The organism is Mesorhizobium sp. M0045, from assembly GCF_040323385.1.
Classification (GTDB): domain Bacteria; phylum Pseudomonadota; class Alphaproteobacteria; order Rhizobiales; family Rhizobiaceae; genus Mesorhizobium.
The window spans coordinates 222,165-330,626 of the sequence record NZ_JAMYUY010000005.1; the positions used below are offsets into that span (position 1 = coordinate 222,165).

General features: G+C 63.6%; 120 protein-coding genes, 1 tRNA gene and 1 pseudogene (2 of these 122 running past the window's edge). 71 read left to right on the forward strand and 51 right to left on the reverse strand.

The window, feature by feature from the left end; all coding sequences use genetic code 11:
- The 5 genes in view from NKJ72_RS10510 to NKJ72_RS10530 are tightly spaced (at most 17 nt apart) and all read left to right on the forward strand, a layout consistent with a single transcriptional unit that may run on beyond the window.
- Positions 1-270: the 3' end of an ABC transporter permease gene (locus NKJ72_RS10510; RefSeq protein WP_352476962.1), read on the forward strand. The gene continues 726 nt to the left of window position 1, outside the view; the window shows 270 of its 996 coding nt (coding positions 727-996); its start codon lies off the left edge, out of view; the stop codon is at positions 268-270.
- A 1-nt stretch (position 271) separates the two neighbouring features.
- A complete protein-coding gene (locus NKJ72_RS10515) occupies positions 272-1,057 on the forward strand; it encodes an SDR family NAD(P)-dependent oxidoreductase (RefSeq protein ID WP_352476963.1) in 786 nt (261 codons plus the stop codon).
- A 17-nt stretch (positions 1,058-1,074) separates the two neighbouring features.
- Positions 1,075-2,280 (forward strand): CaiB/BaiF CoA transferase family protein, encoded by a 1,206-nt coding sequence (locus NKJ72_RS10520; protein ID WP_352476964.1) that lies wholly within the window; start codon positions 1,075-1,077, stop codon positions 2,278-2,280.
- 2 nt (positions 2,281-2,282) lie between these two features.
- Positions 2,283-4,841, forward strand: coding sequence for an enoyl-CoA hydratase-related protein (locus tag NKJ72_RS10525; RefSeq protein WP_352476965.1), 2,559 nt, complete (start codon positions 2,283-2,285; stop codon positions 4,839-4,841).
- A 14-nt stretch (positions 4,842-4,855) separates the two neighbouring features.
- On the forward strand, positions 4,856-5,689 hold the full coding sequence (locus NKJ72_RS10530; protein WP_352476966.1) for an SMP-30/gluconolactonase/LRE family protein: 834 nt from the start codon (positions 4,856-4,858) through the stop codon (positions 5,687-5,689).
- A gap of 19 nt (positions 5,690-5,708) precedes the next feature.
- Here NKJ72_RS10530 and NKJ72_RS10535 read toward each other — a convergent pair whose 3' ends face one another.
- On the reverse strand, positions 5,709-6,050 hold the full coding sequence (locus NKJ72_RS10535; protein WP_352476968.1) for an antibiotic biosynthesis monooxygenase family protein: 342 nt from the start codon (positions 6,048-6,050) through the stop codon (positions 5,709-5,711).
- A 170-nt stretch (positions 6,051-6,220) separates the two neighbouring features.
- The gene (locus tag NKJ72_RS10540) at positions 6,221-6,715 is read right to left on the reverse strand and encodes an EF-hand domain-containing protein (protein ID WP_352476969.1); all 495 of its coding nucleotides are present in this window, start codon (positions 6,713-6,715) and stop codon (positions 6,221-6,223) included.
- A 169-nt stretch (positions 6,716-6,884) separates the two neighbouring features.
- On the opposite strand from NKJ72_RS10540, the gene NKJ72_RS10545 reads away from it, so the two are divergent.
- The gene (locus NKJ72_RS10545) at positions 6,885-7,151 is read left to right on the forward strand and encodes a DUF3606 domain-containing protein (protein WP_352476970.1); all 267 of its coding nucleotides are present in this window, start codon (positions 6,885-6,887) and stop codon (positions 7,149-7,151) included.
- 33 nt (positions 7,152-7,184) lie between these two features.
- On the opposite strand, the pseudogene NKJ72_RS10550 reads toward NKJ72_RS10545, so the two are convergent.
- Together NKJ72_RS10550 and NKJ72_RS10555 are read right to left on the reverse strand one after the other, a co-directional pair.
- A pseudogene (locus tag NKJ72_RS10550) lies at positions 7,185-7,678 on the reverse strand (DNA-3-methyladenine glycosylase).
- A 137-nt stretch (positions 7,679-7,815) separates the two neighbouring features.
- Positions 7,816-8,145 carry a hypothetical protein gene (locus tag NKJ72_RS10555; protein WP_352476971.1) on the reverse strand — a complete coding sequence of 110 codons (330 nt, stop codon included), beginning with the start codon at positions 8,143-8,145 and terminating at the stop codon, positions 7,816-7,818.
- Between the two features lie 242 nt (positions 8,146-8,387).
- Here NKJ72_RS10555 and NKJ72_RS10560 point away from each other — a divergent pair, with 242 nt between their 5' ends.
- Positions 8,388-8,906 carry a metallophosphoesterase gene (locus NKJ72_RS10560; RefSeq protein WP_352476972.1) on the forward strand — a complete coding sequence of 173 codons (519 nt, stop codon included), beginning with the start codon at positions 8,388-8,390 and terminating at the stop codon, positions 8,904-8,906.
- A 74-nt stretch (positions 8,907-8,980) separates the two neighbouring features.
- Entirely contained in the window at positions 8,981-9,289 is a 309-nt protein-coding gene (locus tag NKJ72_RS10565) for a hypothetical protein (protein ID WP_352477109.1), read from the forward strand.
- Positions 9,290-9,397: 108 nt separating this feature from the next.
- Here NKJ72_RS10565 and NKJ72_RS10570 read toward each other — a convergent pair whose 3' ends face one another.
- The 5 genes from NKJ72_RS10570 to NKJ72_RS10590 all read right to left on the reverse strand — a co-directional run bounded on the left by NKJ72_RS10570 (position 9,398) and on the right by NKJ72_RS10590 (position 12,575).
- On the reverse strand, positions 9,398-9,631 hold the full coding sequence (locus NKJ72_RS10570) for a hypothetical protein (RefSeq protein ID WP_254815811.1): 234 nt from the start codon (positions 9,629-9,631) through the stop codon (positions 9,398-9,400).
- A gap of 38 nt (positions 9,632-9,669) precedes the next feature.
- A complete protein-coding gene (locus NKJ72_RS10575) occupies positions 9,670-9,879 on the reverse strand; it encodes a hypothetical protein (protein ID WP_352474763.1) in 210 nt (69 codons plus the stop codon).
- 287 nt (positions 9,880-10,166) lie between these two features.
- Positions 10,167-11,156, reverse strand: a complete 990-nt coding sequence (locus NKJ72_RS10580; RefSeq protein ID WP_352476973.1) for a DUF2332 domain-containing protein — start codon at positions 11,154-11,156, stop codon at positions 10,167-10,169.
- A 259-nt stretch (positions 11,157-11,415) separates the two neighbouring features.
- A tRNA-Arg gene (locus NKJ72_RS10585) sits at positions 11,416-11,492 on the reverse strand.
- 162 nt (positions 11,493-11,654) lie between these two features.
- Positions 11,655-12,575: a zinc-binding dehydrogenase gene (locus NKJ72_RS10590; RefSeq protein WP_352476974.1), complete on the reverse strand. Its 921-nt coding sequence runs from the start codon at positions 12,573-12,575 to the stop codon at positions 11,655-11,657.
- A 285-nt stretch (positions 12,576-12,860) separates the two neighbouring features.
- Here NKJ72_RS10590 and NKJ72_RS10595 point away from each other — a divergent pair, with 285 nt between their 5' ends.
- A complete protein-coding gene (locus NKJ72_RS10595; RefSeq protein ID WP_352476975.1) occupies positions 12,861-13,670 on the forward strand; it encodes an AraC family transcriptional regulator in 810 nt (269 codons plus the stop codon).
- Positions 13,671-13,707: 37 nt separating this feature from the next.
- Here the strand turns inward: NKJ72_RS10595 and NKJ72_RS10600 are convergent, their stop codons facing one another.
- A complete protein-coding gene (locus NKJ72_RS10600; protein ID WP_502901843.1) occupies positions 13,708-14,601 on the reverse strand; it encodes a D-alanyl-D-alanine carboxypeptidase family protein in 894 nt (297 codons plus the stop codon).
- Between the two features lie 221 nt (positions 14,602-14,822).
- Here NKJ72_RS10600 and NKJ72_RS10605 point away from each other — a divergent pair, with 221 nt between their 5' ends.
- Together NKJ72_RS10605 and NKJ72_RS10610 are read left to right on the forward strand one after the other, a co-directional pair.
- Positions 14,823-15,929: a hypothetical protein gene (locus NKJ72_RS10605; RefSeq protein ID WP_352476976.1), complete on the forward strand. Its 1,107-nt coding sequence runs from the start codon at positions 14,823-14,825 to the stop codon at positions 15,927-15,929.
- 76 nt (positions 15,930-16,005) lie between these two features.
- Entirely contained in the window at positions 16,006-16,626 is a 621-nt protein-coding gene (locus tag NKJ72_RS10610) for a nucleoside triphosphate hydrolase (protein ID WP_352476977.1), read from the forward strand.
- A gap of 44 nt (positions 16,627-16,670) precedes the next feature.
- Here the strand turns inward: NKJ72_RS10610 and NKJ72_RS10615 are convergent, their stop codons facing one another.
- Positions 16,671-16,952 carry a hypothetical protein gene (locus NKJ72_RS10615; protein WP_254815819.1) on the reverse strand — a complete coding sequence of 94 codons (282 nt, stop codon included), beginning with the start codon at positions 16,950-16,952 and terminating at the stop codon, positions 16,671-16,673.
- Here NKJ72_RS10615 and NKJ72_RS10620 point away from each other — a divergent pair.
- Positions 16,945-17,073, forward strand: coding sequence for a hypothetical protein (locus NKJ72_RS10620; RefSeq protein WP_302893450.1), 129 nt, complete (start codon positions 16,945-16,947; stop codon positions 17,071-17,073). The genes NKJ72_RS10615 and NKJ72_RS10620 overlap by 8 nt on opposite strands.
- A gap of 21 nt (positions 17,074-17,094) precedes the next feature.
- Here NKJ72_RS10620 and NKJ72_RS10625 read toward each other — a convergent pair whose 3' ends face one another.
- From NKJ72_RS10625 to NKJ72_RS10635, 3 genes are all read right to left on the reverse strand, one after another.
- The gene (locus NKJ72_RS10625; RefSeq protein WP_352476978.1) at positions 17,095-17,799 is read right to left on the reverse strand and encodes a glutathione S-transferase family protein; all 705 of its coding nucleotides are present in this window, start codon (positions 17,797-17,799) and stop codon (positions 17,095-17,097) included.
- A 136-nt stretch (positions 17,800-17,935) separates the two neighbouring features.
- On the reverse strand, positions 17,936-19,144 hold the full coding sequence (locus NKJ72_RS10630) for a beta-ketoacyl-[acyl-carrier-protein] synthase family protein (RefSeq protein ID WP_352476979.1): 1,209 nt from the start codon (positions 19,142-19,144) through the stop codon (positions 17,936-17,938).
- Positions 19,145-19,148: 4 nt separating this feature from the next.
- Complete coding sequence (locus NKJ72_RS10635) at positions 19,149-19,403, reverse strand: acyl carrier protein (RefSeq protein WP_023677013.1); 255 nt, start codon at positions 19,401-19,403, stop codon at positions 19,149-19,151.
- 202 nt (positions 19,404-19,605) lie between these two features.
- On the opposite strand from NKJ72_RS10635, the gene NKJ72_RS10640 reads away from it, so the two are divergent.
- Genes NKJ72_RS10640 through NKJ72_RS10660 form a run of 5 tightly spaced genes read left to right on the forward strand, consistent with a single transcriptional unit; the run spans position 19,606 to position 21,998 of the window.
- On the forward strand, positions 19,606-20,448 hold the full coding sequence (locus NKJ72_RS10640; protein WP_352476980.1) for an urease accessory protein UreD: 843 nt from the start codon (positions 19,606-19,608) through the stop codon (positions 20,446-20,448).
- A 28-nt stretch (positions 20,449-20,476) separates the two neighbouring features.
- Positions 20,477-20,779, forward strand: a complete 303-nt coding sequence (locus NKJ72_RS10645) for an urease subunit gamma (RefSeq protein ID WP_352476982.1) — start codon at positions 20,477-20,479, stop codon at positions 20,777-20,779.
- 19 nt (positions 20,780-20,798) lie between these two features.
- The gene (locus tag NKJ72_RS10650) at positions 20,799-21,056 is read left to right on the forward strand and encodes a DUF1272 domain-containing protein (protein WP_254815822.1); all 258 of its coding nucleotides are present in this window, start codon (positions 20,799-20,801) and stop codon (positions 21,054-21,056) included.
- A gap of 35 nt (positions 21,057-21,091) precedes the next feature.
- A complete protein-coding gene (locus tag NKJ72_RS10655; protein WP_352477099.1) occupies positions 21,092-21,685 on the forward strand; it encodes a HupE/UreJ family protein in 594 nt (197 codons plus the stop codon).
- Positions 21,686-21,692: 7 nt separating this feature from the next.
- On the forward strand, positions 21,693-21,998 hold the full coding sequence (locus tag NKJ72_RS10660; RefSeq protein WP_352476983.1) for an urease subunit beta: 306 nt from the start codon (positions 21,693-21,695) through the stop codon (positions 21,996-21,998).
- A 26-nt stretch (positions 21,999-22,024) separates the two neighbouring features.
- Here NKJ72_RS10660 and NKJ72_RS10665 read toward each other — a convergent pair whose 3' ends face one another.
- Both NKJ72_RS10665 and NKJ72_RS10670 read right to left on the reverse strand, forming a co-directional pair.
- On the reverse strand, positions 22,025-22,519 hold the full coding sequence (locus tag NKJ72_RS10665) for a hypothetical protein (protein ID WP_352476984.1): 495 nt from the start codon (positions 22,517-22,519) through the stop codon (positions 22,025-22,027).
- A gap of 126 nt (positions 22,520-22,645) precedes the next feature.
- Positions 22,646-23,029, reverse strand: a complete 384-nt coding sequence (locus NKJ72_RS10670) for a hypothetical protein (protein ID WP_023677006.1) — start codon at positions 23,027-23,029, stop codon at positions 22,646-22,648.
- Positions 23,030-23,208: 179 nt separating this feature from the next.
- Here NKJ72_RS10670 and ureC point away from each other — a divergent pair, with 179 nt between their 5' ends.
- The 7 genes from ureC (at position 23,209) to NKJ72_RS10705 (ending at position 28,809) form a co-directional block, all read left to right on the forward strand.
- A complete protein-coding gene (gene ureC / locus NKJ72_RS10675; RefSeq protein ID WP_502901844.1) occupies positions 23,209-24,921 on the forward strand; it encodes an urease subunit alpha in 1,713 nt (570 codons plus the stop codon).
- Between the two features lie 47 nt (positions 24,922-24,968).
- A complete protein-coding gene (locus NKJ72_RS10680; protein ID WP_352476985.1) occupies positions 24,969-25,562 on the forward strand; it encodes a hypothetical protein in 594 nt (197 codons plus the stop codon).
- Between the two features lie 56 nt (positions 25,563-25,618).
- Positions 25,619-26,203 (forward strand): urease accessory protein UreE, encoded by a 585-nt coding sequence (ureE, locus tag NKJ72_RS10685; RefSeq protein WP_352476986.1) that lies wholly within the window; start codon positions 25,619-25,621, stop codon positions 26,201-26,203.
- Positions 26,196-26,885 carry an urease accessory protein UreF gene (locus tag NKJ72_RS10690; protein ID WP_352476987.1) on the forward strand — a complete coding sequence of 230 codons (690 nt, stop codon included), beginning with the start codon at positions 26,196-26,198 and terminating at the stop codon, positions 26,883-26,885. The genes ureE and NKJ72_RS10690 overlap by 8 nt, the downstream gene beginning before the upstream one ends.
- Positions 26,882-27,322 (forward strand): DUF3995 domain-containing protein, encoded by a 441-nt coding sequence (locus NKJ72_RS10695; protein WP_352476988.1) that lies wholly within the window; start codon positions 26,882-26,884, stop codon positions 27,320-27,322. The genes NKJ72_RS10690 and NKJ72_RS10695 overlap by 4 nt, the downstream gene beginning before the upstream one ends.
- Positions 27,319-27,960: an urease accessory protein UreG gene (gene ureG, locus NKJ72_RS10700; protein WP_254815829.1), complete on the forward strand. Its 642-nt coding sequence runs from the start codon at positions 27,319-27,321 to the stop codon at positions 27,958-27,960. Before NKJ72_RS10695 ends, ureG begins: the two co-directional genes overlap by 4 nt.
- 81 nt (positions 27,961-28,041) lie before the next feature.
- Positions 28,042-28,809 carry a class II aldolase and adducin N-terminal domain-containing protein gene (locus NKJ72_RS10705; RefSeq protein WP_352476989.1) on the forward strand — a complete coding sequence of 256 codons (768 nt, stop codon included), beginning with the start codon at positions 28,042-28,044 and terminating at the stop codon, positions 28,807-28,809.
- 22 nt (positions 28,810-28,831) lie between these two features.
- Here NKJ72_RS10705 and NKJ72_RS10710 read toward each other — a convergent pair whose 3' ends face one another.
- Positions 28,832-29,464, reverse strand: a complete 633-nt coding sequence (locus NKJ72_RS10710) for an HAD family hydrolase (protein ID WP_352476991.1) — start codon at positions 29,462-29,464, stop codon at positions 28,832-28,834.
- Between the two features lie 362 nt (positions 29,465-29,826).
- Here NKJ72_RS10710 and NKJ72_RS10715 point away from each other — a divergent pair, with 362 nt between their 5' ends.
- Entirely contained in the window at positions 29,827-30,786 is a 960-nt protein-coding gene (locus NKJ72_RS10715) for a sugar-binding transcriptional regulator (protein WP_023722533.1), read from the forward strand.
- 76 nt (positions 30,787-30,862) lie between these two features.
- Here the strand turns inward: NKJ72_RS10715 and NKJ72_RS10720 are convergent, their stop codons facing one another.
- Complete coding sequence (locus NKJ72_RS10720; RefSeq protein ID WP_254815832.1) at positions 30,863-31,048, reverse strand: hypothetical protein; 186 nt, start codon at positions 31,046-31,048, stop codon at positions 30,863-30,865.
- 110 nt (positions 31,049-31,158) lie between these two features.
- Between NKJ72_RS10720 and gcvA (NKJ72_RS10725) the strand changes: the two genes are divergently transcribed.
- The 9 genes from gcvA (NKJ72_RS10725) (at position 31,159) to NKJ72_RS10765 (ending at position 41,074) form a co-directional block, all read left to right on the forward strand.
- The gene (gcvA, locus tag NKJ72_RS10725; protein WP_352476992.1) at positions 31,159-32,070 is read left to right on the forward strand and encodes a transcriptional regulator GcvA; all 912 of its coding nucleotides are present in this window, start codon (positions 31,159-31,161) and stop codon (positions 32,068-32,070) included.
- A gap of 214 nt (positions 32,071-32,284) precedes the next feature.
- The gene (locus NKJ72_RS10730) at positions 32,285-33,595 is read left to right on the forward strand and encodes an ABC transporter substrate-binding protein (protein WP_254815834.1); all 1,311 of its coding nucleotides are present in this window, start codon (positions 32,285-32,287) and stop codon (positions 33,593-33,595) included.
- 114 nt (positions 33,596-33,709) lie between these two features.
- Positions 33,710-34,582, forward strand: a complete 873-nt coding sequence (locus NKJ72_RS10735) for a carbohydrate ABC transporter permease (RefSeq protein WP_031195183.1) — start codon at positions 33,710-33,712, stop codon at positions 34,580-34,582.
- 11 nt (positions 34,583-34,593) lie between these two features.
- Positions 34,594-35,418: a carbohydrate ABC transporter permease gene (locus NKJ72_RS10740; protein WP_352476993.1), complete on the forward strand. Its 825-nt coding sequence runs from the start codon at positions 34,594-34,596 to the stop codon at positions 35,416-35,418.
- A gap of 52 nt (positions 35,419-35,470) precedes the next feature.
- The gene (locus tag NKJ72_RS10745) at positions 35,471-36,475 is read left to right on the forward strand and encodes an ABC transporter ATP-binding protein (protein ID WP_352476994.1); all 1,005 of its coding nucleotides are present in this window, start codon (positions 35,471-35,473) and stop codon (positions 36,473-36,475) included.
- A complete protein-coding gene (locus NKJ72_RS10750; protein WP_352476995.1) occupies positions 36,472-37,242 on the forward strand; it encodes an L-iditol 2-dehydrogenase in 771 nt (256 codons plus the stop codon). Before NKJ72_RS10745 ends, NKJ72_RS10750 begins: the two co-directional genes overlap by 4 nt.
- Before the next feature lie 71 nt (positions 37,243-37,313).
- A complete protein-coding gene (locus tag NKJ72_RS10755) occupies positions 37,314-38,792 on the forward strand; it encodes a mannitol dehydrogenase family protein (RefSeq protein WP_352476996.1) in 1,479 nt (492 codons plus the stop codon).
- A 15-nt stretch (positions 38,793-38,807) separates the two neighbouring features.
- Positions 38,808-39,491: an HAD family hydrolase gene (locus NKJ72_RS10760; RefSeq protein ID WP_352476997.1), complete on the forward strand. Its 684-nt coding sequence runs from the start codon at positions 38,808-38,810 to the stop codon at positions 39,489-39,491.
- On the forward strand, positions 39,488-41,074 hold the full coding sequence (locus tag NKJ72_RS10765; RefSeq protein ID WP_352476998.1) for an FGGY-family carbohydrate kinase: 1,587 nt from the start codon (positions 39,488-39,490) through the stop codon (positions 41,072-41,074). Before NKJ72_RS10760 ends, NKJ72_RS10765 begins: the two co-directional genes overlap by 4 nt.
- Positions 41,075-41,092: 18 nt before the next feature.
- On the opposite strand, the gene NKJ72_RS10770 is transcribed toward NKJ72_RS10765, so the two are convergent.
- On the reverse strand, positions 41,093-41,674 hold the full coding sequence (locus NKJ72_RS10770; RefSeq protein ID WP_352477101.1) for a histidine phosphatase family protein: 582 nt from the start codon (positions 41,672-41,674) through the stop codon (positions 41,093-41,095).
- A 232-nt stretch (positions 41,675-41,906) separates the two neighbouring features.
- Here NKJ72_RS10770 and NKJ72_RS10775 point away from each other — a divergent pair, with 232 nt between their 5' ends.
- Positions 41,907-43,310: an MATE family efflux transporter gene (locus NKJ72_RS10775; protein ID WP_352476999.1), complete on the forward strand. Its 1,404-nt coding sequence runs from the start codon at positions 41,907-41,909 to the stop codon at positions 43,308-43,310.
- 17 nt (positions 43,311-43,327) lie between these two features.
- Here NKJ72_RS10775 and NKJ72_RS10780 read toward each other — a convergent pair whose 3' ends face one another.
- The 4 genes from NKJ72_RS10780 to speB all read right to left on the reverse strand — a co-directional run bounded on the left by NKJ72_RS10780 (position 43,328) and on the right by speB (position 46,654).
- Positions 43,328-43,975 carry an amino acid ABC transporter permease gene (locus tag NKJ72_RS10780; protein ID WP_352477000.1) on the reverse strand — a complete coding sequence of 216 codons (648 nt, stop codon included), beginning with the start codon at positions 43,973-43,975 and terminating at the stop codon, positions 43,328-43,330.
- Positions 43,972-44,640 (reverse strand): amino acid ABC transporter permease, encoded by a 669-nt coding sequence (locus tag NKJ72_RS10785; protein WP_352477001.1) that lies wholly within the window; start codon positions 44,638-44,640, stop codon positions 43,972-43,974. Before NKJ72_RS10785 ends, NKJ72_RS10780 begins: the two co-directional genes overlap by 4 nt.
- A 6-nt stretch (positions 44,641-44,646) precedes the next feature.
- Positions 44,647-45,456 (reverse strand): transporter substrate-binding domain-containing protein, encoded by an 810-nt coding sequence (locus NKJ72_RS10790; protein WP_352477002.1) that lies wholly within the window; start codon positions 45,454-45,456, stop codon positions 44,647-44,649.
- Between the two features lie 136 nt (positions 45,457-45,592).
- Positions 45,593-46,654, reverse strand: a complete 1,062-nt coding sequence (gene speB, locus NKJ72_RS10795) for an agmatinase (RefSeq protein WP_352477003.1) — start codon at positions 46,652-46,654, stop codon at positions 45,593-45,595.
- Positions 46,655-46,836: 182 nt separating this feature from the next.
- Between speB and gcvA (NKJ72_RS10800) the strand changes: the two genes are divergently transcribed.
- The 8 genes from gcvA (NKJ72_RS10800) to NKJ72_RS10835 all read left to right on the forward strand — a co-directional run bounded on the left by gcvA (NKJ72_RS10800) (position 46,837) and on the right by NKJ72_RS10835 (position 55,650).
- Positions 46,837-47,811 (forward strand): transcriptional regulator GcvA, encoded by a 975-nt coding sequence (gene gcvA, locus NKJ72_RS10800; protein WP_352477004.1) that lies wholly within the window; start codon positions 46,837-46,839, stop codon positions 47,809-47,811.
- A 192-nt stretch (positions 47,812-48,003) separates the two neighbouring features.
- A complete protein-coding gene (pncB, locus tag NKJ72_RS10805) occupies positions 48,004-49,308 on the forward strand; it encodes a nicotinate phosphoribosyltransferase (protein ID WP_352477005.1) in 1,305 nt (434 codons plus the stop codon).
- A gap of 22 nt (positions 49,309-49,330) precedes the next feature.
- Positions 49,331-50,788 carry a hypothetical protein gene (locus tag NKJ72_RS10810; protein ID WP_352477006.1) on the forward strand — a complete coding sequence of 486 codons (1,458 nt, stop codon included), beginning with the start codon at positions 49,331-49,333 and terminating at the stop codon, positions 50,786-50,788.
- A 160-nt stretch (positions 50,789-50,948) separates the two neighbouring features.
- Positions 50,949-52,253, forward strand: a complete 1,305-nt coding sequence (locus tag NKJ72_RS10815) for an ABC transporter substrate-binding protein (RefSeq protein ID WP_352477007.1) — start codon at positions 50,949-50,951, stop codon at positions 52,251-52,253.
- 107 nt (positions 52,254-52,360) lie between these two features.
- Positions 52,361-53,242 (forward strand): branched-chain amino acid ABC transporter permease, encoded by an 882-nt coding sequence (locus tag NKJ72_RS10820; protein WP_352477008.1) that lies wholly within the window; start codon positions 52,361-52,363, stop codon positions 53,240-53,242.
- A complete protein-coding gene (locus NKJ72_RS10825; RefSeq protein ID WP_352477009.1) occupies positions 53,239-54,201 on the forward strand; it encodes a branched-chain amino acid ABC transporter permease in 963 nt (320 codons plus the stop codon). Before NKJ72_RS10820 ends, NKJ72_RS10825 begins: the two co-directional genes overlap by 4 nt.
- Positions 54,198-54,926 (forward strand): ABC transporter ATP-binding protein, encoded by a 729-nt coding sequence (locus NKJ72_RS10830; protein ID WP_352477010.1) that lies wholly within the window; start codon positions 54,198-54,200, stop codon positions 54,924-54,926. Before NKJ72_RS10825 ends, NKJ72_RS10830 begins: the two co-directional genes overlap by 4 nt.
- Positions 54,919-55,650, forward strand: a complete 732-nt coding sequence (locus NKJ72_RS10835; protein WP_352477011.1) for an ABC transporter ATP-binding protein — start codon at positions 54,919-54,921, stop codon at positions 55,648-55,650. Before NKJ72_RS10830 ends, NKJ72_RS10835 begins: the two co-directional genes overlap by 8 nt.
- On the opposite strand, the gene NKJ72_RS10840 is transcribed toward NKJ72_RS10835, so the two are convergent.
- Positions 55,651-57,078, reverse strand: a complete 1,428-nt coding sequence (locus NKJ72_RS10840; protein ID WP_352477012.1) for a sodium:proton antiporter — start codon at positions 57,076-57,078, stop codon at positions 55,651-55,653.
- Positions 57,079-57,110: 32 nt separating this feature from the next.
- Positions 57,111-57,710: a bifunctional nicotinamidase/pyrazinamidase gene (gene pncA / locus NKJ72_RS10845; protein ID WP_352477013.1), complete on the reverse strand. Its 600-nt coding sequence runs from the start codon at positions 57,708-57,710 to the stop codon at positions 57,111-57,113.
- Positions 57,711-57,982: 272 nt separating this feature from the next.
- On the opposite strand from pncA, the gene NKJ72_RS10850 reads away from it, so the two are divergent.
- Genes NKJ72_RS10850 through NKJ72_RS10875 form a run of 6 tightly spaced genes read left to right on the forward strand, consistent with a single transcriptional unit; the run spans position 57,983 to position 65,044 of the window.
- Complete coding sequence (locus NKJ72_RS10850; protein ID WP_352477014.1) at positions 57,983-58,843, forward strand: FAD binding domain-containing protein; 861 nt, start codon at positions 57,983-57,985, stop codon at positions 58,841-58,843.
- The gene (locus NKJ72_RS10855; protein ID WP_352477016.1) at positions 58,843-61,596 is read left to right on the forward strand and encodes a molybdopterin-dependent oxidoreductase; all 2,754 of its coding nucleotides are present in this window, start codon (positions 58,843-58,845) and stop codon (positions 61,594-61,596) included. The genes NKJ72_RS10850 and NKJ72_RS10855 overlap by 1 nt, the downstream gene beginning before the upstream one ends.
- Entirely contained in the window at positions 61,593-63,137 is a 1,545-nt protein-coding gene (locus tag NKJ72_RS10860) for a 6-hydroxynicotinate reductase (RefSeq protein WP_352477017.1), read from the forward strand. Before NKJ72_RS10855 ends, NKJ72_RS10860 begins: the two co-directional genes overlap by 4 nt.
- Complete coding sequence (locus tag NKJ72_RS10865) at positions 63,134-64,009, forward strand: UPF0280 family protein (protein ID WP_352477018.1); 876 nt, start codon at positions 63,134-63,136, stop codon at positions 64,007-64,009. Before NKJ72_RS10860 ends, NKJ72_RS10865 begins: the two co-directional genes overlap by 4 nt.
- The gene (locus NKJ72_RS10870; RefSeq protein WP_352467809.1) at positions 64,002-64,586 is read left to right on the forward strand and encodes an amino acid synthesis family protein; all 585 of its coding nucleotides are present in this window, start codon (positions 64,002-64,004) and stop codon (positions 64,584-64,586) included. The genes NKJ72_RS10865 and NKJ72_RS10870 overlap by 8 nt, the downstream gene beginning before the upstream one ends.
- Entirely contained in the window at positions 64,583-65,044 is a 462-nt protein-coding gene (locus NKJ72_RS10875) for a MarR family winged helix-turn-helix transcriptional regulator (RefSeq protein WP_023718174.1), read from the forward strand. Before NKJ72_RS10870 ends, NKJ72_RS10875 begins: the two co-directional genes overlap by 4 nt.
- Before the next feature lie 68 nt (positions 65,045-65,112).
- Here NKJ72_RS10875 and NKJ72_RS10880 read toward each other — a convergent pair whose 3' ends face one another.
- The 3 genes from NKJ72_RS10880 to NKJ72_RS10890 are packed head-to-tail and all read right to left on the reverse strand — an operon-like array spanning position 65,113 to position 68,968.
- The gene (locus tag NKJ72_RS10880) at positions 65,113-66,078 is read right to left on the reverse strand and encodes a substrate-binding domain-containing protein (RefSeq protein WP_254815861.1); all 966 of its coding nucleotides are present in this window, start codon (positions 66,076-66,078) and stop codon (positions 65,113-65,115) included.
- Positions 66,075-67,388: an ABC transporter permease gene (locus NKJ72_RS10885; protein WP_352477019.1), complete on the reverse strand. Its 1,314-nt coding sequence runs from the start codon at positions 67,386-67,388 to the stop codon at positions 66,075-66,077. Before NKJ72_RS10885 ends, NKJ72_RS10880 begins: the two co-directional genes overlap by 4 nt.
- Positions 67,385-68,968, reverse strand: a complete 1,584-nt coding sequence (locus tag NKJ72_RS10890) for a sugar ABC transporter ATP-binding protein (RefSeq protein WP_352477020.1) — start codon at positions 68,966-68,968, stop codon at positions 67,385-67,387. The genes NKJ72_RS10885 and NKJ72_RS10890 overlap by 4 nt, the downstream gene beginning before the upstream one ends.
- Before the next feature lie 217 nt (positions 68,969-69,185).
- On the opposite strand from NKJ72_RS10890, the gene NKJ72_RS10895 reads away from it, so the two are divergent.
- Positions 69,186-70,205 carry a LacI family DNA-binding transcriptional regulator gene (locus NKJ72_RS10895; protein WP_254815864.1) on the forward strand — a complete coding sequence of 340 codons (1,020 nt, stop codon included), beginning with the start codon at positions 69,186-69,188 and terminating at the stop codon, positions 70,203-70,205.
- A gap of 248 nt (positions 70,206-70,453) precedes the next feature.
- Positions 70,454-71,077: a L,D-transpeptidase gene (locus NKJ72_RS10900; RefSeq protein ID WP_352477021.1), complete on the forward strand. Its 624-nt coding sequence runs from the start codon at positions 70,454-70,456 to the stop codon at positions 71,075-71,077.
- 155 nt (positions 71,078-71,232) lie between these two features.
- Here NKJ72_RS10900 and NKJ72_RS10905 read toward each other — a convergent pair whose 3' ends face one another.
- The 3 genes from NKJ72_RS10905 to NKJ72_RS10915 form a co-directional block, all read right to left on the reverse strand.
- A complete protein-coding gene (locus NKJ72_RS10905; protein WP_254815866.1) occupies positions 71,233-72,234 on the reverse strand; it encodes an LLM class flavin-dependent oxidoreductase in 1,002 nt (333 codons plus the stop codon).
- 155 nt (positions 72,235-72,389) lie between these two features.
- Positions 72,390-73,550, reverse strand: coding sequence for an AI-2E family transporter (locus NKJ72_RS10910; RefSeq protein ID WP_352477022.1), 1,161 nt, complete (start codon positions 73,548-73,550; stop codon positions 72,390-72,392).
- A 133-nt stretch (positions 73,551-73,683) separates the two neighbouring features.
- Positions 73,684-74,745 carry an LLM class flavin-dependent oxidoreductase gene (locus NKJ72_RS10915; protein WP_352477023.1) on the reverse strand — a complete coding sequence of 354 codons (1,062 nt, stop codon included), beginning with the start codon at positions 74,743-74,745 and terminating at the stop codon, positions 73,684-73,686.
- A 229-nt stretch (positions 74,746-74,974) separates the two neighbouring features.
- Here NKJ72_RS10915 and NKJ72_RS10920 point away from each other — a divergent pair, with 229 nt between their 5' ends.
- Positions 74,975-75,403: a DUF6481 family protein gene (locus NKJ72_RS10920; RefSeq protein WP_023718183.1), complete on the forward strand. Its 429-nt coding sequence runs from the start codon at positions 74,975-74,977 to the stop codon at positions 75,401-75,403.
- 169 nt (positions 75,404-75,572) lie between these two features.
- On the opposite strand, the gene NKJ72_RS10925 is transcribed toward NKJ72_RS10920, so the two are convergent.
- Positions 75,573-75,698 carry a hypothetical protein gene (locus tag NKJ72_RS10925; protein WP_013528464.1) on the reverse strand — a complete coding sequence of 42 codons (126 nt, stop codon included), beginning with the start codon at positions 75,696-75,698 and terminating at the stop codon, positions 75,573-75,575.
- A 216-nt stretch (positions 75,699-75,914) separates the two neighbouring features.
- On the opposite strand from NKJ72_RS10925, the gene NKJ72_RS10930 reads away from it, so the two are divergent.
- From NKJ72_RS10930 to NKJ72_RS10940, 3 genes are all read left to right on the forward strand, one after another.
- On the forward strand, positions 75,915-76,724 hold the full coding sequence (locus NKJ72_RS10930) for a transglutaminase-like domain-containing protein (protein ID WP_254815869.1): 810 nt from the start codon (positions 75,915-75,917) through the stop codon (positions 76,722-76,724).
- A 122-nt stretch (positions 76,725-76,846) separates the two neighbouring features.
- Entirely contained in the window at positions 76,847-77,812 is a 966-nt protein-coding gene (locus NKJ72_RS10935) for a cation diffusion facilitator family transporter (protein ID WP_352477025.1), read from the forward strand.
- Between the two features lie 79 nt (positions 77,813-77,891).
- Positions 77,892-78,296 carry a GFA family protein gene (locus tag NKJ72_RS10940; protein ID WP_352477026.1) on the forward strand — a complete coding sequence of 135 codons (405 nt, stop codon included), beginning with the start codon at positions 77,892-77,894 and terminating at the stop codon, positions 78,294-78,296.
- 45 nt (positions 78,297-78,341) lie between these two features.
- Here the strand turns inward: NKJ72_RS10940 and NKJ72_RS10945 are convergent, their stop codons facing one another.
- A complete protein-coding gene (locus tag NKJ72_RS10945) occupies positions 78,342-79,604 on the reverse strand; it encodes a DNA recombination protein RmuC (RefSeq protein ID WP_352477027.1) in 1,263 nt (420 codons plus the stop codon).
- A gap of 103 nt (positions 79,605-79,707) precedes the next feature.
- On the opposite strand from NKJ72_RS10945, the gene def reads away from it, so the two are divergent.
- The 4 genes from def to truA are packed head-to-tail and all read left to right on the forward strand — an operon-like array spanning position 79,708 to position 82,464.
- Complete coding sequence (gene def / locus NKJ72_RS10950; protein ID WP_352477028.1) at positions 79,708-80,238, forward strand: peptide deformylase; 531 nt, start codon at positions 79,708-79,710, stop codon at positions 80,236-80,238.
- 16 nt (positions 80,239-80,254) lie between these two features.
- Entirely contained in the window at positions 80,255-81,184 is a 930-nt protein-coding gene (gene fmt, locus NKJ72_RS10955; RefSeq protein WP_352477102.1) for a methionyl-tRNA formyltransferase, read from the forward strand.
- On the forward strand, positions 81,181-81,690 hold the full coding sequence (locus tag NKJ72_RS10960) for a GNAT family N-acetyltransferase (protein WP_254815873.1): 510 nt from the start codon (positions 81,181-81,183) through the stop codon (positions 81,688-81,690). The genes fmt and NKJ72_RS10960 overlap by 4 nt, the downstream gene beginning before the upstream one ends.
- A gap of 18 nt (positions 81,691-81,708) precedes the next feature.
- A complete protein-coding gene (gene truA, locus NKJ72_RS10965) occupies positions 81,709-82,464 on the forward strand; it encodes a tRNA pseudouridine(38-40) synthase TruA (RefSeq protein WP_352477029.1) in 756 nt (251 codons plus the stop codon).
- On the opposite strand, the gene NKJ72_RS10970 is transcribed toward truA, so the two are convergent.
- Complete coding sequence (locus NKJ72_RS10970; RefSeq protein ID WP_254815875.1) at positions 82,446-83,054, reverse strand: transporter; 609 nt, start codon at positions 83,052-83,054, stop codon at positions 82,446-82,448. The two genes, truA and NKJ72_RS10970, sit on opposite strands and share 19 nt — an antisense overlap.
- A gap of 2 nt (positions 83,055-83,056) precedes the next feature.
- The gene (dapE, locus tag NKJ72_RS10975) at positions 83,057-84,256 is read right to left on the reverse strand and encodes a succinyl-diaminopimelate desuccinylase (protein WP_352477030.1); all 1,200 of its coding nucleotides are present in this window, start codon (positions 84,254-84,256) and stop codon (positions 83,057-83,059) included.
- 129 nt (positions 84,257-84,385) lie between these two features.
- Here dapE and NKJ72_RS10980 point away from each other — a divergent pair, with 129 nt between their 5' ends.
- Positions 84,386-84,637: a hypothetical protein gene (locus tag NKJ72_RS10980; RefSeq protein ID WP_352477031.1), complete on the forward strand. Its 252-nt coding sequence runs from the start codon at positions 84,386-84,388 to the stop codon at positions 84,635-84,637.
- On the opposite strand, the gene NKJ72_RS10985 is transcribed toward NKJ72_RS10980, so the two are convergent.
- The 4 genes from NKJ72_RS10985 to dapD form a co-directional block, all read right to left on the reverse strand.
- Positions 84,607-85,707 carry a GGDEF domain-containing protein gene (locus NKJ72_RS10985; RefSeq protein ID WP_352477032.1) on the reverse strand — a complete coding sequence of 367 codons (1,101 nt, stop codon included), beginning with the start codon at positions 85,705-85,707 and terminating at the stop codon, positions 84,607-84,609. The two genes, NKJ72_RS10980 and NKJ72_RS10985, sit on opposite strands and share 31 nt — an antisense overlap.
- 233 nt (positions 85,708-85,940) lie before the next feature.
- The gene (locus NKJ72_RS10990) at positions 85,941-86,729 is read right to left on the reverse strand and encodes a hypothetical protein (protein ID WP_352477033.1); all 789 of its coding nucleotides are present in this window, start codon (positions 86,727-86,729) and stop codon (positions 85,941-85,943) included.
- A 21-nt stretch (positions 86,730-86,750) separates the two neighbouring features.
- Positions 86,751-87,128, reverse strand: coding sequence for a DUF805 domain-containing protein (locus tag NKJ72_RS10995; protein ID WP_352477034.1), 378 nt, complete (start codon positions 87,126-87,128; stop codon positions 86,751-86,753).
- Positions 87,129-87,158: 30 nt separating this feature from the next.
- Complete coding sequence (gene dapD / locus NKJ72_RS11000; protein WP_352477035.1) at positions 87,159-88,013, reverse strand: 2,3,4,5-tetrahydropyridine-2,6-dicarboxylate N-succinyltransferase; 855 nt, start codon at positions 88,011-88,013, stop codon at positions 87,159-87,161.
- 145 nt (positions 88,014-88,158) lie between these two features.
- Between dapD and NKJ72_RS11005 the strand changes: the two genes are divergently transcribed.
- Positions 88,159-88,998: an LOG family protein gene (locus tag NKJ72_RS11005; RefSeq protein WP_352477036.1), complete on the forward strand. Its 840-nt coding sequence runs from the start codon at positions 88,159-88,161 to the stop codon at positions 88,996-88,998.
- 33 nt (positions 88,999-89,031) lie between these two features.
- Here NKJ72_RS11005 and NKJ72_RS11010 read toward each other — a convergent pair whose 3' ends face one another.
- Positions 89,032-89,739: a pyrimidine 5'-nucleotidase gene (locus tag NKJ72_RS11010; RefSeq protein ID WP_352477037.1), complete on the reverse strand. Its 708-nt coding sequence runs from the start codon at positions 89,737-89,739 to the stop codon at positions 89,032-89,034.
- Between the two features lie 161 nt (positions 89,740-89,900).
- On the opposite strand from NKJ72_RS11010, the gene NKJ72_RS11015 reads away from it, so the two are divergent.
- On the forward strand, positions 89,901-90,662 hold the full coding sequence (locus NKJ72_RS11015; RefSeq protein WP_352477038.1) for a GGDEF domain-containing protein: 762 nt from the start codon (positions 89,901-89,903) through the stop codon (positions 90,660-90,662).
- Between the two features lie 69 nt (positions 90,663-90,731).
- Here the strand turns inward: NKJ72_RS11015 and NKJ72_RS11020 are convergent, their stop codons facing one another.
- Positions 90,732-90,899 (reverse strand): hypothetical protein, encoded by a 168-nt coding sequence (locus tag NKJ72_RS11020; protein WP_352477039.1) that lies wholly within the window; start codon positions 90,897-90,899, stop codon positions 90,732-90,734.
- 131 nt (positions 90,900-91,030) lie between these two features.
- On the opposite strand from NKJ72_RS11020, the gene NKJ72_RS11025 reads away from it, so the two are divergent.
- A complete protein-coding gene (locus tag NKJ72_RS11025) occupies positions 91,031-91,492 on the forward strand; it encodes a MarR family winged helix-turn-helix transcriptional regulator (protein WP_352477041.1) in 462 nt (153 codons plus the stop codon).
- On the opposite strand, the gene phhA is transcribed toward NKJ72_RS11025, so the two are convergent.
- Positions 91,487-92,320, reverse strand: a complete 834-nt coding sequence (gene phhA / locus NKJ72_RS11030; RefSeq protein ID WP_352477042.1) for a phenylalanine 4-monooxygenase — start codon at positions 92,318-92,320, stop codon at positions 91,487-91,489. The two genes, NKJ72_RS11025 and phhA, sit on opposite strands and share 6 nt — an antisense overlap.
- Positions 92,321-92,460: 140 nt before the next feature.
- Between phhA and NKJ72_RS11035 the strand changes: the two genes are divergently transcribed.
- Together NKJ72_RS11035 and bchE are read left to right on the forward strand one after the other, a co-directional pair.
- The gene (locus NKJ72_RS11035; RefSeq protein WP_352477043.1) at positions 92,461-92,937 is read left to right on the forward strand and encodes an Lrp/AsnC family transcriptional regulator; all 477 of its coding nucleotides are present in this window, start codon (positions 92,461-92,463) and stop codon (positions 92,935-92,937) included.
- Between the two features lie 102 nt (positions 92,938-93,039).
- Complete coding sequence (gene bchE / locus NKJ72_RS11040) at positions 93,040-94,578, forward strand: magnesium-protoporphyrin IX monomethyl ester anaerobic oxidative cyclase (RefSeq protein ID WP_352477044.1); 1,539 nt, start codon at positions 93,040-93,042, stop codon at positions 94,576-94,578.
- A gap of 19 nt (positions 94,579-94,597) precedes the next feature.
- On the opposite strand, the gene argB is transcribed toward bchE, so the two are convergent.
- Both argB and NKJ72_RS11050 read right to left on the reverse strand, forming a co-directional pair.
- Entirely contained in the window at positions 94,598-95,491 is an 894-nt protein-coding gene (gene argB, locus NKJ72_RS11045) for an acetylglutamate kinase (RefSeq protein ID WP_023677482.1), read from the reverse strand.
- A 156-nt stretch (positions 95,492-95,647) separates the two neighbouring features.
- Positions 95,648-97,144, reverse strand: coding sequence for an amidase (locus tag NKJ72_RS11050; RefSeq protein WP_352477046.1), 1,497 nt, complete (start codon positions 97,142-97,144; stop codon positions 95,648-95,650).
- 126 nt (positions 97,145-97,270) lie between these two features.
- Here NKJ72_RS11050 and NKJ72_RS11055 point away from each other — a divergent pair, with 126 nt between their 5' ends.
- The 4 genes from NKJ72_RS11055 to msrB all read left to right on the forward strand — a co-directional run bounded on the left by NKJ72_RS11055 (position 97,271) and on the right by msrB (position 99,946).
- A complete protein-coding gene (locus NKJ72_RS11055; RefSeq protein WP_352477047.1) occupies positions 97,271-97,810 on the forward strand; it encodes a sigma-70 family RNA polymerase sigma factor in 540 nt (179 codons plus the stop codon).
- Positions 97,807-98,511, forward strand: coding sequence for an anti-sigma factor (locus tag NKJ72_RS11060; protein ID WP_352477103.1), 705 nt, complete (start codon positions 97,807-97,809; stop codon positions 98,509-98,511). Before NKJ72_RS11055 ends, NKJ72_RS11060 begins: the two co-directional genes overlap by 4 nt.
- Before the next feature lie 204 nt (positions 98,512-98,715).
- Complete coding sequence (locus NKJ72_RS11065) at positions 98,716-99,273, forward strand: fasciclin domain-containing protein (protein WP_254815890.1); 558 nt, start codon at positions 98,716-98,718, stop codon at positions 99,271-99,273.
- A gap of 172 nt (positions 99,274-99,445) precedes the next feature.
- Positions 99,446-99,946: a peptide-methionine (R)-S-oxide reductase MsrB gene (gene msrB, locus NKJ72_RS11070; protein WP_352477048.1), complete on the forward strand. Its 501-nt coding sequence runs from the start codon at positions 99,446-99,448 to the stop codon at positions 99,944-99,946.
- Positions 99,947-100,159: 213 nt separating this feature from the next.
- Here msrB and NKJ72_RS11075 read toward each other — a convergent pair whose 3' ends face one another.
- Together NKJ72_RS11075 and NKJ72_RS11080 are read right to left on the reverse strand one after the other, a co-directional pair.
- Positions 100,160-101,752, reverse strand: coding sequence for a DHA2 family efflux MFS transporter permease subunit (locus NKJ72_RS11075; protein WP_502895625.1), 1,593 nt, complete (start codon positions 101,750-101,752; stop codon positions 100,160-100,162).
- 22 nt (positions 101,753-101,774) lie between these two features.
- A complete protein-coding gene (locus NKJ72_RS11080) occupies positions 101,775-102,953 on the reverse strand; it encodes an HlyD family secretion protein (RefSeq protein ID WP_352477049.1) in 1,179 nt (392 codons plus the stop codon).
- Between the two features lie 143 nt (positions 102,954-103,096).
- Here NKJ72_RS11080 and NKJ72_RS11085 point away from each other — a divergent pair, with 143 nt between their 5' ends.
- Positions 103,097-103,846 (forward strand): TetR/AcrR family transcriptional regulator, encoded by a 750-nt coding sequence (locus NKJ72_RS11085; RefSeq protein WP_352477051.1) that lies wholly within the window; start codon positions 103,097-103,099, stop codon positions 103,844-103,846.
- 21 nt (positions 103,847-103,867) lie between these two features.
- Here the strand turns inward: NKJ72_RS11085 and yihA are convergent, their stop codons facing one another.
- The 5 genes from yihA to rpmH all read right to left on the reverse strand — a co-directional run bounded on the left by yihA (position 103,868) and on the right by rpmH (position 107,655).
- On the reverse strand, positions 103,868-104,527 hold the full coding sequence (yihA, locus tag NKJ72_RS11090; protein WP_352472343.1) for a ribosome biogenesis GTP-binding protein YihA/YsxC: 660 nt from the start codon (positions 104,525-104,527) through the stop codon (positions 103,868-103,870).
- Positions 104,524-105,162 carry a CatB-related O-acetyltransferase gene (locus NKJ72_RS11095; RefSeq protein WP_352452996.1) on the reverse strand — a complete coding sequence of 213 codons (639 nt, stop codon included), beginning with the start codon at positions 105,160-105,162 and terminating at the stop codon, positions 104,524-104,526. Before NKJ72_RS11095 ends, yihA begins: the two co-directional genes overlap by 4 nt.
- Before the next feature lie 144 nt (positions 105,163-105,306).
- Positions 105,307-107,130: a membrane protein insertase YidC gene (gene yidC, locus NKJ72_RS11100; protein WP_352477052.1), complete on the reverse strand. Its 1,824-nt coding sequence runs from the start codon at positions 107,128-107,130 to the stop codon at positions 105,307-105,309.
- A 13-nt stretch (positions 107,131-107,143) separates the two neighbouring features.
- The gene (gene rnpA, locus NKJ72_RS11105; protein ID WP_352477053.1) at positions 107,144-107,497 is read right to left on the reverse strand and encodes a ribonuclease P protein component; all 354 of its coding nucleotides are present in this window, start codon (positions 107,495-107,497) and stop codon (positions 107,144-107,146) included.
- Positions 107,498-107,520: 23 nt separating this feature from the next.
- Positions 107,521-107,655: a 50S ribosomal protein L34 gene (gene rpmH / locus NKJ72_RS11110; protein WP_008833937.1), complete on the reverse strand. Its 135-nt coding sequence runs from the start codon at positions 107,653-107,655 to the stop codon at positions 107,521-107,523.
- A 334-nt stretch (positions 107,656-107,989) separates the two neighbouring features.
- Between rpmH and NKJ72_RS11115 the strand changes: the two genes are divergently transcribed.
- Positions 107,990-108,462: the 5' end (the start) of an ATP-binding protein gene (locus NKJ72_RS11115; protein ID WP_254815897.1), read on the forward strand. 1,015 nt of this gene lie beyond the right edge of the window; 473 of the gene's 1,488 nt are visible here — the first part of the coding sequence; its start codon is at positions 107,990-107,992; the stop codon falls past the right edge of the window.

Consider the following 108,462-nt stretch of genomic DNA (forward strand, 5'->3'; position numbering starts at 1 on the left):
GCCGCCCGCGTCGGCTCGGCGCAGCATACAGCCGGGCTGAATTTCGAGTTCCAGGTCGTCGCCGCCACCGTGCTCGGCGGGGTGAGCCTTGCCGGCGGCATCGGCAGCCTGACCGGCATGGCGCTCGGCGTGCTGATCCTGCAGTTCCTGTCCAACGGGCTGCGCGGGCTCGGCCTGCCGACCGAATGGCAATTGGTCATCACCGGCATGATCATCATAGCCGCCGTCGCTTTCGACGAAGCGAAGCGCCGGCGCGCCATTGGAGTCTGACATGGATCGTCTCAAAGGGAAAACCGCAATCGTCACCGGCGCCGCCGACGGCATCGGCCATGCGATCAGCGAGGCAATGGCGAGTGAGGGCGCGCACGTCTTCCTCGGCGACATCGATGATGAGAAGGGCGAAAAATTCGCAGCCGAGCTGCGCGCCGCCGGCCACCGCGCCGACTACATCCATTGCGACGTGGCGGAGGAGGCCGACATCGCCGCCCTGGTAGACGGCGCCGTCGGCAGGACCGGCCATCTCGACATTCTGGTCAACAATGCCGCCATCGCCATCGGCGGCATGCCGGTCCATGAGATGACCGACGAGCAGTGGCACCGGCTGATCGCGGTCAACCTGACCAGCGTGTTCCGCGGCTGCAAATATGCGCTGCCGCATATGATCGCGCAGAAATCGGGCTCGATCATCAACATGGCCTCGGCGCAAGGGCATATCGGGCTCGACGGCTGGACCGCCTATGCCGGCGCCAAGGGCGCGGTGATGGCGATGACGCGTCAGATGGCGGTCGAGTTCGGCCCGCTCAACATCCGCGTCAACTCGATCTCGCCCGGAACCATCAACACGCCGATGAACGACAAACTGATCAAGGAGATCGGCGGCAATCTCGCCAAGGCCTGGGTGAAAATGCATCCGCTCGGTCGCATCGGCAAACCGTCCGAAGTGGCAGAAGCCGCCGTCTATCTCGCCTCCGACGCCGCCGGCTTCACCACCGGTACGGACCTGCGCGTCGACGGCGGCCTCACCGCGGCACCCCGCTACGTACCCGACCTGCTTTGACAACCAATGAGACAAAAATGAACAAGGCCCTCGAAGGCGTCCGCATCCTCGATTTCAGCCATCTGCTGCAGGGGCCGTTCGCCACGCAGCTGCTCGGCGACATGGGCGCCGACGTCATCAAGATCGAGCGTTCAGGCGCCGGCGACATGTTCCGCGGCATGACCTTCTTCGCCAAATGGGTCGGCGGCTCCGAAAGCCCGAATTTCCTCGCTTGGAACCGCAACAAGCGCTCCATCGCGCTCAACCTGAAAAGCCGCAAGGTGCATGCCATCATCATGGACATGGCCAAGAAGGCGGACGTGGTGGTGCAGAATTTCCGCCCCGGCGTGCTCGCCAGGCTCGGCTATGGCTACGAGGATTTCAAGGCTGTCAACCCCGCCATCATCTATTGCTCTGGCTCCGGTTATGGCGAGGAAGGCCCCTATGTCGAGCGTCCCGGCCAGGACATGCTGATCCAGGGGCTGTCCGGGCTGATCTCCAACACCGGCCGCGGCGATCAGGCTCCTGTCCCGGCCGGTGCCGGCCTCGCCGACCAGATCGGCGCCATGAACATGGTCTACGGCATATTGTCGGCGCTCTACTATCGCGAGAAGACCGGCAAGGGCCAGAAGATCGAGGTCAATCTGCTGGCCGGGATGCTGGCGCACCTCAATCAGGAATATGTCGCCGTGCTCAATCTCGGCGAGGATTTCGTGCGTCCGAAATCAGGCATCGGCCACCCCGGCATGCAGGCGCCGTTCGGTATCTACGAAGCGAAGGACGGTGGCTATGTGTCGATCGCCATGAGCCCGTTCAAGACGCTGTATGAAGTGCTGGAGGCGCCGCAGCTTGCTGTCTACGATGATCTGAAGACGCTGTTCGACAAACGCGACGAGGTGTTCGACAAAGTCAACGCCGAAACCAGGAAGTTTGCCACGCAGGACCTGCTGGCGCGGCTGCTGGCAGTCGACATTTGGTGTGCCGAGGTGAAGGACATAAGGCGCGCAGCCGAGGACCCGCAGGTCAAGCACTTGGGCATGATCACCAGCTACGATCATCCGCGCGGCGGTAAGGTCAGGGTGGTCGCACCGGCGGTCAAGATGAGCGAGACGCCGCCCACCATAGAGCGGCCGGCGCCGCTGGTCGGCCAGCATGGCCGCGAGATACTGGCCGAGTTCGGCCTCTCCAGCGGCGAGATTGCAGCGCTTGAGGCGTCCGGCGACATGACCGTGGATGCTGTCTGACGATGAGCGTTTACCAGACACTCAGCTTGGAAATATCCGGGCGCGTCGCAGTCGTCACCTTCCGGCGCGCCGATCAGCTCAACGCCATGAACCGGCTGATGCAAAGCGAGATCACCGATGTTTTCGAGGTGCTGTCGCGGGATGACGGGGTCGGCGCGATCGTGGTGACCGGCGAGGGGCGCGGCTTCATGGCCGGCGCCGACATCAAGGAATACGCCGCCCAGACAGCTGCCGAGTTCGACGTCTTCCAGACCGCCGGCACGCGCATGTATGCGGCGATCGAGCAGAACCGCAAGCCGGTCATCGCCGCGGTCAATGGTTTTGCGCTCGGCGGCGGCATGGAGCTGGTGCTGTGTTGCGACATCGTCATCGCCAACCAGTTCGCGAAGCTCGGCCTGCCGGAGATCAAGCTAGGGCTGGTCCCCGGCGGCGGCGGCACCCAGCGCAGCGTCCAAAAGCTCGGCCGCAACCGCGCCAACCTTTTGCTGATGACCGGCGCCATCGTGCCGGCTTCCGAGCTCGTCGCCGCCGGGCTGGTCAACGAAGTCGTTGACGCCGAAAAGCTGATGCTGCGGGCGCTGGGACTCGCCGGCATGATAGCCGCCGAACCGGCTGCCGCGATCGCGGCATTGAAGGCGCTGACAGCGCACGCCGTGTCGGGCGACTTGGCGGAAGGTCTTGCCATGGAGCGCGACGAACTGGGCCGGCTTTATCGTAGCGAGACCGGCCAGCAGCGGGTGAAGGCGTTCGCCAAAAAAAAGCGCCGTGCGGGCGAAGGCTGGGCAATGACATCCCTGGTCAAGCCGAACCGGCCGCGCTTCACCGATGTCGAGGGCCTGGCGGCGATAGTCGGCGGCGGCGATGTCTTTGGCGTCGGCGGGCATCATTTTGCCCGGCTGCCGATCGCCCTGCTGCGCGCCATCGCCCGCTCGGGCGTCAAGGGCCTTCGCTATGTCTGCTGGGCCGGCGGCCTGCCGCTCGAACTGCTCCTCGAAGCGAATGCCGTGGCGGAGGTCGACATCTGCTTTTCCAGCCTCGACATTTTTGGCTTGCCGCCACGCTTCCGCGCGGCCGCCGAGACCAATGCCGTGCCGGTCCGCGACTGGACGGCGCTGGCCATGATCCAGGCGCTGCGGGCGGCGCAGCAGAACCTGCCGTCGATGCCGTTTCAGCTTCCCGAGGGCTCGGACATGCTGGCGCGCGTGCCGGGCGCGATCGCCGCGCCCGATCCGATCGCGGGAATCACGATCGGGTTCATCCCGGCCTTGCGGCTCGACACGTTCGTCGTCCATGCCCAGCGCGCCGACGAGAGCGGCGATGTCCAGATCATCGGGCCGCGGGCGCTGGATTTCGCCATGGCCGGCGCGGCGCGCCAAGTGCTGGTCACGGTTGAGGAAATCGTCCCGGTCGGGGCGCTGCGGCATGACGGCCGGCAGAGCATTTTGACCCGCAATCAGGTGTCGGCCATAGCGCTGGCGCCGGGCGGCGCCTATCCCGCTTCCTGCCTGCCATTCTATGTGACGGATTATCAAGCGTTGGCGGGGGCGTTCGCGGTCAAGGAAATACCCTTGCCGGACAGCCTGAGCATGCCTTCGGAAGGCGTGCCGGAGCGGGTTCAAGACGCTGCAAAAGTCCGGGCTGAGACAGTCCTCGCCATGCCCGGGCTCGTGCACGGCGAAAAGCAGGCGTCCATCGACGAGATCATCGCCGCCCGCATCGCCGCCGAACTCGACAATGCGAGCTTTGCCAGTGCCGGCGCGGTGTCGCCGCTGGCCAATGTCGCCTATCGGCTGGCCAAAGCGACGCACGCGCCGGACATGATCATCGCCACCATGAGTTGCGGCCATCTCGACATCGCGCCGAGCCCGATGATCCTGTCGCTGATCGAAAGCCTAGATTGCGAGACGGCGGTGGCGCATGCCGGCGGCGATGACACCTATTCGACCTACTACCAGGCCGGCGCAGTGACGCATGAGATCGTCGGTGCCGCGCAGGTCGATCGACGCGGCCGCGTCAACACCATAGCCTTGCGCAAACGCGATGGCAGCGCCATCCGGCTGCCCGGGCAAGGCGGCATGGCCGATGTCGCCAACATGCACCGCGATTATCTGCTGTACGTCCCCCGCCATTCCGTGCAGTCGCTGGTCGATGCGGTCGAGATCGCCAGCTCGGCGCGCGGACTGTTGACGCAGGCCGAACGCGAGCCGATGGGCTATCGGACCGGGGCGGCGCTAGTGTTCACCGACCTTTGTGTGTTTCGGCTCGACCGGGAGAGCCGGCAACTGGCCGTCATCGAGACCATGCCGGGCGTGACGCGCCAGCAGATCCAGGAGGCCACCGGCTTTGCTGTGATATTCGCTGCCGATTGCCGCGACGTTCCGCTGCCCGCGAACGAAACGCTCGATGTCCTGCGAAACCGGATCGACCCGCTCGGCCTGCGGCGACTGGAATTCGTCAGCGCCAAGGAGCGTGGCGCGCTGATCGCCGAGATCCTCGCCGCCGACCGGCTGATGGTCGAGCGCTGTATTGCCGCGCAGCAATCGCATACCGAAAAACGCTGAAGAGGGGGCGGCGCATGGCAAAGCCGTTGCTCGAAATGTCGGCCGCGAAGGTCTTCTTCGACGGCATCTTCACCAACCCGCGCGTCGCGCATCCTGAAGGCGTGGCCATCCATCGCGACGGCTCGATCTGGTGCGGCACCGAAACCGGCGACCTGCTGCGGCTGGCCGCCGATGGCGGCTCGGTCGAACGCATGGGTGGCACGGAAGGCTTTCTGCTTGGCATCGCCTTCGATAGCGCAGGCAACTGCTTTGCTTGCGATCTCAGACATGCGGCGGTCTTTCGCTGGGATGCCGCGGTGGCCGAGATGCAACGCTTCGCTTCGGCCGGCATCCGCGTGCCGAATTATCCGATCGTCGACGAGGCGCGCGGCTGGCTCTATGTCTCCGATAGCCTCGGCGAAGACAACCGCTCCGGTATCTTCCGCTATGATCTGAAGACCGGCGAAGGCGGCCTGTGGTGCCGCGAGGCCATGGCCTTCGCCAACGGCATGGCGATGGCGCCGGATGGCAATGGGCTTTACGTCGTGGAAAGCCATGCGGCCTGCGTCAGCTATGTGCCGATCCGTGCCGAGGGCACGGCAGGACCTCGCCAGCTCGTCGTGGACGGCGTGAACAACGTCCCCGATGGCGTCGCCTTGGCCCCGGACGGTTCGCTGTTCATCTCGTGCTACGAGCCGAGCCGCATCTATCGCTGGCGACAAAATAGCGGGCTCGAGGTGCTGATCGAGGATCCGGCGGCAACCACGCTCGCCCATCCCACCAACATCGCCTTCAAGGGCGACAAGCTCTACACCGCAAATCTCGGCCGCTGGCACATTACCGAAATCGACTTGACGGCGATTCCATAGATCTGGGCAGCGGCGGCGCCTATGCCAGCCGGCCGTGGCTGGAGCGGATGCGCAGCACCTGCACCTTCGACGGCAGCTCGATCAGGAACTCTTCGTCCCGCTCCAGATGGTGGATCCTCGTCGGATCGCCGCCGGTGAACGCCGCCATCGCCTCGACATCTTCCCAGTAGGAGATCGTCACGAATTCCGAATGGCTCGGCGTGTCCTCGCGAAAGGCCTGAACGCCCAGTGCCTTCTCGATCAGCGGCTTGATGCCGGCTTCGTAATTGTAACTCTCGTAGGCATCCGCCTTTTCAGGCACGGTTCTGCCGCGCCAGATACGGGCGATGGTCGGAGTTTTCTCCGTAATTTTCTCTGTCATGGCCAACGAATCCCTGCTTGGTCTGATTGGTCCGCCGCCGTTCGAAGGCCAGCCAAGGAACGGATCTCCCCGGCTGGCAGCCTGGTCTGCCGTTGCCAGCGACGTTTCATCTTCCCGGCCGACGTAGGTGGCGCTGCCCGGATTGGCCTCCTTGCCGACCGGTGGGAGACTTACTCCTGATCCTCGGCGCCGCCTCCGTGAAAGAAGGACCGGATTTCCTGCATGTCGACGCTGCCGTCACCGTCCTCATCGACGGCGTTGAATATCCGCCCGACGAAATCCTGGACTTCGGTCTGGGAAAGCGCGCCATCGCCGTCCGCATCGACTATGGCGAACATCATTCGCATCCTCGCGCCATGCATCCCGCGTCCCATGCCACCGCGGCCTCCCGTCTCCCAATCTCGGTCAGGCGGGCCCATCCTGTAGTCGTGATGCCAGCGGTCGCGACCGCGCCGTTCCGCCCGGGGCGCGCGATCCTCTTGCATTCTCTCCTCCAGCATCTCGGTCATCATCTGGCGCATCATATCGCGCATGGCATCCTGGCTCTGCCCGCTCATTCCGGGCGCCGGAGCTGCGGGCGCGGGCGGGCTCGTCTGGCCGAATGCCGGCGCGGCCAACATAGCCAGAGCCGCGGCAACTACAGTGGTTTTGCTTGCGAGCGTCATCGTAATCTCCATCGGTATGAATTGGTGGCTGCTGCATCCAAGCCAAACCGGCTGCTCGCCTCATGGTTCCTGGTCAGTCGGCTCGACGGCGCAAAAGTCCGCCTGGTCGCGGCAACGAAAGCCGCTTGCCCACGTTGCCGTTGATGCGAAGCTCCACCAGGAGGAAAAAATGGCCGACGATAAGAGCAAGCGGGATTTCCGCGACCGCGATCGCGTTTCGGCGGAAGACGACCGTGAAGTCGAGTATTTTGCCCAGCAGAACGGCATCACCGCCGACCAGGTCCGCCAGCTGATCAAGAGCTTCGGCAATGATCGCGGCCGCCTGGTCGAAGCCGCGAAGGCGTTGCGGGGGATTTCACCTGCCGGAGCCGACGAGGTGACCAGGGAAGCCCGCCAGCAGGCAACACCCATGCATCTCGGTAAACCCGACGAGTGATGCCAGGCAGCTGCGCTGCCGCTGCCGCAGGCGTCAGAACTTGCGGCTCAGATAATCCGAGCCGCGCAGCCCGAACCGCCACTCGGCATCGACAGCCTTGGAAATGCCGATCCGGCGGCCTGTAAGAATGGCGCTGGTGTCGCCCGGCTGCCTGATTCGAATGGCGGCACGTCCAGCGGCAGCCCGTCATGGAATTTGTCGATTGCCAGCGCCTGGCAAAGACGACCGGGTCCCGAGCAAAGCAGCCGGGGGTCGTCAATGCCGCGATTGGCCCGCATCACCTCCAGCCCGGATTGCGGTTCGATTGCGCGGATGAGCACGGCGCTGCCGGGCAGGCACACGGCATTGAGGCACCAGTGCAGGCCATAGGAGCGATAGACATAGGCGCTGCCTGGGGTGCCGAACATTGCGCCATTGCGCACCGTCCTGCCACCGAAAGCATGCGAAGCCGGGTCATCGGGGCGATAGGCCTCGGTCTCGACGATGATGCCGCCAACGCCGTGCAAAAGCAGCGAGGCGCCAATCATGTCGCGCGCCACGGTGGTGGCGTCTCGGGCAAAGAATTGGTGGTTCGTGGTCAACGTGCACCGGACTGATCGCGCCTCAACTGGCGCGTCAGCAAGTTCCCGGACCGGAAGCAAAATGTCCAGCCACTGCGTTGTATTCAGCGCAGCATCGCTGCGCCGATGAAAACCGCCGCGGCCAGCACGACGATGGCGGCAATCACCATGACTGGCCCATATCTGCTCGGTTGGACGTCGGGCTCATCCTTCAGCGGGCGCATCGCATTGGCATAGCTCGCCTGGTTGGCGAACTCCGGCTTTTCATGAGGCGCAGACCGATCCTTTGCCGGAACGCTGCCGGCCGATTCCGCGTCCGTCTCCATGGGAGCCGCGGCTGGGTCGATTCCCGGTGTCTTATCCCCTCCGCGCCCGGCGTCGATATCGCCCCGCGCTTGAGCCGGGCTTCGCCCAACAGGTGCTGCGTCGGTCATCGTCGAGGTCCTTTCAGAGCATCGGCCTCAAGCATTCTAACCAGCGTCTCATTTCAAAGTTCCCACGTTTCCAAGTTCCCCTTTTTAAAGTTCCCCCTTCTTAAAGTTCCAACAAGCGGAAGCCACCTGGGCCTGCTTCCAGGAACAACCGGCGATCGAGCGGGTTGAGCAAGCATCGGGAGAACAACATGGACTTGGTGCGCCACGCGCCCAGATCGGCAGTTCGAAACAGGCTCCAGCGCATGATCTACTTCACCGCCGACACGCATTTCAGCGACCCGCGCATTTTGCGCATCGACCGCCGCCCGTTCGGCTCGCTGGCGGAGCATGATCGGGCGCTCATTGCGTTCTGGAACGAGACTGTCGGCCCGGACGACGAGGTCTGGCACCTCGGCGATTTTGCCAGGGGCTCGGCGTCCTTCGTGTCGTCGCTGCTATCGTCTCTTCATGGCAGCAAGCACTTGATCATCGGCAACAACGATGCTGCGGCCACCATTGACGCGACGGGTTGGGCGAGCACGCAACACTACAAGGAGCTGACGCTCGACGGCAGCCTGCTGATCCTTTGCCACTATCCTTTTCGCACCTGGAACCAGATCGGCCGGAAATCAATCGACCTGCATGGCCATTCGCACGGCCGGCTCACCCCGGTCACGCGCCAGTATGACGTCGGTGTCGACAGCTGGGATTTTCGTCCGGTCACGCTTCCCACCATCCGCGCCAGCCGCGGCCGCCGACCGGCGCGGGCAAAACCCGGCTGAAGGCGGCTGGCCGCAACCGGAACCTCTGCGGAGCTGAGGCGTTCGAAAAAATGCAAGGCGTAAAGGCAACGGCGATGGCTCAGAAGATCACGACAGGCGCGAACGACCGGCCGCGCAATGAAACCATCGGCCAATCCGGCGAAGGCCTGCCGGACGATAGCAGCAGGCCGCTCGAGGTCGACGAAGGCTGGGTCGCCCGGTTGAGAAACAAGCTGCAGGGCAAGCCCCGGCAAGCCGCTCAAACCAACATGGACGAGGTTCCGGCAGGCGTCCCCGGCGCTGGCGAGAACATTTGCCGCCGCTGTGCAGGGTCAGGCATGATCGACGGCCGGACCTGCCCCGAATGCGGCGGAACCGGCAAGGTGACGACGCCGATAGGCTGAGGCCAGAGCAATTCCAGGAAAAGTGTGAAACGGTTTTCCGTCCGGAATTGCGTCAAAAAAGATAGACCGGTTCTGCGTTTCCGTGAAACGCAGAACCGTCCAGCACGGTCAGATCGCTGGCACCCACTTCCAGAACACGCCCTCCTTGCGGTCGGGGTAGTGCTTGAAGTCGCATTCGAAGCGCCAACCGTAATTCTTGGCGGCGGCAAGCGCCTCCTTGCTGACCGGGTTCATGCCGGTTCCCGGCGCAAACCAGTCCTCCAGCAAATCGTCGGGTATGTAGGCGCCGATCCTCAACGGCAGCTTTTCGAGGACGACATCCATTTCGGGCGGTGCGGGCACGGGGCGCTCCCTTCGGGGTCTGCTGATTAAGAAGTCGTTCAACGCCAAGCGGGTTCATTCTTTTGCTCATAGTCCTGGAACGCCTTCTGGAGACCGCCGATCACCTCGGCGGATGTCTCGAACATCGCCTTCAGCTGCGGCTCATCGACCTTCTCGATGTCCTCGCGAAGGTGCTGTTTCACCTCCTCCAATTTCTTCTGCATCTTCTGCGTGTGGTGGCGCGGATCGCGGTCGGCAGCGCTTGTCATGATCAATCTCCAATTTGTGATCTCGGAGAACTCGGCCGGCTCTGAGGATCGCCAGGCGGGTTTGCAGCGTAAACGGCTTGTCGATAGCTGTGGTTCCCGACTGTGCAGCGGTCTTCGTAGGCCTCAGCGCGCCGTTCTCGTTCTCAGCCGTCCGGTAGAGGCGGCCACAAGGCAGGTCGGAGAGGTCGCTTCCAATGAATTCGAAACGCGAGCAGTCGAAACGAGCCTAAATAAAGCTGAGAACTGATGGCGCCTCTGGCCAAGGACGGTAATCCACCACCACTAGCCTACGCCGCGTCCGCGATCCATTCGAGCGAGGCGCCATGCGGGTCAGTCCAGGCTACAGGGGAACCGTTCGCAGACAGGAGGAAGCGGCCGGGCGGCCAGCTTGTTCCGGCGCGTGTTGCGATGGACGGGAAGACGCGAGGGAACTCGTTCGATACCCAATAAGGCGAGAGACGCATCGCCTGCTCGGCGAAAGCTTCTCTGTCACCAGGGTCGGAGACATAGTCGAGGACGGCTGTGTGAAAGATCACGAGTGTAGCGTTGTTTGGCGCTTCGTTGCAGAGTTGCACGAGGTCGCTCCCGCGCAGGTCGCCCTTCACCACCCGAGGCTTGACTGTGGCAGCGATCTTCAGGGCCGCCCGCAGATTTGCGAGTCGTGCTGTCTGTTCCGGCCAGACCAGTGTCTCAAGCCATGCGACTTGCGAGTCGTCCGAAGCATCTATCGGGCTCAGGTCCAATCCCGCCCGCCAGACGACTTGCGGCAAGGCCGTCGGCAATGGCGTTGTTTCGCTGGCGAGGCATCGGAAGACAGGCGGCTCCAAGGCCGTCGCGGGTGCGCGGATCACCTTGCGTCCGTAGTCATATCCATAGAGGTCGGGCATGAGGCAGAGCCCTGCGGAGGTCCCGACCTCGATGAGGGCCAGCGGCTGCGGCAAACGCGCCAGGACGGGGAGCAGGGTGGCGCATCTTCCCGGCTCGTTGGTTTGCGTTGAGCGCTCGAGCATGAGCGAGCGGATAGCGTCGGGATTAGCCTGAAGCGCCTGGCGAAATTCGGTCCATCCTGTCGGCGTGCCGAACAGGTGACGCACCGCTGCAAGTAGAAGGTTCGGTTGCCGCTTTAGGTCCGGAAGGGTCGACAGGAAACCGAGCGCCTCCCGATCCCCAGCGACTGCCCGAGCCAACTCCTCGTAGAGCGGCGAGCGACCGCGAGCTTCCGTATCGGCGAAGCGAATATATCGGGCTGAGATCTCGGCCAAGCCCTCCTCGTCCATATCCGCTGATCCACGGTCCCGACGTCTATCACAAGTACACGATCCACGGATCTGATTGGAGCCAGGCCCGCCGTTTTTGCACAGGCTTGACCCTCCGCGGACTTCCCGCGGTCGCCTACTTAACCGTTGCGCTAGGAGGTTGTACGCAATCCAAAATCTGGGGAACTGTCCGTAATTGGTGTCTCACCCAAGGGGTGCAGTCCACCCTGTCTCCGGTATAAACCGCAACCCATGTCTCCGGGTCGTACCTTTTGAGATTTGGCGCACCCGACAGGATTCGAACCTGTGACCTCTGCCTTCGGAGGGCAGCGCTCTATCCAGCTGAGCTACGGGTGCCTTCAGGATCGGCGATCCGGAAAACGAACCAGCCGGTAAACCGGCCAGTTCCGGCTTCTTAGCGGAAGCCGGCCCGGGCTTCAACGGGCAATCGCGGACGGACTCACGTTGCCGTAGCGGCCCATGGGATAGATACCTGTCCCGTCCAGCGGCCGCGGCTGCTCATGCGGTCACGGTAAGCACCGCCTTGCCGCTGATGCTGCGCTGCCGCAGCGCGTCGAGGGCGTGGCCGACGTCCCGCCACGGCACGGTCAGGACCACGCGCGTTTCGAGCCGGCCGGCTGCGATCAGCGCGAGCAGCGAGGCGATGTCGGCGCCGACCTCCGGACCGGACGTGTAGTAGGCGAAGGTCTGAAGCCGCGCGCCCTCATGACCTGGAACGAACTGGCGGAAGCCGATGGGCGTGAGTTCGCCGCTGCTCGAGCCGAACATGACGACGGTCCCGCCAGGCGCCACCCGTTCGATCGCGTGGGCGAGGCTATCGCCGCCGACCGATTCGGTAATCAGCGAGAACAGTCCTTCGGCCAGCTCGACCGTTTCGACGACCCGCCCGGCTCCCAGTTTGCGGAGATCCGCGGCATGCCGGGCGGCAGCGACCGCCGTCACCGACGCGCCCTGCCGGCGGGCGATCTGGACCTGGAAACGGCCGACCGCGCCGCTTGCGCCGGTAATCAGGACCCGCTGGCCGGCCAGCTCGCCGCCAAGGCGCAGGGTCCGCAGCGCGGTCGTGCCTGCGACAGGGACAGTGGCGGCGGCAAGGAAGCTGACGTCGTCCGGCAGGATGGCGAGGTGGTCGGTTGGAACGGCAACATTTTCGGCCCACCCGGCCTCGTCGACCAGAGCCGCAACCCGGGCGCCGACGGCCGGCCCGGAGCCGTCGGCCGCAGCGCGCTCGACAATTCCGGCGACGTCCTGGCCAGGCACCCAGCCGTTCGGGCGGATGTTGAGCAGGCGCAGTTCGCCGCGGTTCAGCGAGACAGCCCGGACCGAGACCAGCGCCTCGTGCGGGGCGGGCTCGGGTTCGTCAAGCTCGGCGAGCTTCAACCCTGTGGCGCTGTCGAGAGAGGTGATTAAAGCGAGCATGGCGTCATGGCTCCTCGGACGTGCCCGGCTTGGCGGGACAGGCGCGGGACGGAGGGTCTCGGAGCCCAGCCGCACGTCGAGGCAACGGGCCGCCAAGCCGTCGCCGTCTCCGATGGCCGCTGACGATGCGATCCACCGCCCGGTCTTTCAGTACGACCGCCGCGCGTCCGAACAATCTTTCTCATCGCTTTTGTAGGCTCCTGACTCATTCCGGGTCGGAGCTTATCGACTTTGCCGATGGAATAATTTAGCTATCATGTCACATGATCGCTAAAATCAGTCAAAATGAGACAGCCGCTTCGCTACCCCTGGCCGAATTTCGATCCCGATGACGTCCTTGCACCGGCAATTGCCGTGCGCGTCGACGTTCCCGAGACCAGGGCGGAGGTACCGGACCACCACCACCGCAAAGGGCAACTCGTCTTCGCGCTCGGCGGTGGCGTCACATGTCGCGTCCCCAGCGGGCTGTGGATGGTGCCGCCTCATTGCGCGGTGTGGATTCCGGGTGGCATGAAGCACAGCAACGTCGCGACCGCCAATGCCCGGATTTTTTTCGTCTATATCGAGCCTGGAGCCACCGACCTGCCGGACCGGTGCTGCACGCTTTCGATCTCGGCGTTGCTGCGCGAGCTCATCATCGAGCTGGCGGATCGCGGTGAGGATGATGACGCGAGGGGCGAACTCCTGACCAGGGTATTGCTATCCGAACTGCCGCGCATGCCTGTCCAGCAGCTACATTTGCCGATCTCGTCCGAGCCGCGCTTGAGGCGCATCGCCACGGCGCTGGCGGAAGATGCTGCTGACCGCAGCACCCTGGCGGAATGGGCCAATCGCGTCGCGCTCAGCGAGAGCAGTCTCGCACGTCTCGTGGTCAAGGAGACAGGGCTGACCTTCGGGCGCTGGCGCCAGCAATTGCACTTGATCGTTGCATTGCGCGAGCTGGCCTCCGGCGCCAGCGTGCAGCAGGTTTCGGCCGATCTCGGCTATGAATCGGTCACCGCCTTCATCACCATGTTCAAGAAAGCGCTTGGCAAGCCACCGGCAAAGTATCTCAGCAGTGTCGCGCAAAACGGCGGTTCTGCGTTTGTCGCCTGATGAGCCCCCGATCCGCCGCCCACCCGGACGTCAACCCTCACTGCTGCTCGGCATACAGCAGCCGCGTCGTCGCATTCGCCGTCGCCGTCGACAGGCTGCGCTGGATCAGCGCCTCGACGTGGTCGTTGCGCTGGCGCGCGCTGTCGGCGCCCATCACCACGATGATCAGCCTGTGCCCGTCCGCATTATAAGAGGTGACGATGTTGAAGCCCGAAGCCCTGATATAGCCGGTCTTGATGCCGTCGACGCCGCGCACCCGGCCGAGCATGTCGTTGTGGCCGCGCACCAGCCTGCCGCGGAACATGAAGTCGCTGTCGGAGAAATAATGGAAATGCTGCGGGAAGCGGGTGTGCAGCGCCATACCGAGCACCGCCATGTCACGCGCCGTCGTGTGCTGGTCGCCATCCGGCAGGCCCGAGGCGTTGCGGAAGACGGTGCTGCTCATGCCGATCTGGCGCGCCTTGGCGGTCATCATGCCGGCGAACGCCTCTTCGCTGCCGCCGAGATATTCGGCAACGGCGACCGCTACATCATTGGCCGACTTGACGACGATGGCGCGGATCGCCGAATCGACGTCGATCGTCTCGCCGCGCCTGAACCGCAGCTTGGTCGGCGGCTGCCGCGCGGCGTTGTCCGATACCGGAATTTGCGTCTCCTTGCTGATCCGCCCCGACTCCAGCGCCTCGAAAAGAAGGTAGAGCGTCATCATCTTGGTCAGTGACGCCGGATAGCGTGGCGCCGTGGAATTGACCTCGAACAGCGTCTTGCCGGTGCCGGCGTCGATGACCATCGCGGCATATTTCTGCGGCGGCGCCGGCACGGCCAGCACGCTGTCGGGCGGCGTCACCGTCGTGCAGCCAGCAGCAAACAGCAGCAGCGCCAGCACCGCGGCGTAATTGTGAATGAGCGAAAAGAAGCGCAAGGCGGACAAGTCGTTTCCGAAGGCAGGCTGTTTCTGAGACGAGGCGAAGCTATCTTACCGCAAAGGCACAGTCCATTTGGTTAATATCGGTCGGGGCCCTGGATTGGTGCCCTGTCCACAGGCCGACATGGCCGCTGTGCCGAGCCGGCTGATGAGAATTGCCGGCCATCACGCTTGCGCAACCGGCGGCGAGTGGGCTTTGTTGGCGCCGGCAGAATCGGTAGGTGCACATGGATACGGTCACGATCACGGCAAAAGGCATTTCGGTATCGGTCGATCTTGCCGTCGGCCATCTCGCCGACATGGCGGTCGATATCGATGGCCGTCGGCTGAAGCCGCTGCATCGCGCACCCTGGGTCGGCGAGCCGCGCGAGACGCTGCCGAAAGATCTGCCTGAAGGCACGGTCCACTTGTCCGGCGATTTCCTCTGCGCGCCGTTCTCGATCAGCGACGTCGAAGAGGCACCTTTGCATGGCTGGCCGGCCAATAGTCGCTGGGACGTCGTCGACAGCGCCGCAACGGCCGATGGCTGGCGCGCGGTCCTCCGCCTGCAGCGCCCGGTTATGGGCGCAACCGTCGACAAGATCCTGATCGTGCGCGACGACCATCCCTTTCTCTATCAGGAACACGTCTTTTCCGGCGGCGCCGGCGCCATTCCGGTCGCCCACCATCCGATGACGGTGATGAAGGCCGGCGGCAGGCTGGCGTTCTCGCCGAAGCGCCTTGCCGCGACGCCGAACGAGCCGCCGGAGCCCGATCCGGCCCGCGGCCGCTCTTTGCTCGCCTACCCGGCGCGCAGCACCGACCTGACGCGCTTTCCCGCCGCCGACGGCGGCACGATCGACCTGACCGGCTATCGCATGGACCAGCTGCGTGAGGACTTCGTCACGCTGGTCGAGGCCGACCATGGCGGACCGGGCTGGACCGCGCTGGCGCGCCAGGCGGAAGCCGACCTCGTGCTGGTGCTGAAGAACCCGGCCGAACTGCCGGTCACCATGCTGTGGGTCAGCAATGGCGGGCGCGATTACGCGCCATGGAGCGGCCGCCACCGCGGCGTGCTCGGCATCGAGGACGGCCGCACCGCCGTCGGCCACGCCGCATCGCTCGGCGACAACTGGCTGAAGCGCGAAGGCGTGGCAACCGCCTTTGCGCTTTCTGAGGGGGGGAACTTTTCGTTCCGCCATGTCATCGGCGCACTGCCATGGCCATCCGGCGAGCCGCCGCGCGACGTCACGACCTCGCCGGGCCGCATGCGCATCCTGGCGGCTGACGGTGCCGAGCGCGACTTCGGCTTCGACAGCGATTTCCTGCGGATCAGCCAGTCCAGGCCCGATTGAAGGCCTGGGACAAGCCGCGTTTGAAATTTTCGAAAACTGCCGCCAAAATGCGCCAGAACCATCTTAACGGATGCCAATGTCTGAGATCGCCCATCTCGCCGCTACCATTTTCAAGCGCGCCGGCAAGGCGCCGCGCTTCATTGTTGCCATTGCGGGTCCGCCCGGCGCCGGCAAGTCGACATTGTCGGCAGGCTTGCATGACCTGCTGCCGGAAGGCACGGCGGAAGTCGTGCCGATGGACGGGTTCCACTACGATGACGTCGTGCTCGAGCGGCGCGGCCTTCGCCAGCGAAAAGGTGCCCCGGAAACCTTTGATTTTGCCGGCTTCGAAGCGCTGCTTAAGCGCATCCGCGCTGGCGAGCCGGATATCGCTATCCCGGTGTTCGACCGCAGCATGGAGCTGTCGCGCGCCGCCGCTGCGATCATCGCCGCCGAGACCAAATTCATCCTGGTCGAAGGCAATTACCTGCTGCTCGACGAAGAGCCATGGACGCGGCTGGCGCCGCTGTTCGACTACTCGATCTTCGTCGACGTGCCGCGCGCCGAGCTCGAGCGCCGACTGCTCGAGCGATGGCACGAGCACGGCCGGTCCGACGAGGACGCGCGCGCCTGGATTGCTTCCAACGACATGCCGAACATCGATCGCGTGCTTGCCCGTCGGCGGCCCGCCGACCTGGTGGTCGGTGGACAGGCCTGATCTGGTAAGGACTGTTCGGCCGGAACCTTAACACTTTCAGGCCGTTATCCCGGACACGGCAATTGTGCCGCATGAGGGAACGGTTCGATGGAAACCATGGCAAGAAAGCCTGCGCCCGCCAAGGGCAAGGTAACACGATCAAAAATCACTCGAGCGAAAACCAGCGCCGGCCCGGCAGGGGCGGCCCATTCCAAGGATGCGGCAAAGCCCAGCTTTGGCAAGGCGGCGCCGAAAAAGGTGATGCCTGCCGCGGCCAAAGCCGCTGCACCCAAGGCCAAAAGGTCGGCAAGCAGCAGAGGATCGATCGCCGGCAGCGCAATGCGCACCGTTAAGGCAACGGCCAATGTCGCCGCCGGTGCCGTGCTTGCGACCGCCAAAGGTGCGGCGTCGCTTGCCGCTTCCGTAGTCGGCAAGGGCGGCTCGAAACCCCGGACCAAGGCAAAATAGCCGGGGCAGTCAGGGTTCTGATCAGGCTCTGGCCGGAATGGTGAGGCCCCTCTGCACCGCCGGCCGGGCAAGGCCACGCTTCAGCCATGCGCCCACGCCGGGGAAATCGTCGAAACCGACGAGGTCCCGCGCCTCGTAAAAGCCGATCAGATTGCGCACCCATCCAAGCATCGAAATGTCGGCGATGGTGTAATCGTCGCCCATAATCCAGCTGCGGCCCTTGAGCCTCGTTTCGAGGACGCCGATCAGCCGTCGCGACTCGTCGCGATAACGCTCCAGCGGGCGCTTGTCGGCGATTTCGCGCCCAGCGAATTTGTGGAAGAAACCGACTTGGCCGAATATCGGCCCGATGGAAGCCATCTGGAAGAACACCCACTGGATCGTCTCGTAACGCAGCGTTGCGTCTGCCGGGACCAGCTTGCCGGTCTTATCGCTGAGATAAAGCAGAATGGCGCCGGATTCGAACAGGCCGATCGGCTTGCCGCCCGGGCCGTCCGGATCGATCATCGCCGGGATCTTGCCGTTCGGGTTCAAAGACAGGAATTCCGGCGTCCAGCTCTCGTTCTTGCCGATGTCTACGGCATGCGGCTCGTAGGGCAGGCCAAGTTCCTCCAGCGCGATCGATATTTTCACCCCGTTCGGCGTCGGAAACGAATAAAGCTGGATGCGGTCGGGGTGGCTCGCCGGCCAGCGCCTGGCGATCGGAAACGCGGACAGATCGGTCATCGAAACTCCTGGTCGGGGACCGCGCCGAGCGGCATGGTCATGGCGGGTCGCAGTGAGTTAGGCGCGACGCCTGGCGCGATCAATATGCGCATGGAAAGTTTCACCGGCCCCGGTGAAGGGATCGCAAGGGGTGTGGTCACACGGCCTTGACCGCCAGCACCGCATTGGTGCCGCCGAAGGCGAAGCTGTTGCTCATCGCGGTGCGCACCGCGCGCTCGCGTGCCACGTTCGGCGTGATGTCGAGATCGCAGTCGGTGTCGGCTTCCCGATAATTGGCGGTCGGCGGCACGATGCCTTCGCGGATCGCCATCACGCAGGCGATCATTTCCAGCGCGCCGGATGCGCCGAGGCAGTGGGCATGCATCGATTTGGTCGAGGAGATGGAAAGCTTGTAGGCATGGTCGCCGAACACGCGTTTGATCGCCGCCGTCTCGATCTGGTCGTTGGCCTTGGTGCCGGTGCCATGCGCGTTGAGATAGTCGACGTCCTCCGGATTGAGCCCGGCATCGACGAGGCAGAAGCGCATCGCCGCCTCCGGCCCTTCGATTGTTGGCGCGACGATATCGGAAGCGTCGGCGGAAAGGCCCACACCGGCGATTTCGGCAAGGATGGCGGCGCCGCGCGCCATGGCATGCTCATACGTTTCCAGCACCACCATGCCGGCGCCTTCGCCGAGCACGAGCCCCTGGCGGTCGGCCGAAAACGGCCGGCAGGTGTCCGGCGACAATACCCGCAGGGCTTCCCAGCCCTTGAGGATGCCCCAGACCAGTGGCGCATCGGTGCCGCCGGCGACCATGACGTCGGCCCGGCCGAGCCTGATCTGATCGACCGCCGAGGCAATGGCGTGGTTGGATGATGAGCAGGCAGAGGTGATGCCGAACACCGGTCCACGCAGACCAAGATTCATGCTGACATGGCCGGCGGCTGCGCCCGGCATTACTTTTGGTACGGTGAAGATGCCGGCGCGGTTCTTGCCTTCGAGCAGGATGGCGCGATAGTTCTCTTCGATTGCCTCCCAGCCGCAGACGCCGACGCCGACGATGGTGCCCATCCGGTAGGTGTTGGCCGCGTGCGGGTTCAATCCCGCCTGCTGTGCCGCCTCCCGCGCGGCGATCGTCGCCAGAAGGCTGAAGCGGTCCATCGACACGACCTGCTTGCGGTCGATGCCGTGCTCGGGAAGCGCCTTGATTTCGCAGCCGACCTTGACCTTCAGATCATGCAGCAGCGGATTGTCGATCGCGCCGATTGCCGAACGGCCGGCGCGCATCTCATTCCAGATTGCCGGTGCATTGGTGCCGAGGCCGCATAACCCGCCGATGCCCGTGATGACGATGCGCTTGTGCATTCAGTCAGGCTTTTTTCGCGATCAGCGCGCGAACCGCCTCGACCATGTCGCCGACATTTTTCAGATTGCTCCAGGCATCGACCGTGTTCATCTCGATTTCGATGCCATACTCTTCCTCGAGATCGAAGATGATCTCCGTCAGTTCCAGCGAATGGATGCCAAGCGCGGTCAGTTCGGTACTGGTGGTGATTTCCTCGCCGCCCGGCTCGGCATGAGCCTTGATCTTGGCGATGATATCGTTTGCCAGCTGGTCAGCCATTCGGTTTCTTCCCCAACTCTGTCGTTTCCCGACGCCAACTGATCAGCGCCCCTTTTGTCCTCGATTACGTGGTCATCGTCGCCTTCTACCCCCGCCAGGCGCCGGTGACCGTACCAAGGTGGCTCCCTCTATAGAAACCGAAACGCTGTCAAGCAACAAGCTATATATCGACAAAGCCGCCGCAGTGCTTAACGTTGGTGTCGTGGACACGATCGCATATAGCTTGACCTCAGTGCCGCCGGCCCAGCGCGTTGCCGGCGTTGCGCGGCTTGGCTGCGACTGGAACGGAGGCCGCACGCGTCTTCGGCGCCTGTACCAGGACGGCTCGGCCAAGATCCGCATGCCGGCAGTCTCGGCCGATCCGCTCGAAGCCGTCCTGATCAACACCGCTGGCGGGCTGACCGGTGGCGACCGTCTCGCCTGGGAGGTCGATGTCGGTGCCGGCGCGTCCGCAACGATAACGACGCAGGCCTGCGAGAAAATCTACCGCGCCGCATCCGACCGCGCCGAAGTGCGGGTGCAATTGAGCGCCGGCGAAGGCGGCCACATTACCTGGCTGCCGCAGGAAACCATCGTCTTCGACCGCTCGGCCTTTGCCCGCACGCTTGACGTGGAGCTTGCCGCCGGAGCCGAGGCGCTGATCCTGGAAGCTACCGTCTTCGGCCGCCTGGCCATGGGTGAACGGGCTTGGCAAGGCCAATTCCATGACCGCTGGCGCGTCCGCCAGGAGGCGGCGCTGATTCACGCCGAGGAGTTCCGCATCGGCACCGACATTGCCGCCACCTTGAATCGTCCGGCGGTTGCCGGTGGCGGCATCGCCGTGGCGACGCTGCTGATGGTGTCGCCGCGGGCAGAAGCTTTGCTCGAGCCGGCCCGGGCTATGGTCGGCGGCCAGGGCGGCGTCAGTTTCTGGAGCGTGCGGAAATCTGGCAAGCTTCTTGCTCGGCTGTTCGCCGAGGACGGCTACCAGCTCCGCAAGCGGCTGGTGCCGCTTGTCGAATTGCTCAACGGACGGGCGGGCCTGCCCAAATTATGGTCACTCTGATTTCGATTGTGCCACTGCAGGAAAACGCATGAATCTGACGCCGAGGGACAAAGACAAGCTGCTGATCGCCATGGCGGCGATCGTGGCCCGCAAGCGGCTCGAACGCGGCGTCAAGCTTAACCATCCGGAAGCGATCGCGCTGATAACCGATTTCGTCGTCGAGGGTGCCCGCGACGGCCGCGCCGTCGCCGAGCTGATGGAGGCCGGCGCCCATGTCGTCACCCGGGCCCAGGTGATGGAAGGCATTGCCGAAATGATCCACGATGTGCAGGTCGAGGCGACGTTTCCAGACGGCACCAAGCTGGTGACCGTGCACGAGCCGATCAGATAAAACCGCCAAGGAGAGGAAAATGCTTCAGCTGCGTCCGAACTGCGAATGCTGTGACAAGGATCTGCCGCCCGATGCGACGGACGCGGTGATCTGCACCTTCGAATGCACCTTCTGCGCCGACTGCGCACAAAACGTGCTCGGCGGCGCCTGCCCGAATTGCGGCGGCAACTTCTCGGCTCGCCCGATCCGTCCGGCAGCGCTGCTGACGAAATATCCGGCCTCTACCAAGCGCGTCCTCAAGGCAGAAGGCTGCGGTCCGGCCCGCAAGGCGGCGTGAGAGGCATGATGATCTCGAAGATGGAAGCTACGCCGATGATCCCCGCTACGATGAAATGCACGACGCTGTCGGCGGCCCTGCTGCTGGCGGCAGCTATGCCGGCCTATGCCCATGTCGGCGTCGGCACGGTTTCGTCCTTCACCGCCGGCTTCTCCCACCCGCTCTCCGGCCTCGATCATATGACGGTGATGATTGTCGTCGGCCTGTGGGCGGCGCTCAGGGGCGGCAAGGCGATCTGGGCATGGCCGCTGGCTTTCGTCGGCGTCATGCTGGCCGGCGGCGCGCTCGGTATGCTGCATGTGCCGATGCCTTTCGTCGAGCCGGCCATACTGGCGTCCGTCGTGGCACTCGGGCTGCTGGTCGCGCTCGCCGTCGATCTTCCCGTCTCGGCCGGCGTCGCCGTCATCGGCCTGTTTGCGCTGTTCCATGGCTACGCCCACGGCACCGAGGTGCCTGAAAATGCCGCTGGGCTTGGCTATACCGCAGGCTTTGCCGTTGCCACCGCGTTGCTCCATGCCGTCGGCATCACGGCTGGTCTCGGCCTCGGCTGGCGCTTCAGTGGGCTTGCCCGCGCCGCTGGCGCCGCCTGTGCCGCGATTGGCGCCGGCCTCGCCTTCGGCATCCTGTGAGGCAGTGATGATCCCCGGCGAAATCATCACGGCAAGCGGCGAGATCGAACTGAACAAGGGACTGCCGACGGTCACCATGAAGGTGGCCAACAGCGGCGACCGGCCGATCCAGGTCGGCAGCCACTATCATTTCTTCGAGACCAATGAAGGGCTGAGATTCGATCGCGACAAGGCGCGGGGCATGCGCCTCGACATCGCCGCCGGCACCGCGATGCGCTTCGAGCCCGGCCAGGAGCGCGATGTTACGCTAGTGCCGTTCGGCGGCAAGCGCGAGGTCTACGGATTTCAGCAGAAGATCATGGGCAAGCTGTGAGATCGAAGGCGTCGAGCAGTTTCGGCTCAGCCGGGCGGCTTGGCCGCCGCATAGATGACGACCTTTCCCGAATCGTCGAATTCAACCGCCAGAACGTCCTCGGTCTGCACTCGCCGCGAGTCGATAGCGTTGAACAGCAATGCGTTCGCCTCGATCTCCTTGCGCAGCTCGGCAATGTCGTCCCGATGTTGCCTGACCTTGCTTTCGATCGCCGGCGGCGGGCCGCCTTCGGTGCGCGCGGCGTCGGTAAGAAACACGATATCGACTTTGTCGAGCTTGGATGTCTTTCGCACGGCAGCGATGTTCTCACGCGTGCGGTCGATCGCCGAGCTGACCTTGCCGGCTTCCGCATTTGTCTTGGTCTCTTCCTGGCCGACCTCCGAGCCGACGATCCGGTTGACGGTCTCGGCGCTGTCGAGGCTCTGCGCGTTCAGCGCGGCGTGCGGAATGCTGGCTGCCAGAAACGCGGTCGCGGCAATGCCATGCAGCCATCTGGTGTCGGAGAAGGTGGTGATCGCCATCGCTCGTTCTCAGGGTCCTTTTCGAGGCTTGTGTCAGGGCGACAGGACCGAAACGAAACGTCCCCCGTGAAGGTTCCCTTTGCGATGCGGCGGGCTGACCGGGCGCCGGCCCGCCGCCTTGTCTCGTCAGCTCGCTTTCTTGGTGATCAGCGTCAGCGCGCCATTGGTGCTCATGCTGGCGGCGATCACCTGCGCCGAGGTGAGCCCCTTGGCTTCGAGTGCGGACTTGACCTGCGGTGTCGCGTCGATCGAGCCGCGCAGTTTCTGCAGATCGGCGTCGCTGCGCTTGGCGATCACCTCGTTGACCTTGGCTTGAGTGTCCGCCGGCAGATCCTTGATGTCGACGACGTTGATCGCCTGGATGGTGGGCGCCTGTGGCTGCGCTCCGGGCGCGGCAGGAGCAGGCGCGGCCGGCGCCGGACTGGGCTGCTGCGCAGGCTGTTGCTGGGCGCTGGCGGCGGTTGCGAGCACCAGCGTGGCGGCGGCTGCCAAAAGGGTCGTTTTGCGCATGGATGTTCCTTTCCATCGATTGGCAAATGGTCGTTTTGGGGTGACCCGGCCACCTCAAACGCCAAATGGGATCGGAAAGTGTCGCTCAGCGGGTCATTGCGTGATCATAGGATGGCGGCAATGTGGGGCCCGCCTTCGACAAGCGGTATTTTCGGGCTGTATTTCGGGAGCAATTGCTGATGGCTAAAATCACCCGCGCCGCCTATGCGCAGATGTACGGCCCGACCGTTGGCGACAAAGTCCGGCTCGCCGACACCGAGCTGTTCATCGAGGTCGAAAAGGATCTCACCGTTCACGGCGAGGAGGTGAAATTCGGCGGCGGCAAGGTCATCCGCGACGGCATGGGCCAGAGCCAGGTTTCACGCGCGCAAGGCGCGGTCGACACCGTCATCACCAATGCGCTGGTCGTCGATGCCACCGCCGGTATCGTCAAGGCCGACATCGGCTTGAGGGACGGCCGCATCGTCGCGATCGGCAAGGCCGGCAATCCGGATACCCAAGGCGGCGTCACCATCATCATCGGTCCCGGCACCGAGATCATCGCCGGCGAAGGCAAGATCCTGACCGCCGGCGGCTTCGACGCGCATATCCACTTCATCTGCCCGCAGCAGATCGAGGAAGCGCTGATGTCGGGCATCACCACCATGCTCGGCGGCGGCACCGGCCCGGCGCACGGCACGCTGGCCACCACCTGCACGCCGGGGCCGTGGCATCTGGCGCGCATGATCCAGTCCTTCGATGCCTTCCCGATGAATATCGGCCTGTCGGGCAAGGGCAACGCGTCGCTGCCTGCCGCACTCGAGGAGATGGTGCTCGCCGGCGCCTGCTCGCTGAAGCTGCATGAGGACTGGGGCACGACGCCGGCTGCAATCGACTGCTGCCTGTCGGTCGCCGACGATTACGACGTGCAGGTGATGATCCACACCGACACGCTGAACGAGTCCGGCTTCGTCGAAAACACGGTCGCGGCGATCAAGGGCCGCACCATCCATGCCTTCCACACCGAAGGCGCCGGCGGCGGCCACGCGCCTGACATCATCAAGGTCTGCGGTCTGCCCAACGTCATTCCGTCCTCGACCGATCCGACGCGTCCCTACACGGTCAACACGCTGGCCGAGCACCTCGACATGCTGATGGTCTGTCACCATCTGTCGCCGTCGATCCCCGAAGACATCGCCTTTGCCGAAAGCCGCATCCGCAAGGAAACCATCGCCGCCGAAGACATTCTTCACGACATCGGCGCCTTCTCGATCATCTCGTCGGACAGCCAGGCCATGGGCCGCGTCGGCGAAGTGGCGATCCGCACCTGGCAGACCGCCGACAAGATGAAGCGCCAGCGTGGTTCGCTGCCGCAGGAGACCGGCGACAACGACAATTTCCGCGTCCGCCGCTACATCGCCAAATACACCATCAATCCGGCCATCGCGCATGGCCTGTCGAAGGACATCGGCTCGGTGGCGGTCGGAAAACGCGCCGACCTTGTGCTGTGGAACCCGGCCTTCTTCGGCGTCAAGCCGGACATGGTGCTGATCGGCGGCATGATCGCCGCCGCCCCGATGGGCGATCCCAACGCCTCGATCCCGACGCCGCAGCCGATGCACTATCGGCCGATGTTCGGCGCCTACGGCAAGGCGATGACCAATTCGTCGGTGACCTTCGTTTCGAAGGCCGCGCTCGACGCCGGCCTGCGCGGCAGGCTCGGCGTCGACAAGCAGATGGTGGCCGTCGAGAACACCCGCGGCGGCATCGGCAAGCATTCGATGGTGCTCAACGACGCCACGCCGCATGTCGAGGTCGACCCGGAGACCTATGAGGTCCGCGCTGACGGTGAATTGCTCACCTGCGAGCCGGCAACGGTGCTGCCGATGGCGCAACGCTACTTCCTGTTCTGAACCCTAGGCGTTAGAACGACCGATGTAGAACATGCCGCGCCAGGCCTATGGACCAGCAACTCCCCTACGCCCACGACATCTTCCCGCATATCCGCATTGTCCTGGGCATGGTGATCGGGCTTGGCGTCACCCGCCTGCTGTCGGGGCTCGCCCGCATCGTCCAGCATCCCGGCCAGTACCGGCTCTATCCCGTGCATCTCGCCTGGGTTGCGTCGGTGCTTTTGATGCTGGTGCATTTCTGGTGGTGGGAGTTCGGCCTGTTCCAGATCGAGAATTGGACCTTCGGCAAATACCTGTTCATCATCTTCTACGCCGTCACGCTGTTCCTGCTCTGCGCGCTGCTGTTTCCGGACTCGATGCTGGACTACACCAGCTATGAGGATTTCTTTTATTCGCGCCGGGCCTGGTTCTTCGGCCTGCTGGCGGCGACCTATCTGCTCGACGTGGTCGACACGCTGCTGAAAGGGCCGGCGCATTTCGCCCATTTCGGCGTTGAATATCTGATCCGCACGCCGGTTTTCGTCGCGCTTTGCGTCATTGCGGTCCTGCTGCGCGACCGCCGCTTTCACATCGCCTTTGTCGCCGGCGCGCTCGTCTATCAGGTATCGTTTATCATGCGGCTCTTCGACACGATCGTTTGAGCGCCATTGGGGCGGCGCACGCGATAGGCTAGGCTTTTGGGAGAGGCAGTTTTTACATGAAGCTCGATATTCGCACCGACTTCACCAAATTCCCGCGCGCCGTCGCCGTCCTGGCCGCAGGCGAAGCCGGAACCACCACGCCATACGACCGGGCGGTGCTTGCCCATGACGAGCGGCATCTGCGCCGTCGTGCCATCGAAACGGCCGGTAGCGACAAGGTGCTGGTCGACCTGCCCGAACCGGTGACGTTGAACCATGGTGACCGGCTGGTGCTGGAGGATGGCCGCCACATCGAGATCATCGCGGCCGAAGAGCCGCTCTACGATATCAGGGGCAGCGACCCGATCCATCTCGCCGAGCTCGCCTGGCACATCGGCAACCGCCATCTCGCCGCCGCCATCGAGGCTAACCGCATCCTCATCCTGCGCGACCATGTCATCAAGGCGATGCTGGAGGGATTGGGCGCCATTGTGAGCGACGTCTCCGAACCGTTCAAGCCGGTGCGCGGCGCCTATTCCGCGCTTGGCGGGCACGGCCATGCCCATGCCGAGGCACATGCGCACAGCCACGCCGAAGCGCATTCCCATAGCCATAGCGATTCGCATTCCCACAGCCATTCGCACGACCATGACCATGACTGACCGGCCTTCCAGCGTTGCCCAGCCTTCCAATATTGCTTTGTTGCGGCTGATGGCGTGGCTGTCGCCTTCCTTCCCGGTCGGCGGCTTTTCCTACAGCCATGGCCTGGAACAAGCCGTGCATGCCGGGCTGGTTGCCGACAGCAAAGACCTCGCCGCGTGGCTGGAAACGCTGGTCGAAATGGGTTCGGGCTGGAATGATGCGGTGCTGTTTGCCGAAAGCTGGCGCAGGGCGCGCGAAACCGGCGATCTCGATGAAATCGTCGCCCTTGCCGAAGCTCTGGCAGGCTCGCGCGAGCGTCATACCGAGACGATGCTGCAGGGCGCCGCTTTCCTGAAAGCAGCCTCCGCCTGGCCGTGCCAGGTGCTGGATCGCCTGCCGACCGAATGTGCCTATTGCGTTGCCGTCGGCGCTGTTGCCGGCGATCACGGCATTTCGCTGCGGGACGCCCTGGCCGCCTTCCTGCAGGCCTTCTTCTCCAACCTTGTTCAGGCCGCGATCCGGCTCGGCGCCGTCGGCCAGACCGGCGCCACCGCGCTGCTCGCCGGCTTCGAGCCGCTTGCCCTGGCTACGTCCGACCGCGCTGCCGGCTCGACCCTCGATGATCTCGGCGGCTGCGCTTTTATCTCCGACATCACGGCGATGAAGCACGAGGCCCAGTATTCGCGGCTGTTCCGCTCATGATCGTCCTCGCTTTCGCCGTCTCGCTCGTCCTGCTGCTGATCACAGCACTGCATGTCTATTGGGGCATTGGCGGCATCTGGCCGGGCAGGGACGCCGCCTCCTGCGCTCGTGCGGTCATCGGCTTTCATGGCGTCGACGAGATGCCGGCACCCTTCGCCAGCTTCGCCGTTGCCGCCTGCCTTGGCCTGGCGACACTGTGGCCGATGGCGCTCGAGGGCATCTTTGCCACGCCGTTTCCCAAAGCCGGGCTTGCCGCCACGTCGCTGCTCATCGCGCTGGTTTTCCTGGCGCGCGGCATTGCCGGCTTCACGCCCTGGTGGCGCCGGCTGACGCCCGAACAGCCTTTCGCGCGGCTCGATCTGCGTTATTATTCGCCGCTGTGCCTGCTGATCGGGCTTGCCTTCGCCATTCTTGCCGTCACGGAGTTCCCCGCATGATATCGCCCAACGGTCCTCTTCGCATCGGCATTGGCGGCCCGGTCGGCTCGGGCAAGACGACGCTTACCGAAAAGCTCTGCAAGGCACTGCGTGACGAGTTTTCGATCGCCGTCGTCACCAACGACATCTACACCAAGGAAGACGCCATGATGCTGGCCAGGTTGCAGGCCCTGCCCGAGGATCGCATCGTCGGCGTCGAGACCGGCGGCTGTCCGCACACCGCCATCCGCGAGGACGCCTCGATCAATCTGCAGGCGATCGCCGAGATGACCAGAAAATTCCCCGATCTCGACATCGTCTTCATCGAATCGGGCGGCGACAATCTCGCCGCCACCTTCTCGCCGGATCTTGCCGACCTGACGCTCTATGTCATCTCGGTTTGCCAGGGCGAGGAGATCCCGAGGAAGGGCGGACCGGCGATCACCCGGTCCGATTTCCTGGTCATCAACAAGAGCGACCTTGCGCCCTATGTGAACGTAAATCTCGACATCATGGAACGCGACGCTGCCCGCATGCGCGGCAAGCGGCCGTTCGGCTTCACCGACCTGTCGCGCGGCAAGGGGCTGCAGGAGGTGATCGATTTCATCGTCGAGCATGGCGGGCTTCGGGTCGGCGCGGCCACCAGCACGGCGGCATAACGGCGCTCGCCTGTACCAAACGAAACCGGTTGCGCGTGTTCCAGCCGCGCGGCATCCTTGCTTCTTTCACGGAGGGTTACGATGAGCATCACGCGCCTGCAGAAGGAAGTGCTGACCAACCTGCCGTTCTATGAGGAGCGCGTCGACCTCGCTTGCGCCTTCCGCTGGACGGCGCGGCTCAACATGCACGAGGCGGTGGCCAATCATTTCTCACTGGCCGTCAACGACGATGGTTCGCAATTCCTGATGAATCCCAACCAGGTGCATTTCTCGCGCATCAAGGCGAGCGATCTGCTTCTGATCGACGCCAACGATCCCGGCACGCTCTCCGGCCCGAATGCGCCCGATCCGACGGCGTGGGGCCTGCATGGTGCCATTCATCGCAATGTGCGTCATGCGCGCTGCGTCATGCATGTCCACTCGATCCACGCCACCGTGCTTGCCTCGCTCGCCGACTCGACGCTTCCGCCGGTCGACCAGAACTCGGCAATCTTCTTCAACCGCGATGTCGTCGACGCTCATTATGGCGGGCTGGCCTTCGAGGAAGAGGGCGAGCGCTGCTCGCAGCTTCTTGTCGACCCGAAGGTCAAGGTGATGGTGATGGGCAACCATGGCGTGCTGGTCATCGGCGACAGCGTCGCCGACACCTTCAACCGCATGTTCTATTTCGAGCGCGCCGCCGAAACCTATATCAAGGCGCTGTGGACCGGGCGGCCGCTGCGGGTACTGTCGGATGAGATCGCCGAAAAGGCGGCAAGGGAACAGGAAGACTATCCCGGCCAGGCCGAACGCCACCTTTCCGAACTGAAGGCGATCCTCGACGAGCAGGAGCCTGCCTACCGGAGTTGAGCGCGGTCCCGCCGGGCCTGGCTTAAAGCCCGAGTTCGGCTCGCAATTCGTCGGCGCTGTTGATGATTATCGCCCCCGGCGGCCCCTCCATGGGCGCTTCTGGCCAGAAGATCGTCTTCATTCCCGCTGCCAGCCCCGCCGTGGCGCCGGTCACGCTGTCGTCGACCGCCACGGCCTCGGCGGGATCGACGTCGGCCAGCCAGGCGGCGCGCAGGAAAGGTTCGGCATGCGGCTTGCCTTCACGCACGTCGTTGCGGCTGACCGTCTTCATGCCGGGATAGACGAGGCCGACGGCGCGCAGATTGGCATCGACGATCAGCCTGTCCGAGTTGGAGACCACCGCTTGCGGTATGCCAACCGCGCGCAGCTCGTTGAAGATCTCGATCGCGCCTCTGCGCGGCGTCAGCGTTTCGGCCATCGGCAGATAGTGATCGTATTTGCGCACGATCCAGTCGTCGAAAGGCAGGTCGAGGCCGAACTCGTCGCGCAGCATTTCGTAGACCGGCCATGCGGCGATGCCGAGCACGCGGTCATGCAGGTCGGCCGGCGGTACGATGCCGACACTGTGCAGCGCCGCGATCAGCGCCGCTTCGTGCAGCGGCTCGCTGTCGACCAGCGTGCCGTCCATATCCCAGAAAACCGCTTTCGGCGTCATGCAAGGCTCCATTCTCAAAAATCCCTTAAAGCGTTTGGCGCGGGAGATAAACCGCGGCGTCCCCGCTAATGCATGTCGCGCAACAGTGTGCAGCGGTTTTGCGATACGGACATGCATAGAAAGCAAGAGTCTAAAGCGCATCGCATAAGCCCGATTGAACGCGACGCGCTTTGGACCGAGATTATGCGACCTCCACAGCCTTGCTGTTGCGACGAGACTGGGTCGACCCGCCACTTCGCTCCAAATACCCAAGTCTCAGCCCTAAGCAATTGCTCTTGCAATAGGCAATTGCGCGCAAGTTCATTCCCTGCGAAACTACGGCGCTCCGCCTCTTATGCCCGGCGGGGTTGGGAGGCAGGAACTTGAATTCGCGGCAGGATAGCGGCGGCAACAGGCTGGACGATGCGGCGCGCGCCGGCTGGCTTTATTACGTTGCCGGCAACACCCAGGACCAGATCGCCGCCACGCTTGGCATCTCCCGCCAGACGGCGCAGCGGCTGGTGTCGCTCGCAGTCTCCGAAGGATTGATCAAGGTGCGCGTCGACCATCCGATCGCCAATTGCCTTGACCTTGCGGCACGGCTGAAATCGCGCTTTGCGCTTGATCTGGTCGAGGTGGTGCCCAGCGACCCTTCCTCTTCCTCCACCGTCATCGGCGTCGCCGAGGCTGCGGCGGCCGAGATCGAACGGCGGCTGCGGTCGCCGACGCCGATCGTCATGGCGATCGGCACCGGCCGCACGCTGAAGGCCGCGATCGAGCAACTGCCGCCGATGGAATGTCCGCAGCACAAGGTGGTGTCGCTGACCGGCAACATCTCGCCGGACGGCTCGGCCGCCTTCTACAACGTCATCTTCACCATGGCCGACAGGGTCAAGGCGCGCTCGTTTCCGATGCCTTTGCCGGTCATCGCCTCCTCGCCGGAGGAGCGCGAGATGCTGCTGAGCCAGCCGATGATCCAGCCGACGCTGGCGCTTGCGGCCGAGGCCGACGTCACCTTTGTCGGCATAGGCGATCTCGGCCCGAAGGCGCCGCTTTACGAGGACGGCTTCATTTCGGAGGGTGAATTAAAGGCGTTGCAGAAGGCCGGCGGCGTCGCCGAGATCGTCGGCTGGGTGTTCGATCGTGACGGCCGTATGATCGAGGGTATTACCAATGATCGGGTGTCGTCGGCACCGCTGCCGTCGCGCGAAAAGTCGCTGGTGATCGCGCTTGCCATGGGCGACCGCAAGCTGCCGGGCATCTTTGCCGCCGTCAACCGGCGGCTGGTCAACGGCCTGATCACCGATGAGCGGACCGCCGCCGCCTTGCTAGCGGGCGCATGATCTCCGAGCCGCTGGCGGTCGGAAACGATCATGTGAAATCGAAACGCATCTGAATCCCTGATAAAAACGAGCGTCACTACTGGTGCCGGCCGCATGGATCGTTGCCGTCGAGAAAGCCCATGTCGCGCTGCAGATGCGGCGGCAGCTCCCGGACGTCGAGATAGGCCCGTTTCCGCGCCGCGTGCCTTGCCAATCCCCGCGCCAGCCGTGAAAACCAGCCATGGGCTGGAGCAAGAAGCAGCTTTTCCTGTATTGTGGTCATGATCGTCAGCCTTCGCTATCTCTAGGCGTAGTTGATCTTCAATACGGAATATCGGTAGGCCCGGCCGGTGCCGCCAATCAAACGTCGATCACTGCCCATAAGGAGGGCTTATGCCGGAGCTCAATTCACGACAGCTGGTTTCGCAGCTTCCTCCGCTTCAGGCGATCCGGGTATTCGAAGCGGTGGCGCGGCATCTCTCGTTCACCAAGGCCGCCCAGGAGCTTGGCATGACGCAGGCGGCGGCAAGCTATCAGATCAAGCTTCTGGAGGAGCGCATCGGTGCGCCCCTGTTCCTGCGCCAGCCAAAACAGATCGTGCTGACCGAACCCGGCCAACGCCTGGCGCCCGCGGTCAGCGAAGCATTCGCGCTGTTGAGCGGCGCCTATGCCGCCGCGCGCACCGGCGCCGACGGCGTGCTTTGCGTTTCGACGCTGCTGACCTTTGCCTCCAATTGGCTGGCCCAGCATCTCGGTTCGTTCCAGGTCGCGCATCCGTCGCTGGCGGTGCGCGTCGATACTTCGAACAGGGTTGTCGACTTTGCCAGAGAGGATATCGACATCGCCATCCGCTCCGGCGGCGGCAACTGGCCGGGCGTCGAGACCCATATGCTTTTCAGGGCCGATTTCACGCCGGTCCTTAGTCCAAAGCTCGCGGCAAGCATCGGCGGCGTCAAGGAGCCGGCCGACCTGCTGCGGCTGCCGATCCTCGACCCGGGCGACATCTGGTGGCGGGACTGGTTTGCCGCCGCCGGCCTGCCGGTCGAGGAACTGGCCAAGCGCCCCGGCACCAGCATGGGCGCGCAGGCCTATGAGGCCAATGCCGCGATTGCCGGCCACGGCGTGGCGATCGTCACCAAGGCGCTGTTCAAGGCCGAACTTGCCGACGGCCGCCTGATCCAGCCCTTTCATCTGGTCGGTGACGACGGCCACGCCTATTGGCTGGTCTATCCGACGGCGCGGCGCAACGTGCCGAAGATCCGCGCCTTCCGCGATTGGATCCTGAGCGAGATCGCTTGCCAATAGGCTGAATCCCAGCAAGCCCGACAGCAAAGCTCCGGGCCCAATCAGCCCGGCTGAAATTCTTCGTCAGACATGCCGCAAACGTCCCGGCTTGTCGCCGCACGAGACCCGGCGTGCTGCGCTGCAGCAACGATTCCGTCTTGACATATTTCATCGCAAGTGAGTAATTGCCCACAGCCAAGGCAAATGCTCATCTTGGTTTATGGGAGGAATTTTGATGAAACTTCGCACGTTCACCCTAGGCCTGTTCTCGGCCAGCGCCCTCGCTTTCGCCGCGCATGCCGAATCCATCACCATCGCCACGGTCAACAATGGCGACATGGTCCGCATGCAGAAGCTGACCGACGACTTCACCGCCAAAAATCCCGACATTCAGCTGCAGTGGGTCACGCTCGAGGAAAACGTCCTGCGCGAGCGCGTCACCACCGACATCGCCACCAAGGGTGGCCAGTACGACGTGATGACCATCGGCACCTATGAGGTGCCGATCTGGGCCAAGCAGAACTGGCTTTTGCCGCTCGACAAGCTCGGTGACGATTATGACGTCAAGGACATCATCCCGGCCATAGCCGGCGGCCTGTCGGTCGACGGCAAGCTCTACGCAGCGCCGTTTTACGGCGAAAGCTCCTTCGTCATGTACCGCAAGGACCTGATGGACAAGGCCGGGCTCAAAATGCCCGATGCACCGACCTGGGACTTCATCAAGCAGGCCGCCGACAAGATGACCGACCGCGCCAACGGCGTGAACGGCGTCTGCCTGCGCGGCAAGGCCGGCTGGGGCGAGAACATGGCCTTCCTGACCGCCATGTCGAACTCCTTCGGCGCGCGCTGGTTCGACGAGAACTGGAAGCCGCAATTCGACCAGCCCGAATGGAAGAACACGCTGCAGTTCTATGTCGACCTGATGAAGGCCGACGGCCCCGAGGGCGCGTCGTCCAACGGCTTCAACGAAAACCTGGCGCTGTTCCAGCAGGGCAAATGCGGCATGTGGATCGACGCTACCGTCGCTGCGTCCTTCGTCTCCGACCCGAAGAACTCGACCGTCGCCGACAAGGTCGGCTATGCGCTGGCCCCGGACAATGGCCTCGGCAAGCGCGGCAATTGGCTGTGGGCCTGGTCGCTGGCCATCCCCGCCGGCACGCAGAAGGCCGACGCCGCTCAAAAGTTCGTTTCCTGGGCGACTTCGAAGCACTATCTCGAACTGGTCGCTTCAAAGGAAGGCTGGGCCAACGTTCCGCCCGGAACGCGCACCTCGCTCTACAACAACCCGGAGTACCAGAAGGCGGCGCCTTTCGCGAAAATGACGCTGGATTCCATCAACGCCGCCGATCCGACGCACCCGACCGTCAAGCCGGTGCCTTATGTCGGCGTCCAGTTCGTCGCCATTCCTGAGTTCCAGGGCCTTGGCACCACCGTCGGCCAGCTCTTCTCGGCGGCCCTTGCCGGCCAGACGAGCGTCGACGACGCCTTGAAGCAGGCACAGGACGCCGCCACCGCGACGATGACCGAGGGCGGGTACATCAAATAAGGCGCCTCCCGGTGCCGGTTGCCCATGGCAGCCGGCACGGGCCGCCCGAATCCCAGTTCGGGCGGCCAACTTTACGCCGCTGAAAAACTTGGCCGACCTCGAAGGGTGACCGTCATGGCTACTCAGCAGACCCGTTCGCTTGCCCGCTTCATGATGGCGCCATCCGTGGTGCTGCTGCTGGTTTGGATGATTGTGCCGCTGGCATTCACGCTGTGGTTCTCCTTCCAGCAGTACAACCCACTCAATCCGATGCGCGACGGCTTCGTCGGGTTTTCGAATTACGCGCTGTTCTATTCCAACCCGGCATTCCTGCAGTCGATCCTCAACACGCTCACCATCGTCGTCAGCGTGCTTTTGATCACGGTGATCGGCGGCATCCTGCTGGCCCTTCTGCTCGACCAGCCGATGTGGGGACAAGGCATCGTCCGCATCCTCGTCATCTCGCCGTTCTTCGTCATGCCGCCGGTGGCGGCACTTGTCTGGAAGAACATGATCATGCATCCGCAATACGGCGTCTTCGCCGATATTGCGCGTTTCTTCGGCGGGCAGCCGATCGACTGGTTCGGGCAGCACCCGCTCCTGGCGATCATCATCATCGTCGCCTGGCAGTGGCTGCCGTTTGCGACGCTGATCCTGTTGACCGCGCTTCAGTCGCTCGACGGCGAGCAGAAGGAAGCCGCCGAAATGGACGGCGCCGGCTTCATCAGCCGCTTCATCTATTTGACGCTGCCGCATATGTCGCGCGCCATAACCGTCGTCATCCTGATCCAGACGATCTTCCTGCTGTCGGTCTATGCCGAGATCCTGGTCACCACCAATGGCGGCCCGGGTTATGCCTCCACCAACCTGCCCTTCCTCGTCTACCAGAAGGCATTGCTGGAGTTCAAAATCGGCCAGGCGTCCGCCGGCGGCATCATCGCCGTCATTCTCGCCAACATCGTCGCCTTCTTCGCCATGCGCGCCGTCGGCAAGAACCTGGACAAATAAGGGAGGATAAGATGGCACGTGCAGTCACCACCCGGCACAAGACGATTGCGACCGCGGCCGCCTGGATCGTCGCCCTGCTGATCTTCTTCCCGATCCTCTATACGATCATCACCTCGTTCAAGTCGGAGCAGGAGGCCATCCAGGGCTTCAACCTGTTCCCGTCGGGAACCATGGAGAGCTATTCCGAGGTCCAGGCGCAGAACGGCTATTTCAAATTCTTCCTCAACTCGGTGTTCCTCTCGGTCGGCTCGACCGTCCTGGCTCTGCTCGTCGCCATACCGGCGGCTTGGTCGATGGCGTTTTCGCCGGGCAAACGCACCAAGGACATTCTGATGTGGATGCTTTCCACCAAGATGATGCCGGCCGTCGCCGTGCTGTTTCCGATCTATCTGATCTTCCGCGACACCGGATTGCTCGACAGCCGCATCGGCCTGATGGTCATGCTGATGCTGATCAACCTGCCGATCGTGGTCTGGATGCTCTACACCTATTTTCGCGAGATACCTGGCGAGATCCTGGAAGCGGCGCGCATGGACGGCGCATCGCTGTGGAACGAGATAATCTACGTGCTGACGCCGATGGCGGTGCCCGGCATCGCCTCGACCATGCTGCTCAACATCATTCTCGCCTGGAACGAGGCGTTCTGGACGATCCGGCTGACCACCACCGAGGCAGCGCCGCTCACCGCTTTCATCAGCTCCTTCTCCAGTCCGCAGGGGCTGTTCTGGGCCAAGCTTTCGGCCGCCTCGACGCTGGCGATCGCGCCGATCCTGATCATGGGCTGGTTCAGCCAGAAGCAGCTGGTCCGAGGCCTGACATTCGGTGCGGTAAAGTAGCGGGCATCGCCTGACGCAAAACGAAAAGGATAGCCCTTCGGGGGAGGAAACCATGGGAAACATCACGCTCAAGAACGTCTCCAAATCCTTCGGGGCGACGTCCATCATCCCCGGCCTCGATCTGGTCATCGAGGACGGAGAGTTCGTCGTCTTCGTCGGTCCGTCGGGCTGCGGCAAATCCACCCTGTTGCGTCTGATCGCCGGTCTGGAGGATACCAGCGGCGGCACCATCATCATCGATGGCCGCGACGTCACCGGCGAGGCGCCGGCCAAGCGCAAGCTGGCCATGGTGTTCCAGTCCTATGCGCTCTACCCGCACATGACGGTGGCCAAGAACATCGCCTTCCCGCTGAAGATGGCGGGCGAGGACCAGGCGACCATCGACAAGAAGGTGAAGGACGCCGCGCGGATCCTGAACCTCACCAACTACCTCGACCGCCGCCCCGGGCAGCTCTCCGGCGGCCAGCGGCAGCGTGTCGCCATCGGCCGCGCCATCGTCCGCCAGCCATCGGCCTTCCTGTTCGACGAACCGTTGTCCAATCTCGACGCGGCGCTGCGCGGCACCATGCGGCTGGAGATCAGTGAACTGCACCACCAGCTCCAGACCACCATGGTCTACGTCACCCACGACCAGATCGAGGCGATGACCATGGCCGACAAGATCGTCGTGCTCAATGCCGGCAATATCGAGCAGGTCGGCTCGCCGATGGAGCTCTACAAGACGCCGAAGAACCTGTTCGTTGCCGGCTTCATAGGTTCGCCGAAGATGAACCTGATCGAAGGCGCGCCCGCCGCCAAATATGGCGCCAAGACAGTCGGCATCCGCCCGGAGCATATGAACATTTCGAAGACGTCAGGCGACTGGAAGGCGACGGTCGGCGTTGCCGAGCATCTCGGCTCCGACACGTTCTTGCACGTCCAGGCGGATGGCGTCGGGCAGCTGACGGTGCGTGCCGACGGCGAATTGGCCGCCCATCACGGCGACACGATCTATCTGACGCCGGACAAGGCCAAGCTGCATCGTTTCGGCGCCGATGGGAAGGCGATGCTGCAATGAGGCTCGGAGGTAAATCGGCGCTGATCACCGGATCGGCGCGCGGCATTGGCAGGGCGTTCGCCGAAGCCTACATGCGGGAGGGGGCGACCGTCGCCATCGGCGACATCAATCTCGAGGCTGCCGAGAAGACGGCTTCCGAAATCGGCGGCAATGCCTACGCGGTGACGCTGGACGTCACCGATCTCGCGTCGATCGATGCGGCCGTCAAGGCGGTCGAAACCAGGGCCGGCGGCCTCGATATCTTGATCAACAACGCCGCCCTGTTCGACCTGGCGCCGATCGTCGAGATCACCAAGACAAGCTACGACAAATTGTTTTCGGTCAACGTCGCCGGCACGCTGTTTACGTTGCAGGCCGCCGCCCGTTCTATGATTGCCCGCGGCAAGGGCGGCAAGATCATCAACATGGCAAGCCAGGCCGGGCGCCGCGGCGAGGCGCTGGTCGCCGTTTATTGCGCCACCAAGGCGGCGGTCATCTCGCTCACCCAGTCGGCAGGGCTCGACCTGATCAAACACGGCATCAATGTCAACGCGATAGCACCGGGGGTCGTCGACGGCGAGCACTGGGATCATGTCGATGCCTTGTTCGCCAAGTTCGAGAACCGGCCGAGGGGCGAGAAGAAGAGACTGGTCGGCGAAGCCGTGCCTTATGGCCGCATGGGCACGGCGCAAGACCTCACCGGCATGGCGGTGTTCCTGGCCAGCGATGAGGCCGGATACATCGTCGCCCAGACCTACAATGTCGATGGCGGCCAGTGGATGAGTTGAGGGGGGCGAAGGCGCTCTTCTCCCCGTCTCCTCCACGGGGGGAAGAGCCGTCCCGCTAAAGGGTAAAGCAGATGACCGTGAAACTCTCTTCTTCCATCCTAGCCAAGCTGCCGCCCAAGGTCGCCGGCCCGAAATACGATCGCGCCGCGCTTAAGGCCGGCATCGTGCATTTCGGCGTCGGCAATTTCCATCGCTCGCACCAGGCCGTCTACCTCGACGACCTGTTCAACTCGGGTGTTGGCCACGACTGGGCTATTGTCGGCGCCGGCGTCTTCGAGGGCGAGAAGGTCGGCCGCGGCAAGCTGCAGGAGCAGGACTGGCTGACCACCGTGGTCGAGCAGGACAGCGGCCATATGAGCGCGCGCGTCACCGGCGTCATGATCGACTTCCTGGTGCCTGGCGACGCGATTGCAATCGTCGAGCGGCTTGCCGATCCGGCGATCAAGGTCGTTTCCCTGACCATCACCGAGGGCGGCTATTTCATCGATCCGGCTTCTGGCGTCTTCAATCCGACACATCCCGACATCGTTGCCGACGCTGAGCCGGGGGCGACGCCGAAGACCGTCTTCGGCCTCATCCTCGCCGGGCTACTACGCCGCCGCGCCGACGGTATTGTGCCCTTCACCGTCATGTCCTGCGACAACATCCCCCATAACGGCCATGTCACCTCAGATGGCGTCATCGGCCTTGCGCGGCTGATCGACGAAGGTTTAGCAAACTGGGTGAGCGAGAAGGTTGCCTTTCCCAATGGCATGGTCGATCGCATCACGCCGGCCACCACCGACCGCGAGCGCGGCATTCTCGCCAGCGAGTTCGGCCTCGACGACAATTGGCCGGTGTTTTGCGAACCGTTCAAGCAATGGGTGCTGGAGGACCGTTTCACCGACGGCCGCCCGCCGCTGGAGAAGGTCGGCGTGCAGTTCGTCACCGACGTCGCGCCCTATGAGCTGATGAAGATCCGCATCCTCAATGGCGGCCATGCGACCATCGCCTATCCGGCCGGGCTGATGGACATCCATTTCGTCCATGAGGCGATGCAGGAGCCGCTGGTACGCGGCTTCCTCGACAAGCTCGAGCATAATGAAATCATCCCGACCGTGCCGCCGGTTCCGGACACCGACCTCGAAGATTACTACCAGCTCATCGAGCACCGCTTCTCCAATCCGAAGATCGGCGACACCATACGCCGGCTTTGCCTCGACGGCTCCAACCGCCAGCCGAAATTCATCATTCCGACGATCGCCGACCGGCTGAAGGCTGGCAAAAGCGTCACCGGCCTGGCGCTGGAATCTGCGCTCTGGTGTCGCTACTGCTTCGGCACGACGGATTCCGGTGCCGTCACCGAGCCCAACGACCCGAACTGGGGCCGGTTGCAGGCGACGGCCAAGGCGGCCAAGGACATGCCTGGCGCCTGGCTTGCCATGGAGGACATCTATGGCGATGTCGGCCGCTCGCCGTCCTTCGCCGAAGCGTTCGCCCATGCGCTCAAATCGCTGTGGGCGGACGGCGCGCGCGCGACACTGACGCGCTATCTCGCCGGCGACCTCTGAAGCCGATCCAGCGCGATGACGCCTGAACTGGTCATTTTCGACTGTGACGGCGTGCTGGTGGACAGTGAGATGCTGTCCGTCTCGGCATTGCTGGAGATGATCGCGCTTGCCGGCGGCAACGTCAGCGAGGACATTGCCTATGAGCACTTCCTTGGCAAGAGCATGAAGAGCGTCCGCGAAATCCTCGCAAGCGACTTCGGGCTCGATGTCACCGACCAGCATCTGACCGAGATGCGCTCCGAACTGATGCGCAAGTTCCGCCAGGAGCTGAAACCGATGCCAGGCATCGCACAGGTCCTGCCGAAGCTCGGCGTGCCGTGCTGCGTCGCCTCCTCCGGCACGCTGGAGCGCATCCGCTATGCGCTCGAGGTTACGGGGCTGCTTGGGCTGCTGGAACCGCATCTGTTCAGCGCTGCCATGGTGGCGCGGGGCAAACCGGCGCCCGATCTCTTTCTCCATGCAGCAGATAAAATGAGAGCGGCCCCGCCAAACTGCCTCGTCGTCGAGGACAGCCCGGCCGGCATCGAAGCGGCGCGGGCGGCCGGCATGCGCGTCCTTGCCTTCACCGGCGGCTCGCACACCGGCAACCCGGCCTTGAAAGCGCGGCTTGCGTCAAGTGAGCCGGACTTTATATTCGCTGACATGCTGCAATTGCCCGATCTGATTGCAGGCCTGGGAGCGAGAGCAAGAACATCTTGACCAACAGTTTCGTTTGCGCGGTCGATGTCGGCACCGGAAGCGCCCGTGCCGGCATTCTCGACACCGGTGGCGCCTTGCTCGGCCGCGCCGAGCACCCGATCGCCATGCAACAGCCGAAGGCCGATCACGCCGAGCACGATTCGCAGGATATCTGGTCGGCGGTGTGCAGTGCCGTGCGCGCTGCCCGCGAAAAGGCGCGCGTGAAGGCTGAGGATATCGTCGGCATCTCTTTTGACGCCACTTGCTCGCTGGTGGTGCGGGACCGGCATGGCGGCCAGCTCAGCGTATCCGTTACTGGCGAAAGGCGCTGGGACACCATCGTCTGGCTCGACCATCGCGCAATTGCCGAGGCCGATGAATGCACCGAAAGCGGCCACGCCGTGCTCGACTATATCGGCGGCGTCATGTCGCCCGAAATGGAAACGCCGAAGCTGATGTGGCTGAAGCGCAACCTGCCCGGAACATGGAACGAAGCCGGCTACCTGTTCGACCTTACCGACTTCCTCACCTGGAAGGCGACCGGCTCGCTCGCCCGTTCGCAATGCACGCTGACCGCCAAATGGACCTATCTGGCCCATGAAGCGACCGGCTGGCGGCGCGACTTCTTCGAAGCGGTCGGGCTCGGCGACCTTTTCGAGCACGGCAATTTGCCGGAGAAGGCGAGCCCGGTCGGCGCAGATATCGGTCCGCTCAGCCCGCAAGCCGCGGCGGAGCTTGGCCTCACCGAAAAATGCCGGGTCGGCGCCGGCGTCATCGATGCCTATGCCGGCGCGCTCGGCGTGCTCGGCGGTTTCGCAGGTGACGCGACGAACATCGGCCGCCATCTGGCCCTGATTGCCGGTACGTCGAGTTGCGTCATGGCGATGTCGCCCGATCCGCAGCCTTTCGCCGGTGTCTGGGGGCCATATTATGGCGCAGCCCTTCCCGGCCTTTGGCTGTCGGAAGGCGGCCAGTCGGCCACCGGAGCGCTGCTCGATCACATCATCCGCTGGCATGGCGCCGGCGGCGAGCCGGATGCCGTCATGCACGCCAGGATCGCCCGCCGCGTCGCCGAGCTGCGCGCCGCCGAGGGTGGCAACCTCGCCGCAAGGCTGCATGTATTGCCGGATTTCCATGGCAACCGCTCGCCGCTTGCCGACCCGCATGCCGTCGGCGTCATCAGCGGACTGACGCTGGATTCCTCCTTCGACAGCCTGTGCAAGCTTTACTGGCGCACCGCCGTCAGCATCGCGCTTGGCGTCCGCCATGTGCTGGAAGCACTGAACGAGAACGGCTATCTGATCGACACGCTGCACGTCACCGGCGGCCACACTAAGAACCCGCTGTTGATGGAACTCTATGCCGACGCTACCGGCTGCACGGTGGTCGAGCCGCTGGCGGACGAGGCGGTGCTGCTCGGCACCGGCATGATTGCCGCCACCGCGGCCAGGCTTTTTCCCGATTTGAATGCCGCCTGCGTCGCCATGCAGCAAGGCGGCAGGACGCGAGAGCCCAATCCGGCTGCCGCCGGCCGGTTCGACCGCGACTACCGCGTGTTCCTCGAAATGCACAGGCAAAGGCGGGCGCTGGACGCGATCATATAGGTCGAACGGCCTCACGCGCTATCGCTGGTTCCAGCGCCGAACAACCGGCTCGTCGAGATCATGCTCATAGCCGAGCACGCTTATGCTGGCGGTATCTAGCACGAACAGCGCGCCGTCTTGCGGCGGCAGGCCGAGCCAGCGCGCAGCCAGCACTCGCAGGAAATGCGAGCTTGAAAACACCAGGATGTTGCCATTGGCCTCGCGCAGCTGGCTGACGATGCGGTCCGCCCTCGAGCCGACATCCGCGGCTGACTCGCCCCTCGGGCAGCCGTCGCGAAAGAGACGCCAGCCTGGACGTTCGGCAAGGATTTGCTTGGTGGTCAATCCCTCATAGGCACCATAATCCCACTCCGCCAGATCGTCCTTCTTCACGCCCGAAGAGCCGAAGCCGGCCAGCGCACAGGTGTTGAAGGCGCGCTGCGACGGGCTCGACCACACCGCCGAGAAGGACAGGCCCTTTAGCCGCTCAGTGACCCGCCTCGCAGCGTCCTCGCCGGCCGGCGTCAGCGGTATGTCGGTCCGGCCGGTATGCTTTCCGGACGCACTCCACTCCGTCTCGCCATGCCGAACCAGATAGATTTCGGGAAACGCGCTCATCAGGGTGCCTTTCAAATGAATCCACCGTGACCATAGCGGCTTCCATAGCCTCTCCAACAGCCTGCATTGAGCTGACTGGCTTAACCCTTCCGCAAGTCAGCCCCTTGCCACCGGTGCCTATTTCATAGACAAACCCGTCGTAATGCGGAATCCGGCCGATCGTGGCCGTTTCCGTGCTGAGACGTGGCTTCCGGCTCTTGCCGACGTGCCGCAATCGGATAGGCGGAACACTGGAATGTCTGCGATCGAAGCCGACGCTCGCGCGCCGGAAAACCTTTGGCGTCGGGAAATCAGGGCGATGCTGGCGCTCGCCTGGCCGATGGTGCTGACCAATCTCGGCCAGACCGCGATGACCGCTACCGACGTCATGATGATGGGGCGGCTGGGGCCCGACACGCTGGCCAGCGGCGCGCTTGGCGCCAACCTCTATTTCATGCCGCTGATCTTTGGACTTGGCCTGATGCTGGCGACCTCGCCGATGATGGCGACCGAGCTCGGCCGTCGCCGCCACTCGGTGCGCGACCTGCGCCGCACCGTGCGCCAGGGTCTGTGGCTGGCGATCCTCATCTGCCTTCCGATATGGGCCCTTCTCTGGCACGGCGAGAGCGTGCTGCTGGCCATGGGTCAGGAGCCGGCGCTGGCGCACCAGGCGGGTATCTATCTGCGCTGGCTCGAATGGGCGGTGCTGCCCTTTTTCGGCTACATCGTCCTGCGCTCGTTCATTTCGGCGCTGGAGCGGCCGGGCTGGGCACTGATCATCGTTTTCGTTGCCGTCGCCTGCAACGCCTTTTTCAACTGGCTGTTCATGTTCGGCAATCTCGGCATCCAATCGATGGGCATCGCCGGCTCCGGCCTTGCCACCACGCTGTCCAGCACACTTATGTTCGCCGGCATGGCGGCGGTGGTGATGCTTGAGAAGAAATTTCGGCGCTATCGTCTGTTCGGACGCTTCTGGCGGGCCGACTGGCCGCGCTTCAAGGGCCTGCTGCGGCTCGGCCTGCCGATCGCGGGCCTGCTGGCCTTCGAGGTGACGATCTTCAACGCGGCGGCCTTTCTCATGGGCCTGATCGATGCGGCTTCGCTTGCCGCCCATGCGATCGCCATCCAGATCGCCTCGATCACCTTCATGGTGCCGCTCGGCCTCAACCAGGCGGTGACGGTGCGCGTCGGGCTCGCCCACGGCGCCGGCAATCCGGAAGGTGTCAGCCGGGCTGGCTGGACCGCCTATGTCGTCGGTGTCTCCTTCATGGCGCTGATGGGGCTGGTGATGATCTTGTGGCCGCATCTCTTGATCGGCGCCTTCATCGATGTGGGCAATCCGGCTAATGCCGAGGTGGTGGCGCTTGCCGTGTCGTTCCTCGCTTTTGCCGCGCTGTTCCAGGTTTTTGACGGCGCGCAGGCGGTAGCCAGCGGCATGCTGCGCGGCCTGCACGACACCAAGGTGCCGATGATCTACGCCGCGATCGGCTATTGGGGCATCGGCCTGCCGCTCGGCGTGCTGCTCGCCTTCCGTTTCGGCTTCCATGGCGTCGGCATCTGGATCGGCCTGTCGTCGGGACTGGCGGTGGTTGCTGCACTCCTGCTGGGGCGCTGGCTGCGGCGGGACAGAATCGCGCCGCCGCTGGTATTCGGGCGTTGAATTGCTGGTCGCCCGGCTCAGCGGGCCGCCGCCCGCTGCTCGAGCGAACGTGCGTATTGCGTTAGCGGGAAACACATGACGAAGAAGATCAGCGCTACCAGCCCATAGACTTTGAACGGTTCGAAGGTCGCATTGTTGATCGCGTTGGATGTCCTCACCAGCTCCTCGAAACCGATGATCGAGGTCAGCGCGGTCGACTTGATCAGCTGCACCAGGAAGCCGACGGTCGGCGCGCGGGTGATCGAAAACGCCTGCGGCAGGATGATCAGCCTGAGCTCCTGCAGGTAGTGCAGGCCGAGGCTGGCGCCGGCGTCCCACTGGCCGGGCGGCAGCGCATCGACGCCGCCGCGCCAGATCTCGGCGAGATAGGCGCTGGCGAAGAAGGTCAGGCCAAGCACCGCCGCGGTCCACGGCTCGATGCGCAAGCCAAGCATCGGCAAGCCGAAGAACATCAGGAAGAGCTGCATCAGCAGCGGTGTGCCCTGGAAAAGCGCGATGTAGCCGGAGGCAAGCCGCCGCGCCCATTTATTCTTGGCGATCCGGAAGAACAGCACGACCATACCAACCACGGCGCCGCCGACAAAGGCGGCCAACGACAAGAGCACCGTCCAGCGCGCGGCCAGTAGCAGGTTGCGCAGAATGTCCCAGAAGGTGAATTCGATCATGACACGCCGGCTCCAAGAAGCCGGCGGCCGCCGCCGACCAGCAGCCGGCGCAGCCCAATCGACAGGGCGAGATAGACCATCGTCACCACGAAATAGGTCTCGAAAGCCCGGAACGTGCGCGCCTGCAGCATGTCGGCTTCATAGGTCAGCTCGCGCACCGCGATCTGCGACACCACGGCGGATTCCAGCATCATGATGACGATCTGGCTGGTCAGCGCCGGATAGATCACCTTGAGCGCCTGCGGCAGCACGATCTTGATGAAGACCTGGCGTGGCCTGAGCCCAAGCGCCAGTGCCGCTTCCGTCTGCCCGGACGGCACCGCGTCGAGCCCGGCGCCAACGATCTCGATCGTGTAGGCGGCCATGTTGAGCGTCATCGCCAACATGGCCGCCAGCACCGGATCGAGCCTGACGCCGATGCTGGGCAGCCCGAAGAAGATGAAGAACAGCTGCACCAGGAACGGCGTGTTGCGGATCACCTCGACATACCAGCCGATCGCCCGCTTGAGCAGCAGCGGACCGTTCCGCCGCCCTGCCGCGCCGAGGATGCTGAGCAACGTTCCCGCCAGCGTGGTCACAGCGATCAGCAGGATCGTCGTGGCCGCGCCGCGCGCGATCGCCCCTGTCGCCCCGGCAAGCCAGCCGAAGTCGAGGCTATAGGTCACTGGCGGTTAATCCTTGAGATTGGCGGGATCGAGCGGTGTCTTCAGCCAGGCCTTCGAGCTTTCGTCCAGTTTGCCGTCGGCCAGCATCTTGGCGACCGCATCGTTGACCGCTTGTTTGAGGCGGTCTTCCTTCTTGTTGAGCCCGATATGCGAGGGCGAGGTGAGAAGCTGGAATTTCTGCTCCGGCTTCAGTTCCTCCTGGCGAGCCAGCACCTGGGCGCCGACATCGTTGCCGACCACCATCAGTTGGGTCTGGCCCGAGATGAACGCCTGGATGACGGAATTATAGTTGTCGAAACGGCGGATGTCGGCCGAGGCGGGTGCCGCCTCGGTCAGCGAGGTGTCCTCCAGCGTGCCGCGATTGACGGCGATCGACTTGTCGGCAAGGTCTTCCTTGCCTTTGACCGAGAGTGCTGCCGGGCCGATGACGGCGATGTAGTAGGGTGCGTAGGCGGCGGCGAAATCGATCACCTGCTCACGCTCCTTGGAGTAGCCGACGCTCATCAGCAGGTCGACGCGCTTGTCGGTCAGGTACGGAATGCGGTTCTGGCCGGTCACGCTGACCAGGTTGAGCTTGACCTTGAGCTGGTCGGCGATGGATTGCGCCACGTCGATGTCGTAGCCCTTGATGCTCATGTCGGCGCTGGCCGAGGAGAAGGGCGGGAAGTCGGAAAAGATGCCGACATTGATGGCACCGGCCTTGGCGATGTCGTCGATGGCGTCGGCATTGGCGGCCTGGGTGGTGAAAGCAAGACCGGTCGCGCCGAACATCAGCACGGCGACGATGGATGATTTGAGCTTCATGTGAAGTGTCATTGTCATTCCCCTGCTGGAAGCTTGTTTGTTGAATGCAACCGCCGGCTCCAGCGCGGCGGTCGCCTTTGGATTCTCTAGTGGACCATGATCTTTTCCGAAAACCGGTTCCCACTTTCGGGATCATGGTCGAGCTGCGTCAGCCTGCCCTGCCGGCAATCGCCGGGCTGAACACCATCAGGCTGAGGATCTCGAACAGCACCTGCGCGCCGGCATGCGCCGTGTTGGTGGTCGCGTCATATTGCGGCGCCACCTCGACGACGTCGCCGCCGACGATGTTGAGGCCCTTCAGGCCGCGCAGCAGCTCGAGCACTTCGCGCGTCGTCAGCCCGCCGACCTCCGGCGTGCCGGTGCCCGGTGCGAAGGCCGGATCGATGCTGTCGATGTCGAAGGAGACATAGGTCGGGCCGTCGCCGACTATCCTGCGCGCCTTCTCGATAATTGCGGGAATGCCGAGGCCGGTCACCTCTTCGGCATGCACCACGGTCATGCCGGACTCATAGGTGAACTCCCACAAATATTCGGCCGAGCCGCGAATGCCGATCTGGATGGTGCGGCTCGGGTCGAGCACGCCGTCCAGCACCGCGTTGCGGAACGGCCCGCCATGGTGGAACTTGGTCATGTCGAACAGGCCGCTGGTGTCGCAATGGGCGTCGATATGGATCATGCCCACCGGCGCCTTCTTGCCGACAGCCTTCAGGATCGGGTGGCTGATCGAATGGTCGCCGCCGACCGAAAGTGGAAGGACGCCGGCGTCGACGATCTGGTTGGTGCGGCGTTCGATGTCGTCATGGCTGGTCTCCAGCCGGTAGCGGCTCTGGAACGGCACGTCGCCGATGTCGGCGACCTTCAGCTCATGCGTCGGCGCGCATTCCAGCACATGATTGTAGGGGCCGATGCGCTCGATGGCGCGCAACGCCCTTGGCCCGAAACGGGCGCCCGGCCGGTTGGTGACGCCAAGATCCATCGGCACGCCGATCATTGCCACCTGCAGATCGCCGAAATCCGGATTGTCGGCGGCGATCTCACGATAAGGCGCCGCGAGGAAGGTCGGGATGCCGGAATAGGGCGCCAGCCGCGTGCCGGTCTTGGAGAAAATCTTGTCGGCGACACGCTGGAATTTCGGGTCGAACATTTCGCCGCCATGGCTCTCGCCATATTTGCGGCGCAACGCTTCGAGCTTGCCGCGGTCGTAACCCATGTCGGTCCTCCATGGCTGGTGCGGTGCGCGGACGGCGGCCTCGATAGCCGCAGCGTTGGCTGCCTGCAGATTTCACGTCTTGATGCAATGCCTGGGCAAAGTGTCCTGTAGCTGCATTGAAAAATCAATTGATATTGTTAGGGTGTTCGCTGTGAGAAAATCTCACAGAGTTCAGGTTCCAAATGGCCAAGCGTTTGCCACCGCTCAATCCGCTGCGCGCCTTCGAGGCGACGGCGCGCCATGCCTCGCTGAGTAAGGCGGCGGCCGAGCTGAACGTCACCCACGGCGCCATCAGTCATCAGATCAAGGCGCTCGAGCAATCATTGGGCGTCAAGCTGTTCGAGCGTGCCGGCCAGCGGGTGAAGCTGACGCCGCACGGCGCCGAGTTGCTGCCGGCGGTGTCGACCGCCTTCGACGGCATTGCCGCCGCCACGCAGCGCATGACACGGCCGGCCAGCACCGGCGCGCTGTCGGTATCGTGCGTGCCGGCTCTGCTGTTGCTGTGGATGATCCCGCGGCTGGGCAGCTTCACCTCGCAATATCCGGATATCAGGCTGACGCTGATCCCATCCAATGACGCCAAGGACGTCCGCGCCCCGCACATCGATGTCTGCGTGCACTATGGCGACGGCAGCTGGACCGACTGCTGGATGCGCAAATGGTCGGGTCTCGAACTGTTCCCGGTGGTCAGTCCGACGCTGATCAACAACCGCCCGATCCGCACCGTCCGCGACCTCGCCGATCACGTCTTCCTGCATGGCGATGACGGCCGCGAATGGCACACCTGGCTGGCCGCCGCCGACGCACTGGACCTCGAGCGCGGCCGCCGCCATCATCTCGGCGATGCGCGCATGGCGACCGAGGCCGCGGTTCACGGCCATGGCGTGGCGCTCGGCGATACGGTGACGGCAAGCGGACTGCTCGCCCGGGGTCTGCTTGTCGCCCCGTTCAGCCTTTCCGTGCCGGCGGTCGACGATTTCTACGTCGTCTGCCGCAACGAGATGCGGTCGGCGCCGATCGTGCAATTGTTCATCGACTGGCTGTTTGCCGAGAAAGAGCAGGCCGACCGCCGCGCCGACGCGCCGGTGGCAGGTCGCATCGGCATTCGCCGCAAGCGTCCAGCGCTCAAGGTGGTCGGCTCCAAGACCGCATCCTGAGGCCGAAACTGCCGCAGGCGCCGCTTGCCGCAGGGGCTTCTTTTTGTCGGGCCAGCCCGCAAAGCGGGAGGCGCGTTCAAAAATTCGATGCTAAGAGGCATTTGGAGCAATTCCAGGAAAAGTGCCCAGCGGTTTTCCATCCGGAATTGCGATAGACAAAAGCTAGAGCGAGCAGCGAAGGCGCATTGAGCGATGGCAAAGACCGATATAGCGCGGCGCGTCTACAACCACACCTGGAAGCTCGACCCGATCGTCCGTAGCTTGCTCGACACCGATTTCTACAAGCTTCTGATGCTGCAGATGATCTGGGGCATGTATCCCAAGGTCGACGCCACCTTCACGCTGATCAACCGAACCACCTCGGTCCGCCTTGCCGAGGAGATCGATGAGACGGAGCTGCGCGAGCAGCTCGACCATGCCCGCACCTTGCGCTTCTCGAAGAAAGAGATGATCTGGCTCGGCGGCAACACCTTCTATGGCCGCAAGCAGATCTTCGAACCGGAATTCCTCGCCTGGCTGGAAAATTTCCGACTGCCCGAATACGAGCTTTCCAAGCGCGACGGCCAATACGAACTCGCCTTCAGCGGCCCGTGGATGTACACGACGCTGTGGGAGATCCCGGCGCTGGCAATTATCAATGAACTTCGATCGCGCGCGGCCATGCGGGCGTTCGGGCCGTTCGCGCTCGACGTGCTCTATGCCCGCGCCAAGGCCAAGATGTGGGCCAAGACCGAGCGGCTGAAGGCGCTGCCCGGCATCCGCATCTCGGATTTCGGCACCCGCCGCCGCCATTCTTTCCTGTGGCAGCGCTGGTGCGTCGAAGCGTTGAAGGAGGGCATCGGCGAGGCCTTCACCGGCACCTCCAATGTGCTGCTCGCCATGGACAACGATCTCGAGGCGCTCGGCACCAACGCGCATGAACTGCCGATGGTGTTCGCCGCGCTCACCAATTCGGAAAAGGAATTGAAACAGTCGCCCTACAACGTGCTGCAGGACTGGCAGCGCTACTACGGCGGTAACTTGCTTATCGTACTGCCGGACACCTTCGGCACCGCGGCGTTCCTGCGCGATGCACCGGACTGGGTCGCCGACTGGACCGGCTTCCGCCCCGACAGCGCACCGCCGATCGAAGGCGGCGAGAAGATCATTTCCTGGTGGCGCGAAAAGGGCAAGGACCCCAAGCAGAAGCTGCTCATCTTCTCGGATGGGCTAGAGGTCGAGACCATCGAGGAGACCTACCGCCACTTCCGCGGCAAGGTGCGCATGTCCTTCGGCTGGGGCACCAACCTGACCAATGATTTCGAGGGCTGCGCGCCGACCGAGACCAACCGGCTAGACGCCATCTCGCTGGTCTGCAAGGTCACCGAAGCCAACGGCAGGCCGGCGGTCAAGCTTTCCGACAATCCGGCCAAGTCGACCGGCGACGAGAAAGAGATCGAGCGCTATTTGCGGATATTCGGCCAGAAGGATCGCGTGGAGCAACTGGTGAAAGTGTGAGGTGGGGGGACTCTTGCGTAGTATGAGTTCCTTCGCGCCCCCCTCTGTCCTGTCCGGCAGGACAGAGGGGGGCGCCGTAGAGCCCCGTCGTTACAGTCTAGCTCTCGTCGTTGTTGCCTTTGCATTCTCGCCCACTCCCGCCTTCGCCCATGCCTCCGACCGCGGCCACGTCCTGCTGCTTCCCACCGGTTACTACGCCGTGGGTGGCGCGCTCGCCGTTGCCGCCAGCTTCCTGATCCTCACTCTACTCCCGCCGGACTCCCTCGACCGCTTCTGGCGCAAACGCCTGCCGCTTTTCGCCTTTGGCGACGGCGCGCGGACTGCCGCCAGCCTGGTATCCTTTGCCGGCTTTGCAATTCTGATTGCCGCCGGCCTGTTCGGCAGCCGCGATCCGCTCTCCAATCCGCTGCCGCTGACCGTATGGACATTGCTCTGGGTTGGGTTGGCTCTGTTGCAGGGGTTGGCCGGCGATCTCTGGTCGTGGGCCAATCCGTGGTACGGGCCGTGCCGCGTCGTCTCGCACCGGTTCGGCAGATCGCAGCCGCAGTTGCTCCCCCAGTGGCTCGGCTATTGGCCGGCTTTCGTGCTGTTCTTCGCCTTCGCCTGGTTCGAGCTGATCGACCCTGCGCCCGACGATCCGGCGCGGCTGGCCTGGGCGGCCGGCGCCTATTGGCTGCTGAGCTTTGCCGCCATGCAGGTCTTCGGATACCGCGACTGGAGCCGGCGCGGCGAGTTCCTGACGGTGTTCTTTTCCATGGTAGGGCACTTCGCCATCGTCGAGCGCAACGAGGACGGCCGGCTCAAACTCTGCTGGCCGGGTGCCAAGCTGCTCGGCGCCGCGCCGCTACCGCTCAGCGGCGTCGCTTTCCTGCTGCTTGCGCTGTCGTCTGTGTCCTTCGACGGCCTGTCGAAAACCTTCTTCTGGCTAGGCTGGTTCGGCATCAATCCGCTGGAGTTTCCTGGACGCACCGCTTTGATCGGCATCGGCAGTTTCGGCCTTGCGCTGAGCTTTGCCGTGCTTGCAGCCGTGTTCGCGCTCGCCGTCTTTCTTGGCCAGCACCTTGCCGGCAGCAAGCATTCGCTCGGTCACGCCGCCGGGCTTTTGGTCTGGTCGATCGTACCGATCGCGCTCGCCTACCACTTCGCGCATTATCTGACGGCGCTGCTGGTCGACGGCCAATATGCGATTGCCGCTCTTTCCGACCCGCTTGCGCTGGGCTGGAACCTGTTCGGTACCGCCGACATGTCAATTGAAGCCGGCGTTGTCGCCGGCGCCGGCTCGGCGTGGTGGCTGTGGAACCTCCAGGCCGGCGTCATCATGGCCGGCCACATGCTTGCAGTGCTTGTCGCTCATGGCTTGGCCTGGCGGCTGCATCCCGGTCCGGCTCGCGCCGCGCTCAGCCAGTTCCCGCTCACCGTGCTGATGATTGCCTATACCGTGCTCGGCCTATGGCTGCTTGCGACGCCGAGCGCCGGATGAACGAGGTGCGCGATGGCCGTCAATCGAACCTTGGGGAAAGCTCGCTTGCCACGTCAGAGCTTTGGTGATTTAGTTTGTACACATGCAATTTTCGCCCCTCTTAACAAGAGTGGCCTGCCTGCTACAGCCATTGGTCAAAGCTCAAAAAAGGGGAACTGCCGTGACTGACAAGAATGGGTTTTTCGATCTCTCCAGATCCGCTCTCACCCGCCGCACGGCGCTGAAGGGCCTTGCCGCCGGCGCCGGTCTTGCCGTCGCGCCGGGTTTCGTGCGTTACAGCCAGGCGCAGAGCTCGGCGCCGATCAAGATCGGCTTTCAGTCGCACCGCACCGGCATCGGCGCCGCCTATGGCCGCTGGTACGAGAAGACCACGGCCGCTGCCGTCAAGGCTATCAACGATGCTGGCGGCATCAACGGCCGGCCGGTCGAGGTGATCATCGAGGATGACGGCACCGATCCCGGCCGGGGCGCCGAAGTCGTCGGCAAGTTCGCCTCCCAGCACAAGACCGACATCGTCTACGGCACGCTGTTTTCGCATGTCGTCATCGGCTCGGCGCCGGCCGCCGGCGAGGCCAAGATGCCCTATTTCGTCGTTAGCGAAGGCCACCACGTCGCGTCGACCAAGTTGAACCGCTACGTCTTCCAGCCCGGCATCACCGATGTGAAGAGCCAGATCCAGTCGATGGCGCCGTGGATTGCCGCCAATGCCGGCAAGAAGGTGACGCAGATATTTCCCGATTTCGCGTTCGGCTACGACCATCGCGACTACCTGCCGCCGGCCCTGAAGGCGCAAGGCGCCGAGGTTATCGCCCAGATCGCCATCCCCCCGACGGAATCCTCCTTCACCAAATATTTCCCGCAGATCCCCGCGGAGACTGAGGTGATCTACCACGTCATGGTCGGCCCGGCGGTGCTCACCTTCGTCAAGGAGCTCGGCGAGTTCTACGGCTCCAATCGGCCACAATTGTTCGGCTTCATCGATTCGCTCGAAGCTACGGACATCAACAGCCCCGGCCTCGAATTCCTCGACGGCAGCCATTTCTGGGAAGGCTCGCCGCGCTACGCCCAGCCCGACGATTCCCCCGCGCAGAAGGCCTATCGCGCCGCCGTCAGCATCGACGACAATGGTGCCGCCGTCGGCGACCCCAAGGACGTCTCCACCGCCGCGCATATGTTCGGCTGCTGGGAAACGCTCTATGTCGTCAAGAAGGCGATGGAAGATGCCGGCTACAAGGGCCCGGAAGACCGCGCCAAGCTGGTCGAGGCGACCGAGGCATTGACCGAGTTCGCCGAAGGGCCCGAGCATCCGCAGGGGCCGAAAACCTTCAACGGCAAGATCCACCAGTGTTTTGGCATCCAGAACATCTCCAAGGTCGAAGGCGGCCGGCTGAATGTCGTCCACAAGACCAAGATCGAGGACGGCCTCTACGAGCCGGAAGGGGATTACACGACGCAGGCGCTGTGAGCTTGGCTGCCGCAGCAAGCGTGAGCGCCAAGACACCCCCCTCTGGCCTTGCGGCCAGGCCGGCAGGCCAGAGGGGGGTGCTTTGCGCATCCGCCGGTGCTTAGCCGATGCACTTCGGACCTCACCTGCTCCTCGCCGCCCTCGAAGGTCTCGTCACCTCCGCCGTGCTGGCGCTGACGGCGCTCGGGTTGTCGCTGGTGTTCGGCGTCATGCGCGTTGTCAATGTCGCGCATGGCGAGTTCTTCATGCTGGGCGCGGTGCTTGCCTGGGCAATCTCTACGGCGATATCCGGCCATCCGGCGCTCGGCTTCCTGGCCGCCCTGGTGCTGGCGCCGCTGATCGTCGGCCTGATCGCGCTGGTCGCCGAACGGCTGGTGCTGCGCCGGCTCAACTACAATCCGGAAGCCACCATCGTCGCCACCATCGGCATGCTCTACATCATCCAGCAATTGGCGCTGACCTTCTACGGCCCGGAGGCGCGGCCGGTCGAGCCGCCGTTCAGCTACCGCATCCTCCTGCCGTGGTTCGGCTATTCCGGCTACAAGCTGTCGATCATCGCCGCGTCGGCGCTGCTGCTGATCGCGACCTGGCTGGTGCTGACGCGCACGAAAATCGGCCTCGTCATGCGCGCCACGCAATATGACAGCGAGACGGCGCAGGCCTTCGGCATCCCGGTGACCAGAGTCTATGCCGGCGTTTTCGCGCTCGGCGCCATCCTGGCGGCTGTGGCCGCGGTACTGATCGTGCCGATCAGCCAGGCGCATTATCTGATGGGGCAGGACCCGCTGCTGCTCTCGTTCATCGTCGTCATCATCGGCGGCCTCGGCTCGTTGCGCGGCACGGTGCTCGCCGCAGTGCTGATCGGACTGTCCGACGGCATTATCTCGGTGTTCTTCTCGCCGACGCTGGCCAAGATCATAGCCACCTTGCTTGTCGCCATGGTGCTGGTGTTCCGGCCGCAGGGCCTGTTCGGGACAGCATCGCGATGAAGGATGCTTCGCCGGCAAAGCCATATGCGCTGCATCTCGGCGTCATCGCCCTGCTTTTCGGGCTTAGTTTTGTCCTGCCGGAATATCATCACGGCCTGCTCGCCCGCATTATGGTGCTGGCGGTCTTCGCCATCGGCTACAATCTGCTGTTCGGCTATGTCGGGCTGCTCAGCCTCGGCCATGCCATGTTCTTTTCAGCCGGGCTCTATGGCGCCGGCCTTGCCGTCATCCATCTCGGCTGGAGCGTGCCGGCCGCCTTCGCAGCCGGGCTTGCCTGCGGCGCGCTGCTTGCGCTGGTGATCGGGCTGCTGGCGCTGCGCACCTCCGGCGTCGCCTTCATGATCGTCACCATGATGTTCGCTCAGGTATTTTATCTCCTCATTCTTTATTTCGCCGCCTGGACCGGCGGCGACCAGGGCTTGGTGGTGCCGCAGCCGATGCGGGTCCTTGTCCTGGGCAGCACGTCATTCGACCTCACCAACCCGACCGTGCGCTATATGAGTGCGCTGGCACTGTTCTCGATCGTGCTGCTCATAAGCCTGGCGATAGTCCGCTCCGGCTATGGCCGTGTGCTGGTCGCCATCCGCGAGAACGAGGAGCGGACCAAGATGCTCGGCTACGACACGTTCTCCAGCAAGCTTGCCGCCGTCGTCATCTCCGGCAGCATCTGCGCGGCTTCCGGCGCCGCCTATGCGCTGCTGTTCGGCTATGTCGGCTCGAGCTTCGCTTCGGTGCAGTATTCCATCCTGCCGCTGCTCTGGGTGCTGCTGGGCGGTGCCGCCACCACGCTCGGTCCGCTGATCGGCACGCTGTTCATGTATTATGTCATCGACGTCGCCAGCGGCTACACCTCGGCCTATCTGCTGATCGTCGGCATAGCGCTCATCCTGCTGGTGCTGTTCTTCCCGAGAGGCATTCTCGGCAGCATCCGCCAGCGCTGGCTCGGGTGGTTGCCATGATGCCGCTGCTTACCACCAAAGGCCTGTCGCGCAGTTTCGGCGGCTTGCGCGCCGTCGACGGCGTCGACTTCGCGCTGATGCCGGGCGAGATCCGCGCCATCATCGGCCCCAACGGTGCCGGCAAGACCACCTTCGTCAGCCTGGTCAGTGGCCGCATCCAGCCCTCGTCGGGCATGGTCGTCTTCGACGGCGCCGACATCACCAGCCTGCCTGCCTACGCCAGGGTTCGCCTTGGCATCGCCTACACGTTCCAGATCACCAGCGTCTTTGCCAATCTCAGCGCCTACGACAATGTTGCCCTGCCGGTGCAGCGCACGCTGACCGACGGCCGCTCGAAGGGCGCGGTTCACACCGGGGTCATGGCGGCTCTCGAGCGCACCGGCCTTGCCGACCGGGCGCAAATGCCGGCCGGGCAATTGTCCTACGGTCACCAGCGGCTGCTGGAAGTGGCAATGGGACTGGCACTGAAGCCGCGGCTGCTGATCCTCGACGAACCGACGCAAGGGCTGGCCGATAGCGAGATCGACAATTTCATCGAGTTGGTGCGCGAGATCGCCGATAGTGCCACCGTGCTTTTGATCGAGCACAACATGCCGGTGGTCATGCAGCTCGCCGACCGCATCACCGTCTTCAACGCCGGCCGGATCTTGGCTGAAGGCACGCCCGAGCAGATCCGCGCCAATGCCGCGGTGCAGGACGCCTATCTGGGGACCACCCATGGCTGAGGTCCAGTCCAAGGCCCAGTCCAAGACGTTGACCATATCCGGGCTCGATTGCTTCTATGGCGAAGTCCAGGTGCTCTATGGCTTGGATCTTGTGTTGAACGAGGGCGAGGTGCTCTGCCTGTTCGGCCGCAACGGCGCCGGCAAGACGACGACCCTGAAGGCGATCATGGGCCTGGTGCCGGCAAGCGCCGGCTCGATCCGGCTCGAAGCCCGGGAATTGACCGGCCTGCCGGCACATGAGGTGCCCAAGGCCGGCGTCGCCTACGTGCCGCAGGGCCGGCGGCTGTTCGCCGAGATGACTGTGGCGGAAAACATCGAGATCGGCCTGATGGCTCGCAACAAGGGCAAGGCGACGCGCGAGAACGTGCTCGATCTTTTCCCGCTGCTGCGCCAGCGCCTCAGGCAGCGTTCCGGCACGCTGTCCGGCGGCGAGCAGCAGATGCTGGCCATGGCCCGCGCCCTGTGTCTGGAACCGCAGGTGCTCCTGCTCGATGAACCGACCGAAGGGCTGATGCCGTCGATGATCGCCAAGATCCGCGAAACCGTGTCGAAACTGCGAGCGCTCGGCGTGTCGACAATTCTTGTCGAGCAGCGCGTCGACGCCGTGCTCTCGGTCGCAGACCGCGTTTGCTTCATCGAGAACGGCCGCAACCGCGAGACGGTCGATGTCGAGGAACTGCGTGCCGATCCCTCGGCGGTCCGTCGCTATGTCGGCGTCGGCTGATCAGGCAAAAAACAGCAAGCCGGCGAGCAGGAAAGTCGGGATCAGCACTGCGCCCGACCACGCCATATAGCCAAAGAAGCTCGGCATCTTGATGCCGCGATGCCTGGCAATGGCGTAGACCATGAAATTCGGCGCGTTGCCGACATAGGTGTTGGCGCCCATGAACACCGCGCCTGCCGAGATCGCCGCCAGCGTCGAGGCGAGCTCGGTCATCAGATGCTGTGCATCGCCGCCGGCCAGTTCGAAGAACACCAGATAGGTCGGCGCATTGTCGAGGAAGGACGACAGCGCTCCGGTCAGCCAGAAATACGCGAGATTGTCGGGCGCGCCGGTCGGCGAACTGACCAGCAGCACCAACGGCGCCAGCGCGCCGTCGAGGCCGGCCCGCAATATGGCGACGACCGGAACGATGCAGATGAAGATGCTGGCGAACAGCTTCGCCACCTCGGCGATCGGCCCCCAGCTGAAGGCGTTTGCGCCGCGAAACTCCTTCGGCGAGACGACAAGCGACATGAAGGCCAGTATCAGGATGACGGCGTCGCGCACCAGATTCTGCAGCTCGAGGCTGACGCCCTGAAAAGCGAAACTCACTCCCGGCTTCCAGGCAGCAGAAATCAGGATCGCGGCGATTACACCGGCCAGCAGCGGGATGTTGGCCAGGCCGCGGATGCGCACCTTGCTGTCGGGCGTCGGATCCTTGATCTTCGGCGCGCCTTCCTCCCGATGATGCATGATGATGTCGATCGCCAGGAAAACCATCAGCACCACGCCGGCGACGAACAGCGTCTCGGGCAACAGGTGAACTGTCGTCCAGAAGAAATCGACGCCGCGCAGAAAGCCGACGAACAGCGGCGGATCGCCGAGCGGCGTCAGCGAGCCGCCGATGTTGGACACCAGGAAGATGAAGAAGATGACGACATGGGCGTTGAAGCGCCGGTTATCGTTGGCGCGGATGAGCGGCCGGATCAGGATCATCGAGGCGCCGGTTGTGCCGATGATCGAGGCAAGCACCGCCCCGCCCAGCAACAGCCCGGCATTGACCAGCGGCGTGCCGTGTATGTTGCCGGCAACGAAGATGCCGCCCGAAATGGTGAACAGCGCAAACAGCAGGATGATGAACGACATGTATTCGGTGAGCAGCGCATGCAGCACCGCCTGCGTGGCCGACGGGATGCCGAAGGCGATTGCCAGCGGCCCGATCACCAATGCTGCCCAGAAGGCAGCGATCTTGCCGTAATGGTGCTCCCAGGCATGATGGAACAGCAGCGGGCCGGTCGCGATGCAAAGCAACAGCCCGGCAAACGGCAACACCCACCACAGCGACATGGCGGCGCCCGGCAATTCGTGCGCTTCGGCCGCGAGAACCGCTCCCGGAGAAAGGATTGCGGCAATAAGTGCAGCACCTGCCGTCAACGCCGCAAACCGCATGAAGCCCCTCAAAAGGTTCGGCTGGATGACGTTCAAATCAGTGCCACGCCGGCATCGCGCATCCGGCCCAGCATCGTCTCCATGGAGCCGTTGAGATCGATGCCGCGGCAGGCGTCGAGCCGCACCGACGTTGCAAAGCCGAGCTTGACCGCGTCGAGCGCCGAAAAGGCGACGCAGAAATCCGTCGCCAGGCCGACCAGGGTCAGCGTATCGATATTCCGCTCCCGGAGATAGCCGGCAAGGCCGGTCGGCGTCGTCCGGTCGTTCTCGAAGAATGCCGAATAGCTGTCGATCGCAGGACGGAACCCCTTGCGGATCACCAGCTCGGCCTTGCTCCAGGCCAAGCCGGAATGGAAGTCCGAACCAAGGCTGCCCTGGATGCAGTGATCAGGCCACAGCGTCTGCTCGCCATAAGGCATGTCGATCGTTTCGAACGGTCGCTTGCCGGGGTGGCTGGAGGCAAAGCTCGAATGGCCGGCAGGGTGCCAGTCCTGCGTCAGCAGGACGTGCTCGGTCCGCCGGATCAGATCATTGACCAACGGCACGATTTCGTCACCACCGGCCACTTCCAGGGCGCCACCTGGGCAGAAATCGTTCTGCAGGTCGATAATGACAAGCGCTTTGTCGGCCATGGAGCCTCCTTATTTTCTTCGTCCTGAGCTTAGGCTCCAATGAAAACGCGACCGGACGCAGAAACTTGACCAGATGGCCGGCTGCGTCAACCTCTCACGGCATAACAAATGCGTTCCGGGCGCACCGGTGCCAACAGCCGTGCAAACTCTGGCTTTGACAATTCCTGCCGGCTTGATATCATTTGCATACGAATGAATTTCCTGCCTTGAATGCTCGGGAAAGTCTTTCGGCAGGATCCCCTCTCGGGAAGCCCATTCTGGGAAGGCAAAGCGTGATCCGTTACGCAAAACCCACGACGGTCGACGACGCCCTCGCGTTGCTGGGCGAAGGACAATGGCGCATCCTTGCCGGCGGCACCGATTTTTACCCGGCACAGGGCAGCAAGCCTTTCCGCGACAATATCCTCGACATCAATGGCTTGGCGGCATTGCGCGGCATTGCCGAAGCCGAAAACCATTGGCTCATTGGCGCCCGCACCGCCTGGACCGATCTCGTCCGTCATCCACTGCCGGCGGCCTTCGACGCGCTGAAGCAGGCGGCGCGGGAAGTCGGCTCGGTGCAGATCCAAAACGTTGCCTCGATAGCCGGCAATCTCTGCAATGCCTCGCCGGCCGCCGACGGTGTGCCGGCGCTGCTGGTGCTCGATGCCGAAGTCGAACTGCGTTCCTCGGTCGCGACCCGGCATCTGCCCCTTGCAAAGTTCATCCTTGGCAACCGTCGCACCGCTCTGCAGTCCGGCGAAATGGTGACGGCAATCCGTATTCCCAAACCTGCTACCGCCGGCGGCTCCGCCTTCGTGAAACTCGGCGCGCGGCGTTATCTCGTCATCTCCATCGCCATGGCCGCCGCACGCCTGGCCGTCGAAAATGGTATCGTCAGGAACGCGGCCGTCGCCGTCGGGTCCTGCTCGACACTCGCCAGGCGCCTGGCGAGTGTCGAGGCGGCGCTGCACGGCCTGCCCGTCGGCCCCGCGCTGGCCACTGCGATCCAATCCGCGCCGATGGACGAGCTGTCGCCGATCGGCGACGTACGCGGCAGCGCCGAATATCGGCTGGATGCGGCGCGCGAGATCGTCGTCCGTGCTGTGCTTGGTGCTGTGGGCGCAATCCCTGGCGAAAGGGCGGTGGCCTGATGGGGATGGAGCGCGCCGACATCGCCTTCGAGGTCAATGGCGCCGCCGTCAGCGTTTGCGTGCCGCCGGTGCGGCGGCTGTCCGCGGTGTTGCGCGACGAGCTGCGGCTGACCGGCACCAAGGTCGGCTGTGATGCCGGCGATTGCGGCGCCTGCACGGTGCTGGTCGACGGCGAGCCGGTCTGCGCCTGCCTGATGCCCGCGGCTTCCGCCTCCGGCACCGTCGTGACGACCGTCGAAGGTCTCGGCAATGGCAGGCTGTCGGCACTGCAGGCCTCGTTTCTCAGCCATGGCGCAGCACAGTGCGGCGCCTGCACGCCCGGCCTGCTGGTCGCCGCAACGGCACTCCTGGACAGGACGCCTTACCCGAGCGAGGCTGAAACGCAGGATGCGCTCGGCGGTGTACTCTGCCGCTGCACCGGCTACCGCAAGATCGTCGCGGCGGTGATGGATGCTTGGCGCCACGACGGCGGTCTCGATCAGCGCATGCCATCCTCTGGCCATGCCGTCGGCTCCTCCCCGATCCGCCTCGATGGCGTGCCGAAAGTCACTGGCGGCGAAAAATTCGGCGGCGATTCCTTCCCCGCCGATGCGCTGTCGGTGCTGGTGGTCCGCTCACCGCACTATCATGCCGCCTTCAGCTTCGGCGATCTCGGCAGCTGGGTGAAATCCCGTCCCGGCATTGCCGGCGTCTTCACCGCCGCCGACATTCCGGGAAAGAATTGTTTCGGCGTCATCGCGCCCTTCGCCGACCAGCCGGCGCTGGCCGAAGGGGTTTCGCGCTTTCGCGGCGAGGCGGTGGCGCTGGTTGCCGGCGAACGCGAGGCTATCCTCGATCTCGACCTGGCCGATTTCCCTGTCAGTTGGACCGAGTTGCCGCATTTTCTGGAAACTGGCGAAGCGCAGGCCGGCGGCGCGCCACTGGTCCATGAAAACCGGCCCGCGAACCTGCTCACCTCCGGCTTTGTCGAGCGTGGCGACCCCGAAGCCGCGCTTGCCGGTGCGGCTTTCGTCGTTTCTGGCGCCATCGACACCTCCTATGTCGAGCACGCCTATATCGAACCGGAAGCCGGCTATGCCTTCATGGACGGCGACACGCTGGTCGTCGTCGCCTGCACGCAGGCGCCCTATATGGACCGTGACGACACGGCAAAAGTGCTCGGCCTTACCCCGGAAAAGGTGCGCATCGTGCCGACCGCGACCGGCGGCGGCTTCGGCTCGAAGCTCGACGTCTCGCTGCAACCGCTCATCGGCCTCGTCGCCATGAAAACCGGCCGGCCGGCGGCGCTCGCCTACAGCCGCACCGAATCGATGATCTCGACCACCAAGCGCCATCCGGCCCTGATGAGAGCGAGCATCGGCGCCGATGCCGACGGCCGTGTCACCGGCATGGTCTTCGCCGGCGATTTCAACACCGGCGCCTATGCCAGCTGGGGGCCGACGGTCGCCAACCGCGTGCCGGTGCACGCCTCCGGCCCCTATGCTACGCCGAACTATCGCGCCGAAGGCCGTGCCATCCACACCAACGGCCCGATTGCCGGCGCCTTTCGCGGTTTCGGCGTGCCGCAGGCGACGATCATGCAGGAGACCCTCTATGACGAGCTGGCCGACAAGCTCGGCATGGATCGGCTCGCCTTTCGCCTGAAGAACTGCCTTCGGAACGGATCCGAAACAGTTACCGGGCAGCGGCTTGAGTCGGGTGTCGGCATCGCCGACTGCCTGGAGGCCCTCCGTTCACATTGGCAGCGTGCCGTTCGCGATGCCGAAGCGTTCAATGCCGGTAGCAGCATCAAAAAACGCGGCGTCGGCATCGCTTCTTGCTGGTACGGCTGCGGCAACACCTCGCTGCCCAATCCGTCGACCATCAAGGTCGGCATCTCGATATCGGGCGAAGTCGTCCTGCATCAGGGGGCGGTCGATATCGGGCAAGGCTCCAACACCGTCATCGCGCAGATCTGCGCCGACGCGTTGGGTCTGCAATTGGAGAAGTTGCGGCTGAAAGGCGCTGATACGGCGATCACCCCCGACGCCGGCAAGACCTCGGCCTCGCGCCAGACTTTCGTCACCGGCAAGGCCGCCGAAAAGGCCGGCCGCGCCTTGCGCGAGGAGATCTTGCGTTTTGCCAATGTCTCGCAAAAGGCGGCGATTGCGCTGGACGGCACAAGCCTGAGCATTAGGGAAGGCGAAGCGACGCGCCGCATCGATCTTTCCTCGCTGAAGGCAGACGCCGAAGGTTTTGTCTTCCGGGCCGAGGAAAGCTACGACCCGCCGACACAGCCGCTCGATGCAAAAGGTCAGGGCAAGCCTTACGCCGTCTATGGTTATGGCGCTCAGATCGCCGAACTGGAGGTCGATCTCAAGCTCGGCACCGTGAAGCTGATAAAAATCACCGCCGCCCACGATGTCGGCAAGGCCATCAATCCCTTGCTTGCCGAGGGCCAGATTGAGGGTGGCATCGCCCAGGGCATCGGCATGGCGCTGATGGAAGAATATATCCCCGGCCGCACCGAAAACCTGCACGACTATCTGATCCCGACGATCGGCGACGTGCCGCCGATCGAGACCATCCTGATAGAAGTTCCGGATCCGGAAGGACCCTTCGGGGCCAAGGGGTTGGGCGAGCATGTGCTGATTCCGACGGCGCCGGCGATCCTCAACGCCATCCGCCATGCAACAGGTGTGCTGGTCACCAAAATTCCGGCGACGCCGACCCGCATCCGCGCCGCCATCCTCGACAAGGAGGCGCCCCGATGAGCGAGCTTGCCGAACGCTTCGAGACGCATGATCCCGGCGAGAAGCTGGTGGCCGAGAAGATCCGCTGCGATGCCTGTCCGGTCATGTGCTACATCGCCGATGGCCGCACCGGCGCCTGCGACCGCTACGGCAATGTTGGCGGCAGGATCGTGCGGATGGATCCGCTGACCATCCTCGATCACGCGGCCGAGACCGGAGCCGCAATCGTACCCTTTGCCGAAGAAGGCGAGGCATGGAACGGCGAACTGGTCAACACCGGCCGCCGCTTCGTCACCGCCATCGGCGCCGGCACCACCTATCCCGATTACAAGCCGGCGCCCTTCATCGTCAGCCAGGAGGTCGAAGGCGTCGATCTGGTCACCGTCGTCACCGAGGGCATCTTCTCCTATTGCGGCGTCAAGGTGAAGATCGACACCGACCGTCATATCGGCCCCGAAACGGCGACGGTCCGTGCCCAAGGCGAGGCGATCGGCCATGTCACCACCGGCGAATACGGCTCGCAGATGCTGTCGCTGGGCGGCGTGCATCATTTGACCGGCGGCTCGAAGGCTGAAGGGCGCGCCACCTGCGACGCCATGCTCGCCCTGTGCAACCGCAAACCGGTCGAACTCGTCATCGACGGCGGCGCCACCGTCATCGTCGAAGCCGGCAAGCCGCCGGTCATCGACGGCAAGCTCGAGCAGCGCATGCGCGTCGGCTGCGGTTCGGCCACCATAGGCATGTTCGCGACCCAATGGCGCGGCCTTGTCGACGAGGTGGTGGTGGTCGATGACCACATCACCGGCGTCGTCTCCGAGCATCAGGCCGGCAAGGTGCTTGGCTGGCAGGATACCGGCATCAAGATCATCGGCCGCCGTTCGACGCCGGGCCGTTATTTCAAGGTGTCGGAGCCCGGCCTCGGCTGGGGCGGCACCAGTATCTCCGACCCGCTGTCGATCCTTGGTGAATGGAACGCCAAAAAGGGTGCGCGCCCCGGCATGTCGCTGCTGATGGTCTCGACCACCGGCGAGCAATTCGCCTATTACGAGCTCGACGACGAATTGAAGCCTGTGCAGAAACCGTTCCCGGAGCGGCTGCGGAAGTCGGTTGAACTGATCGAGGACAATTGTGAGCCGGCGCTCTGCACCGTGCTTTTCGTCGGCGGCGCCGGCGGCTCGCTGCGCGCCGGCGTCACCGAGAACCCGGTCAATCTGACCCGCTCGGTGCAGGGCCTCAAGACCTATGTGACGGTCGGCGGCGCGCCGGTCTATGTCTGGCCGGGCGGCGGCATCACGCTGATGGTCGACGTCACCCGCGTGCCGGAAGGCGCCTTCGGCTATGTGCCGACGCCGGCGCTGGTGGCGCCGATCGAGTTCACCATGCGCCGCGACGATTATGTCAGGCTTGGCGGCTACGAAGCCGAAATCCGCAGCGTCGACGATATCCTGGCCAAGGGCGGCGAATATCTCAATCCGCGCCGCGGCACGGCCGCACCCCGGGACAATCCCTGGCCGCCGCTGGCTCAGTTGCGTCGCGCGGCCGCAAACGGGGCCGGGCGATGAACGGCCCGCAGGCGCATTGGCTCGAGGACGGCCGGAGGCTTCACCTCAATCATGGGCCGATCGACCTGATCGTCGAGGCCTTCGGCGAGGCAAGCGAATGCCGGACTGCCTATGGCCAGGCAGTGGCGCGCTTCCAGCCAATCCTGGTTGAACTGGTCGAAGAGCTGCCCGAACTACGGCGCCCGGCCGCCTCGCGGCCACGTCCTTTCGCTGGCCCGACGGCGCGCCGCATGGAAGCGGCGGTCGTTCCGCTAGCGAAACAATTTATCACACCGATGGCGGCCGTCGCCGGCTCGGTAGCCGACGAAGTGCTTGGGGCGCTGCTTGCCGGCCGCCGGCTCGAGCGCGCCTATGTCAACAATGGCGGCGACAGCGCGATCCATCTCGGCAGCGGGCAGTCGATGACGCTTGCCATTGCCGGGACAGGTCATGGGCTGGCAGATCGTCTCACGATCCGCGCCGAAGACGGGATCCGCGGCGTCGCGACCAGCGGCTGGCGCGGCCGCTCCTTTTCGCTGGGCATCGCAGACGCGGTCACGGTGCTGGCGCGGACGGGTGCTGAAGCCGATGCCGCCGCGACCTTGATCGCCAACGCCGTCGACCTGCCCGGTCATCCAGCCGTTAGGCGCGTACGGGCGCGCGATCTCGCGCCTGACAGCGATCTCGGCGACCGTTTGGTGACGCAGGGCGTGGGGCCGCTTTCCGCCGCTGAAATCGCTATTGCACTCGAAAGTGGATTTGCCGTTGCCGAGGAGTTTCGGCGGCGCGGCCTGATTGCCGCCGCGGCGCTTTTCCTCGGCGGTCAGGCGCGCATCGCAGGTCCGATGGCGCTCGCCGATAAAGCTTTAGAGAGGGAAATTGCTCATGCCTGAGTTTCCGATCCGCAAGATCGCCGTGCTGACCGAAGAGATTTTTCACGAGGGCGGGCCGGTGGCGAAGGTGCCGCGGCGCCGCGCCGCGGCCATGGCTGTGGTCAAGAACCCGTTCGCCGGCCGTTACGTCGAGGAACTGCAGAGCGCCATGGAGGATTTGAAGCCGCTCGGGCTGCTGCTCTCCGACAGGCTTATTGCCGCATTGGGCGGCGACGTGAAACAGATCGACGGTTACGGCAAGGGCGCCATCGTCGGCATGGCGGGCGAGCTGGAGCATGGCGCGCTGTGGCATGTGCCGGGCGGCTATGCCATGCGCGAGCGGCTCGGCGACGCCAAGGCGATCGTGCCGTCGGCAAAGAAGGTCGGCGCTTTCGGTGCGCGGCTCGATGTGCCGCTCGGCCACATCAACGCCGCCTATGTGCGCAGCCATTTCGATGCCATGGAAATCGGCATCAGCGATGGCCCGCGTCCCGACGAGATCCTGTTCTGCCTCGCAATGACCTGCGGCCCGCGTGTGCACGACCGCATGGGCGGGCTGGCGGCCAAGGATATCAAGGCATGGGACGGGCTGCGGTGAGCGCCGAAGACAATCTGCTCAAGCTGGTCGAGGCCGAGGAACCTGACGAGAACGACTATCGCTTGCAGGAGCAGGTCGGCTTCATCCTGCGCAAGGCGCATCAGCGCCATGTCTCGATCTTCGCCGCACACATCGCCGATCTGACGCCGCCGCAATTTGCCGCTTTGGCCAAATTGCGCGATGTTGGCGAGACCTCGCAGAACCAGCTTGGCAGCCTGATCGCCATGGATGCGGCGACCGTGAAGGGCGTCATCGACCGGCTGAAAGCGCGTGGCTTTGTCGAACTTAGCAAACACGAAGTCGACAAACGGCGCCTGCTGGTCAATCTGACGGCCGAGGGTCGCGACGCGATCGAGCGGCTGATCCCGCTTGCCCGCGAGATCACGCAGGAAACGCTGGCGCCGCTTTCCGCCAAGGAGGCGGCCATTTTCATGAAGCTGCTGGCCAAGCTGGCTTAATCTGCTGCCTGCCGGCGTTTGATTGTTGTTCCTGCCGGGCGCTGAACGCCCGGCAGGAAGGCCTCGTCTCAGAGGCCGTTGTCCTTCAGTATCTGGGCGGCATTTTCCTTGGTGATCTTCTGCGTCGGCAGGGTGATGGTCTTTTCCACCTTCTCCCCGTTCAGGAACTTGATCGCCTGCCGCAGCCCTTCGGCGCCCGGCGTCACATAAGTGAACGTCGCCGTCAGTTCGCCATTGGCGACCAGCTGCACGCCTTCATTGGGCAGGCCGTCGATGCCGATGAACTTGATGTCCTTCTCACGTCCGACGTCCTTGGCGGCAAGATAGGCACCATAGGCCATCGGATCATTATGGCCGTAGACAAGATCGATCTTCTCGTTGTTGCGCAACGCGGTCGCCATGATGTTGTAGGCCTGGTCCTGCTTCCAGTCGCCCGACTGCTGGTCGAGCAGATATTTTATGCCCGGCTCCTTGTCGGTGAATTCATGGAAGCCGTCATGGCGATCGTGTGCCGGCTGGGTGCCCATGCCGCCCCAGATCTCGACGACGTTGCCGGCGGCCTTGCCCTTGCCCCCAAGCAGCTCGACGGCATATTCACCGGCAGCCCGGCCGATCAGCTTGTTGTCGCCACCGACGAACTGCGTGTAGTCATTGGTTTCGACGTTGCGGTCGAGCACGAAGACCGGGATCTTCGCATCGATCGCCTGCTGCACGACACCGGTCAGACCGGCGGATTCTTTCGGCGATACCAAGAGCGCATCGACCTCCTGACGGATCAGGTTCTCGACGTCGGCCACCTGCTTCTCGGTCTTGTCCTCGCCGTCGGTGATGATCAGTTCGACTTCCGGATGCTTGGCCGCTTCGGCCAGGATGTCCTTGTTGAACTGAGCCCGCCAGGGTTCGATGGTCGTCACCTGCGAGAAGCCGATCTTCCACTTCTTGTCCTGCGCATGGGCGCCGCCGGCAAGCATGGCGGTCGTGGTCAGGAGTGCCGCTGTCAGCCCGGCGAGCTTCAACAATTCACGTCGTTTCATTTCTTGTTTCCTCCAATATTCAGAGACGCGGTCTCTTGCGACGGCCGCTTTGCCGCGGCCGTTTCCTTGTGCGCTTGCCCACCGGGCAGCCGCAGATAGAAGAGAAGATCACCGGCATTGCGCTCCTGTACGAGCACGGTACCGATGATGATCATCCCCTTCAGCACCAGCTGAAGGTTCGAATTGATGTTGTGCAGCTGCAGGATGTTGGAGAGCAGCCCGAAGATCAGCACGCCGCAGAACGTCCCGGTGAGGCTGCCGCGTCCGCCCATCAGGCTGGTGCCGCCGATGACCACGGCGGCAATCGCGTCGAGCTCCAGGCCGGCGCCGGCGTCCGGCTTGCCTTGCCGGTACTGCGCGACATAGAGCACCGCCGCGATGCCGGCCAGCAGCCCTGACACGGCATAGGTGGCGATCTTCACGCGGCCTGCGGCGATGCCCGACAGCCGCGCCGCCTCCTCATTGCCGCCGATTGCATAGACATAGCGGCCGAACGGGGTGAAGCGCAGCACGGCGCCGTAGATCAGGATGGCGCCGAGGAAGAACAGGCCCGGCATCGGGATCACGCCGAATACCAGCGAGCGCAGCATTTCGAAATCGGCCGTGGCGTTCGAGCCGGTATAGACCGGCAGCACCGCATTGTTCTGGCCGGCTGTCAGCCGGGCGATGCCGAGCGCAGTAACCATCATCGCCAGCGTCACGATGAAGGGCTGCAGCCGCCCCGCGACGATGATGAAGCCGTTGAGCGCGCCGAACAGCAGGCCGACGCAAGGCGCCACCAGCAGCACGCCGAGCACGCCGAATTTTGAGCCTACCTGCGGCAGCAGGAACCACAGCACCAGACTGCACAGGATCACCCCGACAATGCCGGGCGTCACCAGCCCGCGAACGCTGTCCAGCCTGATGTCGTGCGTCGCCTGCGCGCCGGCACGGGATTTTTCGACGTTCAGCAGGATGAAACGAGTGACGAGAATGCCGAGGCAAAGGGCTGCCACGGCAACTGTCGGCACCCCAAGCACCACCGCCGGCGTCACGCCGGGGACCGTCAGCAGCATGGCACAGACCACCGTACAGATCGCCATCAGCGAGCCGACGGAAAGGTCGATACCGCCGGTAATGATCACGGCCGTCATGCCGGTGGCAATCAGGCCCGTGGTCGACACCTGGCGCAGCACGTCGAGCAGGTTGCCGTAGGACAGGAAAATGTTGTTGCCCTTGGAGCTGATCGGCGAGCCGAGCACGCCGATCAGGAAGATGGCGATCAGGCCCCAATAGAGCTTCGTCCGGGACAGGATATGCAAAATGCTCATGCGGCAGGCCTCGTCATCGTCCGTCGCGGCGCCGCAAGCCGCATGATGGCCTCCTCGCTGGCTTGCGCGCGGGACAGGATTCCCGTCTGGCGGCCGTCGGCCATGACCAGGATACGGTCGGAAAGATGCAGCAGCTCCGGCAATTCCGAGCTGATGACCGCGATCGCCAGCCCGTCTCGCGCCAGCTTGACGATGAGATCGTAGATTTCCCGCTTGGCGCCGACATCGATGCCGCGCGTCGGCTCGTCGAGCAGCAGCACCCGCGGCCTCGTCGCCAGCCATTTGCCAATGACGACCTTCTGCTGGTTGCCACCGGACAGCGTGCCGGCCGGCTGCTCGACGGTCTCGCAGCGAATGCCGAGCGCCTTGACGGCGTCCCGTGCCAGCCCTTGCTCACCAGCCAGCGAGCGCAGGCCGAACCGCGCCAGCGCACCGACCAGCGGCAGCGCGACATTGTCGGTGATCGAGGCCTCGAGATGCAGGCCTTGCGTCTTGCGGTCTTCCGTGACCAGGGCGATGCCGAGCCGGCGCGCATCGCGCGGCGAACGGATTTCTACCACCTCGCCATCGAGCCTGATCTCACCGCCGGCACGTCCGCCGCTGGACCCGAAGATGGTTTCCAGGATTTCGGTCCGGCCCGAGCCCAGCAGCCCGCCGATACCCAGGATTTCACCTGCGGCAAGATCGAAACTGACGCCGTCGAGCACGGTGCGCCAGCCATGGCGATTGGGCTTCGACAGCGACAGCTCGCTTACGGAAAGGACGGTGTTGACGCCGGGGATGCGGTGCTCCTGGGAGGAAGCAAGCAGGTTTCGCCCGACCATCGCCGAAATTATGGCGTCTTCGTCGAGCTGGTCCATCGCCCGCGTCAGGACGTGGCGTCCATCGCGGAACACGGTGACCCGGCTGGCCAGATGCATGACTTCGTCGATGCGGTGCGAAATGTAGACGATCGCCACGCCGCTGTCGGCGAGCTGGCGGATGATGCGGAACAGCCGCTGGCATTCGGCTGGCGAAAGCGCCGAGGTCGGCTCGTCCATGATCAGAATGCGTGCCGACATCGACAGCGCCTTGGCGATCTCGACCAGTTGCTGTTCGCCGACGCGCAAGGCACCGACGCGCGCATCCGGATCGAGCTCGATGCCGAGCCTTTGCAGCAGCGCGCCGGCAGCGCGGCTGCTCGCCTTGCGGTCGACGATCAGCCCGGCGATCAGCTTCTCGCGGCCGAGAAAGATATTGTCGGCGACGCTGAGTTCGGGGACGAGATTCAGCTCCTGGTGGATGATGGCGATGCCGGCGCGCTCGGCTTCGCGGACGCCGGCAAAGCGCACCGCATCGCCATCGATACTGACCGTTCCGTTATAGTCCGTATAGACGCCGGACAGGATCTTCATCAGCGTCGACTTGCCGGCGCCGTTCTCGCCCATCAGCGCATGGACCTCGCCGCGCCGCAGTTCGAAATCGACATCGACAAGCGCGGCGATGCCACCGAAGGACTTGGAGATGTGCTCGGCGCTCAGCACGATAGCCGAGCCGTCCGCCATAACGCCTTGCGCAGGGATGGAATTGCCGTGCTGCATGACAAGGACGGCCTCCCTCCGCCGTCACCGAACACCTCAAACGCTAATCTAAACGTTTCGATCATGTCAAGGCAATATCTGGAGTCCGAGATTGATCCATTTCAATTCTTGCACAAAATCGTAAGATTCCGTACGTATTGCTGCCGTGGAGTGGTGAAACGTTTCGAAAATGACAGTGTCAGGACGAAAAAAGCAGCGCAAGTTCACTGCTCCGACCATGCTTCACGTGGCCGAGGCCGCGCGTGTTTCCGTGGCCACCGTATCGGCGCTGATCAACGGCACCGCGACCGTCAGCCCCGAGCTCAGCCAGCGCATCGAACAGGCGATCCGCGACATCGGCTATAAGCGCAACGCCATCGCCCGCAGCCTGAAGATGGGCACCACACGCACCATCGGGCTCACCGTCCCCCACATCACCAACCCGTTCTTCACCGACGTGGTTTCGGTCATCCAGCAGGCTTTCGACAGGGCCGGCTACGCCGTCATGCTGTGCTGCACCGACGAGCACCTCAACACGCAGGACGACCAGATCAGACTGCTGCTCGACCGCATGGTCGACGGACTGATCGTCGCGCGTGTCGGCGACGGCGCGATCCTCAAACGGATTGTCGACGACGCCAACGTGCCGGTCGTGCTGCTCGACCGTGTTTGCCAGGGTGTCGATACCGATGCCGTCGTTCTCGACAATCAGCGCGCGGTGTTCGACGCCATCACCTACCTGATCGATCTCGGCCATCGGCGCATCGGCTACATCTCCGGCTCTTTCGATATCTCGCCGATGCACGACCGCATGGCGGGATACCGCGAGGCCCTCCAGGCCGCCGGCCTGCCGGCCGAGCCCGAGCTCGTCCGCTTCGGCAACTTCCATGAAGTCGACGGCTACAACGCCACCATGCAGCTGCTTTCGCTGCACGACCGGCCGAGCGCCATCTTTTCGGCCAACAACCCGATGGTGATCGGCACGATGAAGGCCATTCGCGATATCGGCCTGTCCTGTCCGGAGGATATTTCGGTCGCCTGCTTCGACGACTTTCCGTGGTCGGATGTGTTCCGGCCGCAATTGACCACGGTCGCACAGCCGGTGCAGGCGATTGGCGAACAGGCGGCCAATCTGCTGCTCGACCGGCTCGCCGGAAACAGGGATGCGCCGCCGCGCAAGCTGACGCTCAAGGGACGCCTGATGATCCGCAATTCATGCCGTCCGCTAGGTGCGACTGCGCAGAGCGTCAGCGCGTAGGGCTCTGTTCAGAAACTTTGCAATGCCGGACGGACCAGCGCTCCCTCTGTCCTGCCGACCCGGGCATTCGCAGCCACTACGGGCGTTCGTCGTTCGAAAACCGAGCAATTGAAGGACGCGGCGCCGATCGAGCCAAGTGCCCAACGATCAGCCAGCCGACAGTCAGGAAAATCTTGGCAATCGAAGCGTGTCGGATTAGGAATATGACGAGATGCGGCTGATCGTTCACACGGGCGCCGGCTTGAGTCATGCGCGTGAAATCGATCCTAATCGGGCTGGTTCTTGCTGGGATGACCGTATTCTTCGGCTGCACTACCGGCGGCGCATTAAAGACTTTCCCCTCGGCCTATGGCGGCCTCACCGACGCCGGTTTTCGCGTTCCGCCGGTTCCGATCTACAAGGTTGACCCAAAGTTCCATCGGCAGACAGTACCTTATGCGACTGAAGAGGCGCCGGGCACCATCATTGTCGATACAGGAGCGAAGTTCCTCTACTACGTGTTGGGAGACGGTCAGGCGCTGCGCTACGGAATCGGCGTTGGCAAGGCGGGCTTCGAGTGGCATGGCACCGCTCACGTTGCGAGGAAGCGCGAATGGCCGGATTGGAGCGCGCCGTCTGCGATGATCGTGCGCGAGCAGAAGCGAGGCCGCATCATACCGGCCCATATGGAGGGCGGACTCATGAACCCGCTCGGGGCGCGGGCGCTCTATCTTTTCAACGAGAAAGGTGACACTGGATATCGCCTGCACGGTAGCCCTGAATGGTGGTCCATCGGCAAAGCTGTGTCGGCGGGCTGCATTCGCCTCATGAACCAGGACATCATCGATCTCTATGACCGCGCCACAATCGGCACCAAGGTGATCGTCATTTAGTGGACGCCGCGTTTCCCGCAAACGGACGAGCATGAGGATCGAAAACCTCCGCGTAAAGCGCGCGAAATGTTCGCTGTGTCTTCGCACACCTGTTCGCGAGGTTCCCTGCCCAAGGCCGGCCTCGCCCGCAACTGTGGCAAGTGGCGAACCAACTCTCAGGCAGCTTCCGACAGCGATTTGTGAGCGTCGGCCAGGATCTCGAACGAGCGCACCCGCGCCGCATGGTCGAAAATCTGCGCTGTGACCATCAGCTCGTCCGCGCCGGTGCGGCGCACGAAGGCCTCGATGCCTTGCCTGACCGTTTCGGGAGAGCCGACGACGGCGCAGGAAAGCGCTTGGCCGAGCATGGTCTTGGCCATTGGATCGAGGTCGCGCTCATATCCTTCGACTGGCGGCGGCAATCGGCCGGGCCGGCCGGTGCGCAGATTGACGAAGGCCTGCTGCAGCGAGGTGAACAGCAGCCGCGCCTCGGCATCGGAAGGAGCGGCGAAGACATTGAGGCCGAGCATCACGTAGGGCCTGTCGAGCTGCTCCGAAGGCTGGAAACGCGAGCGGTAGATCTCCAGCGCATGGTCGAGCTCGGCCGGCGCAAAATGCGAAGCGAAGGCGTAGGGCAGGCCGAGCATGGCGGCAAGCTGCGCGCCGTAGAGGCTGGAACCGAGAATCCAGATCGGCACCTTTTCGCCCTCGCCGGGCACCGCGCGGATGCGTTGGCCGTCTTCGGCCGGCTGGAAGTAACCCATCAGCTCGACGACGTCCTGCGGGAAATTGTCGGCGCCAGCATCGAGGTTGCGGCGCAGCGCCCGTGCCGTGGCCATGTCGGTGCCGGGCGCCCGCCCGAGGCCGAGATCGATGCGACCGGGATGCAGAGCGTTGAGCGTGCCGAATTGCTCGGCGATGACCAGCGGCGAATGATTGGGCAGCATGATGCCGCCGGCGCCGACGCGTATCGTCTTGGTGCCGCCGGCCACATGGGCAATGACCACCGAGGTGGCGGCGCTGGCGATGCCCGGCATGTTGTGATGCTCAGCCAGCCAGTAGCGCTTATATCCCAGCCGCTCGGCATGGCGGGCGAGATCGAGCGAATTGGCGAGTGACTGCGAAGCGTTGCTGCCTTCGACGATCGGCGACAGGTCGAGAACGGAAAGAGCGGTCATCGGCGCGGGGTTTCCTGTGGGCCGAACGGATGTAGGAAGCCGTTGCCGAGGCGGCAAATTCAAAATGTTGATTGAGCACTGCAGGCACAACGGACGTGCCACCGATGCAAGGTCGTGATCCGCCCCAATCGGGGGACGTTTTTGACCTTAAGCCGCTACTTTTTCGCCTCGTGAATTTCTTCGTCCTCGATCACCGCCGTATGCTGCGCCGCGAGGAAATTGCCGACATGACTGAGGCCGTCGAAATGATCGCAGAACACCTTGATGACGACCAGCAGCGGCACCGCCAGCAAGGCGCCGACGAAACCCCACAGCCACGACCAGAAGGCGATGGCGATTAGGATCGCCACAGCGTTGATCTCGAGACGGCGGCCGACCACCGTCGGCGTCACGAACTGGCCTTCGACGACATCGCACATAAGGACGAAGGCCGGCGCCAGCAGCGCATAGGAAATCGTGTCGAAGCTGATCAGCGCGATGATCGTGACCAGCGTGATGGTGGTCAGCGCCCCGATATAAGGCAGGAAATTGAGCAGAGCCGCTGCCGCGCCCCAGACCTGCGCGTTGGGCACGCCGAGCGCCCAAAGGCCGAGCCCGATGACAATGCCGAGACATGTATTGATGACCGTGACGGTAAGCAGATAATGCGAGATTTCACGTTCGACGTCGTAGACGACGCGCAGCGCCCGCTTCTTTTCGCTGAGACTGGGGAAGGACTGGACGATCTTTTCATAGAACATCGTGCCCGAGGCGAGCAGGAACAGCGACAGGACGAAGACGATGGTAACGCTGACGCCAGCCGACAGCACATTGCCGGCCGCCTGCGAGAGAATACCGGATGGCGCCATCGCCACCCTCTGAACGCCCGGCTCCTGGGAAGTCTGTGTCAGGCCCTCGATCTGGCGCGAAATCTCCACGATCCGTTCGAACGGACGGCGCAATTGTGCCAGACGTTCGGTAAGCTGCTGGCCGATCGTGGAGGTGTTGTTGATGAGGTCGATGACCGGGCCGCTGAGCAGATATCCCGCGACGGCGACGAGGCAGAACGAAAGCAGCACCAGCAGTGTCGCCGAAATGACATCGGGCATGCCATGCTTGCGCAGGAAGCGAACGATCGGCGTCAGCGTCAGCGCCAGCAGGAAAGCCAGAATGACCGGCATGAAGAAGGCGCGGGCGAAGTAAAGCGCGTAGATCGCCATAAGGATGAAGATGCCGACGAGCAGCGAACGCATCAGATGCGCATCCGCCCGTGCCTCGACGCGCGGATCCGGGCTTTCGGCAGCGCTTGCGCCCGAAGCGGCGGGTTCGGCTTTCATTCTGACCCTCGGCGGCACACCGCGATTGGTGCAGACCGTTGGCGAAAACGCCTCTGTCGCTTCAAGGTTCCGTTAGCCGGCGTCACCGGCAAGGCCGCCTCGCGGCCTTGCCAAGGAATCAGGTGACTGGGAATCAGGCAACCGGTGCCGCCACGGCGGGAACGGCCCTCGCAGTTTCCCGGCGCACGATCGGCGCCACCTTGGTGCCGTAGAGTTCGATGGCCTTCATCACCTTGGCGTGCGGCATGGTGCCGATCGCCATTTGCAGCAGGAAGCGGTCGTTGCCGAATATCCTGTGCTGGGCAATGATCTTCTCGGCCACCTGTTCTGGATTGCCGACGAACAGCGCGCCGTTTGGGCCGCGCGGTTGGTCGAAATGCGCCCGCGATGTCGGCCCCCAGCCGCGCTCGCGGCCGATACGGTTCATCACCTCGGCCTGCGGCCCGTAAAAATCGTCGGCTGCCTGGTCCGTGCTGTCGGCGATGAAGCCGTGCACGTTGAGACTGGTGGCAAGGCTTGCCGGATCGTTGCCGGCGCGTCTGGCTGCATCCCTGTAGATGTCGAACAGCGGTGCGAACCGCGCCGGCTCCCCGCCGATGATCGCCAGCGCCAGCGGCAGCCCGAGCACGCCGGCGCGAGCGACGGATTGCGGTGTTCCACCGACGGCGATCCAGATCGGCAATTTGTCCTGCAAGGGCCGGGGATAGACGCCGCGATCATTGATCGGAGCGCGCAGACTGCCCGACCAGGTCACCCTGACATGATCGCGGATGGCGAGCAGCAGGTCGAGCTTCTCGGCAAAGAGCTCGTCATAATGTTCGAGATTGTAGCCGAACAGCGGAAACGACTCGATGAACGAGCCGCGCCCGGCCATGATCTCCGCCCGGCCGCCGGACAGAAGGTCGAGGGTGGCAAACTGCTGGAAGACGCGCACCGGATCGTCGGACGACAGCACGGTCACAGCGCTGGTCAGCCTTATGCGCCTGGTTCGTTCGGCCCCCGCCGCCAGTGCCACCGCCGGAGCGGAGGCAGCGTAGTCGGGACGGTGGTGCTCGCCGAGACCAAAGACGTCCACCCCGACCTGGTCGGCGAGCTCGATCTCCTCGATCAAATTGCGCAGCCGCTCGTGCGCACCGATCGCACAGGGACCCGGTTCCGGGCTTACGTCGGCGAAAGTGTAGAGACCGAGTTCCATAGTGTGTCATCCCAGCGTTTGTCCTGGCGCTGCAGGTAGCGATCAGTCCGCCGCCCCGCCAGATGCCTAGATGGTGAACAGTGCGGGTGCCTTTCAGCCGAATTCAATCGAAATGGCGTCTCCCGGCTGCAACAGATCAGAATTTCATGGCTGGCATACCGTTTTGGCGCTTGAACTCTCGGTTTTCACGCGTATGTAAGCCTCGCAAATTGACTTCAGGGAAGTGGACTTGGCTATCTATAGGGAAAAAGACGTTTTCGAGCGGCGCAATGCCGCGAACGAGGCAAAGAAGGCGCTTCTGGAGCGCTTCAAGGCAAAGCCGGCGGCAGATGATCCAGCGGTGCTGGCACGACAGGCCGAGCGCAAGGCGATCCTCGAGGCCCGCGCGATACGCGAGGCCGAAAAGGCCAGGCTGAAGCAGGAAAAGCTGGCGCGCGAAGCGGCCGAAAAGGCCGAGCGCGAGGCAGCCGCCGAAGCGGCACGCATCGCCGCCGAAGAGGCCGCACAGGCCGAAGCGAAGATCCGGGAAGCTGAAGAGAACGAGCGCATCGCCCGTTTTCTTGCCGACGAGGCCGAACGCAAGGCCAAGCGTGACGCACGCTATGCCGCGCGCAAGCAGCGCACCGGCAGGACGCCGCCCGGCTTCTCCGCGCGATAACGCCTCCGGCACTGATTCAAGCCATCGGAACGCTCCGTTTCGATGGCTTTCGGCCGATTTCTTGAATGCGTGAAATCTGTCTTCGCCGCATCGATAGGGGATGCGCGCGAGCTTAATGAACAATCATGCCGGCCGCGTTTGCGGCCGGTCGAAATAAGCCGAAACGGCCCTACTTGTCCTTCAGCTTCATCGCCTTCACCGGCGGTGCCTTCAGGGCCGGCGCCGGAGCGGGTTTCTTCGCGTCCTTCTTCGGCTTGCGGGCTTCCTTGCCTGCCTTCATCGCACCCTTAGCCATGATTCGTTCCTCCAGTTGATGTCTGGCGAAGTGAAACAAGAGAACGCGCTCGACTGCAAGAGGCCGCTGCCGTGCAGTCGCCCTGGCCGATGGCTGTCAACCGGTTTCTAATTCCCTCGTAAACCGCAGCGGTCCGTGCCAAGGTCTTCTTCGCACTGCAGCATCAGCCCTCGCGTTTCGCCGGCTGATGATCAGGCAGGCCGGTCAGGGACGACAATGCGGATCCACATCGGTTGCCAGATGAGCTTCGACTTCCCGCAGGAAACACCGCTGATCGCGATGCTAAATGTCCATTATTCGCGCGCATCCGATCTTGAGCGGCCGGACTTCCTGACGTCGAACCCGCCGGTGCCGATCGAGAGCTACCGCGACAGTTTCGGCAATTGGTGCAACCGTCTCGTTGCGCCGGCCGGGCGCTTTGCCTTCGGCACCGACGCGGTCATCCGCGACCCCGGCTCCTTCGAGACGCGCGAGCTGACGGCGTGGCAGCACGAGGTGCGCGATCTGCCGTCGGAGACGCTGCTGTTCCTGCTGCCCAGCCGTTATTGCGAGAGCGACGTGCTGTCGAATGAAGCGTGGCGGCTGTTCGGCAGCACCCCGCTCGGCATTCCGCGCGTCCAGGCGGTCTGCGACTTCGTCCATAACCACATCGTCTTCAACTATTTCAATGCACGGCCGACGCGCACCGCCGCCGAGGCCTATCGCGAGCAGAGTGGTGTGTGCCGCGACTTTGCTCACCTCGCTGTTGCCTTCTGCCGCGCCCTGAATATTCCAACCCGCTACTGCACCGGCTATATCAGTGACATCGGCCTGCCAAAGCCGTGGTCGGACATGGATTTCGCCGCCTGGATGGAGGTCTATCTCGGCGGCCGCTGGCACGCGTTCGACCCGCGCAACAACGCGCCGCGCATCGGCCGCATCCTGATTGCTTCCGGGCGCGATGCCGCTGATGTGCCGCTGACCCACATTTTCGGGCCGGGCGCGCTGGCTGGCTTCAAGGTCTGGACGGACGAGGTCGTCGAATAGCCCCGCGCCGCCCTTTTGGATAACTGACCTCGTGAACAACTCGGCGCTTCAGGCGTTGTGAGAGCTGTGGAGCGTGGGCGGGCGCTCCGCCAATCTCGGTGCATCAACCAAGGCAGCACACCGTGGCGGCGCATGGCGGGTCGAAAAAAGTGATCTATGCGGCGCTCGCCGGAAATCTTGCGATCGCACTGACCAAATTCGCCGCTGCCTTGTTCACGGGCAGCTCGGCAATGCTCTCGGAAGGCGTCCACTCGCTCGTCGATACCGGCAATGGCAGCCTGCTGCTTTACGGCATGCACCGCGCCGCGCGCCCGGCCGACCGTACGCATCCGCTCGGCCATGGCCGCGAGCTGTACTTCTGGAGCTTCATCGTTGCGCTCCTCGTTTTTGCACTGGGCGCCGGCATATCGTTCTACGAAGGCGTGACGCACATCATGACGCCGGAGCCGATTGCCAACGCCAAGGTGAACTACGCTGTCCTTGGCCTTTCCTTTCTCTTCGAAGGCACCTCTTGGCTGGTGGCGCTGAAGGAGTTCCGCCACCAAAAAGGCAGCCACGGCTGGCTCGAGGCGGTGCAGCTCAGCAAGGATCCGAGCGTCTACACCGTACTCTTCGAGGACAGCGCGGCACTTCTCGGCCTCGTTGTCGCCTTCGCCGGCATATCGGCGGCGGAACTGCTGGACATGCCGAAGCTCGACGGCGCCGCGTCGATCGGCATCGCGCTGATCCTGGGCGCAACCGCGATCTTCCTGGCGCGCGAAAGCAAAAGCCTGCTGCTCGGCGAGCCGGCTTCGCCCGAGGTGCAAATGAAAGTATTGGACATCGTCCAGCAGGACCCGGCGGTGCAGCGGGCGAATGGCGCGCTGACGCTGCATATGGGTCCGCAGGAGATCGTCGCCGCTCTGAGCATCGAGTTCGAGGACCACTTGTCGGCGCCCGAGATAGAGACCTGCGTCGAACGCCTTGAGACGCGGCTGAAAGCGGAGATGCCGGAGGTGACGCGGCTGTTCGTCAAGCCTCAGACCACCGGCACCTGGGAACGCCGGAGCAAGGCCTTGGCGGGGGCATCCGGACAAGAACCGGCCTAAGGAAAATGGCTTGAGGAAATCGATGCGCCGTCGGGCAGTCCCGGCTATGATCGCAGGCAAAAGCTCGGGAGGAACGAAGATGAAAATCGACGGCGGGTGTCATTGCGGCGCCATCACTTACGAGGCCGAGGTTGATCCGGAAAAGACCACCATTTGTCACTGCATCGATTGTCAGAAGCTAACCGGAACGGCCTTTCGCGTCACCGTGCCGACGTCCGAGGACAATTACAGGATCACCAAGGGCAAGCCGAAAATCTACATCAAGACCGGTTCGAGCGGCGCCAAGCGCGCCCAGGCGTTTTGCGGTGAGTGTGGCTCGCATCTCTACGCCACGTCGGCGGGCGAGGGACCGAAGGTTTACGGCATCAGGGTCGGCACGGCACGGCAGCGCGAGCAACTGGTGCCGAGAAAGCAGATCTGGCATCGCTCGGCGCTGCATTGGCTGCCGGAATTCGAAGGCACCACCATCATCGAGGAGCAGTAGCGCCAGACCGGGGCGAAGCGCTCGCCTCCGGTTCCGGCGTAGCTCTCAATCGTCGCCTTCGACGACCCTTAGCCTCAATTGCCCGGTTTTCGAATCGGCGACACGCGCGCTGCTTTCCGCTTTTGCTCCGCTGCCATTCGAACCAGCGGTATCCTCCGCCGGCTGCACGCCAAACTCCAGCGCCTCGATCTTTTGTCCGCGCCGGGTCACCTTCGATGTCGAGACAAGGATGTCCTCGATATCCTTGGCCGATTGACCGAAATGCGTCTGCAATTTGCGCACCCGCTCGTCGAGCCGGGAAACATCTTCCATCAGCCGGATGACTTCGCCCTGGATCAGGTGCGCCTGCTCGCGCATGCGGGCATCCTTGAGGATTGCCTGGATGACCTGGATCGACAGCATCAAAAGCGATGGCGAGACGATGACGATCCGCGATCGATGCGCCTTTTGGACAACGGCCTCGAAATTCTCATGGATTTCGGCGAACACCGATTCCGAGGGCACGAACATGAAGGCGGTGTCCTGCGTCTCGCCCTGGATCAGGTATTTTTCGGAAATATCGCGGACATGCACCTCGATGTCGCGGCGGAAAGCCTGTGCGGCGGACTTCTGCAGGTCGGCCCCTTCGGCGGCACGGATGGCGTTCCACGCCTCGAGCGGAAACTTTGCGTCGATGGCAAGTGACGGCGCGCCGTTCGGCATCTTCACCAGGCAGTCGGGCCGGCTCCCATTCGACAAGGTCGCCTGGAATTCATAGGCGCCGTGCGGCAATCCGTCGGCGACGATGGCCTCCATGCGCGACTGGCCGAAGGCGCCGCGCGTCTGCTTGTTGGAAAGGATCGCCTGCAATTGCACGACCTGGCCGGCCAGCGACTGGATATTGCCTTGCGCGATATCGATAACCGCCAGCCGTTCCTGCAGCTTGGCGAGGCTCTCATGCGTCGATCTCGTCTGCTCGGTCATGGTCTGGCCCAGGCGGCCGGTCATGGCATCGAGGCGCTGGCCGATCGACTGGGTCAGTTCCGCCTGGCGCGCCCCGAACACTTCGGCGATGGCGCCCATGCGGCCCTGCATTTCCGCCTGGCTTGCCAAGATGCCGGCCATCCGCACCTCGGCGTCACGGGCGTGGTCGGCGGCTTCGGCGGCCGCCACTGCACGCGCCTTGGCCGATCGCCAGAGCGCAACGACGAGCGCCACGAACAGTCCAAGGAACAGCATTGCGCCGAAACCCAGGGCTTGGCCGAGCGTGAGCGTGGTGGCGCCGAGGCGGGCGACAGGTTCGGACAGGATGGTGGCCAGATCGTTCATGCCAACAGCATAGATGATTCGGTCTGCCGGCACAGATCAAAACGTGAACGACCCGACCCCGTCCCGGTTGACGCTTTTCCTGCGAGGTCTTAGGTGAGACGCCATGTCGATCAAGCCTCTTATCATCCTCCCCGATCCCGTCCTGCGCCAGGTTTCAAAACCGGTCGAGCGTGTCGATGGCGATTTGCGCAAACTGGCCGGCGACATGCTGGACACTATGTATGACGCGCCCGGCATCGGCCTCGCAGCGATCCAGGTCGGCGAACCCTTGCGCATGCTGGTGATCGACCTCGCCAAGGAGGACGAGACGCCGGCACCGCACGTCTTCATCAATCCCGAAATCCTTGAAAGCTCCGACCAGCGTTCGGTCTATGAGGAAGGCTGCCTGTCGATCCCCGATTACTATGCCGAAGTCGAGCGCCCCGCCGCGGTGCGGGTGAAGTATCTCGATCGCGACGGCAAGCTGCAGGAGATCGAGGCCGAGGGGCTGATGGCGACCTGCCTGCAGCACGAGATCGACCATCTCAACGGCGTGCTGTTCATCGACCACATCTCAAAACTGAAGCGGGACATGGTGGTCAAGAAGTTCAAAAAGCTCGCCAGGGACAAGGCGCCGGGCAAGATGGTGGGATAGGGGTCGACGAATGCCCCTGCGTGTCATCTTCATGGGTACGCCCGAATTCTCCGTGCCGACGCTGCGGGCGATTGCCGGGGCCGGGCACGGGTTGACCGCCGTCTACACGCAGCCGCCGCGCGCCGGCGGCCGGCGCGGGCTCGAGTTGACGCCGTCGCCGGTGCAGCGCGAGGCGGATCAGTTGGGCGTCGAGGTGCGGACGCCGGTGTCGCTGAAGGGCGAGGCGGAGCAGGAGGCGTTCCGCGCCTTGCACGCCGACGTCGCCGTGGTCGTCGCCTACGGATTGCTTCTGCCCAAACCCATTCTCGAGGCGCCGCGGCTCGGTTGCCTCAATGGCCACGCATCGTTGTTGCCGCGCTGGCGCGGCGCTGCCCCTATCCAGCGCGCCATCATGGCCGGCGACACCGAAACGGGCATGATGGTGATGCGGATGGAGGAAGGCCTCGACACCGGGCCGGTGGCAATGGTTGAAAAATGTCCCATTGGACCCGACATGACGGCCGGCGATCTGCACGACCGGCTGATGGCCCTCGGTGCTGCGCTGATGGTGCAAGCGCTGGAGCGGCTGGAGCGAAATACGCTGACATTTACCACACAGGCGGAGGTGGGGGTGACCTACGCCAAGAAAATCGATAAATCGGAGACTCGCATAGCCTGGCTGCGACCTGCTGGCGACGTGCACAACCAGATTCGCGGCCTGTCGCCCTTTCCCGGTGCATGGTGCGAGGCCGAAATCGGCGGCCGTGTAGAACGGCTGAAACTGCTTCGCTCGACGCTCTCGCAAGGCGCCGGCGAACCGGGAGGAATTCTCGATGACCGGCTGACGGTCGCCTGCGGGTCAGGCGCGATCAGGCTGGTCGAAGTTCAACGTGCGGGCGCAAGGCCCATAGCCGCGCAGGAGTTTCTGCGCGGGGCCAAGCTCGAAAAAGGAATGAAATTGTCATGAGCATGATGTCCATACGCGCGGCGACGCCGCGGGACCGCGAGGCGATCCGCCTTGTCGAAGAACACGCATTCGGCCAGCAGACGGAGGCCGGACTGGTCGACGCGCTGGTCACCGGCGGTGATGCCGTCGTCGAACTGGTGGCGGACGAAGACGGGCAAGTGGTCGGGCATATCCTGTTTTCACGGCTTTTCGTGCAGAATGGCGGCAAGAGCTTCCCGGCGGTGGCTTTGGCTCCTTTGGCGGTCGAGCCGTCGTTCCACGGCACCGGCATCGGCGGTGCGCTGGTCCGCGAGGCGCATATCCGCCTGAAGGCTGCTGGCGAGACGCTCGCCGTGGTGCTCGGCGATCCCGCTTACTATGGACGTTTCGGTTACAGCCGCGCCCGTGCAGCGAAGTTCGAGAGCGAGTACCAAAGCGAGGCTTTGCAGGCGCTTGCCTGGGGCGAGGCGCCGGAGACCGGCAGGCTGGTCTACGCCTCGGCCTTCGGCTCAGCCCTCGCCGCCTGATTTCGCTTCGATCCGGGAATGCCGCGTTTTCGCCTCGACATCGAATATGACGGCAGTCTCTTCGCCGGCTGGCAGCGCCAGGCCAACCAGCCTTCGGTGCAGCAGGCGATCGAGCAGGCGATCGAGAAGTTCTGTGGCGAGCAGGTTTCGCTGCGCGCCGCCGGCCGCACCGATGCCGGCGTCCATGCGACCGCTCAGGTGGCGCATGTCGATCTGATCAAGGCATGGCCCGGCGACAAGGTGCGCGACGCCGTCAACGCGCATCTGCAGGCGGCCAAGGTGCGCATCGCCATCCTGAAGGCCGCCTCCGTGCCGGATGGTTTCGATGCGCGTTTCTCGGCGATCGGCCGCCATTACCTCTACCGCATCGTCAATCGCCGCGCGCCGGCGGCGCTCGACAAGGGCAAGATCTGGTGGGTACCGAAGCAGCTCGATGCCGGGGCCATGCACGAAGCGGCAAAGGTGCTGCTTGGCCGGCATGATTTCACCACCTTCCGCTCGACCCAGTGCCAAGCCTCCAGCCCGGTCCGCACACTCGACCGGCTGGATGTCAGCCGGGCGGGCGATTTCATTGAGGTCCGCGCTTCGGCGCGCTCATTCCTGCACAACCAGGTGCGCTCTATGGTCGGCTCGCTCAAACGCGTCGGCGAAGGCGGCTGGACTGTTGCCGACCTCAAGGCGGCGCTTGAGGCGCGCGACCGTGCGGCCTGCGGTCAGGTGGCGCCGCCCGACGGGCTGTTTCTCGTCGGCGTCGACTATCCGACGCCTGGCTGATCCGGAACGCTGATCCCGAGCAGCGCCTGCAGTCCGAACAGGACGATCAGCGAGGCCACGAACATGCCGGCAAAAACGGCGCTGCCGACGGCCGCACCCCTGCCGATCGCAACGTTGGTCATCCGCCAGGTCAAGACCATCGACAGCGCGAACAACAGCAGCGACACGAGTCCGGAGACTTCGTTGGCCGACGTCAGGAAAAGCCGGATCAACGCCGATGGCAGCATCATCCAGGCGATGATCGCCGAGGCCCAGTTGCTGGCCACGACATAATGGACGAAACGGCCGCCGACGCCGACCCGCGGCGCCACCAGCGCGAGGCCTATGAGCGGCAGCACCCAGGCGCCGATATCGACGGTGGCCAGGCGGATCAACATGCTGAAACGGCCGACGAATGCGTTGGGGTCGCCGATCTCGTTGGCAATACCGACCCAGCCGACGATCAGTGCCGGCGCCGCGACGACGATGGCAAAAAAGGAGTTCCAGAATCCGTCCGCCGAAAGGTCGAGCAGGCGAAATCCGTCGGCCTTGCCGAGCATCAGCCGCCAGGCACCGGCAAGCGAAGCGTAGGTTTCATCCGCTGAAAGCATCACTAGGATATGTCCTGCGCAAACCAGTCTTCAACGAAGCGCAGATAAATCTGCGTCAGCGTCTCGAGGTCGGCAATCGCCACGCGTTCGTCGACCATGTGCATGGTCTTGCCGACAAGGCCGAATTCGACCACCGGACAATAATCCTTGATGAAGCGGGCATCGGAGGTGCCGCCGGAGGTGGAGAGCGCAGGCTTCCTGCCGGTCACCGCCTTGATCGAGCCGCCAAGCGTCTCGACCAACCTGTCGTCGCGTGTCAGAAAAACGTGGCTCGGTCCGTCGCGCCAAGCGATCTCGTAGTCGACGGGCGTCGCCTTGCCGGCGCGGTATTTCTTGCGTTTCGCCGCCCGGTCGAGGCGGTTGTGGATCTCGGCCTGGATCGTCTCGGCGGTCCATGTGTCGTTGAAGCGAATATTGAAGGTAGCCGCCGCCTTCGCCGGGATGACGTTGGTGGCAGGATTGCCGACATCGATGGAGGTCACCTCAAGATTGGTCGGCTGGAAATCCCTTGTTCCGTTGTCGAAGACGGGGTGAAGCAAGGCGTCGACCAGCGTCACCAGGCCGCGCACCGGGTTGTCGGCCAGCTGCGGATAGGCGGCGTGTCCCTGGCGGCCGTTGACGACGACCGTGCCCGATAGCGAGCCGCGCCGGCCGATCTTGATCATATCGCCGAGCACGTCGGGATTGGTCGGCTCGCCGACGATCGCAGCATGCCATTTCTCGCCTTTGGCGGCCGCCCATTCGAGCAGTTTCGTCGTGCCGTTGATCGCCGGACCTTCCTCATCGCCGGTTATCAGCAGCGAGACCGACCCCTTCGGGCCGCCCTTCTGCGCGATGTGTCGCGCTACCGCCGCGACGAAACAAGCAATGCCGCCCTTCATGTCGACGGCGCCGCGGCCGAACATCTCGCCATGGGCGATGTCGGCGGCAAAGGGCGGGTGCGTCCAGGCTGTTTCATCGCCCACCGGCACGACATCGGTATGGCCGGCAAACATCAGATGCGGGCCGTTGCCGGAACGCCGCGCGTAAAGGTTCTCTATGTCAGGTGTGCCGGATTCGGAAAACACCGGGCGCTCGACGGCAAAGCCGAGCGGCTTCAACATTTCTTCCAGCGCGCTCAGCGCACCGCCTTCGGCGGGCGTCACGGAAGCGCAGCGGATGAGAGCAGCCAGATTTCTGGTCGGATCGGTAGGCAGCGTCATGGGCAAAAGCGATAGTCGAAAGCGCAGGGACTGTCACGGCCAGACATAAGGGCCAGACATGCCGCCGACATTATGGTTTTCACGTCGTATGATTGCGGCAAGGCCTCTCGACCAGGGCAGGGCCATCGCATGATCACGCATGGCAAGACAATCGTAATCGCCGGTGCCGGCAGTATCGGCTGCTACGCCGGCGGCTGCCCGATACTTGCCGGGCGAAAAATGGTTTTGCTGGCGCGGCCGCGCATCGAGAAGGCGCTGCAAGCAACGGTCAAGAGCGGCGCGATGCAAGGCATGGCCGGCCGGGCAGGAGAGAAGCGGATCGCCCTGCCTGTCGCCGGAAGCCGTCGCCGTCAGATGGTAGCCCGCACAGGTGCCCAGTAACGGCCCTTGCCGGTGCGCTTGGCTTCGTAGAGCGCATGGTCGGAACAGGTGAGCAGGATTTCCGGATCGCCGCCGTCGGCGGGTGCGAAGGCGCTGCCGACGCTCAGGCCGACATGGATGGCGGAACCGACCCCGAGGTCGAAAGGCACCGAGACCTTTTCGATGGCCCGCTTTGCCAGGTAGGTGGCCTCGATCTCCGAGGTTGCGGGCAAAAGGATGACAAATTCATCGCCACCAATGCGGAAGACAACGTCCCCCGGACGGAAGCCGCGCTTCAATCGTTCGGCCACCTTGCGCAGCAGCACGTCGCCGACGGCGTGGCCAAAACGGTCGTTGACCTGTTTGAAACCGTCGAGATCCATACTGAGCACTGCAAACGGCTTGCCGCCATTGGCGGCCGGCGCCGCAAGCTCGCGGCACATGTCGCGCAATTTCTCCTGCAGGAAGATGCGGTTTGGCAGGCCGGTCAGCGCGTCCTTGATGGCCAGGTCGCGATTGTCCAGTTCGGCGCGGATCATGCGGGCATTGATTGCGTGGTTCTGAAGCAGCACGATGATGACGCCGGCCACATAGAACGGCGTTTGAATTCCGACGATCGGCATTCCGGGCGCCGCAGAAAACAATGCACCGACCACGTAAGGCAGGCTTACGGCCAACATGACGAATATGGCGAAGCGCGGGGTCGCCGCATTGCGTGACGACACCACGCCGACGACGCCTGCGACATTCAAGGCGGCAAGTACGGAAAGCGCCATATTCCCGCTGGCAACACAGCCATAGCAGCCGAGGCCGAAGACGACCGACCAGACGCCGCTGGCTGCCATCAGGCCCGCCAGCGGCCCTTTCGAGCCGCGCGTGCGGGCCTGCTCGCATTCCCGCATCAGCAGAACGCGGACGGTGAAAAGCATCAGGTCGGCGGCAATCCAGACGTAGGGCCACCAATCCCCGGTGGCGAGAGCGGCGCTGACCGCAACCAACAGAACGCTGATGGTGCCGAACAGGACTGCGAATTTGCGGTCGAAGGTGGTGTCGAGAAGCCGGGCGCGGACAGCTTCCGGTTCCAATTTCATTGGCGAAGAGAACCAGGCAAACAGGCGAGCGGCGGCGCTCCACGTTTTGCGCGGCTCCTCGGTGATCAGGGATAGGTCGCTTGCCAGTCGAGCGCTCCGTGCCGGTCGACACAGTCTTCGCCGGCATGCTGGGCCAGGGTGATTAACATTCGCTTAGAGCATCCGGCGCAAAACCGGGCTTTCGGAACTCCCCGCTCTGCCGCTCTAGCGGATCTGCCGCCGGGTCGCCGGTTTTAGCTTGCCGGCCCCGGTCGTCTGCGGATTGCAGGCCGACGCGGCGGACCCGGCTCGGGATCGGTCTTCGCCGCACGTGCCGGCTGCCCATGAGGGGTTTCGATCAGCGTGATCTTCTGCCAGATCTTTCGCGAGAGGTTCGAAGCCAGGTTCTCGATGTCGTTGACGCCGTCGATGACCACGGCGTCATTCACCGATTGCGCGAACAGCGCGGCGATCTTGCCGGTGATCGACAGCATTTCGGAGCAGTAGTCGAGATAGCGGGCAAGGTCGGCGGCGTTGGTGATGCGGGCTGGCGAATGGGCAGTCGGCTTGAAACTGGGTGAAAGTGCGGCCGGATCCTTGGTCAGCTGGTGCATGTCGATGACATGGATCAGCGACCGCAACCCGTGGAGCTGGCGAAACACCCGCTTGCGCTTGATCCGCTCCTCGGAGCGAATCAGGGCCAGGAAGCCCAGCACCGCGAGGATGATCACGTTGAGGGAGGCTTCGATTCCTTGCACCGACTGGAAGGCATCGTGGTTTCCCGAGATGCGGCCGAGCGGCAGGATTGTGCCGACGAACAGGAACATCAGCGCTCCGGCGACGAAGGCGGCGATGATGAGGCCGCGCAGCCACCAGATCGGCGCCTCCAGCGCCTTGGCTGCCTTTGCCAGATCGCGCGACAGCGACACCAGCTCGGCGGCGACGCCACGCAAGCCTGCATCGGGAAAGCGCTCGGCGACGCGCCCTTCCAGCCGTTCGGCGGTTTCGAGGATCAGTTTCGGATCAAGCGAGCGGTAGCGCATGACGAAATGTCCGATCGGCGCTCAGGGTTCAGCCGGGGCATTGGTGCGCTTGCCGTAGCGGTTGGGGCCGGGTTGCCCTGGAAACAGGCAAAGCACGAGGAAAGCGATGATCGAGACAACCGGCACGAAAAGCACCAGCGCCGCAACGCCCGGCTTGTCGAGGTCGTGCAACCGCTTGACCGCCAGCACCACGTTCGACCAAAGCGAGGCAATGAAGGCGATGAAGAAAATAAACGACCACATGTTGCTCTCGGTGGTGCCTTCCGGCACCAGCGTGAAACGGTAGAGCGGGAAGGCCTGTACGATGGCCACCAGCAATCCTCCAAGAAAATAGGCCGCGCGGCTGACGCGGCCCGAAGCTTTGAAGAAAAGCCAGATGAGGTCTGATCTATCAGGCAAGCGAATTCCGTCCGTATTCGTTGAGAAAGATCAAGCGCGCAGCAATTCGTTGATCGATGTCTTGGAACGGGTTCTGGCGTCGACCCGCTTGACGATGACGGCGCAGTAGAGGCTGGGGCCGGGCTCGTTGTTTGGAAAAGGCTTGCCGGGCAGCGAGCCGGCGACGACGACGGAATTAGGCGGCACCTCGCCGTAGAAGATCTCGCCGGTGGCGCGGTCGACGATCTTGGTCGACTGGCCGATGAAGACGCCCATGCCGAGCACCGAGCCTTCGCGCACAATGCAGCCTTCGACCACTTCGGAACGGGCGCCGATGAAACAGTTGTCCTCGATGATGGTGGGACCCGCCTGCATCGGCTCCAGCACACCGCCGATGCCGACACCGCCCGACAGATGCACATTCTTGCCGATCTGGGCGCAGGAGCCGACCGAAGCCCAGGTGTCGACCATGGTGCCGCTGTCGACATAGGCGCCGACATTGACGAAGGACGGCATCAGCACGGCGCCCGGCGCGACATAGGCGGAGCGGCGCACGATCGACGACGGCACGGCGCGGAAGCCGGCCTTCTCGAAATCGACGGCGCTCCAGCCGTCGAACTTCGAGGGCACCTTGTCCCACCAAACCGCCTGACCGGGACCACCCTTGATGATCTCCATCGGGTTGAGCCGGAAGGACAGCAGCACCGCTTTTTTCAGCCACTGGTTGACGTGCCATTTGCCGTCGGCCTGCCGCTCGGCGACGCGGGCGACGCCCCGGTCGAGCAGGTCGAGCGCCGATTGGATGGCCTCGCGCGTCTCGCCGCGGGTTGCGGTCGAAATCGTGTCGCGTTCCTCGAAGGCGTTCTCGATGATCTCCTCGAGGCTCGCGAGATCGTGCTTCGACATGAATTCGCTCCATTACCAAGCTGTTAAGGGCCGGCGCCTTAACCTGTTTGAAAGTCGCGCGGACCCTATGTGAAGGCTTGGGGAGGGTCAATCGCGGCAGCGTCACGGGACGGCGCAAGTGAATGATTGGACGGGTAAAGCAAATATGACTCCCATGGAAAAGGCGGGATGGACGCCGCTGCCGCATTCGGACGAGGATCTGGAGCGGTCGAGAAGCGTGCCGGACACGCCGCAAACGCGCGCGGAGACATATCGGCTGGCCTGGAACGACCCCGATTTCATGACGCGGCGCGAGTTGCGCGCGGTCAGGCTGCAGCTCGAACTGCTGAAACCGGAGATGATCCTGGCCGAGCGCGGCATCCAATCGACCGTCATCCTGTTCGGCGGCGCCCGCATTCCCGAGCCCGGCGGCGAAGCCTGGGCGGCCAAGAACGAGACGCAGAAGAAGAACCTCGAGCAAAACAGCAAATATTACGAGGAGGCGCGCAAATTCGCCCGCCTCTGCTCACAGCAGTCGGCCACCTCGTACTATCGCGAATTCGTCGTGGTGACCGGCGGCGGGCCGGGCGTCATGGAGGCCGGCAATCGTGGCGCCGACGATGTTGGCGCGCCGTCGATCGGTCTCAACATCGTGCTGCCGCACGAGCAGGCGCCAAACGCCTACGTGACGCCGGAACTCTGCTTCAACTTCCACTATTTCGCGGTCCGCAAGATGCATTTTGTCATGCGTGCCAAGGCCGTTGCGGTATTTCCCGGCGGCTTCGGCACGATGGACGAGTTCTTCGAAACGCTGACCCTGATCCAGACCGGCCGCATGGAACGCGTGCCGGTCATTCTGTTCGGCAAGGCTTTCTGGGAAAGGGCAATCGACCTCGATTTCCTCGCCGAGCAAGGCACGATCACTCCCGGCGACCAGGATATCATCGATTTTGTCGAGACCGCCGACGAGGCCTGGGGGATCGTCAGCCGCTTCTATAAACTTTGACAAGCAAGCAGGACTTGAAGCGCGCAGGCTGCCTCAAGCAGGGACTTCGACGATCGCCGTGAGAAAGCCGGCGAGATCGTCGGTGACGAAGTCCACATCATCCTCGTTGGCCGGGTCGCGTTCCCAAATTTCCGAGAAGGTCGGCTCGAAATTGCGCGGCACCACCAGCACCGTGGTCATGCCCAGCGATTTCGGTACCGACAGGTTGCGGGCGAGATCTTCGAACATCACCGCATTTTGCCCGGTAACGGCATGGAGTTCGGCAAATCTCTCATAGGATTGCCGCGCCGGCTTGGGGTTCAGTCCGGCTGCGACGATATCGAAAATATCGTCGAAATGCTCGAGAATGCCCAGCTGCCGCGCGGTGCGTTCGGCATGCCGGCGATCGCCATTGGTGAAGATGAATTTACGGCCGGGAAGCTGGCGAATGGCGGTGCCGAGGACGGGATCGGGCACCAGCCAAGAATAATCGATGTCGTGCACTTTCTCGAGAAAATCGTCGGGGTCGATGCCGTGGCGCGTCATCAATCCGTTCAGTGTCGTGCCGTATTCGCGGTAGAGCTCCTTTTGCAGCTTGCGTGCTTCCTCGCGCGGCAGCGTCAGCAATTCTCCGACGTAGGCGGTCATCTTCACATCGATCTGCGAGAACAGATTCGAATGGTGCGGGTAAAGCGTGTTGTCGAGATCGAACACCCAGTCGGTGACATGGGCAAAGCGGGCGGGGTCGGGAAGTGTGGTCATACCGTCCTTATGGCACGAAACGATCTTTCTAACAGGAGGTTTATCCACAACCTATGCGCGCCAAGAGTGGTGAAAATGGCGAAACGATTAACATTTTAAGCATCGCCGAAAGGTGGCATTCAGCGCTCGCTGACACCAAGACGGAGCAGTGGGAGCCAGCGATGAATCACATATTTCTAAAGTCTGCCGCCATCGCTTTCGCCTCCGTCGCCGCCTCGCTTCTGCTGACGCTGATCGTTGTGCCGGCGATGGGATTTTCGATCAATCGCACCATCTGGCTGGCATCCACCCTGTGCCCACTCGTTCTGGCCTGGGGCGCCGGCGCCTATGCATTCTGGCAAAGCGAAAGGGTGAAGAACGCGCACCGCGACCTTGCTCGCAATCATGCCCAGCTTGCAGCCGCGCACCGGCGCCTGGCGGACAAGGCGAGCCGCGACGACATGACCGGCATGCTCAACCGCGAAAGTTTCTTTGCCGCCCTCGACGGCTCTCGGCGTAAGTCCGATCGCGGGGCATTGCTGATCGTCGATGCCGACCATTTCAAGACCATCAACGACAGCTACGGCCATCTGATCGGCGACGATGCGCTGCTCCTGATCGCAAAGGCGATAGAGCGTGGCGTGCGCAGCGGCGACGTGCTTGGGCGCATCGGCGGCGAGGAATTCTGCGCCCTTCTGATTGGTGCCACCGAACACGAGGCCAGGCGCGTCGCCGATCGCATCCGCCGTGAGGTCGAGCGTATCCGTTTCCGGCCCGTCGACGAACGAACGGTTCCGCTGACAGTCAGTATTGGCGGCATCACCTGCGGCAGGGACGCCGCAGTGTCGGAGCTGATGCGCGCCGCCGACCAGCGGCTTTACGAGGCCAAGCATCGCGGCCGCAATCTGTCGATCATCGACCGCGATATTTCCGAAGCCGCCTGAGTTCGGCGCTGAGCCTTCCGCTGGGAGAGTTCCACCCTGTCTGCATTCAACCGCGCCGTGGCCAGACTGTCAAAATCCGAGTATGGCGATGCGGAACAGCAGGGCGGCGGCCGCCAGTGCGACCAGAGCGATGCCAAGGCCAATGGGAGAGCCCCAGCCATACCACTCCATCGCCAGCTTGGCGTATTTGAACTCCTCAGCCGGTGTGAGTGAGCCGCGCGTCGGGGTCTGATTCATTTTTCACTCCCTGCAGGCTGCGATAGGCCTTGCCTTGTGCCCGATGCAGCACATTACTATAATAGCCATAATGTTAGGCGGATTGATAGTTAGATGATCGAAATAATTCGTCAAGCATGAATCGGGCAGACATGAAGACCGCTATCAGCCTTGCCATTATGGGCTGGCAGGACGCGACGCAGGCTTATGACGACGCAGTGGGCGATAGGCTTGGGCTGAGCATGGCGGAACGCCATTGCTTGGCGCTGCTCTATGGCGGCCCGCGATCGGCTGGCGAGGTCGCGGCCGCAACAGGGTTGACGCCGGCTGCGGTCACCGCGCTGATCGACCGGCTGGAAGCGCGCGGCCTGCTGACACGAACGCGCAGCCTCGAGGACAGGCGCAAGGTGGTCATAGAGGCGACGGAACTCACGCGAGAACTATCGACGCGGTATTATGGCGCGATCGCGCAGGAGGGGGAAAAGGTGATCGCCACATTCAGCGACATTGAACTCGCCACGATCCTGCGCTTCGTCACGGCATCCCTCGACCTTCAGCGCGACCAACTGGCCCGGCTGAAGGCCGAGGCGTTGGAAACAACCGACACCCTATAGGCTCGCCGGGTCGAGTGCTGGCTCGCCTTTGCGGCGCGCCACGATCGCCGCAAGATCGGCGGTCTCGAAAGCATCACGCAGGGCGTCGAACGACGGCAGCACGAAATAGGCACGCTGGAACTTGTCGATCTCGTAGCCGGTGCGCATTACGGTTTCCAAGTCGAAGGGAACATGGTGCGCCTCGCCGCCTTCGACCGCGAACTGAAGCTCTGTGAAGGATGACATCAGCCCAGCGCCGAAAGCCTTCAGCGGCTGGCCCGGCTCGCGTATCAGGCCGTATTCGACGGTGTACCAGTAAAGCCTGGTGATCATCTCGTCGCCGCCGAGCGCAATCACGCTATCGGCCTTCTTGCCATACATCTGCATGAAGTCGGCAAAGACCGCCTGCGTCAGGATCGGCACGTGACCGAAGAAATCGTGGAACATGTCGGGCTCGACAATGTAGTCGAGCTCCTTTTGGGTTCGCAGCCAGTTGGTGACCGGGAAGCGGCGGTTGGCGAGATGGTCGAAGAACGGCTGGGCGGGGATGAGCCCCGGCACGGCGACGATCTCCCAGCCGGTGAACTTGCGCAGCTTCTCGCTGACCGCACCGAAATCCGGGATCTTGTCGAGAAGGCCGAGTGCCGCGACGCCGTCGAGGTAGGAGTGGTGGGCCAGCTTCCTGGTCAGCTTCGTCTGGCGGTCGCACAGCGTGCGCCACACCGCCTGTTCTTCGTCGCTATAATTGTAGCCCTGCGCCACGGTGAAATCGGCACGGCAGACGGAATAATCGCCGCGAAGGCCTCGCGCCGCGCATTCGCGGGCATAGTCGGCAACGTTCATTGTCATGGCTTGCTCTCCCTGGAAATCATGACCAGCGAACTGCCGGAAATTCTAGCCGGATCACGCGAGGCAAATCAGCTTTGATGGTGGCTCAAATGCAGGGTTGGAGGTAAAAGACTCCACGATCGAGCTTTGGGAGAGTGAAAATGCCTCAATTTGACGAATTCGAGATCAAGATGCTCGACATCCTGCAGCGCGACGGGCGCAAGCCGGTATCGGAATTGGCGCAGCAGATCGGCCTGTCGACGACACCTTGCGCGCGGCGCTTCGAGGCTCTTCAGCAGGCGGGCATCATAAAAGGCTTCGCCGCGATACTCAGCCGCCGCGCCGTCGGTCTGATGGTCGAAGTGTTCATCCAGGTGCGCCTCGTGACCCACAGCGACGGCTCGCCCGAAACCTTTATCGCCGCCGTGCAGCGCATGGACGAGGTGTCGTCGTGCTGGACGATGACTGGAGACTACGATTTCCTGCTGCATGTCATGGTGCCGTCGGTCGACGAACTCAATGCCTTCGTCATGCACCGGCTGATGCGGCTCGAAGGCGTGCGCGACGTCCACACGCAGCTTGTGCTGCAGAACATCAAGGGACCCGGCCATGTGCCGCTGGCACATCTCAGACGATAGGCATTTCTGCGGAAAAGCTGCACACAAACTGCTGAAGCGAGCCAATCTCCGGAACTAGATCGCCGACTACGACATGCGGACCGCCATCGCATAAGGCCCGCCATGAAAATCGTCCTGATCAACCCGCCGCATACCGCCATCGGCAGCCGTGTGCCGGACGACCATCTGCCGCCGCTCGGTTTGCTGGCACTGGGCGGTCCGCTGATCGACGCGGGACATCAAGTGCGGCTTGTGGACGCCGAATTCGGGCCGATGGCGCTTGCCATGCTGGTCCGGGACGCCTTGAGCGACCATCCCGACTGCATTCTGATCGGCCATTCCGGCTCGACCTCTGCGCATCCGACAGCCCTGCTGATCGCCGGCATGGTCAAGGACATCCAGCCGGCGACAATCCTGATCTATGGCGGCGTGTTTCCGACCTATCATTGGCGCGACATACTGGCTGAAACGAATGTTTTCGACTTTATCGTGCGCGGCGAGGGCGAGGCGACCATCGTCGCGCTGGTCGAAGCGCTTGAGAAACGCAAGCCGCTGTCGGATGTGGCGGGCATCGCCTTTCCTGACGATTTGCGCCGGCCCTTTGCAACCCGGCCGGCAAGAACGATCACCAACCTCGACGACTACCGCATCGGCTGGGAACTGATCGACTTCAGTCGTTACAGCTATTGGGGAGGCAAGCGCGCGGTGGTCATGCAGTTCTCGCGAGGCTGTCCGCATCTGTGCAACTATTGCGGCCAGCGCGGCTTCTGGACGCGCTGGCGGCACCGCGACCCCATGAAATTCGCGCGGGAGATTGCCTGGCTATACCGCGAGCATGGTGTCGAGCTGATCAACCTTGCCGACGAGAACCCGACGTCTTCCAAAAAAGCCTGGCGCGCCTTTCTCGACGCGATGATCGCCGAGAATGTGCCGGTGCTGATCGTCGGCTCCACCCGCGCCGATGACATCGTCCGCGACGCCGACAGCCTGCATCTCTATCGCAAGGCCGGCGTCATCCGCTGGCCGCTTGGCATGGAAAATACCGACCAGCAGACGCTTGCATTGATTCGCAAGGGCGGCAGCACCTCATCCGACCGCGAGGCGATACGGCTGCTGCGCCTCAACGGCATCTTGTCGATGGCGACCTGGGTGGCCGGTTTCGAGGACGAAAGCTTGCGCGACCTCTGGCGCGGCTTCCGCCAACTGATCGCTTATGACCCTGACCAGATCCAGGCACTCTACGTGACGCCGCATCGCTGGACGCCGTTCTTCAGGATTGCCGGGGACCGCAAGGTGATCCAGCTGGACGCCCGCCTGTGGGACTACAAGCATCAGGTGCTGCAGATGACCCGCCTCAAGCCGTGGATGTTGTTCTTCGCCGTCAAGCTGATCGAACTGGCGGTGCAGTCGCGGCCCAAGGCGTTGGCGCGTATCCTGTTCCACAAGGATCCGGAGCAACGGCATTCGATGCGCTGGTACACCAAAATGGGCCGCCGCGTCTGGTTCCGCGAAGTCTGGGGCTTTCTGGTCCGCGACCGCCGCCTGAAACATGGCCCGACGCTCGCCGAATTCTGGGGCTCGCCGCAAGACGAGGAAGAGGAATCGATGGTTGTCGAACGCCTGCCGCGTCAGTCCGTGACCGCTATTTCGCCAAACGCTTGAGCCCCTCAGACACCCGGCCTCACGGCACGATTAGCGTGCCGGCGCCGTGTTCGGTGAACAGCTCGAGCAGCACCGCATGCGGCGTCTTGCCGTTAAGGATGACGACGCCTGCGACGCCCCGCTCGATTGCCTCGATGCAGGTCTCGACTTTGGGGATCATGCCGCCCGAGACCGTGCCGTCCTTGATCAGGGCCTTGGCCTCGGCCACCGTCAGCTCGTCGATCAGCTTCTTGTCCTTGTCGAGCACGCCGGGCACGTCGGTAAGGAACAGCAGGCGCGTCGCCTGGCAGGCGCCGGCGATGGCGCCGGCAAAAGTGTCGGCGTTGATGTTGTAGGTATGGCCGTCGCGGCCGGGCGCTACCGGCGCCAGCACCGGGATCATTTCGGACCGCGCCAGGAGGTCGAGCAATGTGCGGTCGACCTCGACAGGCTCACCAACGAAGCCCAGGTCGAGCACCCGCTCGATGTTGGAATCCGGATCGATCATGGTCTTGCGCGCTTTTTCGGCAAACACCATGTTGCCGTCCTTGCCGCACAGGCCGATCGCCCACTCGCCCTCGGCATTGATCAGCGCGACGATCTCCTTGTTGATCGACCCGGCCAGCACCATCTCGACAATCTCGACGGTCTTCTGGTCGGTGACGCGCAAGCCGCCCTCGAATTTGGATTCGATGCCCATCTTGCTGAGCATGGCGCCGATCTGCGGCCCACCGCCATGCACGACGATCGGGTTGACGCCGGATTGTTTCAAAAGTGCGATGTCGCGGGCGAAAGCCTTGCCGAGCGCGATGTCGCCCATCGCGTGGCCGCCATATTTCACCACGACCGTCTTGTTCTCGTAGCGTTGCATATAGGGCAGCGCTCTTGAAAGCAGCGCGGCCTGCATTTCGGCGGTGGCGGCGACATCCGTCATCGGCGTGGTTCCCAGCTTGGCATGAACGGCGGCGTCTTAGCGGGAATTGGACGAGGGGGCAAACGGCTTTGCTGTCACGATCGATCAAATCGGTACTACTATTTGTTTGACCATGATCTTGTCCGAAAACCGGTTCCCACCTTTCGGGATCATGGTCTATGCCGGCACCTGCAGCGGCGCCCGCCGTCCCGGCCAGCCCGAGATCTTTTCCATCTGCGCGGCAAACGACAAAAGCGTTTCCTCGTCGCCGGGGCGGCCGGCGGCCTGGACGCCGAGCGGCAGGCCGGCATCGGTGACGTAGACCGGAAGCGTGATCGACGGTTGCCCGCTGACGTTCTGGATCGCCGGCCAGTGGGTGAACCAGAGGCTCTTGTCCATCAGCTGGCCGAATAGCGGCTTGAACTTCAGCAGGCCGGCGAGGCGCAGTCTGTCCAGGACATTCTCGATGAATTCGTCGACGCCTTTCGGGTCCATGGTGCCGCAGGCGAGCGGCGGGTGCGCGATGACAGGCATCAGCACCGCATCATAGCGCGCGGTTTCGGTGATAAGCCGGCGCGAGGCGGCGTGCAGCCGCTGCAGGCCGGCGTAGATTTCGCCGGCCGAGAGGATTTCACCGAACCGGCTCATTACGCGCGTGGCGCGTTCGATGTCGCCTGAGATGGAGCGGCCGACGCGCAAGGCCTCGGCACGCATCGTGCCGGCCACCGCCGCGGCGACGGTTCTGGCGAAATCGGCGATGAAATCGCGATCGATATAGGGCAGGTCGATCTCCTCGATGCTGTGCCCGCCTTCGCGCGCCAGCGCGATCGCCGCATCCAGAGCTTTCAACGTCTCTTCCGATATCGGCAGGCCGAGCGGCGATTTTCGATAGAAGGCGAGCTTGAGCTTGCCCGGATCGCGCCCGGCCGCCGCAGCAAAACTGCCGGTCGGCGACGGTGCCGCGTAGGGCGACAGCGGGTCGGGCCCGTGGGTCAGGTCGAGCAGCAGCGCCGTATCGCGCACCGAGCGGGCCAACGCATGGTCGACGACGAAGCCGTACCAGCTTTCGGTGACGAGCGGTGTCAAGGGCACGCGGCCGCGCGAGGTTTTCAGCCCGACCAGCCCGGTACAGGCAGCAGGCACCCTGATCGAGCCGCCGCCGTCCGAGGCGTGCGCCACCGGCACGACGCCGGCCGCGACCAGGGCAGCCGCACCGCCCGAGGAACCGCCGGTCGTGTGCGCGGTGTCCCATGGATTGCGGGTGACGCCGTAAGCCACCGACTCGGTCACCAGCCTCAGTCCGTGTTCGGGTGCGGTGCTGGTGGCGATCGGGATCAGGCCGGCAGCCAGATAGCGTTCCGTCATGACCGAGTTGAAATCGGGGGTGAAAGCCGGGATGCGGCTACCGCCATGCGTCGGCACGCCCTTCATGGCGATGCCGAGGTCCTTCAGCGCAAAGGGCACTCCGGCAAGCGGCAGCTTGTGGTCGACGGTTTTCGCGCGCGCCCGCGCCGCCTCAAAAAGCGGTTCGGCAATGGCGTTGATCTCCGGCCGGGTGGCCTCGGCCCGGGCGATCGCCGCATCGACGAGATCTTGCGGTGTGAGCTCTCCATTGTGCACGAGTGCGGCCTGGCCGGTTGCGTCATGCTCCCAAAGAACCCGCTCGATCGACATGGTCGCCCTCCCGCTCATGGCAAGCTAGCGGGCGGCGATTTCATTGGCAATCGAGGCTGGGGCTGCCGGTGCGCAAGACCATTTCAGTCGTTGCAAATACATTGCAATCGCCTAATTTGGCGGCCGATGACGCCGCAGGACATCAGCAACCTGATTGTCCGGACTTCGATGAAGGACCGGGCTGCGTTCGATCTGCTCTACCGGCAGACCAGCGCGAAACTTTTCGGCGTCTGCCTTCGTGTATTGAAGGATCGGGGAGATGCAGAAGAGGCGCTTCAAGAGATCTTCGTCAAGATATGGACGAAGGCGGACCGTTTCGCCGTTTCGGATCTGAGCCCGATCTCCTGGCTGGTGGCCATTGCGCGCAATCATGCGATCGATCGGATCAGAGCGCGGCGAGAGCCTGCCGCCTATATCGATGCCGCGCTCGACGTGGCCGATCCGGCGCCGGGGCCGGAGGCCATGGCCGTGGCGGGCAGTGAGTCCGGACGCATCTACCATTGTCTCGAGAAGTTGGAGAGTAACCGGGCGGCGGCCGTCCGGGGCGCCTATCTGGATGGCAAAAGCTATGCCGAGCTGGCGGAGCGCTATGGCGTACCGCTGAACACGATGCGGACCTGGCTGCGTCGCAGCCTGTTGAAACTGAGAGAATGCCTGGAAAGATGACGCTGGCTGACGACAATGGACCGGAACGTGGGGGCGACGACCTGTTCGCCGCCGAGTACGTTCTTGGCGTGCTGGCCGCCGATGAACGCGAGATCGCGTCGCGCCGCATCGATGCGGACGCCGCCTTCGCGCGCCTTGTCGATAGCTGGGAGGCGCATCTTTCGCCGATGGCCGCTGCCTATCCGGAGACAGAGCCTCCGATCAGGGTCAAGGAAGCATTGGACCGCCGGCTGTTCGCTGCAGAGCCGCGCGCCGGCCTCTGGTCGAGCCTTGGCTTCTGGCGCGGTCTTGCCGCCGTCGCCATTGCAGCGCTGGCGATCTACATCGCCGTGCCTTACTTCCGCCCGCCCACCGAACCGCCGCAGACGCGGCTTGTCGCCTCGCTGGCGGCCGAAGGCAGCGACGTCAAATATCTCGTTGTCTACGATGCCGCCCGTCACGAGGTCGGTCTTTCCCACGTTTCCGGCGAGCGGGCCGCCGGCAAGGACTTCGAATTGTGGATGATCGAAGGCAAGAAGGCGCCGGTGTCGATGGGCGTCATCCCGGCCGGTGCGACCGCGCATTTGGCCATCCCGCCCGCCGTTCAGGAGAAGTTGGCGCAAGGCGCCGTGCTTGCGGTCAGCGTTGAGCCTGCCGGCGGTTCACCGACCGGCCAGCCGACTGGACCGGTGGTCGCAGCGGGCGATCTGAAGAGCATCTGACCGCTTCTCATCTCCCGGAAGCAGACCTGAAAATCTATCTTCCGCGATTTAAACGCCTGCAAAGCTTGTTGGTGGTTGTCGATCCGCGCCGGGAAAATTTCAGTGGCACAATTTTTTGCGGAGAGGACGAAACTCAGGATTTTCCATCGCGTATCTCCTTGCGTTCCCGAATGAGGGGAATGATAACCCGAGGAGATTGAAATTATGCGTAAATTCGCCACCCTTTTGCTTGCCGGCACGGTCGCCATTTCTGCGCTCGCCACCATTGCCTATGCCCAAAATCCAATGGTCGGCGGCGCCGCCATGTATGCCCAGAAAAACATCGTCGAAAATGCGGTCAACTCGAAGGACCACACGACGCTGGTCGCTGCCGTCAAGGCGGGCGGCCTGGTCGATACGCTGCAAGGCGCCGGCCCCTTCACCGTGTTCGCGCCGACCAACGAGGCCTTTGCGGCACTTCCAGCCGGCACGGTGGAGACGCTGCTCAAGCCTGAAAACAAGGACAAGCTGGTCAAGATCCTGACCTGCCATGTCATCGGCGCCAAAGCGATGGCCGCCGACGTCGCCAAGATGGTCAAGCACGACGGCGGCACGCACAAGGTCAAGACGGTCGGTGGTTGCGAACTGTCGCTCAAGACCGACGGCGGCAAGGTCACCGTGACCGACGAGAACGGCAACGTCGCCAATGTGACCATCGCCGATGTCGAACAGTCCAACGGCGTCATCCACGTCGTCGACAAGGTTCTCCTGCCGAAGATGTAACAAACGCACGCTGCCGGCGAAGATATCGCTAGGGGCCTCCCTGCGCACACTCCGCGCCGTTCACGCAAGATGGATAGGCGCGGAGTCCCGCTTTGAGGACAGCGATCGTCACCGGCTTTTGATTTCCGTGTGGCGGTCGAATTTGGCACAAGCAGTAACAGGAGGAATGGCCATGAACCGTCGCGAGCTTCTTTTGAGTGGTGCGGCAGCCATTGGCGTTGTCGCAGGCGCCACCGCGCTGCGCATGGGCGGAGCCCAGGATGCACGCGCGGCCGAGACTTTCGAGGTTACCAAGACCGAGGCCGAGTGGCGCGCCATCCTGTCCGACGCGGCCTTCAATGTGCTGCGCAAGGAGGGCACCGAATATCCGGGCACCAGTCCGCTGCTCAACGAGCACCGCAAAGGCATCTTCGCTTGCGCCGGCTGCGGCCTGCCGGTCTATTCGTCTGAGACCAAGTTCGATTCCGGCACAGGCTGGCCGAGCTTCTGGCAGGAAATCCCGAATTCCATCGGCAAGACCGTGGACAGGTCGTTGGGCATGACCCGCACCGAGGTCCATTGTCGCCGCTGCGGCGGCCATCTCGGCCACGTCTTCGACGACGGTCCGCCGCCGACCGGGTTGCGACACTGCATCAATGGCGTCGCCTTGACCTTTAAGCCGGCGACGGCGTGAGGACGGCCGCGCCCCTTACTTTGTCGGAGCGCGCTAGAGCATCGGACCCAAAAGTGCGAAGCGGTTTTGGGAAAATCCGATGCTCAAACAAAAAGTTGGAGCGGTGGAGTGTCCGCCGCTCCAAGACTTCGTAATGGTTGATTTTGCGCATGACCCCGAAAATCGCTTTTCGGGGTCATGCGCGAGGGCGCCAGGCGGGGGATCCAGCGCGCCTCAATGGCCTCCGCCACCGCCGCCCTGAGCGGCTGGCTTGCGGATCACCAGGGTGAAGAGCCCAAGCGTCGCGAACAAAACCGTCAGCATGAAGAATACGTCCATGAACGACAGCAGCGACGCCTGCTGCTGGACCATGCCTGACAGTTTGGAGATGGCCGCCTTGGAGGCGTCGAGCCCGGCGGTCTGCTCGAAGTTGAGCGTCATGTTCTGCAGCTTCTGTTGCGCAGCGGCACTTCCCCATTGCACGTGCTCGGAGAGCCTGGCGTAGTGGAAGGCATTGCGGTCGATCAGCACGGTGTTGATGACGGCCAGGCCGACGGCGCCGCCGAGATTGCGGGTCAGGTTGAACAGGCCAGACGCATTCTTCAGCCGCTCCGGCGGCAAGGTTCCGAGCGCAATGTTGTTGATCGGCACCATGCACAGCATCATCGAGCAGCCGCGCAGGATCTGCGGGATCAGCAGTTCATAGAAATCCCAGTCGGCGGTGAGATGCGTCATCCACCAGGTTCCCGTGGCGAAGCCGAAGAAGCCGATCATCATCATGATGCGCGGGTCCATCTTGTTCGACAGGATGCCGGAGATCGGCGCGGTGAAGAACATGGCCAGGCCGCTGACGAACAGCGCCTCGCCGATCATCATCGAATCGTAGCCGCGGATGCGCCCCAGGAACACGGGATAAAGATAGGTCAGACCGTAGAGGCCGATGCCGACCACGAAGGAGAACAGCGAACCGAACGCAAAATTGATATTGCTGAAAGCCCTCAGATCGACAATCGGCTCCTCGGCGGTGAACACGCGCCAGAAGAACAGCACCGCGCCGAAGGTCATGATGACGGCGCAGACGAACACCGCCTGATCCTGCAGCCAGTCGTTGTTGGGACCTTCCTCCAGCACATATTCCATGCAGCCCAGGAAGGCGGCCATGCCGGCAAGCCCCCACCAGTCGAACTTGCTGAACAGCTTGAGATTGGGTTTGTCGAAGTCGATCAGCGACCAGGCGGCCGTGGTCACCAGAATGCCGGGCACGACGTTGACCAGGAACAGCCAGTGCCAGGACATGGCATGGCTGATATAGCCGCCGACGGTCGGGCCGATGGTCGGCGCCAGCGTCGCCACCAGGCCGATCATCGGCGAGACGACGGCGCGGCGGGACGGCGGGAAGATGGTGAAGGCGGCTGCAAAGACGCTCGGGATCATGCCGCCGCCGATGAAGCCCTGCACGGCGCGGTAAACAATCATCTGGTCGATATTGGTTGCGGTTGCCGCGAGCGCGCTGGCCGCGGTGAAGCCCGCCGCCGAGATTGTGAACAGCACGCGCGTCGACAGCATCCGGCTGAGGAAGCCGGACAGCGGGATCATCACGACCTCGGCAATCAGATAGGCCGTCTGCACCCACGGGATCTCGTCCGAGCTGGCGCTCAAGCCCGCCTGGATCTCGGCCAGCGAGGCTGAGACGATCTGGATGTCCAGGATCGCCATGAACATGCCGAACACCATCGCCAGGAAGGCGATGACGCGGCGGATCGGCATGTGATCTGTCTGGGCCGGGATGGCCGACACCGATCCGGCGGTAATGGTTGCGGTCGCCATGACCCTTGCTCCCGGTTCCGCTTTACTTCGATGCCGAAGGCGCCGTGCGGCTGTCGACGTCGACGACGACGCTCAGGCCGGCGCGCAGTTTGCCCGTCTTCAGCACATCCGCGGGCACGTCGATGCGAACCGGAACGCGCTGCACCACCTTGGTGAAATTGCCTGTGGCGTTCTCCGGCGGCAGCAGCGAGAACACTGCTCCCGAAGCCGGCGCCAGCGACGACACGGTACCCTCGAAGTCCTGGCCGTCGATCGCGTCGACCGACACCCTGACCTTTTCACCAGGCACCAGCCGGGCAAGTTGCGTCTCCTTGAAATTGGCGACGATGTAGAGCTTGTCCATTGGCACGATGACGGCGAGCTTCTGTCCGGGGCTGATCAGGTCGCCCTGCTCGACCGAGCGGTTGCCGACCACGCCGTCATAGGGTGCGCGCAGTACGGTGAAGGACAGATCCCGCACAGCCTTGTCGTGGGCAAGCTGCAGCGAGGCCAGCGTGCTGGCCGATTCCGCCCGCTGCGCCTCGAGCACGCCGATATTGGCCTGAGCCGCCGCGATCTGCGCGTCGGCGCCGGCTAGTGCGGCATTGGCTTGCTCGACCGCCGTCTGGGCGTCGTCCAACTGGGCCTGGGTACCGACGCGGGTCTTGAGCAACTGGGCGGCACGGACCTGAACCCGCTTCGCATTGTCGGCCGCGGCCTGGTCGGCGGCCTTCTGCGCCTGCGCCTGCTTGAGCGAGGCGCGGGCCGCTTCGGTCTGGGCATCGATGCGGTCGAGCGTCTTGCTCAACGTGGCGATCTGCGCCTCGGCCTGGGCAACGGCTATCTTGTAATCACCGTCATCGACGATCAGCAGCGGGTCGCCGGCCTTCACCTGTTGGTTTTCGGTCACTTTGACCTGATCGACATAGCCCGAGATTTTTGGCGAGATGAACGCCGTGTCGGCCTGGACATAGGCGTCGTCGGTCGAGATCATGAAGCGCCCGTCGGTCCAGTAATCGTAGCCATACCATGCGCCGGCGCCCAGCAGGGCCAGGCCGATGATGGGCAACAACATCGAGCGCATCGGGCGCTTCTTTTTGGCGGGAGCCAGCGGGGTGATGTCGGCGGGCTTGAGAGGGGCTTCCGGCGCTTCGATCGCAGGCTGGACCTTAGCACTGGGGAAAGGGCGGACTTCGGCACTGGTGGGCGCGTTCGAGGACATGATATCTCTCTAAATTAACTGGCGCTGAATGTTGTCAGACTGAACCGTTCGGTTCGATCTCGACGTTGACTTAGCGCTTAAACAGGCCCATATCAAGAGCAATCGAACCGGATGGTTCGAATTATTTTACGAGGTGTGATATTATGGCCGAAGCCCCCAAGGCCGCTCCTTTGTCTGATTCAGGCCCATTGTCCAGCGCTGGCAAGGAGCAGTGCGATCTGCTGGACAGCCTGCCGCGCGGCCGCCCGGCCGCGGGGCAAGACCCGGTCAAGCGCAGCCAGATCATCGAGGGTGCGCGCCGTGTCTTCATCGACAAGGGCTTCGAAGCCGCGTCGATGAACGACATTACGCGCGAGGCCGGCGTGTCCAAGGGCACGATCTATGTCTACTTCGCCAACAAGGAAGAGCTGTTCGAAGCGCTGATCGAGGAAGAACGCGGCACGATCTTCAAGAACATGTATGAGGTGCTCGACCAGATCGGCGACCTTCGCGAGACGCTGGTGAAGTTCGGCATCGTACTATCCATGAAGATCACTTCGGCTAGGGTCATCCTGGCGCAGCGGACGGTGATCGGTGCGTCGGAACGGATTCCGGAGCTTGGCGCGCGATTTTACGAACGCGGGCCGAAGCGCGGCCATGACAGGGTTGTCGTTTTCCTCAACATGGCTATCGAACGCGGTCTGCTGACGATCGACGACGTCGAGCTTGCCGCCTATCAGTTCACCGAACTGTGCCTAGCCGGTCTTTTCCGCCAGTGCATATTCGCCTATCGCACCAAGGCGCCAAGTGTGGCCGAGATCGAACATATCGTCAGGTCGGGCGTCGACGTGTTCCTGAAGGCCTACGGCACAGAACAGCTTGCAGAGCAGGAACGGGCCTCCAGTCCCGCCTGACCAGCCGTCGGAGTCCGTTGCCTATCCGCCATTGGCGGCGAGCACGATCGCCGCACGCAGTTCTTCGAGGCCCTCGCTCTTTTCCGACGACGTGGCGAGCACGAAGGGAAATGCCGCCGGGCGTTTCTTGATCTTCTGGAGCGTTTCCTCGACCAGTCGCGGTACCCCCGCCGCCTTGATCTTGTCGGTCTTGGTCAGCACGATCTGATACGACACCGCCGCCTTGTCGAGCAGCGACAGCACCTCGTCGTCCTTGGCCTTGATGCCATGGCGGGCATCGATCAGCACGTAGACGCGCTTGAGCGTCACCCGGCCCTTCAGATAGTCGAACACGAGCTTCGTCCACTCGTCGACCTTTTCCTTCGGCGCCGTGGCGTAGCCATAGCCCGGCATGTCGACCAGCGCCATCGGCGGCAGGTCGGCGCCTTCTCCCGAAAATCCGCCCGGCACGAAATAGTTGAGTTCTTGCGTGCGGCCCGGTGTGTTGGAGGTGCGCGCCAGCCCCTTCTGGTTGACCAGCGCGTTGATCAGCGACGATTTGCCGACATTGGAGCGGCCGGCAAAGGCGATCTCGGGCGGACCCTCCGGCGGCAGGAATTTCATCGCAGGCACGCCGCGGATGAATATCCAGGCTCGCGTGAACAATTCGATGCCGATCGTGGTCTTGTTCAACGCGTTCAAACCGCTGCCTCCAGAAGAAAAATGTTGCTGCCACGAATAGCATCGAGATTGCGGCTGATCTTTTCCACCGGCCAGTGCCACCACGCCAGCGCCAGCAGCCGCCGGATGGTCCTGTCGTCGAAGCGCATCTTTACCACCTTGGCCGGATTGCCGGCGACGATCGCATAGGCCGGCACATCGTGCGTCACCACCGACTTTGCCGCGACAATGGCGCCGTCGCCGATCTTCACGCCCGGCAGCATCACCGCTTCCATGCCGATCCAGACATCATTGCCGACGATCGTGTCGCCGCGGACCTCCTTCGACCATGTCGCCGGGTCGAAGCCTTCCTCCCAGCCGTGACCGAAGATGTTGAACGGATAGGTCGAAAAACCGGACATGGCGTGATTGGCGCCGTTCATGATGAAGCGCGCGCCTTCGGCAATGGCGCAGAACTTGCCGATGACCAGCCTGTCGCCGATGAACGGGTAATGATGCAGCACGCATTTTTCGGCGAATTTGTCGGGCCCGTCAGGGTCGTCATAGTAGGTGAAATCGCCGATCTCGATGTTCGGCGCCGTTACCAGCGGTTTCAGAAAGCCGACGCGCGTGTGCAACGGGATCGGATGCTTGATCGATGGATTGGGTCCGGTCATATCGAGCTCCGTCGGGCAACTGCCAGCCAGGTCAAAATAGCGCGATCCGCCCGGCCGTACCAATCGCTTAATCCAGACCGCCAGCCTGTACAAAAAGCCCCGGACGAACCGGGGCTTTCTGGTTTCGCATCATCGGAGCGCCGGCTATTCCGCCGGCGACGGTTTCTTGCGGAACAGCGCGACCAGATTGTCCCACAATTCGATCTTGGCACCCTGCCGCTTCATGATCACGCCCTGCTGCAGGATCGACAGCGTGTTGTTCCAGGCCCAGTAGATAACGAGACCAGCCGGAAAACCCGCCATCATGAAGGTGAAGATCACGGGCATCCAGGTGAAGATCGCCGCCTGCGTCGGGTCCGGCGGCGTCGGGTTCATGCGCATCTGCAGGAACATCGTCACGCCCATGATCAGCGGCCAGACGCCGATCATCAGCATGTGCGGCAAGGTGATCGGGATCAGCCCGAACAGGTTGAAGATCGATGTCGGGTCCGGCGCCGCCAGATCCTGGATCCAGCCGAAAAACGGCGCGTGCCGCATCTCGATGGTGATGTAGAGCACCTTGTAGAGCGAGAAGAAGACCGGGATCTGCAACGCCACCGGCCAGCAGCCGGCGAGCGGATTGATCTTCTCGGTCTTGTACAGCTCCATCATCGCCTGCTGCTGCTTCATCTTGTCGTCCGCGTATTTCTCGCGGATCTCGAGCATCTTGGGCTGCACCTTCTTCATGTTCGCCATCGACGCATAGGACTTGTTGGCGAGCGGGAAGAACAGCGCCTTGACGATGACGGTGGTGGCGAGGATCGCCAGGCCGAAATTGCCGAAGAATTTGTAGAGCGTGTCGATCAGCCAGAACATCGGCTTGGTGATGAAATAGAACCAGCCCCAGTCGATCAGCAGGTCGAACTGGCGAATATGACGGTCCTTTTCATAAGCGTTGATCGTCGAAACTTCCTTGGCGCCGGCGAATATCTCCGACTCCACGGTCGTCGATTGCCCGGGAGCGATTGTGACCGGATCGGACAGGAAATCGGACTGGTAGCTATGCGGGTGGGGTCCGCTTTTGAACTCGAAATAAGAGAATTTGGGCTGAAATTCGCGGCCGCTCGGCGGCACCAGGGTCACCGCCCAGTATTTATCGGTGATGCCGAGCCAGCCGTCGCTCGACTTGCCTGGTTTGTACTCCTTGTCCGATTCGACGCTGGAGTATTTGTATTCCTGCAGGCCCTCGCTTCCGGTAACGCCGATCAGGCCCTCGTGCAGCACATAGGTGCTGGCGATAGCCGGCTTGTCGAAGCGGGTGACGCGGCCATAGTTCGACAACGTCGCGGGTGCCGAGCCGCCGTTCTGGACCGTGTCGGATACGGTGAACATATATTGGCTGTCGACCGAGAAGGTGCGCTTGAAAACCAGGCCCTTGTCGTTGGTGAACGTCAGCGTGACCGGCGTCGCTGGTGTCAGCGTCGCATTGCCGTCGGTCTGCCAGACCGTGTCGGGGCCGGGCAGCCTGCCCACATCCGGCGTGCCGGAAAAGCCGATCTCGGCGAAATAGCCGTTTGGCAGGGACGCCGGGTTGAGCAACGCGATCTCGGGCGAGGTCTTGTCGACCGTCTCCCTGTAATGCTTGAGCCGGAGATCGTCGAGGCGCGCGCCGGTGAGGTTGATCGAACCTTCGAGGCTCGGCGTGTCGATCTTGACGCGCTTCGTCGAAGCAATCGCCTGCTCGCGGCCGGCCGGCGTCACCGCGTCGCCGCCGGGCGCGCTCGGAATGGCGCCCGGCTGCACCGGCGTTTCGCTCGCGCCGGGAGCGGTGCCTTGGGCAGCCTTCTTCTGCTCCGCCACGCGCTGTTCTTCGATGCGGGCGGCTTCGCGCTGCATCTCGCTGCGCGGCATCACGTAGAAATATTGCCAAAGCGCCAGGATCAGCACCGACAGTGCGATGGTGATGAAGAAGTTGCGGTTGTTTTCCATCGAAGCCCTTGGCCTATCGTGTTCCACGCAATCTGCGGGAGAGTTCGGCCTTCAACTGGCCGAACGGAGTCGTAAGCACGTCTTCGCGCCCGACGATGACATAATCATTGCCCGGCGCCATGTCATCCGCGGCATGCGTGCGCACGGCCTCTCTCAGCCGCCGCCGGATGCGGTTGCGAACGACGGCGTTGCCGACCTTCTTGGTGACGGTATAGCCGACGCGCGGCGCCTCGCCGTCGCCGCGGCCCAGGACCTCGACGAGGAAAAGCCGCCCGCGGCGCTTTTCACCACGACGGACGGCCAGGAATTCCGCGCGCTTCAGAAGCCGCTTGGGATGGGCACCCGTTGGCTTGCCGGTTGCGGGCAACGATCTTGTCTCTCGCTTGGTGCTCAGGCGCTGAGACGCTTGCGGCCGCGGTTGCGGCGGGCTGCGACGACGCCGCGGCCACCCTTGGTGGCCATGCGGGCACGGAAGCCGTGCCTGCGTTTGCGAACGAGTTTGGACGGCTGGTAAGTACGCTTCATTTGTTTAAATACCGCGGGGTGCGGCCCTTCTTGATTCTGTCACTTTGTAACAGGAGCTTTGCCGGGCCGGTTTTGGCGCGATCGAAACCGCGCCGGGACGAATGGCCCGAGCGTGAGCGGGCTTATAGAAAGAAGGGTTTTGGAAGTCAATCCAGCCTGTCGGGCCGGCGTTGTCGGACTGGCAGGGAAGTCCTTGCGGCCTCTTTCCGGCTTCGACCAAGGATGAATTTGGCAAAAAAGCCGCAATCGCCTAATCTTGCTCGATCAAGCGATCGTGAAGACGAGCAGTCCTTAAGACAAGCAGCCGTGATGACAGGCAGCCGTGACGACGAGCATGAGTGAAGTCCCAGCAACCGACGAAAGCATCGCCCAGGCGAAGGCCGCCACCCGCAGGGTGCCGCTGGCGCGCGGCCTGTCGACGAAGCTGCTGCTGCTCACCATCGTCTTCGTGCTCTTGGCCGAAATCCTCATCTTCGTGCCCTGGATCGCCAGCTACAGGCTGAGCTGGCTGAAGGAAAGGCTGAGCACCGCCGCCGCGGTTTCCATCGTCCTGGTGCAGGGCGAACCTGCCTCGCTGTCGCGTGCCGCCCAGAACGACGTACTGATGGCGATCGGCGCCAAGGCGATCGCCGTGCGCGACGGCGGCGTCTCGCGGCTTCTGGTCGTGGCCGAAATGCCGCCGCAGGTCGACGAGCATATCGATATCGCCAATGTCGGCATGATCAAGGGCATGACCGGCGCGCTGGACACGCTGTTCTTCGGCGGCAACCGCATGCTGCGCGTTTTCGGGCCGGTCGGCGACAGCGA

Bases quoted from the DNA above. Each gene is read 5' to 3' on its own strand.
- NKJ72_RS10515 (WP_352476963.1), top strand. From the start codon at position 272: ATGGATCGTCTCAAAGGGAAAACCGCAATCGTCACCGGCGCCGCCGAC.
- NKJ72_RS10520 (WP_352476964.1), top strand. From the start codon at position 1,075: ATGAACAAGGCCCTCGAAGGCGTCCGCATCCTCGATTTCAGCCATCTG.
- NKJ72_RS10525 (WP_352476965.1), top strand. From the start codon at position 2,283: ATGAGCGTTTACCAGACACTCAGCTTGGAAATATCCGGGCGCGTCGCA.
- NKJ72_RS10530 (WP_352476966.1), top strand. From the start codon at position 4,856: ATGGCAAAGCCGTTGCTCGAAATGTCGGCCGCGAAGGTCTTCTTCGAC.
- NKJ72_RS10535 (WP_352476968.1), bottom strand. From the start codon at position 6,050: ATGACAGAGAAAATTACGGAGAAAACTCCGACCATCGCCCGTATCTGG.
- NKJ72_RS10540 (WP_352476969.1), bottom strand. From the start codon at position 6,715: ATGACGCTCGCAAGCAAAACCACTGTAGTTGCCGCGGCTCTGGCTATG.
- NKJ72_RS10545 (WP_352476970.1), top strand. From the start codon at position 6,885: ATGGCCGACGATAAGAGCAAGCGGGATTTCCGCGACCGCGATCGCGTT.
- NKJ72_RS10555 (WP_352476971.1), bottom strand. From the start codon at position 8,145: ATGACCGACGCAGCACCTGTTGGGCGAAGCCCGGCTCAAGCGCGGGGC.
- NKJ72_RS10560 (WP_352476972.1), top strand. From the start codon at position 8,388: ATGATCTACTTCACCGCCGACACGCATTTCAGCGACCCGCGCATTTTG.
- NKJ72_RS10565 (WP_352477109.1), top strand. From the start codon at position 8,981: ATGGCTCAGAAGATCACGACAGGCGCGAACGACCGGCCGCGCAATGAA.
- NKJ72_RS10575 (WP_352474763.1), bottom strand. From the start codon at position 9,879: ATGACAAGCGCTGCCGACCGCGATCCGCGCCACCACACGCAGAAGATG.
- NKJ72_RS10580 (WP_352476973.1), bottom strand. From the start codon at position 11,156: ATGGACGAGGAGGGCTTGGCCGAGATCTCAGCCCGATATATTCGCTTC.
- NKJ72_RS10590 (WP_352476974.1), bottom strand. From the start codon at position 12,575: ATGCTCGCTTTAATCACCTCTCTCGACAGCGCCACAGGGTTGAAGCTC.
- NKJ72_RS10595 (WP_352476975.1), top strand. From the start codon at position 12,861: ATGAGACAGCCGCTTCGCTACCCCTGGCCGAATTTCGATCCCGATGAC.
- NKJ72_RS10605 (WP_352476976.1), top strand. From the start codon at position 14,823: ATGGATACGGTCACGATCACGGCAAAAGGCATTTCGGTATCGGTCGAT.
- NKJ72_RS10610 (WP_352476977.1), top strand. From the start codon at position 16,006: ATGTCTGAGATCGCCCATCTCGCCGCTACCATTTTCAAGCGCGCCGGC.
- NKJ72_RS10620 (WP_302893450.1), top strand. From the start codon at position 16,945: ATGCGCACCGTTAAGGCAACGGCCAATGTCGCCGCCGGTGCCGTGCTT.
- NKJ72_RS10625 (WP_352476978.1), bottom strand. From the start codon at position 17,799: ATGACCGATCTGTCCGCGTTTCCGATCGCCAGGCGCTGGCCGGCGAGC.
- NKJ72_RS10630 (WP_352476979.1), bottom strand. From the start codon at position 19,144: ATGCACAAGCGCATCGTCATCACGGGCATCGGCGGGTTATGCGGCCTC.
- NKJ72_RS10635 (WP_023677013.1), bottom strand. From the start codon at position 19,403: ATGGCTGACCAGCTGGCAAACGATATCATCGCCAAGATCAAGGCTCAT.
- NKJ72_RS10645 (WP_352476982.1), top strand. From the start codon at position 20,477: ATGAATCTGACGCCGAGGGACAAAGACAAGCTGCTGATCGCCATGGCG.
- NKJ72_RS10650 (WP_254815822.1), top strand. From the start codon at position 20,799: ATGCTTCAGCTGCGTCCGAACTGCGAATGCTGTGACAAGGATCTGCCG.
- NKJ72_RS10655 (WP_352477099.1), top strand. From the start codon at position 21,092: ATGATCCCCGCTACGATGAAATGCACGACGCTGTCGGCGGCCCTGCTG.
- NKJ72_RS10660 (WP_352476983.1), top strand. From the start codon at position 21,693: ATGATCCCCGGCGAAATCATCACGGCAAGCGGCGAGATCGAACTGAAC.
- NKJ72_RS10665 (WP_352476984.1), bottom strand. From the start codon at position 22,519: ATGGCGATCACCACCTTCTCCGACACCAGATGGCTGCATGGCATTGCC.
- NKJ72_RS10670 (WP_023677006.1), bottom strand. From the start codon at position 23,029: ATGCGCAAAACGACCCTTTTGGCAGCCGCCGCCACGCTGGTGCTCGCA.
- ureC (WP_502901844.1), top strand. From the start codon at position 23,209: ATGGCTAAAATCACCCGCGCCGCCTATGCGCAGATGTACGGCCCGACC.
- NKJ72_RS10680 (WP_352476985.1), top strand. From the start codon at position 24,969: ATGGACCAGCAACTCCCCTACGCCCACGACATCTTCCCGCATATCCGC.
- ureE (WP_352476986.1), top strand. From the start codon at position 25,619: ATGAAGCTCGATATTCGCACCGACTTCACCAAATTCCCGCGCGCCGTC.
- NKJ72_RS10690 (WP_352476987.1), top strand. From the start codon at position 26,196: ATGACTGACCGGCCTTCCAGCGTTGCCCAGCCTTCCAATATTGCTTTG.
- NKJ72_RS10695 (WP_352476988.1), top strand. From the start codon at position 26,882: ATGATCGTCCTCGCTTTCGCCGTCTCGCTCGTCCTGCTGCTGATCACA.
- ureG (WP_254815829.1), top strand. From the start codon at position 27,319: ATGATATCGCCCAACGGTCCTCTTCGCATCGGCATTGGCGGCCCGGTC.
- NKJ72_RS10705 (WP_352476989.1), top strand. From the start codon at position 28,042: ATGAGCATCACGCGCCTGCAGAAGGAAGTGCTGACCAACCTGCCGTTC.
- NKJ72_RS10710 (WP_352476991.1), bottom strand. From the start codon at position 29,464: ATGACGCCGAAAGCGGTTTTCTGGGATATGGACGGCACGCTGGTCGAC.
- NKJ72_RS10720 (WP_254815832.1), bottom strand. From the start codon at position 31,048: ATGACCACAATACAGGAAAAGCTGCTTCTTGCTCCAGCCCATGGCTGG.
- gcvA (WP_352476992.1), top strand. From the start codon at position 31,159: ATGCCGGAGCTCAATTCACGACAGCTGGTTTCGCAGCTTCCTCCGCTT.
- NKJ72_RS10730 (WP_254815834.1), top strand. From the start codon at position 32,285: ATGAAACTTCGCACGTTCACCCTAGGCCTGTTCTCGGCCAGCGCCCTC.
- NKJ72_RS10735 (WP_031195183.1), top strand. From the start codon at position 33,710: ATGGCTACTCAGCAGACCCGTTCGCTTGCCCGCTTCATGATGGCGCCA.
- NKJ72_RS10740 (WP_352476993.1), top strand. From the start codon at position 34,594: ATGGCACGTGCAGTCACCACCCGGCACAAGACGATTGCGACCGCGGCC.
- NKJ72_RS10745 (WP_352476994.1), top strand. From the start codon at position 35,471: ATGGGAAACATCACGCTCAAGAACGTCTCCAAATCCTTCGGGGCGACG.
- NKJ72_RS10750 (WP_352476995.1), top strand. From the start codon at position 36,472: ATGAGGCTCGGAGGTAAATCGGCGCTGATCACCGGATCGGCGCGCGGC.
- NKJ72_RS10755 (WP_352476996.1), top strand. From the start codon at position 37,314: ATGACCGTGAAACTCTCTTCTTCCATCCTAGCCAAGCTGCCGCCCAAG.
- NKJ72_RS10760 (WP_352476997.1), top strand. From the start codon at position 38,808: ATGACGCCTGAACTGGTCATTTTCGACTGTGACGGCGTGCTGGTGGAC.
- NKJ72_RS10775 (WP_352476999.1), top strand. From the start codon at position 41,907: ATGTCTGCGATCGAAGCCGACGCTCGCGCGCCGGAAAACCTTTGGCGT.
- NKJ72_RS10780 (WP_352477000.1), bottom strand. From the start codon at position 43,975: ATGATCGAATTCACCTTCTGGGACATTCTGCGCAACCTGCTACTGGCC.
- NKJ72_RS10790 (WP_352477002.1), bottom strand. From the start codon at position 45,456: ATGACACTTCACATGAAGCTCAAATCATCCATCGTCGCCGTGCTGATG.
- speB (WP_352477003.1), bottom strand. From the start codon at position 46,654: ATGGGTTACGACCGCGGCAAGCTCGAAGCGTTGCGCCGCAAATATGGC.
- gcvA (WP_352477004.1), top strand. From the start codon at position 46,837: ATGGCCAAGCGTTTGCCACCGCTCAATCCGCTGCGCGCCTTCGAGGCG.
- pncB (WP_352477005.1), top strand. From the start codon at position 48,004: ATGGCAAAGACCGATATAGCGCGGCGCGTCTACAACCACACCTGGAAG.
- NKJ72_RS10810 (WP_352477006.1), top strand. From the start codon at position 49,331: ATGAGTTCCTTCGCGCCCCCCTCTGTCCTGTCCGGCAGGACAGAGGGG.
- NKJ72_RS10820 (WP_352477008.1), top strand. From the start codon at position 52,361: ATGCACTTCGGACCTCACCTGCTCCTCGCCGCCCTCGAAGGTCTCGTC.
- NKJ72_RS10825 (WP_352477009.1), top strand. From the start codon at position 53,239: ATGAAGGATGCTTCGCCGGCAAAGCCATATGCGCTGCATCTCGGCGTC.
- NKJ72_RS10830 (WP_352477010.1), top strand. From the start codon at position 54,198: ATGATGCCGCTGCTTACCACCAAAGGCCTGTCGCGCAGTTTCGGCGGC.
- NKJ72_RS10835 (WP_352477011.1), top strand. From the start codon at position 54,919: ATGGCTGAGGTCCAGTCCAAGGCCCAGTCCAAGACGTTGACCATATCC.
- NKJ72_RS10840 (WP_352477012.1), bottom strand. From the start codon at position 57,078: ATGCGGTTTGCGGCGTTGACGGCAGGTGCTGCACTTATTGCCGCAATC.
- pncA (WP_352477013.1), bottom strand. From the start codon at position 57,710: ATGGCCGACAAAGCGCTTGTCATTATCGACCTGCAGAACGATTTCTGC.
- NKJ72_RS10855 (WP_352477016.1), top strand. From the start codon at position 58,843: ATGGGGATGGAGCGCGCCGACATCGCCTTCGAGGTCAATGGCGCCGCC.
- NKJ72_RS10860 (WP_352477017.1), top strand. From the start codon at position 61,593: ATGAGCGAGCTTGCCGAACGCTTCGAGACGCATGATCCCGGCGAGAAG.
- NKJ72_RS10865 (WP_352477018.1), top strand. From the start codon at position 63,134: ATGAACGGCCCGCAGGCGCATTGGCTCGAGGACGGCCGGAGGCTTCAC.
- NKJ72_RS10870 (WP_352467809.1), top strand. From the start codon at position 64,002: ATGCCTGAGTTTCCGATCCGCAAGATCGCCGTGCTGACCGAAGAGATT.
- NKJ72_RS10880 (WP_254815861.1), bottom strand. From the start codon at position 66,078: ATGAAACGACGTGAATTGTTGAAGCTCGCCGGGCTGACAGCGGCACTC.
- NKJ72_RS10885 (WP_352477019.1), bottom strand. From the start codon at position 67,388: ATGAGCATTTTGCATATCCTGTCCCGGACGAAGCTCTATTGGGGCCTG.
- NKJ72_RS10890 (WP_352477020.1), bottom strand. From the start codon at position 68,968: ATGCAGCACGGCAATTCCATCCCTGCGCAAGGCGTTATGGCGGACGGC.
- NKJ72_RS10895 (WP_254815864.1), top strand. From the start codon at position 69,186: ATGCTTCACGTGGCCGAGGCCGCGCGTGTTTCCGTGGCCACCGTATCG.
- NKJ72_RS10900 (WP_352477021.1), top strand. From the start codon at position 70,454: ATGCGCGTGAAATCGATCCTAATCGGGCTGGTTCTTGCTGGGATGACC.
- NKJ72_RS10905 (WP_254815866.1), bottom strand. From the start codon at position 72,234: ATGACCGCTCTTTCCGTTCTCGACCTGTCGCCGATCGTCGAAGGCAGC.
- NKJ72_RS10910 (WP_352477022.1), bottom strand. From the start codon at position 73,550: ATGAAAGCCGAACCCGCCGCTTCGGGCGCAAGCGCTGCCGAAAGCCCG.
- NKJ72_RS10915 (WP_352477023.1), bottom strand. From the start codon at position 74,745: ATGGAACTCGGTCTCTACACTTTCGCCGACGTAAGCCCGGAACCGGGT.
- NKJ72_RS10925 (WP_013528464.1), bottom strand. From the start codon at position 75,698: ATGGCTAAGGGTGCGATGAAGGCAGGCAAGGAAGCCCGCAAGCCGAAG.
- NKJ72_RS10930 (WP_254815869.1), top strand. From the start codon at position 75,915: ATGCGGATCCACATCGGTTGCCAGATGAGCTTCGACTTCCCGCAGGAA.
- NKJ72_RS10940 (WP_352477026.1), top strand. From the start codon at position 77,892: ATGAAAATCGACGGCGGGTGTCATTGCGGCGCCATCACTTACGAGGCC.
- NKJ72_RS10945 (WP_352477027.1), bottom strand. From the start codon at position 79,604: ATGAACGATCTGGCCACCATCCTGTCCGAACCTGTCGCCCGCCTCGGC.
- def (WP_352477028.1), top strand. From the start codon at position 79,708: ATGTCGATCAAGCCTCTTATCATCCTCCCCGATCCCGTCCTGCGCCAG.
- NKJ72_RS10960 (WP_254815873.1), top strand. From the start codon at position 81,181: ATGAGCATGATGTCCATACGCGCGGCGACGCCGCGGGACCGCGAGGCG.
- truA (WP_352477029.1), top strand. From the start codon at position 81,709: ATGCCGCGTTTTCGCCTCGACATCGAATATGACGGCAGTCTCTTCGCC.
- NKJ72_RS10970 (WP_254815875.1), bottom strand. From the start codon at position 83,054: ATGCTTTCAGCGGATGAAACCTACGCTTCGCTTGCCGGTGCCTGGCGG.
- dapE (WP_352477030.1), bottom strand. From the start codon at position 84,256: ATGACGCTGCCTACCGATCCGACCAGAAATCTGGCTGCTCTCATCCGC.
- NKJ72_RS10980 (WP_352477031.1), top strand. From the start codon at position 84,386: ATGATCACGCATGGCAAGACAATCGTAATCGCCGGTGCCGGCAGTATC.
- NKJ72_RS10985 (WP_352477032.1), bottom strand. From the start codon at position 85,707: ATGAAATTGGAACCGGAAGCTGTCCGCGCCCGGCTTCTCGACACCACC.
- NKJ72_RS10990 (WP_352477033.1), bottom strand. From the start codon at position 86,729: ATGCGCTACCGCTCGCTTGATCCGAAACTGATCCTCGAAACCGCCGAA.
- dapD (WP_352477035.1), bottom strand. From the start codon at position 88,013: ATGTCGAAGCACGATCTCGCGAGCCTCGAGGAGATCATCGAGAACGCC.
- NKJ72_RS11005 (WP_352477036.1), top strand. From the start codon at position 88,159: ATGACTCCCATGGAAAAGGCGGGATGGACGCCGCTGCCGCATTCGGAC.
- NKJ72_RS11010 (WP_352477037.1), bottom strand. From the start codon at position 89,739: ATGACCACACTTCCCGACCCCGCCCGCTTTGCCCATGTCACCGACTGG.
- NKJ72_RS11015 (WP_352477038.1), top strand. From the start codon at position 89,901: ATGAATCACATATTTCTAAAGTCTGCCGCCATCGCTTTCGCCTCCGTC.
- NKJ72_RS11020 (WP_352477039.1), bottom strand. From the start codon at position 90,899: ATGAATCAGACCCCGACGCGCGGCTCACTCACACCGGCTGAGGAGTTC.
- NKJ72_RS11025 (WP_352477041.1), top strand. From the start codon at position 91,031: ATGAAGACCGCTATCAGCCTTGCCATTATGGGCTGGCAGGACGCGACG.
- phhA (WP_352477042.1), bottom strand. From the start codon at position 92,320: ATGACAATGAACGTTGCCGACTATGCCCGCGAATGCGCGGCGCGAGGC.
- NKJ72_RS11035 (WP_352477043.1), top strand. From the start codon at position 92,461: ATGCCTCAATTTGACGAATTCGAGATCAAGATGCTCGACATCCTGCAG.
- bchE (WP_352477044.1), top strand. From the start codon at position 93,040: ATGAAAATCGTCCTGATCAACCCGCCGCATACCGCCATCGGCAGCCGT.
- argB (WP_023677482.1), bottom strand. From the start codon at position 95,491: ATGACGGATGTCGCCGCCACCGCCGAAATGCAGGCCGCGCTGCTTTCA.
- NKJ72_RS11050 (WP_352477046.1), bottom strand. From the start codon at position 97,144: ATGTCGATCGAGCGGGTTCTTTGGGAGCATGACGCAACCGGCCAGGCC.
- NKJ72_RS11055 (WP_352477047.1), top strand. From the start codon at position 97,271: ATGACGCCGCAGGACATCAGCAACCTGATTGTCCGGACTTCGATGAAG.
- NKJ72_RS11060 (WP_352477103.1), top strand. From the start codon at position 97,807: ATGACGCTGGCTGACGACAATGGACCGGAACGTGGGGGCGACGACCTG.
- NKJ72_RS11065 (WP_254815890.1), top strand. From the start codon at position 98,716: ATGCGTAAATTCGCCACCCTTTTGCTTGCCGGCACGGTCGCCATTTCT.
- msrB (WP_352477048.1), top strand. From the start codon at position 99,446: ATGAACCGTCGCGAGCTTCTTTTGAGTGGTGCGGCAGCCATTGGCGTT.
- NKJ72_RS11075 (WP_502895625.1), bottom strand. From the start codon at position 101,752: ATGGCGACCGCAACCATTACCGCCGGATCGGTGTCGGCCATCCCGGCC.
- NKJ72_RS11080 (WP_352477049.1), bottom strand. From the start codon at position 102,953: ATGTCCTCGAACGCGCCCACCAGTGCCGAAGTCCGCCCTTTCCCCAGT.
- NKJ72_RS11085 (WP_352477051.1), top strand. From the start codon at position 103,097: ATGGCCGAAGCCCCCAAGGCCGCTCCTTTGTCTGATTCAGGCCCATTG.
- NKJ72_RS11095 (WP_352452996.1), bottom strand. From the start codon at position 105,162: ATGACCGGACCCAATCCATCGATCAAGCATCCGATCCCGTTGCACACG.
- yidC (WP_352477052.1), bottom strand. From the start codon at position 107,130: ATGGAAAACAACCGCAACTTCTTCATCACCATCGCACTGTCGGTGCTG.
- rpmH (WP_008833937.1), bottom strand. From the start codon at position 107,655: ATGAAGCGTACTTACCAGCCGTCCAAACTCGTTCGCAAACGCAGGCAC.